We start from the raw sequence: 110959 nt of genomic DNA, 5'->3' as shown, positions 1-110959 counted from the left end.
GATCGACAGCCAGTGGAGGAAGCGGGTCATGGCGGCTCCGTCGCGCGCCTGTGCCGAGCGATGACCCGAGACCTCCGCCTCGTTCTTGATCGCCTTGGCGAGCACGGCCGGATCCCGCTTCTGGATCACGCTGGCGCCGGCGCCCTCCAACGCCTCGAAGATCGCGGCCACCGCACGCTCCGGGTCCGCCACCACTGTCTTGCCGCCGAGCTGCCTCAGATGCGGCTCGAAGGCGCTGCGCTCATGCACGCGCACGCCGTTCCCGAGATGCTGGCGGACGTCGTCACCCAGCTTCTCCGACGAGACGAACAGATCGGCTGTGCCGTCCTCGTGCACGAGGGCGAAGGACAGCGCGACCGGCGTGCGGTCGACGTCCGCGCCCCGCACGTTGAATGTCCAGGCGATCGAGTCGAGCGCCGAGAGGACCGCCGCATCAGCCTTCTGCTCGCGGAGCCAGTCGCCCATCTCCTGCCGCTTCGCCGCGGAGGATTTTCCGGCATATTTTTCCGGATGGACGATCAGCCGCGCCGTCGACGGTCCCGGCTGCTCGGCCCAGATCGCGTCGATAGGATTGCGCCCGACCGGCACCAGTTCGGCACCCTTGGCCGCCAAAGCCTCTCGCGCCTTGCCGACCCATTCCTTCGTATGCAGCCAGGGATCGTAGCCGATGCGCCCGCCCTCCGGCGCATGCCCCTTCAGCCAGTCGGCGATGCTCGTCTCCGGCACCGACTGATAGCTCCAGTGGCGGCCATCCACCTGCTCGCGGACCTGCAAGGTGTAGCGCCCGTCGGTGAAGATCGCCGCTTCCTCGGGCAGCACCACCGCCGAGCCCGCCGAGCCCTGGAAGCCCGTCAGCCAGGCGAGGCGCTGCGCATAGCTGCCGACATATTCGCTCATATGCTCGTCGGTCAGCGGAACGACGAACCCGTCGAGGCGCTCGGCCTTGAGCTGCTCGCGAAGGGCTTGAAGACGGGCTTCGTGGGTCGACATATTACTACCTCCGGCCGCTCCCATAACCGCTCGGGCAGAGCCTGTCGAAGCCCTGTCTCTCCCTTTACGGCAGCGGAGAAGAAAGGCAGGACTTCAGCAGGCTCTGTTCGAGCGGGGATGATTGATGAAGCATATGATTCTCGCGGCGCTGCTCCTCGCAGCGCCCGCCACAGCCCAGAAAGCACCGATGACCAAAGCCAACGAACTCCCCGCGCCACCCAAGGCGGAGCAGCGCCCTCACAGCTACGAACGGCACGGCTACCGCATCGAGGACCCTTATTTCTGGCTCAAGGACCAGAGCTATCCCAACGTCGACGACGAGGACGTGCTCGCCTACCTCAAGGCCGAGAACGCCTATTTCGAAGCGGCGATGAAGCCGCACCAGCCGCTCGTCGAGACGCTTTTCCAGGAGATGAAGGGCCGCATCAAGGAAGACGAGTCGAGCGTGCCGGTAAAGGACACCGCCTGGCTCTATTGGTGGGCGTTCAAGCCGGGCGCGCAATATCGAACCTGGTATCGCAAGCACGTGAACGGCGGTGCGGACCAGGTGATCCTGGACGAGGCCGCCGAGGCCGCGGGCAAGGAATATTTCCGGCTGGGCGCGATGGAGGTGAGCCCGGACGGCAAGCTCGCTGCGATCCTCGTCGATGACAATGGCTCAGAGCGCTTTAAGCTCCGCATCCGCGACCTCGCCACCGGCAAGGACCTGGAGACGGTGTCCGAAGTCGGCATCGGCAGCCCGGTATGGACCAGCGACAGCAAGGGCGTCGTCTTCACCGAGGTCAACGAGAACTGGCGCAGCTACCGCGCCCGCTTGCACTGGCTCGGCCGCCCCATTTCCGAGGACAAGACGCTCTACGAGGAGAAAGAGGATATCGGCTTCTCGGTCGGCCTCTCCAGGTCGCAGGACCGGGGCCTGATCTTCATCGCGACCGGCGACGGCGCCACCAGCGAGGTTCGCTTCATTTCGGCCTCCCAGCCCGAAGCAGCTCCAATCCTGATCTCACCGCGCAAGAAGGACCGGCTCTATTCGGTGGATGGCAGGGCCGGGACCCTGTGGATTCTCACCAATGACGATCACGTCAATTTCCGCATCGCGTCCGCCCCGACGACCAAACCCGGCGAATGGACGACCGTCATGCGCGGCTCCGACCGTGTCTATTTGCGAGGCATCACGTCCTTCTACCATCATCTCGCTATCACCCAGCGGGTGGACGGCCTCGATCAGCTGATCCTGCGCAGCTATGATGGCAGGACGAAGCGCATTCCGTTCCAGGAAGCGAGCTATTCCGCCTCCTTCGGCAGCAATCCCGAATTCGCGCCCGAAGTCTATCGCGTCAGCTACAGCTCGATGGTCACGCCGGCGACGGTCTACGACTATCATCCCAGGACGGATCAGCTCGAGACGCGGAAGGTCCAGGAGATCCCGTCCGGCTACGATCCCAGCCAATATGCCACCGAGCGGCTGATGGTGACGGCGCGCGACGGCAAGAAGGTGCCGGTCTCGGTCGTCTATAAGAAAGGCTTCGAGAAGAACGGCGAGGGCAAGCTCTTCCTCTACGCCTATGGCGCCTACGGCTATGCGATCCCTCCGAGCTTCTCGACGATCCGCCTGAGCCTGCTCGACCGTGGCTACGCTTATGCCATCGCCCATGTCCGCGGCGGCGACGACCTCGGCTACCAATGGTTCCTCGACGGCAAGCTCACCAAGCGGACCAACACCTTCACCGACTTCGTCGACGCGGCGAAGGGGCTGATCGCAGCCGGCTTCACCAGGCCGGGCAATATCGGCATCCAGGGCGGCTCGGCCGGCGGCGAGCTGATGGGCGTGGTGGTCAACACCGATCCCGAGCTCTGGGGCGCGGTGGTTGCGGATGTCCCGTTCGTCGATGTGCTCGCCACCATGCAGGACGAGAGCCTGCCGCTGACCCCCGGCGAGTGGCCGGAATGGGGCAACCCGATCACCGACAAGGCGGCGTTCGAGCTGATCCGCTCCTATTCGCCCTATGACCAGGTGACGGCGCAGGCCTATCCGCCTCTTCTGATCACCGGCGGCCTGAACGATCCCCGCGTCACCTATTGGGAGCCGGCCAAATGGGCGGCGAAGCTCCGCGCCACCAAGACCGACGACAACCTCCTGCTGCTCAAGACCAACATGGGCGCGGGCCATGGCGGCAAGTCGGGCCGGTGGGAGTCGTTGCGCGAGGATGCGGAGGCTTATGCCTTCGTCCTGACCCAGATGGGCACCGCCGAATAAACATGCGCAAGGGGGTTCTCGCCGTCCTGTTGGCCGCGGCGCTCGGCGGCTGCGTGGCCAGGCCGACCCCCGTCGACACCGCAGCCCGGCTCCCCGCCGAAGTCGAGGTGGTGCGGGACGGCGACCGCTGGACCGCCGAATACCGTTTCGATCGCGAGGCGCCGGCCTGGGTGCTCGCCCGCTCGCCACTGGCGCGAGTCAGCGGCAAGCCGTGGCGTCCCGAAAGCTGGACGGTGGATACGCCCGGCGTACGGTTGGAGCGGCACGGCTGGTATGACGTGCTGGTCGCGGACAACGGTCCGGTGCCGGCGACGGTCCGGGTCCGCTTCACGCCCTTCGCCAAAGACATCGAGACCGATTACGATCCCGCCCTGGTATTCACGGACGGTTCGGTCGCTCTATTCGACCAGCAGTTCAAGATCTTCCCAGCCGCCTCGGTGGAGGAGGTGGCGAAGCTGCCGATCGACTACAGCACCGTCCCCGCGACCGCAGCCGCCACGCGCGTCACCTTTCGCGACTCATCCGGTCGGGTGCTGCATGGCGGCAAGCGGCAAAGCTCGGTGACGCTCGACGACGCCGGCACCTACGTCCTCTTCGGCCCGGCGCGGCCGATCTCCACCAAGGCGATGTCGACGATCATCGACCCGCAGCTTCCCGAGTGGCTGCGCAGCTTCCTGTCGCGCTCGACCCCTGAGGTGCTGGCCCGGTTCGCAGAGACGCTCGGCGACCCGCCGCCCGGCCCCGCTCCCACCGTGATGGTCAGCTGGAACGGCCCGTCGCGCGGCCTCACCAGCATGGGCGGCAGCGTCCTGCCCGGGCTGGTGGTGATGACCTTCGAAGGCGAGGGCGTGCTCGCGGAGAACCAGGAGATGCGCAATCAGGCGCGCTGGTTCATCGCCCATGAAAGCGCCCATTTCTGGCTCGGCCAGGCGGTCGCATATGAGTTTGCCCGCGACGCGTGGATCATGGAGGGCGGCGCCGATCTCCTGGCCATCCGCGCCGTCGCCGCGCTCGATCCCGCTTATGATGCGCGCGCCGCCCTCCAGCGCGCCGTCGACGAATGCGTGAGCCTGACTGCCGGCCGCGGCGTGGCGAGCGCGCACGAGCGCAGCGAGCCGCGCGCGCATTATGCATGCGGCGCGGTCTTCGGCCACGCCGCCGAAGCCGTGTCCGGCACGAGCTTCGCCGATTATGTCCGGCCGCTGATCGACGCCAATCGGGCGGACAAGGTGCTCACCCGCGGCGAGTGGCTGGCGGCGCTCGAAGCCGCAGGCGGTGGTGCGGTGACCGGCAAGATTACGGCTCTGCTCGACACGGGCGCCGCCGATCCGAAGGTGGCGATGGCGTCTCTCCTTGCCGCAGCCGGCGTGCCGCACACGATCGCCGCGGATGGCCGGCCGCTGCTGAAGTAGGCGCTCAGTCGGCGAGCGCATCCAGCACGGCCTGCATTGCGCAGGCGGCGGTCATGAAGCCCATATGGGTGCAGTCGAGCTCGATGCTGCGGTCGCATTCGTGCGGCTCGCCTCGCGCGCAGGCGGGGGCGACGATGCCGTCCTGGCGCGACCAGAAGGCGATGGTCGGCACCGGCGGCTTCTCGTTCACCCGCGCCTCGATCGGCGGCGCATCGGCCTTGTGGTCGTTGATGAGCTCGTAAAGACGCCACGCATTGTTGGCTCGGACATCGCCGGAGAAGGGGCTGCCGAGGGTGATCACCCGGGCCACCCTATCCGGCCGTTTCTTGGCCAGTTCGCGCGCATAAAGGCCGCCGAGGCTCCAGCCGACCAGACTGACCGGACCACGCCGCGCCGCACGGTCGAGCTGCGCCTCCATCCGCTCGATCAGGTCGCGTCGGGCGCCGAGATTCATGCCGAGCCCCCATCCGTAGGCGCGATAGCCGGCCGCCTCGAGCGTTCCACGAAGGATTACGGTCGACCAATCAGTGGCGAGGAAGCCTGGGATCACCATCACCGGCCGGCCCTGGCCGACGCTCTTCTTCTCTGCCCGGAGCGGCATCAGGCTCAAGGTGCGCAGCGCCAGCAGCGATCCGCCTTCGCGGATGAATTGACCGAGCCCGGGCGCTCGATGATCGGAAGGTGCGGCGCTGGCCATCTTTCCTGCACTATGACGCTTTGATTACCGAAGTTCAAAGCGCCCGAGCGAAGGCGGCGGTTCCGGCTACAGATATTCGCCGCCCATCAGCGGCCGGAGCGCCTCGGGAAGCCGCACTCGTCCGTCCGCCGTCTGGTGGTTTTCGAGCAGGGGCACGAGGATGCGCGGGCTTGCCAGTGCGGTATTGTTGAGCGTGTGGACGAAACGCACCTTGCGCTCCTCGTCCCGCCAGCGGAGGTTCGCACGCCGCGCCTGCCAGTCGTGCAAGGTCGAGCAACTGTGCGTCTCGCGATACTTGCCGAGGCTCGGCACCCAGCTCTCGATATCGTTCATCCGGAACTTGCCGAGGCCCATGTCGCCGGTCGAGGTCTCGACCACCTGATAGGGAATCTCCAGCGCCTTCAGCATCCCCTCGGCATTGGCGAGCAGCCGCTCGTGCCAGCGTGCCGACTCCGCCGGATCGTCGGCGCAGATCACATATTGTTCGAGCTTGTAAAATTGATGGACGCGCAGCAGCCCGCGCACGTCGCGCCCGGCGCTGCCGGCCTCGCGCCGGAAGCAGGGCGAATAGCCGGCATAGAGAATCGGCAGCTGCTCCGCCTCGATGATCTCGCCCGAATGGAGAGAGGTGAGCGCGATCTCGCCGGTGCCGGCCAGATACAGATCGTCCTTGGGGATCTCGTAGGCCTCTTCCTCGTGCCCGGGGAAATGGCCGGTCGCCACGAACGCCTGCGGTCGCGCCAGCGCCGGCACCGTCATCAGCGTGAAGCCCTCCCCGGCGAGCCGCTGCTGCGCCCAGAAGATCAGCGCCTGCTCCAGCAATGCCAGCCGCCCCTTCAGCGCATATTGGCGCGATCCCGCGACCTGCGTGATCCGCGACAGGTCCGCCCAGTCGTTCTTCTCGATCAGCGCGACATGATCGAGCGGCTCGAAGTCGAACTGCGGAACGGCGCCCTCGGTCCGGACGACGGTGTTGAAGCTTTCATCGGGTCCGACCGGCGCCCCCTCCCACGGAATACCGGGCAGCCGCAGCATCAGCGCATCCAGCTCCGCCCCCTTCTCCGCCAGCCGCGCCTCGACCTCGGCGGACCTCGCGCCCATCTCCTTGGCCCGGGCTCCGAGCGCCGGTCGCTCCTCCGGCGCCGCACTCTTGAAGCCGGCGCTGATCTCGTTGCGCTGACGGCGGAGGTCGTCGACCTCGGTCTTCATCGCCCGCACTTCCGCGTCGAGGGCGAGCAAGGCATCGACGTCGACCCGCACGCCCTTGTCGGCGATCGCCTTGCGCACGGCGTCGGGATTCTCGCGTATGAACTGGAGGCTCAGCATGGGGCGCGCCTATGGAGCGTCGGTGCAAAACACAAGCGCGGAGCGGAGCTAGGCGACCGCCGGCTCCAGGATGCGGATCGTCCCGGCCGCGGCATCGATCTCGGCAGGAACACCGACCGGGATGCTGAACTGGTCCGCCACATGGCCGATCAGCGCGCCCTGGAACGCCGGCACGCCGAGCGGCTCCAGATGCTGCTTCAGCACCTCCGAGAGGGTGAAGCCGCCGTAGGACGGCCCCTCCGCCCGGCAGGAGGTGCATTGTCCGAAGACGACGCCCGCGACGCGGCGAAGCACGCCCGCCAGCGCGAGCTGCGTCAGCATCCGGTCAATTCTGTATTCGGCTTCGTCGACATCCTCGATGAACAGGATCGCGCCGTCGAAGCTCGGCAAGTACGGCGTCCCCACGAGCGCGCTCAGCACCGTCAGATTGCCGCCGAGCAGCCGCCCGGTCGCCTTGCCCGGCCGGAACGTCCGAATCCGCCCGCTGCGCTGGACGAGCCGATCGTCGTCCCCCGTCGGTGTCCGATAGAGCGGAGTTCCACCTTCGAAAGCGAGTTCGCGGAACGAGGCCAGGGACAGCTTGCCCCAGGCACTTGCCGCATTCGGCCCGTGGATGGTCGTGAACCCCGCCCGCGCCGCAATCGCCATGTGGAGCGCGGTGATGTCGCTGAAGCCAATCAGCAGCTTCGGATTGGCGCGGATCACGTCCCACTTGAGGTAGGGAAGAATTCGCGCCGAGCCCCAGCCGCCCCGCACCGCGAAGATCGCCCGCACGGTCTTGTCGGCGAACATCGCGTTCACATCCGCCGCGCGCGCCTCGTCCTTGCCGGCGAGATAGCCGTAACGCGCCATCAGATGCGGCGCCGGCTTCGGCACCAGCCCCATCGCCGCCACCGTGTCCATGACCAGCGCGAGGTCGAATTCGTCATCGGTAAACCCGGCGGGCTCGATCAGGCCGACGGTATCGCCGGGGCGTAGCCGCGGCGGATTGCGCGAGGGGGTCGCGGAGAAAGCGGCGGGCGCGAGGGTCAGCGCCGCCGAGGCGGCGCCGAAGGTGCGAAGGGCGGTTCGTCTGTCCAGCATCGGTCCGCCATAGCAGCACCGCCCGCAGGCGGCGACCGCCCGGATTGTGCTCACATGTCGGAAGAAGTGGCGGAGACGGAGGGATTCGAACCCTCGATACAGTTTCCCGTATGACGCTTTAGCAAAGCGTTGGTTTCAGCCACTCACCCACGTCTCCGAGCGCCGAGCGACGGCCTATAGAGAGCGCGAACGGAAGGTTCAACCTGAAGGGTGAACCGGATTCTTCCTGGAACAGGCGAAGCGCGCTTAGTCCCGAAGGCGCCGAATGGCCCGATCGACGAGCCCCTGATCGTGCGTCACCGGAGCCACCACGGCCAGCGTCCCGTCCGGCTCGCGCCGAGCGACCAGCAGCACGAACTCCTCGGCATCCCCGGTGTCCAGGTCGAGATGGGCGAGGGCGTTGCCGGAGCGGATCGTCGCACGAACGGCCTCGATGCTGTCCCCCTTCCGTTCTGGTCGACGAGCTTGGCGCTCGGCCTGAACGATCGCCTTGAGGCCGCCGGAGACGCTTTCCAGGAGGCCCTGCAGCCCGCCCTGCGCCACATTTTCGCGCCGGCCATAGGAAAGCGCGGCGGCGAATTCGGTGAGGCGGGTCTTGTCATAGTCGATGCCGAAGATGAGCTTCACCACCGGAGTCATCGGTGCCCGCTCTTGCGCCTTGAGGCCGGCATCCTCCAGGATCTCGGCATAATCCTCCGGTGATGCCTCGGCGGCGAGCGCGAAGTCGTAGGCCTGGCCGAGCGCGCGGTACAGCGCGGTGCGGCTGCGTGCATCGGCGCTCTTGACCGCCTCCGCGACGTCACGGGCGATACACAGACGATCGGCAAGCCCCGCATCCGGGGCAACGGTGGGTTCGGCGCTGTCGTCGATCGTGCTGCCGAACTCCATCGCCGCGACCGATGAGGCGAACGGGCCGCTCTCGAGCGCTTCGGCGTGCGGACCGTCGGCCCAGATCGGGCAGGCCTCGACCGGAGACGCGGACGCAGCGGCCCGGTTGACCTCGACGGCGATGGTGCTGGCGGTCGCGCTGTCGGCGATCTCCTTCCAGTTGATCACGCCGTAGATGAAGTCGATCGTGTCGCCGTCCGACGAGTAAGGCATCAGGATGCCGCGATACATGGTGTTGTGGCCGCGCTGGCTGACGAACTCCGCCTCGAAGCCGATCGGCGCGCAATTGGCGATAATCTGCATGTAATGGTCGGTGAGGCGCGAGAGCAGCGAGCGGCTCGGCACGTCGCTGATGCGGCGCATGTCCTGGCTCAGCCTGCACTCGTCGCGCAGCTCCTGGCCGACATAGGTGATCGCCGGATTCTCGCTATTCTCGGAGAAGTCCAGCAGCACGCTGTTGGGCCCGAAATCCTCGATCTCCGACGGTTCGAGATCGTGGATCAGCGGATAAGCGCGCCCGTCGAGCAGCGACACCCAATGATTGTAGGCGCGGACGTGCATCCGGCGCTCGTCCGTCCCGATCTCGGGCGGAGCTTCGATCGCCGCTTCGTCCTCCTCATGGAGGTCGTACTCGGCATTGTCCTCAAAAGCCCGAAAGCTGTCCATTCGCTGTCCTCGCCGCATGGTCCGCGGAAATGCGTTGCCGACCCTGCACCGACCATGGTTGAAGAAGCGTTAAGCTTGATTACCGGCCGCCCCGCCGGGCGCGGCTCGCGGATCGCTTGTCAGCGCGCGAACCCCCTGATAATGGCCGCGGCCTACCGGAAATGCCGCTTTAGCTCAGCTGGTAGAGCACATCATTCGTAATGATGGGGTCACAGGTTCGAGTCCTGTAAGCGGCACCACCTCTCGGCGCAGAGGTGCGCATGACGAAGCCCGTCCTTTTCGATTATTACCGTTCCTCCGCCGCCTATCGCGTTCGGATCGCGCTCAACCTGAAGCGGGTCGAGCATGAGAGCATCTCGATCAACCTGGCCGGCGGCGAGCAGAAGGAAGCGGAATATCGCGCCCGCAATCCGCAGGGGTTCGTGCCCATGCTGGAGATGGACGGGCGGCGGATTACCCAGAGCCTCGCCATCATCGGTTATCTGGAGGCGACGCGTCCGGAACCGCGGCTGTTGCCCGTCGATCCCGGCGACGCCGCCCATGTCCGCGCGCTGGCGCTGATCGTCGCCTGCGATATCCACCCGCTCAACAATCTGCGGGTGCTGAAGCATCTGGTCGGGCCGCTTGGCCAGGATGAGGAGGCCAAGAACGCCTGGATCGCGACCTGGATCGGGCAGGGCTTCGCGGCGCTGGAGGCGATGGCGAAGGAGAGGGCGGGACGTTACCTGTTCGGGGACTCGCCCAGCCTCGCCGACATCTGCCTGGTGCCGCAAATGTATAATGCTCGCCGCTTCGGCGTGCCGCTGGACGACTATCCCGTGCTGGTGCGCGCCGATGCCGAAGCGACGGCGCACGAAGCCTTTGCCGCCGCGCATCCCGACAGAGTCGCGCCGGCCGCCTGAAGCCGCTAAGCTTTCCCCAAAGGAGACGCGCGATGGGCAGAGTGGATGCGATCAACAGCGGCATGTCGGGCGTGACGCCGCTCTCCTCGGTCGACATTCCGTCGCTCGAGGGCAAGGTCTCCGAGGCGGAATGGAAGGTCCGCGTCGATCTCGCCGCCGCCTACCGCCTGGTCGCTCATTACGGCTGGGACGACCTCATCTTCACCCACCTCTCGGCGCGCGTGCCCGGGCCCGAGCACCATTTCCTGCTCAACCCCTATAATCTCATGTTCGAGGAAGTGACCGCATCGAGCCTGGTGAAGGTCGACATGAACGGCGTGCCAGTCGAGCCGACGCCGTTCATTACCAATCCCGCCGGCTTCACCATCCACTCGGCGCTCCACATGGCGCGCGAGGATGCGCATGCCGTGATGCACCTCCACACGCCGCACGGCCAAGCCGTGTCGGCGCATGGCGAGGGCCTGCTGCCGCTGACCCAGACCGCGATGCTGATCCGCGAGGACGTCGCCTATCACGATTATGAGGGCGTCGCGGTCGACTTGGACGAGCGCGAGCGGCTGATCGCCGACATCGGCGACAAGGGCGCGATGCTGCTCCGGAATCACGGCACTCTCACGGTCGGTGAAACGGTGGGCGAGGCCTTCGTGAAGCTCTATTTCCTGGAACGGGCCTGCCAGGCGCAGATCCTCGCCTTGTCCGCCGGCGAGGGCAATCTCAACAATCCGCCGCAGGGCTCGCCGGAGATCACTGCCCAGCAGGGCAAGATGGGCCTCAAGATGGCCGCCGGCGCGCTTGCCTGGCCGGCTTTGCTCCGCAAGGCCTATCGCCTCGATCCCAGCTTCGCGACCTAGTCGCCGCCCGTCGAACCGTCCGTCTTTCGCAAGGAGAAGTCATGCCCGAATCGCCTTGGGGCGCGCCGCGCCAGCATCATCGCCAGTCCGGCCTCGCCGACGACATCGACTATGAGATCAAGGGCCAGGAGCTGCAGTTCGTCGAGATCGAGCTCGATCCCGGCGAAAGCGCGGTCGCAGAGGCCGGCGCGATGGTCTGGAAGGACGCGACGGTCGAGATGAGCACCGTCTTCGGCGACGGCCGCGGCCAGGAAGGCGGCTTCATGGGCAAGCTGCTCGGCGCCGGCAAAAGGCTGGTCACTGGCGAGAGCCTGTTCACCACCGTCTTCACCCATCGCGGCCAGGGCAAGGCTCGCGTCGCGTTCGGCGCGCCGGTCCCGGGCGCGATCCTGCCGATCCGGCTGGACCAGGTCGGCGGCACGCTCATCTGCCAGAAGGACAGCTTCCTCGCCGCCGCCAAGGGCGTGTCGATCGGCATCCACTTCCAGCGCCGCATCCTCACCGGCCTGTTCGGCGGCGAGGGCTTCATCATGCAGAAGCTTGAGGGCGACGGCTGGGTGTTCGTGCAGATGGGCGGGGCCGTGATCGAGCGCGAGCTCAAGGCCGGCGAGCAGCTCCACGTCGACACCGGCTGCATCGCCGCCTTCACCTCCTCGGTCGATTTCGACTTGATCGGCGCCGGCGGGGTGAAGAGCGCCCTGTTCGGCGGGGAGGGCCTGTTCTTCGCCCGCCTCACCGGGCCCGGCAAGGTCTGGATCCAGTCCCTGCCCTTTGCCCGCCTCGCCGGGCGGATGCTCGCCGCCGCCATGCCCGGCGGACCGGGCGGCAATCGCGGGCAGGGATCTGCACTCGGGCCCCTCGGTGATCTCATCTCGGGAAATTGAGGGCCGCCCGAGTGGACGAGGGCTACCGCTTCCGCGCGGTCGAGCGCGGCGACATCCCGCTCCTCCGCGCATGGCGACGACAGCCGCAAGTCCGGATGTGGTGGGGCGAGCCCGAACTCGAGGATCCGGAGGAAATGCTCGGCGAGCCGAATGTGGCGATGTGGATCGTCGAGTGGCGCGGCCGCCCATTTGCTTACGCCCAGGATTACGACCCCCACGCCTGGGACGCGCACCCGTTCGCGCATCTGCCGCCGCGATCGCGCGGCATCGATCAATATATCGGCGAGCCGGACATGCTGGACCGCGGCCACGGCAGCGCCTTCGTCCGTGCGCATTGTGATCGGCTGTTCGCCGCTGGCGCGCCCGCGATCGGCACCGATCCGCACCCCGACAACAAGCGTGCGATCCGCGCCTACGAGAAGGCCGGCTTCCGCATCGCCAGCGAGCCGCTCGACACGCGCTGGGGCCGGGCGGTTCTGATGGAATGCTGGCGCTAGATCACGCGCCGGCCGTCAGAACAGGCCGGGCACCTCGCGCTGTGCGCTGCTCGGCCGGTCCGGCATCAGCATCTCCCGCTTCGTCTTGCCGGAGCCGGACGACTGCGTCGTGGCGCCGGTGCTGATCGGGGTGCAGCTGCGCCCGGCCAGATAGTCAAGCGCGGCGCGGGTTGAGGCTTCCTGCGGATCCCCGAGCTGGCGGCTGATGTCGTCGCCGGCGGCGCAGCTCGCCTCGACCTCGGTGGCGAGACCGTTGAAATATTCGCCGCGCTGGGCCGCGTTCGCGGTCTTGAACGCGACCACGCGCAGGCGATCGTCGCAGACCGCGCGGTCGAGCGCGATCTGGCCGACGGGCTTGCCGAAAGTGTTGGAGCCGACCAGCGCCGCATTGGCTTTCAGATATGGAATGAAGGAGTTGATCACGAGCTCGCTTGCCGAGGCCGAGGCGCCGGTGCCGATGAAGGCGATCTTGGTCGAGCCGATCGACTGCGATTGCGGCTGGAAATTGCGCCGCTCGTTGTTCACCGCCTTCTCGGGACGGAAGGTGGTGAAGCTGAACGCTTCGCTGGTGGCGCGATTGCCGCCCAGCAGGTCGCCCATCAGCTCCGCGATCGAGACGAGGCCGCCGCCATTATAGCGGAAGTCGACGATCACCTCCGTGATGCCCTGCGCGCGGAACGAAGCGAAGGCGTTGCGTAGCGCCGGATCGGCCGTGTTGATGAACGTCCGCAGGTTCACATAGCCCACGCGCCGGCCGCCATCGTCGATGATCTTCGCGCCGTAGCGGCTGGATACCGGCGGGATCGCGAAGTTCGCCTTACTGACGCTCACGTTGCGCGTGCCGGACGCATCGGAGATGCGGAGCACGCGCGTCGTGCCGGGCGTGCTCGGCCCCAGAGCATTCGTGATGCCCTGCGATCCTTCTGTCGCGAAGATGTCGGTTACGGAGCGGAGGTTCGCCTCGCTGGTGCCGATGGCGAGGATCTCGGTGCCGCGGTCGATGCCGGCGTTCAGCGCCGGCGCGCCTTCGAACGCTTCGGCGATGTGCAAGCGGCGGGCCGCGGGGTCGGTCGAGAGGCGCACGCCGAAGCCCGCGCTCGAGCCCGAGCTGAAGAACGCATTGTCCTCGGCGATCGAGGTGAGGAAGGTGAAGAAGCGATCACGACCCTGGGAGCGCGCGGTAGCGGTCAGCGCGTCGAGATAGGATTCCACGGAGTTGAAGGGCGTCGGATCGAGGCTGGCCGGCAGCGTCTCGGGGAAAAGATACCATTCGCGCATCTGGGCGAGGACCCAATCCTGCCGCGTGCGCAGCGAGCAGGTGGCTGTCGGTGCCGGCGTCGGCGCGGGCGTCGGCGCAGGCGACGCGATCGGGCCGGGGCTTGGCGTCGGCGTGCTCCCGCCGCCGCCGCCGCAAGCGGTCAGCACCAGGCTTGCACTCGTCATCAACCCGACAAGAACGCGCTTCATCCCGATTCTCCCAAAAGCTTCAACTGCTTAGCCAAGAGCTTCCACCGTGTCAGCTTGTAAGTTGATGCTCCGGCGGGCAATGGGCATGCGGCATTGGCGGCGATAGTTTACTCCCAAATCGGGTCGCCGGATAGCGAGCCCATGGGAGCAACATGAGCGATCTCTTCGAGCCGACTGTCCTCCTTTTCTCCTATGGCACGCTCCAGCTGCCCGAAGTGCAGCGCGCCACGTACGGCCGCTTGCTCGAAGGACGGCCGGACGTGCTGCCACGCTATGCTCTGGCGCCGCTCGCCATCACCGATCCCGCGGTGGTGCGGATCAGTGGTGCCGCGGTCCATACGATCGCGCGCCGCACGGGCAATGACGAGGATCGCATTCCGGGCGTCGTGTTCCGGATCACGTCGGCAGAGCTTCAGGCAACCGACCGCTATGAGGCCGATGCGTACGCGCGTATCCTCACCCGGCTCGCTTCGGGCGAGGAGGCTCATGTCTATGTCGGACCGGACCTCGGCAAATGAAAACGCCCGGGCCGAAGCCCGGGCGCCTGATGAAGCTGCCGCCGAGGATCAGCGATTCATCGGATAGACGCGCAGCACGGTCTGGCTGCGGGAGTCGATCTGGTAGATATTCTGGCCGTCGGAGCGGTAATAATAGCCGTAGCCGTCGCGGAACTGGTTCCGGTAGGCAGCCGGCACCCCGTAGAGGTTGCCGCTCACCCGCTCGCCTACTTCGAGACAATCGCGGCCGCCGCCGAGGAGACCGCTGATCAGGCCGCCAATGCCGCTCCGGCGCTCGCAGGTCTGCTCGACCGGCTCATAGACGCCGCCCTGGCCGTAATAGCCGTCGTCGTCCTGCCAGTTGGTGTAGCGGTTGCCGGCATTGTTGTCGGCGACGCGAAGCTGCTGGCGCACGTCGCGGATCCGCGCCTGCAGGTCCTCCCGCTCCGTGCGGGTGAGGCCGTTGGCGCTATACTGCCGCTCGATCTGGCGCAGCTGCCGCAGCTGCGGGCGAAGCTGCTGCGCTTCGGCCCGGGTGATCGCGCCGGACTGGACACCCGCCTGGAAGCGCGTGTCCAGATTGGCGATGCGGTTGCTGAGGCCGACGGCGCCGCCAACATTCACATTCGCATAATTCTGGTTCTGATTGCCATATTGCGCGGCCGAAGGAGCCGCGATCGCGAGCGCGCCGAGCGCGGTCATTGCGGTAAGAAGCTTCATAACACCTAACTCCACGTACGCCCCGCCGCTTGCGGCAGGTTGAACGCACAAGATGCGAAGGTGTTGCGCCCGCGCCCCGGCGCGGCTCAGCTCGCCGCCGGCTGCAACCGGCATTCGGGCAGGCCGAGCTGCTTCAGATGCTCGCAACTACGCACCTGGACGTCGCCGCTCGGAGCGATGAAAATGCCCCAGTCCCGCCCCCCGGAGCAGCGCGCCGTCCACATGTGGAGCGACTTGTACATGCCCTGATAGCCGGATTGGTCGATCCGCTTGCAGGGCTCACCGCTATCCTGGACCGCCCGCCGCAGCGCCAGCGACCGGTTGAGCTCGCTCAAGGCGACCAGCTTCTCCTGATAGGGATTGGCGGCGATGATCGATTTGGTCTTCCTCGGCGGCGCTCCGCTGTCGCATGCCGCAAGCCCCGGCAGCATTGCTGCGCAGAGGATCCACCGTATCGCGTTCATCACCGTCTCCTTGTTCCTCAGGCGCCGCCCTTCAGCGTCTCGTCGACCGTGCCGGTGGTGACCGAATGGTAGGTCGGACGTGCCCTGGCGTAGATGCGCTCCGCGATCGGACGGCCCCATTCGCCCTCCGCCATCAGCGTCTCGAACAGTGGCGCCACGAACTTGCGCCGGCCCATGGCGAGCAAGAATCGCTCGGCTACGGGCACGGCGGGTTCGTAGCGATTGGCCAGCGCCAGCTGCAGCCACGCGAACAGGGTCTCGGCATTGCCGCTTTGCGAAAGGCGCAGCGCCTGGTCGAGCTCGGCGAGGCGCGGCTGGGGCAGCTCCCGCGGCAGGCCGTTCAGGAAGCGCAGCCGCTCGGCGGTCGTCCATCCGGCATAAGGCACTGCCGAAGCCGGGCCGCCTCCCGCGAAGGCGCGCATCGCAGCGTCAACGCGGGCGAAGCCCTGCGACTGCGGCTCCCGGGCATTGGCGGGAAGGCCCGGCCGGTAGACCCATTCGTCGAGTTTGAGCTTCTCCTCCAGCGCCGCGTCGCCGCGGATGAGATGCTCGCGCAGGTCGGCGAGAAAGCGGGCCGACGTCATCGGCTCGAACGCATGCCGATCGAAATAGGAACGGAGATAGGCATCGAACCGCTCCTGCCCGACAGTCTGCTCAATTGTGCGGAGAAAGGCGGCGCCCTTGTCGTAGACGATGCCGCTTTCGCCGCCGGTGCCCGCTTCCGGGTTATGCAGACGCGTGACCGGCGAGGTCCGGCCGTTCCCGGTGAGGACGGTGTTGATCTCGGCGAAGGACAGCGCCGCCTCCTGCGCCGCCCGCTCGGGGCCGTAGAGGGCCTCCATGATGCGGTTCTCGAAATAGGAGGTGAAGCCCTCGTTGAGCCAGCTGTCCGCCCACACGGCGTTGGTCACGAGATTGCCCGACCAGCTGTGGGCGAGCTCATGCGCGACGAGACCATTGAGGCTCTTGTCGCCGGCGATGAAGGTCGGCGTGAGGAAGGTCAGCGTCGGATTCTCCATGCCGCCATAGGGGAAGGCAGGCGGCAGCACGATCATGTCGTAGCGGCCCCAGCGATAGGGGCCGTAAAGCGCCTCGGCGGCGTCGATCATCTTCTCGGTGTCGCCAAGCTCGGCCGCGGCGGCCTTGATCGTCACAGGCTCAGCATAGACGCCGCTGCGCGGCCCCAGCGACTGGAAGGCGATGTCGCCGGCGGCGATGGCAATCAGGTACGGGGCGACCGGCTTGTCCATGCGGAAGCGGAAGGCGCGGCCGCCGCCCTCCACCGGCTCTCCCTCGCGCGCGAGATTCTCGCCGCTCATCACCACCTTCAACGGCTCGGGAACGACGATCCGCGCTTCCCAGGTCTGGCGGACGCCAGGGCTGTCTTGGGTGGGTATCCAGGTGCGGTTGAGGGTCGGCTGCCCCTGGCTGAACAGGAAGGGCTGCCGCTTGCCCGCAGTCTGGGCGGGCGTCAGCCACTGCAGCGCCTCCGCGTTCGGCGCGCTCTTGTAGGCGATCCTGACCTGCTTCGCGCCGTTGAGCTGAACCGTCAGCGGCGCTCCGCGCTCCGCATCCGCCTGTCCAACGGCGAACTGGAGCTGTTGCCCTTCAGCGTTGGTCACGGAAGCGACCTCCAGGCCCTTGCTGTCGAGCACGATCTCCTTGGCATTCGGCGCGGCCTGCAGGTCGAGGGTGGCGGTGCCGCCGAGGCGCTTGGCGGCGAAGTCGGCGGTTAGATCGAGCGCTACGTGCGTGACCCGCGCCTCCTGGGGCCGCGCATAGCTGAACGGATCGCGCGCATCGGCGCCGGTCAGCACCGGCGCCACCATCCGCTCGCCCGATTTCTCCTGCGCCGCCTGGTCCTGATGCTTCTCCGCCGAACAGCCGGCGAGCAGGATGCCAAAAGCGGTGGCCATTGCGGCGATTTTTGGAAAGCGGGGCACGGGCACGTCCTGTCGGTGCGGAAAGCGGCGGACGCTAACGATGCCCGCAGCGACGGACAAGCCGCGGCCCTGAAGCCTCACCCTGTCACAAACTTGCAACAGACCTCCGCCTTCTTGCTTCAGGTTAGTGCTAGAGCTTGGCCGGGTCGCGCGCTTTCATTACTCTACTGCAACGGTAAGCAATGGGGGTTGCTATGGCGCGCATGAACTTCCGGCGGACGACTCTTCTCCTCGCGGGCACTGCCGCCGCGGCTCTCCTCGGCGGTTCCGCCGCCCTCGCTCAGCAAGGAGGTGGTCAGGGCACCGGCGCTCAAGAGGTCGAGCAGAACGACGCCATCATCGTCACTGCCACGAAGCGTGCCTCGACCATCCAGGACGTTCCCTTCTCGATCAACGCCCAGACAGAGGAAGACATCCAGCGCTCCGGCGCGGTGACGATCGAGGACCTGTCGCGCAACGTCGCCGGTCTCAGCGTGCAGAATCTCGGACCGGGCCAGAGCCAGGTCTCGGTACGCGGCGTCTCCTCCGGCCAGATCGTCCGCGACCAGCCGGGCGTGAAGGAGCAGGTCGGCGTCTATCTCGACGAGTCGGTGATCTCGCTTTCGCTGTTCACTCCCGACCTCGACCTGTTCGACCTCAACCGCGTGGAGACGCTGCGAGGACCGCAGGGCACCTTGTTCGGTTCGGGCTCGGTCGGCGGCACCATCCGCTACATCACCAACCAGCCGAACCTCGACCGCATCGAGGGCACTATCGAGGGCAATCTCAACCTCGTCGACGGCGACGATCTCGGCGGCCACATCAAGGGCGCGGTAAACTTCCCACTCTCGCCCTACGCGGCGCTCCGCGTCGTCGGGTATCACAGCGAATATGGCGGCTTCATCAACGCGTTCCGCGAGGGCGGCGGTTTTGACGAGGATGTCAATGACGGACGCCGAAGCGGCGGGCGCATCTCGTTGCTGATCCAGCCCAACGAGACGTTCAGCATCACGCCGCGTATTGTCTATCAGCAGATTCGGGCAAACGGGTTCAACCGGCAGGACGTCTACAATCTCTACGGCAACCCGTTCACCACGACGCGGCCGGCCATTACCTTCGACGAGCGCGAGCAGTATCTGCTGCTCGACGAGACGTTCAAGGACGACACGCTGATTGCGGACCTCGTCGCCACCGTGGATTTCGGCGGGGTGGAGCTTACCTCTGTCTCCTCCTACACGGATCGCGACATCCTCGTCAGCCGCGACGCCAGCGCGCTGACCGGCAGCGTCTCGGTCGACCTCGGCTTCCCCGCGGCCGGCGTGCTGCTGCCGTCCAACCTCAGGGACACGACCAAACTCGAGACGCTCACCCAGGAGCTCCGCCTCGCCTCCACCGGGGACGGGCCGTTCCAGTGGGTACTCGGCGGCTTCTACTCCGACATCCAGCGCGTCTATGCGCAGGTCTTGCCGACCCCCGGCTACGACGCGTTTACCGATCAGGTGCTGGGGCCGGGCACGGCTGCAGGCTCGCGCAACGGCTTCACCGTTCCCAATTCGCCGTTCAACTCCTTCCTGCCGTACGACATCGAACAGAAGGCCTTGTTCGGCGAGGCCAGCTACCAGATCGGGCGCCTAACCGCGACCGGCGGCCTACGCTATTACGACTTCGAGGAAGTCCGTGACATCCGCTTCGGCGGCCTGTTCGCCGACCCGACCAACCGCACGGGCGAGACCACTTCTTCCGACGGGTTCAACCCGCGCCTGCTGCTAAGCTATGAGGCGAGCGACCAGATCACGCTCAACGCGCAGGCGGCGAAGGGCTTCCGGCTTGGCGGCGTCAACGATCCGCTGAACCTGCCGCTCTGCACGCCCGAGGACCGCACGACCTTCGAGCCGTTCGAAGGCGCGTTCGACGACGAGACCTTGTGGAACTACGAGGTCGGCGTGAAGTCGCAGTTCGGCGGCGGCGTCACTCTCAACGCCGCTGCCTTCTACACCGACATCAGCGACCTTCAGGTGACGCTCGACGCCGGCACCTGCTCGTCGCGCATCGTCTTCAACGTGCCCAAGGCACATACGATGGGCATTGAGTTCGAGCTGGCGGCAGAGCCGGTCGACAATCTCGACCTCGCTCTGTCGGGCAGCCTGCTCGAGGCGGAGTTCGATTCCACGCTGACCAGCGGCGGCAACGTCATCGGCGGCATCCGCGAGGGCAACCGGCTGCCGTCGGTGCCCAAGTTCCAGATCTCCGCAAGCGCCGCGTACAGTGTCGATCTCGCCACCGACGGGACACAGGGCATCTTCGCCGCGTCGGTCCAGCATGTCGGCAGCCGCTTCACCCAACCGGGCGACCAGGAGAACAATCCGCGCACTTTCGTCCACGGCCTGCCGTTCGGCGGCCAGCCGGCCGGCGCCGCGACGACGATCGACCTCAAGCTGCCGGACTACCAACTGGTCAATCTCAGCGCTGGGGTGGAATTCCCGAACGAGCTGTCGGTGATCGCCTACATCAACAATGTGTTCGACGAGAATCCCATCCTCTCGTTCGACCGCGAGCGGGGTGGGCGGGCGCGCCTGGGTTTCCAAGTCGGCCAGCCGCGCATCTACGGCATCACCGCGCGCAAGCGGTTCTGACGGCGGCGGGGCGGCGGCCTTGCCCCGGCTGACCCGGAGAGCCGCTCTGACGGGTGCGGCCTCAGCGATCGCCGCGCCCGCGATCGTGCGGGCGCAATCGCTGGGTGGCGGTGCGCGAGTGACGGTGGTCGGCGCAGGCGCGTTCGGCGCCTGGACCGCGGAGCATCTCCGGCGCGCCGGAACCAAGGTCCAGCTGCTCGACGCCTGGGGACCGGCGCACAGCCGCGCTTCCTCGGGCGGGGAGTCGCGCATGACCCGCGGCGCCTATGGCCGCGACGAGGTCTACACCCGCATGGCGCTGGACTCGCTCGCCGAATGGAAGGCGCTGTCCGCGCGGTCGGACCTGCCGCTGCTCCACCAGACGGGCGTGCTGTTCTTCTTCCCGAAGACCGAAGCCTATGTCACCGACAGCGTGGCAGTGCACCGGCGTCTGGAACTGCCGACCGAGCTGCTCGACCTGACGGAGATGCGGCGGCGCTGGCCCCAGATCGATTTCAGCGGGATCGAAGCGGGGCTGTTCGAGCCGCAATTCGGCGCCCTGATGGCGCGCCGTTCGATCCAGACCTTGGTGGCGCACTATGTCCCGGCCGGCGGCCTTTACGAGCATGCCCAAGTGCTGCCGCCGGAGGAGAGCGGTGACCGGCTGACGCAGATCCGCACCCGGGACGGCCGCGTGATCGAGGGGGACGCCTTCGTTTTCGCTTGCGGCCCCTGGCTGCCGAAACTGTTTCCGGCCGTGCTCGGACGAAGGATCTTTCCGACCCGGCAGGAGGTGTTCTTCTTCGCGCCCGCACCCGGCGACCGCAGCTTCGAGCCGGGCCGCCTTCCCGGCTGGGCGGACTTCAACGCGGGGGACATCTATTACGGCTTCCCGGACCTCGAGGGCCGCGGCTTCAAGATCGCGCACGACGCCCACGGGCCCGCTTTCGATCCGGACGGCGGCGAACGCACGCCCTCGGCCACCGGTCTTGCGGACGTGCGCGCGTTCATGGAGCGGCGCTTCCCGAGCCTCGCGAGGCGCCCGATGACCGAGGCGCGGGTCTGCCAATATGAGAATAGCGCAAACGGCGACCTGCTGATCGATTTCCACCCGCGCATGAGGAACGTGTTGCTGGTCGGCGCCGGCTCGGGCCACGGCTTCAAGCACGGACCCGAAGTGGGGCGCTATGCGGCGGGACTGGTCACTGGCACGCTCAAGGCTGGCGAACCCCGCTTCTCGCTGGCTTCGAAGGGCGAAAAGCAGGCTCGAGACGTTCACTAATCAGATCGAAAAGCCAGGACGCCGCCGCTTCCGCCGCGACGCCGATGGCGAGGCCGGACCCGACATCAGTCGGATAATGGGCGCAGCGCGGGATCTGGGCCACAGCGATCAGGCCCGCGCCGGCATAAGCAGGCGCGGCATGCTTCGGATAATCGCGCGCGAAGGCCCGGGCGACTGCCGCCGCCCCGGCGCTGTGGCCGGAGGGGAAGCTGGTCTCCTCCTTGTGGGTCTTGCGGCCCGGCCTCGGCTTATGGTCTTTCCCGTTGCCGCGTGAGCGCGGCCGGGTGCGGTCGACCCGATGCTTGACGAAATTCTTCGCAAGCGTGGCCGCCTCATGCGCCAGCAGCATGCGCGCCCCGGCGCGAACCAGCCGCCCCTCCGCCCGGGCGACCCCCAGAGCGAGGATGCCGAGACAGAGTGCCCGCGCCTGCGGCTGATCGCCGAGCTCTGAAAGGAAGCTCAGGGCCTTGATCGCCGGCGCCTTGCGAAAGGGCACCAGCGCTTCCGTAACGGAAGCGTCGGCGTCCATCAGCGCCTCACCCGCTTTCTCGATAGCTTTGGTCTCGTTCGACATAGGCTGGTAACGCGCTCCGCCGGTTCTGGGTGCCGATGGAACAGCCGGCGCTCGATCGGGTTGCCTCTGCGATGGCCGATCAGCGACCGCCCTCCCGTCTCCGCCGCTTCGTTCACGCCGCCGTGGCTGACCTTGAGCGGGACCTCGACCGTGTCGAGGACCTGCTCTCGGCCGGCAAGCATGGGCACAAGGTGCGGCTGCTCGCTTATGCGGGCTATCGGAACGAGGCTTCGATGCGGCTGAAGGGACGGATCGTCCGCTACAAACCGCCGCTCGATGCCGGCGAAGGAGCCTGGTCGCGGCTCCGCGCGATGATGGAGATCTACAACAGCCACGAGCTGCCCGGCGTCGAGGTGCGGCTCGAAGGCTATGGCCGCATCGTCGATGCGGTCACCGACGCGGAAGGCTATTTCGACTTCGAGGTCCCGGTGGAGCAGCCGCTGCCGGAGCAGACCCAGTGGGAGAAGGTGACGCTCTCCACCCCCGGACGCGAGGCGCAGAAGGATCGGATCGAGGTGCCGATTGTGGCGCCCGGCCGCGACAATCGCTGGGGCATCGTGTCCGACATCGACGATACGGTGATTGAGACCGGCGCGACCGACTTCCTCAAGAACTGGCGCCGAGTGCTGATCGAAAGCCCTCAGGACCGGCTGGCGGTGCCGGGCGCCTCGACGCTCTACAAGATGATCGCCCGCGACCACGTCGCACCGGCGCGGCCCTTCTTCTACGTCTCCTCCTCCCCGTGGAACCTCTACGGCTTCATCACCGAGTTCATGGAGTTGAACGCGATCCCGCACGGGCCGATGTTCCTCAAGGATTACGGCGTCGACCGCGACAAGCTCGTCCATACCGGCCATGACGAGCATAAGCTGGAGGCGATCGAGACGGTGCTCGCTTTCTATCCCGATCTCAAATTCCTCCTGATCGGCGACAACGGCCAGCGGGACGTCACCATCTATGCCAAGGTCGTCGAGGATTTCGGCCAGCGTGTCGCCGCCGTGTTCATCCGCGACGTCGACGGGAGCTGCCGCTCCGGACCGGAGGGCGACCTGCTCCAGCAGATCGAGGGGAAAGGCGTGCCGACCTTCTGCGGCGCCGGCTTCGACGATGCGGTGGCGGTGGTGAAGAAACTCGACCTCGACCGGCCACTCGAAGCGGCGAAGGCGGTGGTCGAGCCGGCGGAGAAGCCCTAAGCGTCTCCCGACAAAGGAGATGTCGATGAAGCTTGTCGCCCTGCTCTGCCTCGCCCTTGCCGTGCCAGCCGCCGCCGAGGCGCGCCTCAGCGCACCCGAGCAGCGGATGATCCAGATCGTGGATCGCGAGCAGGAGCGGTCGATAGCCCTGCTCGAGCGGCTGGTGAATCAGAATAGCGGGTCGCTGAACCTCCCCGGCGTCGAGGCGGTGGGGCGGATGATGCGCTCGGAGCTGGAGCCTTTGGGCTTCGAGGTGCGCTGGGTGCCTATGACCGAGGCCGGCCGCGCAGGACACATCGTCGCCACTCACAAGGGCAACGGCCGCGGCAAGAAGATGCTGCTGATCGGCCATCTAGACACGGTCTTCGAGCCGGACTCGCCCTTCCAGCGCTTCACCCGCAAGAGCCCCACCGAGGCGGAGGGACCCGGCATCGGCGACGACAAAGGCGGCATGGTGGTCATGGTCGCGGCGCTCAGAGCGATGCAGGCGGCTGGCACGCTGAAGGACGCCGACATCGAGATCGTGCTGACCGGCGACGAGGAAGATAACGGACTGCCCATCGAGATTGCCCGCCGTGATCTGGTCGACGCCGGCAAGCGCGCCGACGTCGCGCTCGATTTCGAGGGCCTCTCGCAGCAGGACGGGCGCGACATGGGTGCGATCGCCCGGCGCAGCTCCGGCGGATGGGAAGTGCGCGCGACCGGCCGCACCGGCCATTCGAGCGGCATCTTCAGCGCCGGTTCCGGCAATGGCGCGATCTACGAGCTGTCGCGGATCATCGCCGCCTTCCGGAGCGAGCTGCCGGAGCCGAACCTCACCTTCAATGTCGGCCTGATCGCTGGCGGCACCACCGCGGCGCTCGACGCCGACAAGATCCGCGCGACCGCGACCGGCAAGACCAACATCATTCCCGAGACCGCCATCGCCCGCGGGGACATCCGCGTCCTCTCCCGCGAGCAGGATGAACGGGTGCGCGCGAAGATGCGGGAGATCGTGACGCGGCACCTGCCCGGCACGAGCGCCGAGATCATCTTCGATCCGGATACCTATCCCGCGATGGCGCCGACGGAGGGCAATCGCGCCCTCCTCGCCAAGCTCAACGTGGTCAACAAGGACATGGGGCTGCCGCAGATGGAGGCGGTCGACCCGCTCCGCCGCGGCGCTGGCGACATCGGCTTCGTGGCGGAGGATGTGGACGGGCTGGTCGGCCTAGGCCCGGCCGGCGAGCGGTCGCACGCGCCGCGCGAGACGGTGGATATCCCGAGCATCGCCCGCCAGGCGAAACGGGCGGCGATCCTGATGTCGCGCCTGGCCCGCGAGCGGCCCTGACTCGGCTCGGCGCAACTTCGCTTCCAGGTCCCGCTTACCGGCTTGTTAGTAAGCGAATTTCCGGCAAATATGTCGGCATTACAGTGGCCTGCAGGCAGCAGGCCGTGCCTGGAGGGGGATAATCATGTCGCGTAAGTCCGCAAAGTTCCTGTGTGCCGTAGCGTCAGCTGCGCTGCTTCTGCCGGTCGCCGTCCAGGCGCAGCGGGTCGACCGCATCCTCGCGTTCGGCGACAGTTATATCGACGACGGCAATGTATTCGAACTGACAGGCACGCCGCGGCCGGCGGTCTACCCCAACGGGCGCTTCTCGAACGGCACCAATCTGATCGACACGATGGCGCAGGCGCTGAACGTGCCGGTGCTCAATTACGGCATCGGCGGCGCCGTCGCCCGGGCGGCGAACACCAACCTGCCGACCGTGCAGGCCTTCGACCTGCAGGTGCAGTCCTTCCTCGCCGGCGGCGGTCCGGCCGCCTTCCCGCGTTCGTCGGGCAGCTTCGGGCCAAACGATCTGCTGGTCCTTAACATCGGCGCCAACGATGCCCGCGCCTATGAGCGCAGCCTTGGCGTCAACCCGACTGCGGCGCAGATCGCGACGCTGCAGGCGGGCGTGCCGGCGCAGGCGCAGCTCGCGGCGGGGGATGCGATCCGCAATCTCAACCTGCTGGTTGGTGCCGGCGCCCGCAACATGACGGTGCTGGGCGGCGATGTCGGCCGGCTGCCAGAGGTGCGCGGACTGCCGATCGCGGCGGTCGGATCGGCCTACTCGGCCGCCTATAACGGCATCGTCCAGCAGGCGCTGGCGGGCTATGCCGCGCAGGGCGTGACGGTGAATTACCTCGATCTTAATCGCATCGGCGATGCGTTGGAGGCCAATCCGTCCGCGTTCAACCTGCTGGGGACCGGCGCCTGCCCGACAAGCTGCGTCACCACCAACCCCGAGCTGCTCGACCGCTACTTCTTCTACGTCGACCAGCTCCACCTCACCTCGCGCGGGTTCGAGATCGTCGGCCAATATGCACTCGCCCAGCTGGAGGCGCCGCTCACCTTCGAGGCGCAGACCGACCTCGGCCTCTCCACCGCGAGCGGCTTCGGCCAATTCATGAGCGGCCGGCTCGACCTCAGCGAGAGCGACAAGCCGCTCTCTTTCTTCCTGGTCGCAACCAGCGCCAGCCATGACGTCGCGGACGGGCGGACCACCTTCGCCTACGATTATGACAGCATCGGCGCGGCCGCCGGTGCCGAACTCGGCTTCGGCCAGGGTGTGGTCGGCGTCGCCTTGTCCTACTCGCGCCCGGAAACGGACTTCCTCAGCGGCAACGGCCGCACCCGGGCGGACGCCTGGCAAGTCGGTGGCTATGCCAAGTTCGAGTCCGGCGGCGCCTCCGCGCAGGCCTATGCCGGCTATGGCTTCGTCGACTACGACCTGCGCCGGCGCGCAGTGATCGACGACATCTTCGCCGAGACAGAGGGCAACAGCCTCGTCGCCGGCGGCGAGGTCGGCTACCTGTTCGGCATGAGCAATGCCAAGGTCGGACCCGTCATCGGCGTGCAATATGCCCGCGCGACGATCGATGGCTATACCGAGACCGGGGATGCAGTGCTGACGCTCGATGTCGGCAGACAGCGGGCGAGCGAGCTGGTCGGCTTTGCCGGCCTGGAGGCGGAGTTCGACACCGAAGTGGGCGGGCTCGGCATCAAACCCTATGGCAAGCTGCTCGCGGAGCAGGAGCTCGACAGCAGCGGCCGGCCGATCGCCTATTCCAACACGGCGTCGCCGATCATCGTCAACAGCTTCGAAAGCGAAGAGGAAGAAGACGACGTCTATGCGCGCGTGGAGGGAGGGCTGTCGTTCGAGCTGGCGGAGGCGGTCGCGCTACAGGTGCAGGCGAGCGCCACCGTCGAGCATCCGGAGCATGACGAGGTTTCAGGCTTCGTCGGGCTGAAGCTCGGCTTCTAGCGGTCAGTAGCGCTCGAGCAGGCGTTCCACCGTATCGTCGGCGGTGCCGCGCTTACCGGGATCCTTGCCGACCTCGCGCTCGAGCGCGGCACGGAGGTCCTCGATCTGTTGATCGGTGAGATGCTCGATGCCGATGAACTGGACGCGGGCATCCTTCTGCGCCCGCAGCAGTTCGTCGAGCTTGGCCTGCATCGCCGCAGCGTCGCGATTCTGGCTGTTCTGGATCAGGAAGACCATCAGGAAGGTGACGATCGTCGTCGCCGTGTTGATCACCAGCTGCCAGGTATCGGAAAAGCCGAAGACCGGACCGCTCACGCCCCAGAGCAGGATGAGCGCGAGTGCGGCGACGAAGGTAAAGGGTTGTCCCGCGGCGCCCGCTATCCGCGTGGCGATGATTGTGAACAGGCGATCCATGCGCAACTCCGGCATCGTCCCGGAGCTGTAACGCTTAACCCATGATAAGGGTGCGGCACGGCCGGGAAGTGCCCCGGCCGTGCTGTCGAACCGATCAGTGGATGCTTTCCGCCGCGATTGAATAACGGGTCGTGGCGGTGGTGCCTTCGGGGCAGCAGGTGAGGCGGGTCCATTCGGTTTTTGCCTTCTTCTCGCTTTCGAACGGACCGCACATCTTTTCGGTGCCCGGGATCAGGGCCTGGAAGTCCGGATCCTCATATTCCCCCCCGATCACCCAGTAACGCGTACTCATGTCGGGTCTCCTTACTCTGCTGCAATGGCGGTGATGAACTGTTCGGCCTCGGTCGATTCTGCCAGCGCAGTGGTCGAGGCGTTGCCGCCGGAGACCGCCTGCGCGACCAGATCGAAATAGCCAGTGCCGACCTCGCGCTGGTGGCGGGTGGCGGTATAGCCGGCCGCTTCGGAGGCGAACTCGGCCTGCTGCAACTCGGAATAGGCCGCCATGCCGCGGTCCTTGTATCCGCGGGCAAGCTCGAACATGCCGTGGTTGAGCTGGTGGAAGCCGGCCAGGGTGACGAACTGGAACTTGTAGCCCATCGCGCCCAGCTCGCGCTGAAACTTGGCGATCGTCTCCTTGTCGAGCTTCGCCTCCCAGTTGAAGCTGGGCGAGCAATTGTACGCCATCATCTTGCCGGGATGCGCCTTCTGGATCGCCTCGGCGAAGCGCTTGGCATCCTCGAGGTTGGGATGGCTGGTCTCCCACCAGAGCAGGTCGGCATGCTCGGCAAAGGCGATGCCGCGCTTGATGCAATGGTCGACGCCAGTCCCTTCCTTGAGGCGGAAGAAGCCTTCTGGCGTGCGTTCGCCGGTCAGGAACTCATGGTCGCGCTCGTCGACGTCGGACGTGATGAGCTTGGCGCTCTCCGCGTCGGTGCGGGCGACGAGCACGGTAGGCACGCCGCAGACGTCGGCCGCTAGCCGCGCCGCGTCGAGGTTGCGGATGTGGGCCTGGGTCGGGATCAGGACCTTGCCGCCGAGGTGTCCGCACTTCTTCTCGGAGGCGAGCTGATCCTCGAAGTGCACTCCCGCGGCGCCAGCTTCGATATAGGCCTTCATGATCTCGAAGCAGTTCAGGGGGCCGCCGAAGCCGGCCTCGGCATCCGCGACAATGGGCACGAACCAGTCGCGCTTGGCGCCGCCTTCCGAATGCTCGATCTGGTCGGCGCGCTGGAGCGTCTTGTTGATCCGCTTGCAGAGCTCGGGCCCGGCATTGGCGGGGTAGAGCGACTGATCGGGATACATCGCGCCGGCGGTGTTGGCGTCGGCGGCGACCTGCCAGCCGCTGAGGTAGATTGCCTTCAGGCCGGCGCGGACCATCTGCATCGCCTGATTGCCGCTGAGGGCGCCGAGCGCGTTCACATAATCCTCGCTCTTGAGCAGCTCCCAGAGTTTAAGGGCACCGCGACGGGCGAGGGTGTGTTCGATCGGGAGCGAGCCGCGGAGCCGCTTCACCTCCGCCTCGTCATAGGGACGGGTGATCCCCTGGAAACGGTCGGCGGGAGCCGGGACGACGCTGCTGAAGTCGGTCATTCTATACCCCGTTCGTCTTGTTCTCATTGGTCCAGTGAACAATGGAACGAGTCCCAAGGGAGCAGCGAAAAGGGTCGCCGTGTCACAGCGCGACTTGCGACGGCTGTAAATCTTTGACAATGTCACAGATCCTGTGGCTGCCGAACGAAAACTTTTCCTGGGGGGACGCCTGCGCCGCCTGAGGCGCGAACTCGGTATCAACCAGAGTGCGATGGCGGCGGAGCTTGGCATGAGCCCGAGCTATCTCAACCATCTCGAGCGCAACCAGCGGCCGGTGACGGCGCAGGTGCTCCTGCGGCTCGCGCAATCTTATGACGTCGACCTGAAGAGCCTCACCGCCGAGGGTGAGGGCACATGCATGGAGGATCTCGCCGAGATCTTCGCCCACCCGATGTTCGCCGACATCGGCATTCCGCGCTACGAGCTCCTTGAGGTGACCGAGAACGCGCCGTCGGTCGCAGACGCGATCTCGCGGCTCTACACGGCCCTGCTCGACCGGCGGCAGGCGCCGGAGGGCGGCGAGCCGACCGAGGAGAAGCGCCTGGTCACGCCCGAAAACTGGGTGCGTGACCATATCCAGGCGCAACGCAACTACTTTCCCTATATCGAGGAAGCGGCGGAGACTCTGGCGGGCGCGCTGGGCGAGCCGCTCTTCCTGTTCGCGGCTTTGCGCAAGCGGCTGAAGGAAGGGTTCGGGGTCGACACGAGGATCGTGCCGCCCGAGACGCTGGAGGCGACCAGCCAGCATTACGATTATCACCGCAAGCGAGTGATGCTGTCTTCGCTGCTGCGTTCAGAAAGCCGGACCTTCGCGGTCGCCTATCAGCTCGCCTTATTCGAGTTCCGGCCGCTGCTGGCGAAGATGCTCGACGCCGCGGCGCCCCCGGACATGCCGACGCGGCGGCTGCTGCACATGAGCCTTGCCAATTATGCCGCCGGCGCGATCATGATGCCCTATGTGCAGTTCCTCGCGGCGGCCGAGGCGCATCGCTACGATATCGACCGGCTGTGCGCGGAGTTCGGGGCGAGCGTCGAGCAGGTCGCGCACCGGCTGACGACGCTCAACCGCAGCGGCGCGCGCGGCGTGCCGTTCTTCATGCTGCGGGTCGATGCAGCCGGGAACATCTCGAAGCGCTTTGCCGGCGAGAGCTTCCCCTTCTCCCGGTTCGGCGGGACCTGCCCGCGATGGAACCTGCACGGCGCCTTCCGCACGCCTGAGCGGGTGATCACCCAGATCGTCGAGACGCCGGATGGGCAGCGCTTCTTCACCATGTCGCGCACCGTCGACCGCGCCGTGCGGCTCGATCCGCGCGAGAACAGCCAGCTCGCTATCGGCCTCGGCTGCGACGTCAAATATGCGGCGAAGCTCGCTTATTCTCAGGGCCTGGACCTGTCGGAGCCTTATGTGACGCCGATCGGCCCCGCCTGCGCGATCTGCCCGCGCATGCGCTGCCCGCAGCGAGCGGCGGCGCCGGCGGGGCGGACCCTGATGGTCAACGAGATGCAGAAGACGATCTCGCCCTATCCGTTCCTCGGAGGCTGACGGCCGCTCGAGCCTGTGGCAGAGTGTGAGCGGGAGGATGCCTATGCGTCTCTTGCGCTGGTCCCTGTTGCTGCTCGTCGCCTGCAGCTGGTCTTGGGCCGACCTCCAGGCGCAGCAACCGGGGCGCCGTGTCGCCCTCGTCATCGGCAACGCCGAATATGAGAAAGTGCCCGCGCTCGCCAATCCCGCCAATGACGCTCGGCTCGTCGGAGACGCGCTGCGCCGCGCCGGCTTCGAGACCGTCGAGCTGCGCACCGACCAGAACTCCACCGACTTCCGCAGCAGCCTCCAAGCCTTTGCGACCCAGGCAGAAGGCGCGGAGGCGGCTCTAATCTATTATGCCGGGCACGGCATCGAGGCGAAGGGGCGCAACTGGCTGATCCCGACCGATGCGGCGCTGACCGGCGCGGGGGACCTCGAGGCGCAGGCGATCGACGCCAACCTGGTTGTCGACGCGCTCGACAAGGCGCGCATCCGCGTGCTGGTGCTCGACGCGTGCCGCAACAATCCGTTCGGCGCCGCGTGGCCTGACGATGTGCGAGCGGTCAGCCGCGGCCTCGGTGCCATCGAGGTGGACAATGTACTCGTGATCTTCGCGGCGGCGCCCGGCCAGACCGCCGCGGACGGCACCGGCACGAACAGCCCGTTCGCGTCCGCGCTTGCCGAATATCTGCCGGAGCCGGGCCTGCCGGTGCAGTTCCTCGGCGGGCTGGTGCGCGATGCGGTGCTCGCCGCCACTAGCGAGCAGCAACGCCCGTTCATCAGCGCCAGCATTACGGGCCAGCCCTACGTCTTCGTTCCGCGCCGTAAGGCACCGGCTGCGATCAGCGGCGAGCAGCGCTGGATCGCGCGCCAGCCGTCGCTGCGAATGCAGGAGATCAGGGTCGGCCGCGCGGTGGCCGGCAATCAGTATCGCTATCGCGTCGAAGGGACCTATCCGACGCAGAAGCCCTCCGGGGAGCCGACGCCGCCGGCGACGCGGATCCAGGTTCGAACCACCGATGTCGCCAATGAAGGCGCCAGGAAGCGCGCCTATAACATTGCCGGGAAATGGCAGCCGGGCAGCCGCTTCGCCGTCGAGTTCATGATCCCGCGCACCTTCCTGGACGATGCGGTGCGGCCGATCCTGCGCCTGTGCATGGGCGATTCCACCGGATGCCTGGCAAGCCCCGACATGGCGCGGCCGCCCTCCTAGTATTCGCTCGCCGTGAGGAAGGTGGTTAACGGCGAAACTTCGCCTGAAAAGTAAGGAGTTCGCAACGCACGCGGCCGTATGAGCTAATCCTCAAGCCGGTCTTGCCCAGGGGATGCCGGCGATCAGGGGAGCGGAATTCATGGCCGGTGTCTTGGCGCAGGTTGAGCAGGGCGGCTTCAGCATCGATCTGAGCGCCCGCGGCTATCAAATCCACTTCCGCGCCAATGAAAGCAATCACTGCCCCGGCTGCGGCCGCGCCCAATGGCATGTCGGCCGCCTCACCGCGGAATGCGCGTTCTGCGGGACGGCGCTGCCGCTCGCCGAGGCGCATTGGAGCGAGAGCGGCAGCACGCCGCCGCGCTTCAGCCAGGTCGAGCCCGTCGACTGGTCTGATCGCCGCCGCTACGAGCGCAAGGAAGGTGACGGACGCGTACTGGAGCTGCTCGTCGACGGTCAGCGGCACGCCTTCACAGTGCATGACATTTCCGTCGGCGGCCTCAAGGGCGACGCGCCGATCGAACTGGAAGACGCGCAGAAGGTGGAGGTTGTGTTCGAAGGCGGCCGCACGGTGCCGGCCAAGGTCCGCTGGACCGAGGGCGAGCTGGCCGGCCTGTCCTTCACAGGCCCGGTGCTGATCGACCTCACCCGCCCCGCTTAAGCCTTCCAATCCGCCGCCCTCCTCCTCTAGAGGCGGGCGCATGCTGAACGACACGCACACAGCCATATTGTCGCGCATCTCGGCAGCGCCGGACCTTCCGGCGCTGGAGACGGAGCGCGTCGCCGCACTCGGCAAGCAGGGGGCGATCACCCAGCTGCTGAAGACGCTCGGCGGGATGTCTCCCGAGCAGAGGCAGGCCGAGGGGCCCCGCATTCACAGCCTGCGCGAGCAGGTGACGGCCGCAATCGCAGATCGCAAGGCGGCGCTGGAGGCGGCGGAGCTGGAACGCCGCCTCGCGACCGAGACGCTCGACATGACGCTGCCCGTCGCGACCGGCGAGCAGGGCAGCGTTCATCCAGTCAGCCAAGTAATGGACGAGCTGGCTGAAATCTTCGCCGATCTCGGCTTCTCGGTCGCGACAGGGCCCGAAATTGAGGAGCAATGGTATAATTTCACCGCGCTCAACATGCCGGAGAGCCATCCGGCGCGGGCGATGCACGACACCTTCTACCTGCGCGCGCCTGAGGGCGAGGAAGCGAAGGTGCTGCGTACGCACACCTCTCCGGTTCAAATCCGGACGATGGTGAACCAAAAGCCACCGATTTACGTGATCGCGCCTGGTCGCACCTACCGCTCCGACAGCGACGCCACCCACACGCCCATGTTCCACCAGGTCGAAGGTCTGGTGATCGACAAGGGAATCACGCTCGGCCACCTCAAATGGACGTTGGAGACATTCCTCAAGGCCTATTTCGAGCGTGAGGACATCGTGCTGCGCCTCAGGCCCAGCTATTTTCCGTTTACGGAGCCGTCCGCGGAGGTCGACGTCGGCTACACGGTGGTGAACGGCCGCCGCGTGCTCGGCGGCACCGAGGGGTGGATGGAGCTTTTGGGCTCCGGCATGGTGCATCCGCGGGTGATCGCCGCCTGCGGGCTCGATCCGGACGAATGGCAGGGCTTCGCCTTCGGCTGCGGCATCGACCGGCTGGCGATGCTCAAATACGGCATGGACGATCTGCGCGCCTTCTTCGACGGCGATCTCAGGTGGCTGCGTCACTACGGCTTCCGTAGCCTCGACGTGCCCACTTTGAGCGGAGGAGTGGGCGCATGAAGTTCACCCTATCCTGGCTGAAGGAGCATCTCGAGACGGACGCTTCACTCGACGAGATCGTCGAGACGCTGACGCGGATCGGGCTGGAGGTCGAAGGCGTCGAAAATCCGGCGGCGAAGCTGGCGCCGTTCACGATCGCGCAGGTGCTGACCGCCGAGCGCCACCCGCAGGCGGACAAGCTCCAGGTGCTGACCGTCGATGCCGGCACGGGCGAGCAGATCCAGGTCGTGTGCGGCGCGCCCAATGCGCGCGCCGGCATCAAGGGCGTCTTCGGCGCGCCTGGCGCCTATGTGCCGGGCAGCGACCTCACCTTGAAGGTCGCTGCCATTCGCCGCGTCGAAAGCCGCGGCATGATGTGCTCGGTGCGCGAGCTGGAGCTCGGCGACGAGCATGACGGCATCATCATCCTCCCCGACGAGGCGCCGGTTGGAGCCAGCTACGCTGCCTGGGCGGGGCTGGACGATCCGGTCATCGAGGTCGCCGTGACGCCCAACCGCCAGGATGCGATGGGCGTCCACGGCATCGCCCGCGACCTCGCCGCCGCCGGCCTCGGCACGCTGAAGGCGATCGAACTGCGCGAGATCCCCGGCAGCTTCCCCAGCCCGGTCGAGATCCGGATCGAGGATGAGGAGGGCTGCCCCGCCTTCTTCGGACGCGTCGTTCGCGGCGTGAGGAACGGCGCCTCGCCGGCCTGGCTTCAGCAGCGGCTGAATGCGGTGGGCCAGCGGCCGATCAGCGCCCTTGTGGACATGACCAATTATATCAGCATCGGCTACGGCCGGCCGCTGCACGTCTACGACCTTGCCAAGCTTCAGGGCGCCTTGCGCGCCCGCCGCGGCACGGCGGACGAGGAGGTGCTTGCCCTCAATGGCAAGACCTACCGCCTGGACCCCTCGATCACCGCCATTGCCGACGACAGCGGCGCGATCGGCATCGGCGGCATCATCGGCGGCGAGACGACGAGCGTCACCGAGGAGACGACCGATATCCTGATCGAATGCGCCTATTTCGATCCAGAGCGGATTGCGCGGTCGGGGCAAAGGCTGGGTGTCGCGACCGATGCGCGCAGTCGTTTCGAGCGGGGCGCGGATCCGGCCTTCGTCGAGACGGGCATTGCGCTGGCAACCCAGATGGCGCTCGATCTCGCCGGGGGTGAAGCCTCCGAGATCGTGCGTGTGGGCGCGCCGCCGCTCGATACGCTGACGGTCGATTACGACCCGCGACGGGCGGAAGAGCTCGGTGGGCTCGCGGTCGACGAGGACCGCCAGCGCGACATCCTGGAGCGGCTGGATTTCGGGGTGACCACTGGAAAACCTTGGAAAATCAAAGTTCCCACCTGGCGTCGTGACGTCATCGGATCGGCCGACATCGTCGAGGAAGTGATCCGGATCGAAGGCATAGACAAGGTGCCCGCGACCCCGCTTCGCCGGGCGCCGGGCGTTGCACGGCCGACGGCGACCCCCGAGCAGCTGCTCGAGCGCAAGGTCCGGCGCACCGCCGCCGCGCGCGGCCTGAGCGAGGCCGTGACCTGGAGCTTCGTTTCGGAAGCGGAGGCGGCGCCGTTCGGCGGCGGCGAGTGGGTGCTCGCCAATCCGATCAGCGAAGAGATGAAGTTCATGCGGCCGTCATTGCTGCCCGGCCTCCTCGCCGCCGCCCGCCGCAATATCGCGCGGGGAGCAACCGGGGTGCGCCTGTTCGAGGTCGGCCGCCGCTATCTCGCGGACAAGGAGCGGCCGACGCTCGGCATTCTCCTCGCCGGCGACCGCGACGCTCGACATTGGCGGACGGGGAAGGCGCGGAGCTTCGAGGCCTATGACGCCAAGGCCGAGGCGCTGGCGATCCTCGCCGCGGCCGGTGCTCCGGTGGACAATCTGCAGGCGCTCGGCGGTGCCTCGGGCGTGTATCACCCCGGGCGCTCCGGCCGGCTCAGCCTTGGCCCCAAGAACGCGCTGGCCGAATTCGGAGAGCTGCATCCGGCGGCTTTGAAGGCGTTCGACCTTTCAGGACCGGTGGTCGCGGCGGAGGTTTACCTCGACGCGCTCCCCCAGAAACGTTCGACCGGCCACATGCGCGAGCGCTACGCACCGCCGCTTCTCCAGGCGGTAAAGCGCGACTTCGCCTTCCTCGTGCCGGCCGAACTGGCCGCCGACGCGCTGCTCCGGGCGGTGCGCGGTGCGGACAAGTCGGCCATCATCGGTGTCAGCCTGTTCGACGTTTTCACCGGCCAAGGCGTGCCGGAGGGGCGGAAGTCGCTCGCCATCGAGGTGACGCTGCAGCCGGGCGAGAAGAGCTTCAGCCATGACGAGCTGGAGGCGATCTCCGGTCGCATCGTCGCCGCCGCCGCCAAGCTGGGGGCGGAGCTCAGGGCCTGATCACTGCGTCTGGACGAGCTGATCGTCCACCTCATAGGCGCCGTCGAGCCAGGCGATGACCTCGCGCGCGGCCGGATGGTCGAAGCCGCTGTAGATGTCGCGCAGCTCCGCCTTGCGCTGCGGACCGATGCGGTCGAGGCCGCGATCCTGGAAGGTCAGCAGGTCGGCGCGCAGGCGGCGGGCGAGCGGCTCGCCGAGCAGTGCCGAGGCGGCTTCATCGAAGGCGGCGCCATAGCTGTAGCCTCCGGCCTGCGCGTAGCTCATCGCCAGCGTCACGGCCGGAACGAGGCTCAGCATCGCCTGGCTGGCGGGGTTCACGCCATGCGCCGAGAGATGGTTTCCCATCGCCGCAGGGCGGCCGGTGAAGGCGCGCAGATGCAAATGCTGCGACATGCGCGGCCCGTCGTTGACGGGGTAATTGTCCCACAGGAAGGGCTTGCGCCCCATCTGTTCGGCGATGTGCTGCAGATGGTGGGGCGAAATCTCGCGTGCGCAGACTTCCTCGCCGGTCCACATGATCTCTATCGCCGGATCGAGCAGGCGCCCCAAATCCTCCAAATAGTCGGCTGGCCGCTGTCCGAAGGCGCGATCCAATACCGGATCGTCCGAATAATAGCTCGGGCAACAGAGAATGCGTGACGCGAGACCATGATCGGCGGCGTGCCCCACGATCTCGGCCTGGCGCTCGGCGAGGTCCGGGATGTCGCCGCGCATGTCGTCAAACAGGATCGCTAGATCGTCGATGGCGATGCCGGACAGCGCGTCGAGCTTGGCCTGGATCGTCGCTCGTGCGTCTGCGCCCTCGGAAAGATGGAGCTCGAATGGGCTGAGCCCGATGCCGAAGCGGACGCCTGCCCCGCGGCAGAAAGCGGCAAAAGCAGCGATATCCGCCAGCTCTTCATCCGGGTGCAGTTCCTGCCACTGGCGGCGGAGAAAGGCGTCGGCCTTCGGTGCATAGAGGTAGAAACGATAATCGTGAGGGGCGAGCGTGCGGACTACTTCGCGCCGCTCGTCCCAGCTCCACGGGCGGCCGAAGAACCCCTCGATGATGCCGAGCTCGGGCGTCACTGACCGTCATCCATCGCGTTGATCGCGGCGTGGACGCGAGCTTCTACCTCCCTGCGCGCGAGGCCAGGCGGGATCGCCTCACCCACCCGCATCGTGACGATGCCTGGGCGCTTGGCGAAGCGGCCCCGCGGCCACAACCTGCCGCTGTCGAGCGCGACCGGCACGACGGGTATGCCGAGCGATTTATAGAGGCCGGCGAAGCCGGGCTGGAGCGGCGGATGCTCGCCCGGCGAGACGCGCGTCCCTTCCGGGAAGATCAGGATCGGCCGGCCGGCCGCAACGGCAGCCTGCGCGGCCCTCAGCATCCGCCTGAGCGCGGCCGCGCCGCCCGCTCGATCGACCGGGATGATGCCATATTGCCGGGCGATTGCGCCCCAGCCCGGCATGTCCGCCAGCTCGCGCTTCATCACCACGGCGGGACGGTCGAGCAGCAGCAGGAAGTCGATCGTCTCGAACATCGACTGGTGCTTGGCGGCGACCAAGACGGCGCCGCGCGGCATCGTGCCTTCGACATGCGTGCGTATCCCGAGGAACACTCTGGCGCACCAGCGATGGTAGCGCGCCCAACGATATGTGGCGTCGATCAGCACCTCGCGCCTGATCGCGATCGCCACGAAGCCGGCCAGCACGGCCACCACCGTGCCGGGATAGAAGAAGAGTGCGAACAGCGTCGAGCGGATCAGGTTCATCAGATGCCGACGAGCGCGGCAGCCTGGCGCAGCAGATATTTGTTATATTCGAGGAACAGGGTGCGGAAGCTCGGCCGGCTCTGGATGGCGTCGGTGAGGACGTCCAGCCCCTCGGTCTCGCGCCTCAGCTCGAAGCTCGCACGCGGCATGTGCCAGTCGGTGGTCACCAGCCGCACGCTCTTGAACTTGTGGCGCGCGATCCAGCTGGCGGTCTCCTCGGCGTTGGAGCGGGTGTCGACCGACTCCCGGCCAAGGTCGATGCAGCAGTCGAACAATTGCTCGTCCTTGCCGTAGCGCGTCGCGAGCTCGATCGGCCGCACGGTGCGTTCGACGCCGGAGATCAGCATGCGCTCGGCCTTGCCGCGCTCGAGAAGGTCGAGGCCGCGTTCCAGCCGCTTGGCGCCGCCGGTCAGGACGACGATCGCGTCCGTCCGCCGCTCGTCTCCGGCCTGCGGCAGCAACACCACGAAGAGCGCGTAGCCGAGCACATAGAGCAACAGCAGGAGCGAGAGGATACGCGTGATCATAGAAGCCTGCCCAATGCCCGCAAAATCGTGGTCCGGGCAACCAATGTCGCGAGCACGACGCCCCCGATCGGCAGCGCGATCAGAATCAACCAGCTGACCAGCGGCAGACCGGCCGAACCGAGCAGCTCGGAGCCGAGCGCACCGACGCGATTGCCGATCACCAGCAGCACCAGGGACGCCGCGACCAGGCCGACAAAGCCGCCGAAAAGCGCATCGAGCGCAATCCTGCGCTGGAACAGCCGCGCCACCTGCACGTCGGTGGCGCCCATCAGGTGCAGGACTTCGATCGTGCTCCGATGGGTATCGAGCGCCGCCCGCGCCGCCAGCACCACGGTGGCCGCGGTCGCACCGACCATCAGCACCACCAGCCCGCCGGCGAGCAGCTCCAGCGCATCGATCAGCTTGGCGAGCGGCGCCAGCCACTGCGCGTTGTCGTCGACCCGCGCCGACGGCGCCACCTCCCGCACCGCGGCACGGATGACGTCGAGGCGGCCATAGGCTTCGGGCGTCAGTTCTGCATCGATCATTACAGGGATCGGCAGGTCGGCTTCCAGACCTCCCTCGCCCAGCCAAGGCTCGAGCAGGGCCTCCATCTCCTCGTCGCCGAGGCGGCGCACCGAAAGGATGCCGGCAAGCTTGCGGAGCTCCGCGGTGGCGATCCGCGCCTGCGCCTCGCGGAAATCGGGATTGGCCTCGACGATCTGCACCGTGATGCGGTTGCCGATCTCCGCGTCCAGGCTCTTGGCCGCGTTGCCGAGCCCCAGCCCTGCAGCGGCAGCCAGCACGGTCAGGAACATCATGATCGCCAGCACCCAGGGCATCGGCCCGGTCAGCCGCCCCTCCGGCAGCAGGCCGCGGTCGGCGGAGCCGAACTTTCGCTGGTTCGCCTTCACCGGCCGGGCTTGCGCGGCGGGTGGCGGAGGGCGCCGGTGGGGTCGGAGATCTGGCCCTTGTCGAGCCGCAGCATTTCCGACCGCGCGATGCGGGCGATGAGGTGGATGTCGTGGGTGGCGACCACCACGGTCGTGCCGAGCTTATTGAGCGCATCGAACAGATGGAGCAGGCGGGCGGCCATTTCGGGGTCGACGTTGCCGGTCGGCTCGTCGGCGACCAGCAATTCGGGCCGCGCGATGACGGCACGCGCGATGGCAACGCGCTGCTGCTCGCCGCCGGACAATGTCGCGGGGCGCGCCGTGGAGCGGTGGCCGAGGCCGACCCAGTTCAGCATCTCGGTGACTGGCGTCATGAGGTCACGGTCCTCGACGCCAGCGACGCGCAGCGGCAGCGCGACATTGTCGAACACGGAGAGGTGCCGGACCAGCCGGAAATCCTGGAAAACCACGCCGATCCGCCGCCGGAACCCCGGCAGGCGCTTGCGCGACATCGTCACGATGTCCTCGCCGAACAATTTGATGAGGCCGCGGCTCGGCCGCTGGGCGCAATAGAGCAGCTTCAAGAGCGACGTCTTGCCCGCACCGGACGGCCCGGTCAGGAAGTAGAATCCGCCCTCGCGCAGCGAGAAAGTGAGGTCCGAAAGCGTCTCCGCCCCGGTGCCGTATCGCAGCCCCACATTCTCGAACTGGACGATGCTTCCCTGGGCGTTCAGACCCGCCTCCGCTCAAACTGCCCCGCGCCAGCCATGGCATGGCGAAACCCTGTGCGTAAAGCGTGGCAATTGCTTGCAAGAACGGCCTTTCACGTGCTTAGATTCACCATGCACCAATAGGGGGCCTGTGCTTTCGCGATGATCCTTTCCTGTCCCGCCTGCGACACACGATATGTGGTTCCGGACAGCGCCGTCGGCGCGAACGGCCGACAGGTCCGTTGCGCCGCCTGCAAGACGAGCTGGTTCCAGGAACCGGCGACGGCCGAGGCGCGGGAGCCGGAACTCGCCATGGCCGGTGGCGCGCCGCCGCCGCGTACGGCGTGGGCCGAGGCGCCGCGTGCGTCTGCAGCCACGCCTGTCGCCGACGCACCGCCCCAGCCGGCGGCCGCTCCGGCTCCGGCCATCGAGGACCAGCCGCCGACGCCGTCGCGACCGACCCGGGACTATATCGGCCCCGAGCGGCGCGCGACCGCGGCCGAGGCCGATTACAACACCTTCGCTCATGAACCCCCGTTCCGGCCGCGCCGCAACCCGGCCAAGATGTGGACGGCCATTGCCGCCGGCGCGGCGGTGCTGATGCTGTCCGCGACCGCCGCCATTTCCTATTTCGGCCTGCCCACGATGGGCGGAGCCGCCGCCACGGCGCCGGCCGCGACGCCGCTGGTGCTCGAGCTGACCCGCAAGCCGGAACGCCGGATGATGGAGAGCGGCAACGAGCTGTTCGCGCTCTCCGGCCGCATCCTGAACCCGACCGATCAGGTGCAGCGCGTGCCGCAGATCCAGGCGCTGCTGCGCGACGAGCAGGGCCGGGTCGTCTACAATTGGGCGATTTCGGCACCGGTCTCGGAGCTCCAGCCGGGCCAGAGCGCGAGCTTCAACAGCGCCGAGGTGGACGTTCCCCGCACCGCCCACGCGCTCAGCGTGAAGTTCGGCCGGCTCTCCTGACAATTTGGTGAAACGGGCGCCGCGATGCTAGGCGGCCCTGCATGATCAAGCGCATCGGCATCCTTACCGGTGGCGGCGACGTGCCGGGGCTCAACGCCTGCATCCGCTCCGTCACCCTCAATGCCGACGATCTCGGCTGGGAAGTGGTGGGCTTCCGCCGCGGCTGGCAAGGCTTTCTCGAGATTGATCCACGCGATCCCGCCACCATCGCCGCCCACAGCCTGAAGCTGACGCGCGAAGGCGTGCGCGGCATCGACCGGATGGGCGGCACCATCCTCCACACCTCCCGCGTCGATCCGCGCACCCGCGACGAAGGCGACCGCACCGATCAGGTGCTACACGTGCTGGAAGCGCTCGGCATCGACGCCATGATTACGCTGGGCGGTGACGGCACCCTGCGCTTCTCCGCGCATCTTGCCGGCCGCGGCGTGCCGGTCGTTTCCGTCCCTAAGACGATGGACAATGACGTCTTCGGCACTGATTACTGCATCGGTTTCTCGACTGCCGTCAGCCGCTCGGTCGAGGCGATCAACGCGCTCCGCACTACCGTCGAGAGTCACGAGCGGATCGGAATTATCGAACTGTTCGGCCGAAGGAGCGGAGAAACTGCCCTGCTTGCCGGCTTCCTTGCCCAAGTCGACCGCACCATCATCGCCGAAGTGCCAGCCGATCTCGAGGTGCTGATGCCGCTGCTGGCGGAGGATATCGCCAGCAATCCCGCCAGCTACGCAATGTGCGTGATCTCCGAGGGCGCCTCGATCCAGGGCGAGGCGCAGGAGGACGAACTGTCGAGGCCGGCGGTCGAGCGCAGCGACGCCGGCGTCGGGCAGAGGCTCGGCAGGGCAATCGGCAAGCGCATCGGCTGCGGCACCGTGGTCCAAGAGCTCGCTTATCTGATGCGCGCCGGTGAGCCCGACGCGATGGACCGGATGGTCGGCTTCGCCTTTGGCGCGCTCGCCGTCCAGCTCCTCCAGCGCGGCGAGCGGAGAAGGATGGTGGCGCTGAAAGACGGCAATTACTGCCACGTGCCCATCGACACCCTGCTCCAGGGCCACAAATCAGTCGATGTGACCGGCCTCTACGACGCCTCGGCCTATCGCGCGCGGCTGATGCGCGTCGAGGGGATGCCCATGTTCCTCTATTGAGTCCGCGGCTCTTGGCCCGCTCCCGCGGGAATGACAGGATCGCGATTGAATGCGACGCCAAGCCGGACCCCTGCTGACGCTGCCCCCAGGGGACGGCATTCTCTATGCGCGCCTATCAGCGCATGCGAGCGCTGATCCTGGTGCCAGGGACGGTTTGAGATCGGCGTCAGAGCGCTCTATCTGTGCCGTTGCGTGCGAGCGGTGGCTCTGTTAGAGGCGCCGCTCTGCCGGACCCGGGCCATCATCCGGGTTCATTCACACGTGCGGTCGTGGCGGAACTGGTAGACGCGCAACGTTGAGGTCGTTGTGTCCGAAAGGACGTGGAAGTTCGAGTCTTCTCGACCGCACCATGATTGATCTGGATCGTCCGGTGACGATCCCAGATCAATCATCCGCCGGAGGTCCGGCTCTCTCCCGAAACAAGTTCAGCGTGACGGTCCTTTTCTGTAGGTGAAGGACGTGGATACGTCCTCGCCTGAGCCGCAGCCCCGCCGTTCCTTCGGCTTCTGGATCTGCTTGGCGCTGGTGATGGGCAATATGATCGGCTCCGGCGTGTTCCTGCTGCCGGCGTCGCTCGCTCCCTACGGCTGGAATGCCATCTTCGGATGGGCGGTGACGATCGCCGGCGCGCTTTGCCTCGCCTTCGTGTTCGCGAACCTCGCCCGTAATTTCCCGCGGGCGGGCGGGCCTTATGCCTATACGCGTGAGGCGTTCGGGCCGGTGCCGGGTTTCGCGGTGGCGTGGAGCTACTGGATCTCGGTGTGGACGGCGAACGCCACGATCGCAGTAGCGGCGGTCAGCTATCTCAGCCACTTCCTGCCGGGGCTCGCCGCGGCGCCCGGCCTGGCGGCAATTGGTTTCGTCTGGGCGTTCACCCTGATCAACTGCCTCAGCGTCAAAGGCGCGGGCGAGGTGCAGCTCGCCACAACGGTACTGAAGCTCCTGCCGCTTGTCGCAGCGATCGCATTGACGCTCGGCATCGCCGCGACCGGCGGCGGCGGGTCGCCGCCTCCGCTGCCGCCGGTGGAGGTGAGCTGGGCCGGGATCACGGCCACGGCCGCACTGACCTTGTGGGCAATGGTGGGCTTCGAGTCCGCAACCATCCCGGCCGGGCACATTCGGGACCCGGGCAAGACGATCCCGCGCGCGACGATGATCGGCACGTTGGCGACCGGCCTCATCTACCTGATCGCCTGCTCGGGCGTCGCCCTGCTGCTGCCTGCGGAGCAGGCAGCGAGCTCGAATGCGCCGTTCGCCGACTTTATCGGCCGCTACTGGGGCGCGGGCCCGGCATCCTTCGTCGCCCTGTTTGCGGCGATCAGCGCATTGGGGGCGCTGAACGGCTGGGTGCTGATCCAGGGCGAAATGCCGGTGGCGCTCGCTCGCGACGGGGTATTCCCGAGCTGGTTCGCCAGACGCGCCGCCTCAGGCGCCCCCGTGCGGGCGCATCTCGTCTCCAGCGGCCTGGTGACCGCCTTACTGCTGCTCAATCAGAGCCGCTCGATGGCGAGCCTGTTCACTTTCATGGCCCTGCTCTCCACCGCCGCTTCGCTGGTCGCCTATCTCTCCTGCTCGCTTGCGGCGCTCCGGCTCCAGGGCGCGGGCCGCATGACTCGCACGGCGGCGCTTCTGCTCGCGGCAGTCGCCGGGACGATCTACAGCGTCTGGACGCTCTACGGGGCGGGCGTGGAGGCAACCGGCTGGGGTGCATTGCTGCTCCTCAGCGGCATTCCGGTCTATCTGGCAATGCGATTCAGCCGCGGCTCCAGCCCGGCGCCGGCGACCGCTCCAGCCGCGCCTCCGGAATGAGGCGGCGGAGCTTGCGCGCGAAGCTGCGCAGCGAGACCTCGCTCCGGCCGAGCGGCCCGGGCGTGTAGCTCGGCGATTGCATGCCCTTCTGGACCCGTGCGATCAGCGCCGCGTCCTCGGCGTTGACGCGCCGGTTGATGCGCCAGTTGAGGTAGCGGACCGCCCGCATCTCGCGGCGGTCGTCGGGGAGGACGTAGCCGATCTCGCGGATCATCGTCTCGGTCGGGGAGACGGGGATGAACTGCATGAAATCCACCTGGTCGGGATAGATGTCGAGGGCGACGTTCGGCCATAGCTTGAGATAGAGCCAGCGGCGCTGCGCCTGCTCGGGAAGGTGTTCCACGCGCGGCAGATAATGCTGGTAGAGGCGCTCTGAAGGGTTGGCGGAGGGCCGCTCGATGAGATCGCCCGTCATGCGGTCGACATGCGCCTCTGCCTCGACGGTATAGCCGCGGCCGAACAGCCGGGTCAGGCCCGGATGCGCGACGGGGATGTGCAGCCCGTCTGAATAGTTGTCGGCGACATTCTTCCAGTTGACCGGCCGCGGCCGCAGCGTGACGCGGCCGAGCGCGGTCAGCTCCTCGAAGCGGTAGGGCTCCACCTCGGCTTCGTAGGGGGCCATCATCTCGGCCACCGACGGTCCGCCGCCTTGCAGCCGGACGAAGACGAAGCCGCGCCAGATCTCCTGCTCGATCACCTTGAGGCGCAGCCGCTCGGGCGCGAGGCCGGGATAATCGTCGCGGCCGGGGATGCCCATCAGCCGCCCGTCGAGACCGTAGCTCCAGGCGTGATAGGGGCAGACCAGCCGCCTGGCGCAGCCGGCATCGCCATCCACCAGCCGCGAGCCGCGGTGGCGGCAGACGTTGGCGAAGGCGCGGACGACATCGTCTTGGCCGCGAACCACGATCACGCTCTCGTCGAGGAAGTCGAGCGTGCGCCAGTCGCCCGGCGCGGCGACGTCGCTCACATGGCAGACGATCTGCCAGGAGGGTCGCATCACCCGTTCCATCTCGAGGGCGTGGAATTCGGGGTCGTGATAGAGCCAGCCGGGCAGGCTCAGATCCTCGTCCGGATCCTTCTCCGGCAGCTTCAGCGGCGTCACTGTGGCCATGGCCTCATCCTAGCTCAGGCACGAAAGTCGCGCCAGACGACTTGGCCGACGCGACCCGCTACACGGGCGACTCTTGTGACACTGCCCCACTGGCCCTAATCGTTAACCGCCATGGCCAGTAAAGCTTCCTCGCCCGTTCGGCGAACCTTCATGACTCTCCTCAAGATCGGCATTTACGGCACGATCGTGGGCCTAATCGCGCTCGTCGTGGCGGTCGGCGTCGCGATGAGCTCGCTGCCTTCCTATCAGGAGCTCGTCCGCCGCGACGACCTCGGGCAGATGATCCGCGTCCGCGCCGCAGACGGCAGCGTGCTCGTCTCCCTTGGCCCGAGCTTCGGCGAATGGCTGAGCAACGACCAGATTCCCCAGGTCATGAAGAGCGCGATGATCGCGGTCGAGGACCGGCGCTACCGCTCACATCCGGGCGTCGACCCGATCGGCACCGCGCGCGGCATCTGGCTCAGCCTGCGCTATGGCGGGTCGGTGCGCGGCGTGTCGACGATCACGCAGCAATTGGCGCGCAACATCTTCCTCACCAACAAGCGCGACTATGGACGCAAGATGCGTGAGGCGATCCTGGCGCTGGCGCTGGAGCGGCGCTTCACCAAGGACCAGATCCTCGAGCTATACCTCAACCGCGTCTATTTCGGCGGCGGCGCCTACGGCATCGACGCGGCCTCGCGGCGCTTCTTCGGCCACAGCGCGCAACGGCTGAGCCTGTCCGAGGCCGCGATCATCGCCGGCCTCGTCAAGGCGCCCTCCAATTATTCCCCGACGGCCGATGCCGAGGCGGCGCGAGGGCGCGCCGGCGTCGTCATCAACTCGATGCGCGAATATGGCTTCATCTCGCCCGCGGACGCGGCGGCCGCCGAACCGGCCGACGTCAAGCTGGTGCCGACGCCGAAGCAGAACAGCGTCCGCTATTTCACCGACTGGGTGCTGCCGCAGCTCGACACGCTGATCGACGAGACGGTCGACCCGATCGAGGTCTGGACCACGCTTGACGTCAACATGCAGCGTTCCGCCGACCAGGCGATCAACGCCAACACGCCCGCCAACCTGCAAGGCGCCCTGGTCTCCCTCGACCGCGACGGCGCCGTCCGTGCCATGGTCGGCGGCAAGGATTACGTGACGTCGATCTACAATCGGGCGACGCAGGCGACGCGGCAGCCGGGCTCGTCTTTCAAGCTGTTCGTCTATCTCGCGGCGCTCGAGAATGGCTACACGCCCGAAACGACGGTCGTCGACGAGCCCGTGACGATCGCCGGCTGGAGCCCGCGCAACAGCACCCGCACCTTCCGCGGCCCGGTCACGATCCGCCAGGCCTTCGCGCAGTCGATCAACACCATCTCCGCGAAGCTGGGCGACGAAGTAGGCTTCCGCACCGTCGCGGATATGGCGCAGCGCTTCGGAATCACCACGGAGGTCAACACCCAGCCGTCGATGGTGCTCGGCACGTCCGACGTGCGCCTGCTCGACATGACTCGCGCCTTCGCAGCGGTGGCTCGCAAAGGGGTGGCGGTGACGCCCTACGGCATCCGCCGCGTCACCCGCTCCGACGGCGAGATCCTCTACCAGCATCAGGCGGACGAATCGCGCGTGCTGGTGGCGCCGTGGGTCGCGGCGCAGATGACCGACCTGCTCCAGGCGGCGGTGCTGACCGGAACCGGCCGGGCCGCGCAGATCGACCGCCCGGTGGCCGGCAAGACCGGGACCACCAGCTCGAACAAGGACGGCTGGTTCATCGGCTTTTCGAGCGGCATCACGACGGGCGTCTGGATGGGCCGCGACGACGCAAAGGCGGTTCCCAGCCTCCAGGGCGGCCGCGCGCCGGCCGCAGCCTTCCACGATCATATGCTCAAGGCGGTGGCCAATCGCCCGGCCGAGCCGTTCGACATCCAGGTCACGCTTCCGAACTGGCAGGTGGAGCCGGACGAGGAGGCGTGGTTCACCGAGCCCGGCGATGACGGCATGATGGTCGACGCCGACGGCAATCCGATCGCCCGCCCCGATCCCGCTTATGGCGATCCGCTGCCCGAGGGCGGTGCGCCTCCGCCGGGCCTGCCGCCGCGCACCCGCGAGGACGTGCGGCCGCCGGACGAGGAGCAGAGGCTCGACCAGGAGTGGATCGACAACGTCACCCGCCGCCGGCCGCGCCAGCTCGAGCCGGAGCAGGAGGAACCGCCGCTAGAGCGCCCGCCCGAACCGCTGCAGCCGCGCCCCCTCGCGACGTAGCCATAGCCGCGCCGGCTTGGGGTCGGCCTCGAACAGCCGTTCGACGAGGGCATGGAAGTCCGGCCCGTGGTTCATGTGCACGCGGTGCGCGACCTCGTGGGCGACGGTGGCACGGCGGACGAACTCGGGGGCGAGGATGAGCCGCCAGCTGTAGCGGATCGCCCCGCTCGATGAGCAGCTTCCCCAGCGTGAAAGCGGATCGCCGACGCCGACGCGCTCCACCGCGACGCCGGCTCGTGCGGCATATTCCTGCGTCTCGCGGCCAAGCACGGCCAGCGCCTGCTGCTTTAGCCACCGTAGAAGCCGCGGCTGCAGCGTCTCAACCGGTCCGCCGACCAGGATTCGGCTATCCTGCACCTTCGGCGTGCGCGGCCGTTCGGGGCTCCAGTCGATCAGGTGAGGAATGCCGAACAGCGGCACCTCGCCACCCGGCACGAGCTCCTGGGCAGGCGTGATGCCGGCCAGCGCAGTCTCGATCCAGCTGCGCTGCTCCGCCGCCCAGGCAAGCGCGCGCTTGCGCGGCACCCGGGGCGGCACCGTCAGCACGACCGCTCCAGTGCGCGGATCGACGCGGAGGCGCATCACGCGCGCACGTGCAGAGGGCCGCACCGTCAGGCTGGCGCTGATGGCGCCGCCGCGGAAGCTCAGTTCAGAGGTCACGCTCGATCAGGTGGTGTTCGAGCGGGCCCGCTTCATCCTCCGCGATCGTCCAGCCACGCACCGATTCACCGGCTTCGTGGACGGACTCGCGGCTTCCTGTCTTCAGATAATGCCAATCGGGCAGCGGCTGGCCTTCCGCCCGCAGCCGGTAGGCGCAGGTCGAGGGAAGCCAGGCGAGCTTGCCGACAACGTCCGCAGTCAGCCTGATACAGTCGGGGACGAATGCGCGGCGCCCACGGTAGGACGAGCAACGCCCGGTGTGCGTGTCAAGCAACCGGCATGCGACGTTGGTCGGATAGACTTCGCCCGTATCGGCATCCTCCACCTTGTGCAGGCAGCATTTGCCGCAGCCGTCGCAGAGCGCCTCCCACTCGCCGCGATCGAGCTGGTGGAGCGGCTTCTCCCAGAAGGGAGGCGTCATCGTACCCATTTCTTGAGCTCGGCCGCGATCGCATCCGCGCCTTGCTCATGCGGCACCAAGACGATCGGCTCGCCTTTAGGGCCGAACAGCATCGCCAAGCGGCTGTGGTTGACGAGGTATTCCGAAGAGCCCTCGCTTTCCTGCTTCATCGCATAGACGCCGTGCGCCTTCGAAACGGCAGCGATCTCCTCCGGCGTGCCAGTGAGACCGATCAGGCGCGGGTGGAAGGCGGAGACATATTCCTTCATCACCTTCGGCGTATCCCGCTCCGGATCCGTGGTGATGAAGATCGGCTGCACGCGCGCGGCGAGCCCGGGATCGCTTTCCTCCAGCTTCTTCATCGCCAGGCCGATCTGCTGCAGGTCGACCGGGCAGATGTCGGGGCAATAAGTGTAGCCGAAATAGACGAGCCGGTATTTGCCGTCGAAGCGGTCGCTGCTCACCCGCTGGCCGTCCTGGTCCGTCAGCGTGAAGGGGCCCCCGATGCGCGCCCCCTGGAGTGGCGGAGACTCGCCGCCACCCGACGAGCACGCGGCCAGCAACGCCGCCCCAACCAACGGAAGCAACAGGGAAAAGCGAGATTTGCGGGTTTCGTTCATGGTCTTGTCGGCCATGCTTTGCTATGGGCGGCCGATCAAGTCGAGACTGGTGGGGAAAAGACGTGCGGACCTTCCTTGGTAGCGCCCTTGCGGCGGCAGCCGCCCTGACGATGGCCGTGCCCGCGGGCGCACAGATGAACTTCTCGAACTCCTACACCTTCATCAAGGCGGTGAAGGATCGTGACGGGGACAAGGTCACCAGCCTGCTGTCCACGCCGAGCAACTTCGTGATCAACACGAAGGAGAGCGGCAGCGGCAACGGTGCACTTCACTTTGTCACGCGCGACCGCGATTTCACCTGGCTCAGCTTCCTGCTGGGGAAGGGCGCCAAGGCCGACCTCCAGAACGACCAAGGCGACACGCCGCTCATCCTCGCCTCCCAGATCGGCTGGGTGGAAGGTGCCGACATGCTGCTCCGGCGCGGTGCCGGAGTCGACCTGGCCAACAGCCAGGGCGAGACGCCGCTGATCCTCGCAGTGCGCAATCGCGACCTGCCGATGGTCCGCCTGCTGCTCGCCAAGGGCGCCAATCCCAAGCACACCGACAGCGTCGCCGGCTATTCGGCGCTCGATTATGCCCGGCAGGACGCCCGCGCCGCCACGATCCTGAAGCTGCTCGAAGAGCCGGCCGCAAAGCCCGCCAGGGAAGTGGCAGGGCCGACTCTCTAGTCGAAAGCCAGTAGCTCCGAATCGACCTCGCCCGTCAGCCGGCGGGCCGCACGGCGTGCGAAGCGTAGCGTCTCCGCCTTGCGGCGGGCGCCGGCGAGCTTGCGCACGGGTGCATCGCGGATGATCGCGGCGTCATATCTGTCGGCGACGATCAGGCCGCAGCAATCGGGGCGGAAGCTTTCCCCCTCGAACGGCTCGAGGCCGAAACCGGCCGGAACCGCCCAGAAGAAGCGGTCGCAATAATCGAGATAATCGGGCCATTTATGGTCGCCCATCAGGTCGGCCCTGGAGACCTTGATCTCGACGATCGTCAGCAGGCCCTTGCCGCAGATCGCCATCATGTCCGCCCGCCGCCCGTTCGGCAGCGGCACCTCGCACATCGCGAACAGATCCTGGCGGAAGAAAAGTCGCGTGATCCCGCGCGCGACATCCTGCGCGACCAGAGGCGCATCAGCGAAGCAATCGTTGGACGGGGTCGGAGCCAGGAGACTCGAGATGGAGGCCATGGCTTCCGATTAGAATGAAAAGGGAACAGGGGGAAGAGCTCTGCTCCTCCCCCCGCCCTTCCGGATAGTTCGCCTCAGCGGTAGAAGATGTGGTTGCCGACCGCCGCGATGCGGGTCAGGCCGCGCCAGTTGGGCGACACATATTTGGCGTGGAAGAACATCGCCTTCTCGGCGCGGCTGTCGGCAAGATCCTGAAGCGCGATATGGGCGATCGCGACTGCCTTGCGCCACGCGGCGCTGGCCTTCTGGATCGGCGGGAAGCGGCCGCCGCGGATGAAGGAGAATTGGTGGCGCTGCTTGATGACGCCGCACAGGGTCTTGGGATATTTGCCGGACCCCGCCCGGTTCATCACCACTTCGGCGACGGCGAGCTGACCCTCGAGCGGCTCGCCCTTCGATTCGAAGTAGATCGCGCCCGCGAGGCATTCATGCTCGCTGTCGGCGACCTCGGCGGTCTCCAGATGATCGTCGACCAACTCGACCAGCGAGCGTGGCTTCACAGGCGGCTCGGCAATGGCCGGAGAGGAGAAATCGGCCTGCGGCAGCGCGTCGGTGAGCTGCTGAACCGCGGTAAGGCTTGCCAGATGATGCGCCGCCACCGGTGCTGACGCGATATTCATGGCTTGGGAGGGAGAAGCAACGGCCGTGCTGAAGGTGACGGCCAGACTTGCCACGGCGAACGCCGCAGCCCGGGAAAATCGGAACATTCATTCTCTAACCTATGCGGTTGGCCGATCCACGCCGGATGCATAACAACATCGCATCCTGATCGTCCCCCCGACTTGCGCGGCCGCTGCCCCCTTGGGCTTACACCTGCGGCCCCCCGCTCTCGGAACTGACGAGCAATGGCTAGGTGGCCGGCAGCTTCTGAGTCAAACCGACTCGTTCATTTCAGCGGCGAACCGTTCGGCAGATGCGACGTCCAGTTCTATTAACCAGATGTCCGGGTCGAATCGGCGTCTCTTGGCGAGGAACTTTTGGAATTCTTCTTCGTTTGCAAGCGCTTGTTGTCCGACATCCTGCCAGATGTAGCGGTCACCCCCCTCCAGCAGCCGCTCCAAAATCCTAATTTTCTCGCCTCGCTCGGCAAGAATAACGAGCACTGCGCCGGCCGTCGGATCGCCCTTGGCGATGACGGCTGCGAAGCCGCCACGCGATTCGGCGCGACGCTGCAGCGCGTTAACCAAGATGGAACTCTGGAGCCGCGCCTCCATCAGCCCTGCGGCCGGTAGCCGGCGAGGCTGGAGAGCGGGATCCGGCTGCGCATGAAGGTGCCGGTGCCGCGCGCCGCCTCCTCGCCGTCGGCATCGATCAGCCGCGCCTCGCCGATCAGCACACGCCGTCGGCCGCTGGCCCAGCGTCCTTCGGCGATCACCGGTCCCGCCTTCAGCGGCCGAGTGAACAGCAGGTTGAAGGCAGTCGTGAGCAGGAAGCGGTCGGTGACGAGGCTGTTGCAGGCGTAGAAGGCCGCATCGTCCATCATCTTGAAATAGACCGTACCATGTGCGGCCCCTGCGGCATGGAAGGCGCCTTCCCCGACATCGAAGCGGATCCGGGCGAATCCCTCCTCGACGATTTCGATGGTCGAACGGAACAGCCCATTGACGGGTGCACTGCGATAGAGCGACTCCAGCGCCCGGAAATGCGCGGCGGCTCCGGCCGAGCCGGCCGCATATGGCTCAGGCGGCATGGAGCGATTCGACGCCTGCCAGCAATGCGAAGATCGCATCCTTGGACCGCGCGCCCCTGAGCTTGGCGACGGTCTGCCGATCCCGCAGCGCACGGCTGACGCTCGCCAGCGCCTTCAGATGGTCGGCGCCCGCATCCGGCGGCGAAAGCAGAAGGAAGACCAGATCGACGGGCAAATTATCGACCGACTGAAAGTCGATCGGCTGCGTCAGGCGCACGAAATAGCCGAATACGCGCTCAAGCCCCGGAATCTTGCCGTGGGGGATAGCGACGCCGCCGCCGAAGCCGGTCGATCCGAGCCGCTCGCGCTCATTCAGCGCGGCGACGATCGCCTTTCCGCTGAGGCCGGTGCGACGCGACGACGCGGCGGCAAGCTGCTGGAACAGCCCCTTCTTGTTGGCGACGGAGAGCGACGCGCTCACGTCATTGATGGAAAGGATATCGCTGAGATCGGTCATGAGAAACACCTGGGGCGACACCGCCCCGTCAACCTGGAGGGAAGCCGGCGAGCCGGCGCGAACGCTCAGTCGCGTTGCGGCTCGACCCAGCCGATCGTCCCGTCGCCTCGTCGGTAGACCATGTTGAACTTGGCGGTGGCGCTGTTGCGGAACAGCAAAGCGTTGGTGTTCCTGAGATCGAGCAGCATCACCGCGTCGGACACGCTCGCGTCGGGAATGTCGACCTTGGTCTCGGCAATCACGGCGGGGTGGTCGTTCGGCTCCGCTTCCTCGTCGCCGACCTGGAAAACCGTATAGCCCGCATCGGCCGGCACCTCTTCGAGCGCCTGGAACAGGGCCGCGCCGTGCCGGTCCTTGAGCCGGTTGGTGTAGCGCCGCAGCTGCTTCTCGATTCGCTCCGCCGCCTGGTCGAAGGCCGGGTGCGCATCCGCCGCGCGGCCGGAGCCTTTGAGGATCACGCCCTGGCTAACATGCGCGACGATGTCGCAGGTGAAGGCATGGTCATGTGGTCCCTTGCCGAACGTCACATGTGCCGAGATCGCCCGGGAGAAGAACTTCTCCGCCATGGTCGCCAGCCGTTCCTGGACGTGGCCCCTCAGAGCCTCACCGGTGTCGACCTGATGACCAGAGACCCGGATTTCCATGTTCTTCTCCAGCTGCTTTGGCCCGGCCGGATTAGGCCTCCGCGTTAACCTTCGTCAACGGGCCGCCTCCAGCCTCTTCCATATAGGATCGACGAGCGTGGCTACAAATGCGGCGTGCCGCTCGAGCTCCTCCTCGGAGGGTACATGCGGCCGCGGCGGGCGCACGATGAGCTTGATCGGCTGGGCGCCGGAAAGTGCATCCCCCGGCCTGGGCGCGGCGTCCGTCGCGGTGATCGTCGCGAGCGAGAGACCGATCTGGCGACCGCCGGTGAGCTCGACAAAGCATTGGGCGAGCAGCTGCGCGTCGATCAGCGCGCCGTGCTTGACGCGCAGCGAGCGATCGACGCCGAAGCGGGTGCACAGCGCATCGAGGCTGTGCTTGGCGCCGGGATGCCGTTGCCGCGCCAGCGCCAGCGTATCGATCATCCGGGTGAGGCAGACGAGCGCCCGGCCGCAAGCGCCAAGCTCGTGGTTGAGGAAGCCGAAATCGAAGCTGGCATTGTGGGCAACCAGAGGCGAGTCGCCGATGAATTCGAGCAGTTCTTCGCAGCGTTCGTGGAAGCTCGGCTTGTCGGCAAGGAAGGCATCGGACAGGCCGTGCACCATCTGGGCCTCGGTCGGCATCGGCCGGCCCGGATTGAAATAGGCATGGAAGGTGCGGCCGGTCTCGACGCGGTTGAACAGCTCGACGCAGCCGATCTCGACCATGCGGTCGCCATTGATCGGGCTGAGGCCCGTCGTCTCGGTGTCAAACACGATTTCCCGCATGAGAGGGTTATGAATCGCCAGCGCCCGTCAGTCCAGCGATGATCGCCCGAACCGCCGCTCGAGTCGTCGCAAGCTCCACGCCGGTGGGGATAACATAGTCGGCACGCGCCCTCTTCTCAGCGTCGGGCATCTGCAGGGCGACGATCCGCTCAAACTTCTCGGCGGTCATGCCGGGCCTTGCGAGCACCCGCTCCCGCTGCATCTCCGGCGGGGCGGAGACGACGGCAATCCGGTCGACCTCGTTCCAGCCGCCTTTCTCGAACAGCAGGGGAATGTCGAGCAACACCAAGGGTGCGTCCCGGTTCGCCTCGAGAAACGCCTCCCGCTCCCGAGCTACCGCCGGATGAATCAGACCCTCCAGCCGCTTCAGCTTTTCGCTCTCGCCAAGCACGGCTTCCGCCAGCGCCGTGCGATTCACCCCCGCCGGACCGGTAGTGCCGGGAAAATGCGCCTCGATGTCCGCCACGAGAGCACCTTTCGGCCCCTGCAGTCGATGCACGACGGCGTCGGCATCGAGAACTGGCACGCCTTCGTCGGCGAACATCTTCGCCACCGTCGATTTGCCCATTCCGATGGAGCCGGTGAGGCCGAGCTTGATCATCGCGTCAGCAGCTCCCGCAGCTCGGCATCATGCTCTCGAGGTGCCGGAGCTCCGAAGAAGCGCCTGAAGGCAGGGGCGGCTTGCGCGACGAGCATGGTCAGACCGTCCGCGGTGTGAAGGCCCAACTCCCTTGCTCGCCGCAGCAATGGCGTCTCGCGGGGTGCGTAGACCATGTCGAAAACAAGTGCGTGATGCTCCGTCTCCGCCAGCGCGTCCAAGACGCCATCAGGCATGGCAGGCTCCCCAGGCATGCCGAGGGACGTTGCGTTGATCACCCACTCCGCTCCCTCCAACGGCTCACGACATTCGGCGAAGCTATACACGCGACCGCTGAGCCTCGCCCTTTGATGAAGCCGGCGTGCCTCTTCCAGATCTCGCGCAATGATGGACACCCCCATCGTCTTCCGTAGCCGCAAGTATAGCAGGGCGGCCCTTGCCGCCGCTCCCGAGCCAATGAGACAAACTTGGTTGCCTGGCGTCTCCGACACTCGCAACGCCGCGGCAATCCCGCAGAGGTCGGTATTGGTCCCGATAAGCTTGCTTCCGCGCCGGAACATGGTGTTGGCCGCCCCGACCGCGGTTGCGGTGGGAGAGCTACGATCCGAAAGTGACATCGCGGCAAGCTTGAGCGGCATCGTAAGATTGCAGCCACGCCAGTCCGGATCAGCCTTCCTTTCAGAGATATGAGCTGGCAGTTCGTGCACCGGCACGCGGCAAGGACGATAGCCGGCCTCGCGCCCGAGCTTCCCGAGCCAGAATCGGTGGATCAGCGGACTCTTGCTGTGTGTGATCGGATCACCAATCACCTCGGCATATGGAAGGCCCATGAGCGTTGCCCTACGTCAGGAGCAGGCCGCGCTGACGCAGAAATGAGAGCAGCGGCAGCAGCGGGAGGCCCTGCACGGCGAAATGGCTGCCTTCGATGCGATCGAAGAGCTGAGCGCCCCTGCCCTCGACATGATAACCGCCCACGCTCCAGCGCACCGTATTGAATTCGCGCTCGACATAGTCGCGCAGGAAATCCGCACCGAGCGGACGAACGTGCATCGTCGTGGTCTCGATGCAGCTCCACGCGATGGTTCCAGCTTCGGCAATGACGGCAGCGGCGTGAAGCTTATGCGACCGGCCGCTCAGCCGCTGGAGCTGATCCAGCAACTCTTCCGCCGATCCAGGCTTGTCGAGCATGGCGCCGTCCTCGAGCTCCAGCGTCTGGTCGGAGCCGATCACGAAATCGCCTGCACCTGCCTTAACCCCCAGCGCCTTCGCTCGCGCCAGGCCGAGGGCGAGATCCGCTGCGCCCACGCCTTGGGCGCGGAGCGACGTCTTGACGTCATCTTCGTCGAGATCGGCGTCTGCGCTCTCGAACGGCACGGCCGCCGCCTGGAGCATTCGGCGCCGGGCCGCGCTTTTTGACGCAAGGAGGAGCCTCACGCCTCCGCAGCCGTGTCGGCTTCCGAGCGCTCGCTGCACAGCTTCACGATGGCGGCGGCAGTCTCCTCAATCGAGCGGCGGGTGACGTCGATCACCGGCCAGCCATTGTCCGCGAACAGGCGGCGGGCGTACGCCAGCTCGGCATTGACCGCCTCCAGATCGACATAGTCGGTCTCCGGATGCTGGTTGAGCGACAGGAGGCGGTTGCGGCGGATCTGGATCAGGCGGTCGGGATTGGTGGTGAGCCCCACCACCATCGGATGCTGCAGCGAGAACAGATTTCGGGGCGGCGGTGATTCCGGCACCAGCGGAATGTTGGCGACCTTGAAGCCGCGATTGGCGAGATAGATGGAGGTCGGCGTCTTCGACGTGCGCGAGACGCCCGCCAGCACCACGTCCGCCTCCTCCCAATTCTCGTGTCCGACCCCATCGTCATGCGCGATCGTGAACTGGATCGCGTCCACCCGCGCGAAATAAGCAGCGTCGAGCGCGTGCTGCCGGCCGGGGCGCGCCTTTGCCTCCTGGCCAAGCACCGCCGACAGCGCGTCCACCACGGGATCGAGCGCTGACACAGCATTGATGCCGCGCCGCCGGCATTTCCGCTCAAGCTCACGGCGGATGTTGCTGTTCACCAAAGTATAGACGAGCAGGCCCGGCCGCCGCTCGATATCATCGAGGACGCGATCGAGGTGCCCCTCCGAACGCACCATCGGCCAGAGATGCCGCACCGCCTCGACATCGTCGAACTGGGCGAGGCAGGACTTGGCGATCACCTCGAGCGTTTCGCCTGTGGAATCGGACAGAAGATGGAGATGAAGGCGACTCATGTGCGGCACATAGGCGGCGGCGCTGCAAATGATTTCATCCCGGCTGCACACCATTTCGGCCTGTGGAAAACCATGGGGAAATCGCTAGCGGAAGCCTGCGGAGCGTTTCAAGGAAAGCTTTCCTCCCCATTCTTCGGAAACGATCCACAGTTTAACGAAGAGTGAAAAGGTTCCTGCTCTTTCCTGTGGAAAATGGGGAAAACCCGCACGAATCCGCGGCCGCCCGTGAGCCCCCTGGAGTCAAGTTGTTTGCAAAAAAGGGCGGAGGCAATAAACCCCGGCAATCGACAGCCTACTACCTTCTACAGACTCTCTTCTAATAAGACTCTATAGATAAGAGAGCGGAGCCAGACGCCTTTCCATGCCCGGTCCGGACAAGCCCCTGCTCAGCGTCCTTCGTGGAAAAAAAGCTGAGAAAACTCCCATTTGGCTGATGCGTCAGGCCGGTCGCTACCTGCCCGAATACAGGGCACTGAGGGCTGACAAGGGGGGCTTCCTCGCGCTGGTTTACGACCCCGAGGCGGCGGCCGAGATCACCCTCCAGCCGATCCGCCGGTTCGGCTTCGACGGGGCAATCCTGTTCTCGGATATCCTCATCGTACCCCATGCCCTGGGTCAGGACCTGCGTTTCGAGACCGGCGAGGGTCCCCGACTGTCGCCGCCGCTCATGGATGCCGCGCTGGGGGCGCTGGAGGCCGTACCAGGGCGCTTGGAGCCCATCTACCGGACGGTGGATAAGGTGAAGGCAGCTTTGCCTCCTGAGGTGACCTTCTTGGGCTTTGCGGGCAGTCCGTGGACCGTGGCGACCTATATGGTGGCCGGGCAGGGCAGCAAGGAACAGGCCGAGGCGCGGCGCTATGCCTATCGCGACCCCGCCGCCTTTCAGGAGATCATCGACGCGGTGGCGGCGATGACCGTCGACTATCTGTCGGGCCAGGTCCGCGCCGGCGTCGAAGCCGTGCAATTGTTCGACAGCTGGGCGGGCAGCTTGTCGCCCGCGCAGTTCGAGCAATGGGTGATCGCGCCGAACGCGAATATCGTCGCCGAGTTCAAAACGCGCCACCCGGACGTGCCGGTGATCGGCTTCCCCAAAGGCGCCGGCGGCAAGCTCGCAGCATATGCGAGCGGCACGGGCGTGGACGCGCTCGGGCTCGACGAGACGGTGGATCCCGCATGGGCAGCGGCCGTGTTGCCGGAAGGCCTGCCGGTGCAGGGCAATCTCGACCCGCTTGCTCTCATCGCCGGCGGTGCCGCGCTTGAAAGCGCCGTCCGCCGCATCATATCGGCGCTTGACGGGCGTCCGCACGTCTTCAATCTCGGCCATGGCATTCTGCAGGACACGCCGATCGCGCATGTCGAGCAGCTGCTGAAGCTGGTGCGCGGCTAATGTTCGGCTATGATCTGGGAACGGCTCTCACTGTGACCTATGCCTGGATCAAGGCCGCCCATGTCATCTTCGTGATCTTCTGGATCGCGGGCCTGTTCATGCTCCCGCGCTACTATGTCTATCATCAGGAAGCGGCCCCGGGCTCGGCCGAGGAGAAGAAGTGGATCGAGCGCGAGCGCAAGCTGCGCAACATCATCATTACTCCCGCTATGGTCATGGTCTGGATCCTGGGGCTCACCCTGGCCTGGATCACCGAGGCTTGGACGCAGGGCTGGCTCCACGCCAAGCTGCTGATCGTCATCGGCCTCAGCGGCTATCACGGCTATATGGTCGGCTACGGCAAGAAGCTCGCTCAGGGGCTTCGACCCGTCAGCGGCAAGGCGCTGCGCATCATGAACGAAGTGCCCGGCGTCGCCACCGTGATCATCGTCATCCTGGTGATCGTTCGCCCATTTTAAGCGGCGAAAAGCCTCGTTGACTTGAATCAAGGCGGAGCTTAACGGCTCCCCAAGTCGTTAGCCCGCCGTCCGAGTGGGAATCCAACCGCCGCAGCCATCCTGAGCGCCACGCGACGACCTATTTTTCGAGTAAATCTCCATGCATCTCAAAGAGCTCAAGAAACAATCCCCAGCCGACCTCGTGGCCATGGCCGAGCAGCTCGGCATCGAAGGCGCCTCCACGCTCCGCAAGCAGGAGCTGATGTTCTCTATCCTCAAGGTCCAGGCCGAAAATGGCCAGGAAATCATGGGCATGGGCACGATCGAGGTGCTGCCCGACGGCTTCGGCTTCCTCCGCTCGCCTGAGGCCAATTACCTCGCCGGTCCCGACGACATCTATGTCGCGCCGAATCAGGTGCGCAAGTTTGGCCTGCGCACCGGCGACACCGTCGAGGGCGAGATCCGCGGCCCTCGCGACGGCGAGCGCTATTTCGCCCTCACCCGCCTCACCTCGGTCAATTACGACGATCCCGAAGCGGTGCGTCATCGCGTCAATTTCGACAATCTGACGCCGCTCTATCCGGACGAAAAGCTCACGCTCGACAGCAGTGATCCGACCCAGAAGGACAAGTCGGCGCGGGTCATCGACATCGTCTCGCCGCAGGGCAAGGGCCAGCGCGCGCTGATCGTGGCGCCGCCGCGCGTCGGCAAGACGGTGCTGCTCCAGAACATTGCCAAGGCGATCACCGACAATCATCCCGAAGTCTTCCTGATCGTGCTGCTGATCGACGAGCGGCCCGAGGAAGTGACCGACATGCAGCGTTCGGTGAAGGGCGAGGTCGTCTCCTCCACCTTCGACGAGCCCGCGCAGCGCCACGTCCAGGTCGCCGAGATGGTGATCGAAAAGGCCAAGCGCCTGGTCGAGCACAAGAAGGACGTCGTCATCCTCCTCGACTCGATTACCCGCCTCGGCCGCGCCTACAACACGGTGGTGCCGAGTTCCGGCAAGGTGCTGACCGGCGGCGTCGATGCCAATGCCCTGCAGCGTCCGAAGCGCTTCTTCGGCGCCGCGCGGAACATCGAGGAAGGCGGCTCGCTTTCGATCATCGCCACCGCGCTGATCGACACCGGCTCCAAGATGGACGAAGTCATCTTCGAGGAGTTCAAGGGCACCGGCAATTCCGAGATCGTGCTCGACCGCAAGGTTGCGGACAAGCGCATCTTCCCGGCACTGGACGTCGGGAAGTCCGGCACCCGCAAGGAAGAGCTGCTGGTCGATGCCGCCAAGCTCTCCAAGATGTGGGTCCTCCGCCGCATCCTGATGCAGATGGGCACGATCGATGCGATGCAGTTCCTGCTCGACAAGATGAAGGACGCCAAGTCGAACGACGACTTCTTCGCCTCGATGAACCAATAAGCGCCGAGGGGCGTTCGCCGGAGCATGCTCGATTTTCTCCTGAACCTTTCCGTCCATGCCGCGCCTGCGCTGGGCGAGGGCGGCCTTGCCGGCATGTGGAATGCGATCCTCACGGATCTGTCGAATCTGGACCAGGCCTCCGCCTGGGTCGCCTTCGGCCAGGTGCTGATGATCGACATCATGCTGGCCGGCGACAATGCGATCGTCGTCGGAGCCCTCGCCGCCGGTCTTCCGGCCGACCAGCGCAAGAAGGTGATCCTGATCGGCATCATCGCCGCTCTGGTTCTCCGCATCTTCTTCGCCTTGCTGGTGACCCAGCTGATGCAGATCGTCGGCCTCATCTTTGCCGGCGGACTCCTCCTCCTCTGGGTGAGCTGGAAGATGTATCGCGAGCTTCGCCACGCGGGCCCGGCGGGCGGCTCACCCGAAGTCGAGGGCGACGAGCACGCCGGCCTGAAGCCGGCCAAGAGCTTCGCCGGCGCCGCCTGGGCTGTTGCGGTGGCCGACGTTTCCATGAGCCTGGACAATGTCCTGGCGGTCGCCGGTGCGGCGCGCGAGCATCCGGGCATCCTGATCATCGGCCTGCTTCTCGCCGTCGCACTGATGGGCGTCGCCGCGAACATCCTCGCCAAATATATCGAGCGCTATCGCTGGATCGCCTGGATCGGCCTGCTCGTGATCGTCTACGTCGCCGGCAAGATGATCTACGAGGGCTATATCGATCCCAATGTCGGGGTCACCACCCTCTTCGCCTGAGCCTCAAGGGATGAGAATGGTCGATCCGGTCGTCTCCCGCGCCTCGATCGCGCGGTGGGCGTCGGCGGCCTGCAGCAGCGGGTAGCGGGCGCCGATCCGGACCTGTACGGCGCCCCCCCTCATTATCTCGAACAGTCTTGAGGCCGACGCGCGCATATCTTGGGGCGTGCTCGCATAGTCGAACAGGGTGGGTCGCGTCACAAAGACCGAGCCGGCGCGGAGAAGGTCGAGCGCGGTGAAGGGCGGCACCGGGCCCGAAGCGTTACCGTAGGTGACGAGCAGCCCCTTGCGGGCGACCGAGGCCAGCGACGCTTCCCAGCTCGCCGCTCCGACACCGTCGAGCACGACCGACACGCCCTTGCCGTCGGTCAGAGTCCGCACCTGAGCGGCGAGCTCGTCCATCGGGCAGCAAAGCGCATGGATGGCGCCGAGTTCGGTCGCCAACTCCGCTTTCCGGCTTGTCCCGGCATGGGCGATCACCACCGCGCCGATCGACTTCAGCCATGGCACCAGGATCGACCCGACGCCGCCCGCGGCCGAATGAACCAGCACCGTCTCGCCCGTTTCGATGCGGGCGCAGCGTTCGATCAGATATTCGGCGGTGCAGCCCTTCAGCATCATCGCTGCCGCGTCTTCGCTCCCGATCTCGTCGGGAAGCTTCACGACGCGGCCGGCATCGATCGTGCGATGCGTCGCATAGGCGCCCAGTGGGCCGGAGAAGTAACCAACGCGGTTCCCGACGCGGAACTCGTCGACTCCCGCTCCGACCGCCTCGATCACGCCTGCGGCCTCGTTGCCCAGCCCCGACGGAAGCGGCAGCGGGTACAGTCCGGAGCGGTGATAGGTGTCGATGAAGTTGAGCCCCACTGCCTCGTGCCGGATGAGGACCTCTCCTTCCCCGGGCGCAGGCGCGTCGATTCTCTGAGCCTCCAGCACCTCGGGTCCGCCGGTGCGCTCTAGGCAGAAAGCGTAGGGATCAGCCACGGAGGTGCTCGGCGAAGAAGGCTTCGGTGCGCCCGTCCGCGAGTTGCGCCGCTTCCTCACTCCGGCGATTGCCCATTTCGGCGGCGAAGCCGTGATCCTCGCCGGGATAGTCGTGCAAGACGACTCTTGGATGGTCGTCCAGCGCCTCGTGCATCGCGCGCTGGACCTCCGGGCTGACAAAATGGTCAGCGCCCGCGATGTGGAGCATCAGCGGATTTGGAATTGCGTGGCTTTCGCGAAGCAGGTTGTCCACGCCTACCGCATAATATCCGACGCTCGCGTCGATGTCGGTGCGGGCTGACGTCATGAAGGCGAGCCGGCCGCCAAGGCAGAAGCCGACGCAGCCGACTTTCCCGTTCTCTCCCAAACGCTTACGCGAATCTCGGATGGTCGCCTCGATGTCCCGTATACCCTGGTCCTGGTTGAATTTGCCCATTAGCTCGAGTGCCTGCTGGAACTCCTCGGGCACATCCGGGTCGAGTTCTACGCCGGGCTCGAGCCGCCAGAACAGGTCCGGTGCGACAGCCAGGTAGCCAAGCTCCGCCCAGCGATCGCACTTGCGGCGGATGCCGGGGTTCACCCCGAAAATCTCCTGGATGACGATGATCGCGGCCTTCGGCTGACCGTCCGGCTCGGCGACATACGCGTTGAAGCTCGCATCGCCTTCGAGCGTCGGGATCTGGATCAATGCGTCCTCCTCTTGCCTTGCAGGAGCGCCATAACGATAGACGTTCGCCAGCCGCAACCGCCGAGCGCAAGGATCGGAGCCACCATGAATTTCACCGTCAATGTCGACTGCACGCCGGAGGAGGCCCGCCGCTTCCTCGGCTTCCCCGACCTTTCACCGGTCCACCAGGTCTATGTCGAGAAGATGCAGCGCTTCGTCAGCGAAGGCGTCACGCCCGATATGGTCGGAGACATGATGAAGAGCTGGGGTCCGATGAGCGAGGCCGGCATGAACGTGTGGCGGCAGATGTTCGAGAATATGAGCGGCGGGAAGAGGTGAGCCGAGAGAGCACCATTTACGCGCTCTCCTCCGGCAACCCTCCAGCAGCCATAGCGGTGATCCGCATCAGCGGACCCGCCGCCGATCGGGCGCTGAGCGCGCTCACCGGTGATTTGCCGGAGCCGCGGCGGGCGTCGGTGCGGGCGCTCAGGCACCCGGAAAGTGGCGAGGTCCTCGACAATGGATTGGTCCTCCGCTTTCCGGGCCCCGACAGCGCGACTGGCGAGGACATAGCCGAGCTCCACCTGCATGGTGGCCGGGCAGTGGTGGCAGGGGTGCTCGACGCCGTGGGTGTGGTGGTCGATGTGCGGCCGGCCCAACCCGGAGAATTCACACGACGTGCCTTCGAAAATGGCCGCATCGATCTCACCGAGGCCGAAGGGTTGGCGGACCTGCTCGCGGCGGAGACGCAGTCGCAGCGGCGCGCCTCGATTGCGATGGCCGGCGGCGCGCTCAGCCGACGCGTCGGAGACTGGCAGTCGCGGCTGCTCGGGCTCGTAGCCGTGCTGGAGGCCTTACTCGACTTCTCCGACGAGGGAGACGTGGCGGAGGAATTGCCTGAAAGCTGGCGCACATCGCTGCAGCAGCTTTGCTCTGAGGTCGACGCCATGCTCCAGCGCCCGCCCGTCGAGCGGCTCCGCGACGGCGTCAGGGTCGTCATCGCAGGTCCGCCTAACGCTGGAAAATCGAGCCTCCTTAACTGGTTGGCAGGCAGGCGGGCGGCGATCACCTCCGCCATCGCCGGTACAACGCGCGATCTCGTGGAGGCGCCGACCGCCATCGGCGGACAGCCATTCCTCCTGATCGACACGGCTGGGTTGCGCGACGGCCTCGACGAGATTGAATCCGAAGGGGTCGAACGCGCGCGTGAGAGCCTCGCGGCGGCCGACCTCGTCCTGTGGCTGGGCCCTCCCGCCGACTGTCCCGACCCTTCCAACTCCATCCTAGTGCAGTCGAAGATCGACCTCTCTGGAGGGACCACCGAGCCCGGCGTGGAGATCGGCGTATCCTCGGAGACGGGCGAGGGCATGGACCGGCTGGTCGCGTTGTTGGTCGAGCGCGCTAGATCGCTCCTCCCTGGTGAAGGCGACGTCGCCACCAATGCACGGCATCGGGCGGTGCTCGGGGAGGTGCTTCAGCACCTGAAGCAGGCCGTGGACTCAAATGACCTGCTGGTGGCGTCGGAGGAGCTTCGTCTCGCGCGGGTGGGGCTGGACCGGATCACTGGACGTGCCGGTGTCGAGGAAATGCTAGATGCGTTGTTTGGAAGCTTCTGCATCGGCAAGTGAATGTTCCACGTGGAACATCGCTGATGTGGTGAGAAGCGCCGCCTTCGGCTAAGGCCCCGCCCAATGAACCGGTTCGATGTCATAGTTGTCGGTGGAGGCCACGCGGGCTGCGAGGCTGCGGCTGCCGCGGCGCGCATGGGGGCCTCGGTGGCCCTCGTCAGCTTCAGCCGCGAGTCCATTGGCGCGATGTCCTGCAACCCGGCAATCGGGGGCCTCGGCAAGGGCCACCTGGTCCGCGAGGTGGACGCCTTCGATGGGATCATTGCGCGCGCCGCCGACCACGCGGCCATCCACTACCGCATGCTCAACGCGAGCAAAGGCGCGGCTGTCCGGGGTCCCCGCATCCAGGCTGACCGACGACGATTCAAGGCGTCGATCCATCGTCAACTCGATGCACAGGTGGGCCTGACGATCGTCGAAGGCGAAGCCGCCGGACTTCGGCTGGAGAGGAACCGGATCTGCGGCCTTCAACTGGCCGACGGGAGATGGCTGACTTCCACTGCAGTGGTGCTCGCCACCGGCACCTTCCTCAACGGCAAGCTCCACTTCGGGATGACCAACTGCCGCGGTGGGCGCGTGGGTGAGCGGGCCGCGGTGTCGCTTGCCGAGCAATTGAGGTCGTTTAATCTGCCGCTCGCCCGGCTCAAGACGGGAACGCCGCCAAGACTGGACGGTCGGACGATAGATTGGGCCCGACTGGAGCGGCAGCCCTCCGACGATGCCAGCTGGACGATGTCGTCGCTGGGGAGGCGCGAGGCCCCGCAGCTCTTCTGTGCGATCACGAGAACCAACGCACGCACCCACGAGATCATCCGGGCGTCGCTCGATCGCTCGCCGCTCTTCGCAGGTGAGATCGAAGGGGTGGGGCCGCGCTACTGCCCGTCGATCGAGGACAAGGTGCACCGCTTCGGTGATCGCGACGGGCACCAGATTTTCCTGGAGCCGGAGGGCCTCGATGACTCCACGATCTATCCGAACGGCATCTCCACCTCGCTGCCGGCGGATATCCAGCTGGAGATGGTGCGATCGATGGAGGGGCTGCAGCGCGCGGAAATCATCCAACCCGGCTACGCGGTGGAATATGATTATGTCGATCCGCGGGTGCTCGAGCCCACCCTGGCGGTTCGGTCGGACATTGTCGAAGGTTTGTATCTCGCGGGACAGATCAACGGCACGACCGGCTATGAGGAAGCGGCGGCTCAAGGCTTGGTAGCGGGGGTCAATGCCGCCGCCTGGGTGATGGGCAAGGGCCCGGTCATCTTCGATCGCAGCGAAAGCTATATCGGCGTGATGGTGGACGACCTCGTCCTACAGGGTGTCACCGAGCCCTATCGGATGCTGACCGCCCGCGCCGAGTATCGACTGCGCCTCCGTGCCGACAATGCCGAGGCGCGCCTGACCCCGATGGCGATTACGTCAGGCTGCGTTACGGAGGAGCGAAAGCGGCACTTCGAAACGTCTCGTGCGAAGCATGCTGCTATCGAAGATCAACTAGGTCGCTGCTTTGCCGGTGCGCTGCTGGCCAAGGCGGGTGCCGGTGTCCGCGACGATGGCGTGCGGCGTCCGCTCACTGAATGGCTACGTTTTCCTGAAGTAGACCGATCTATCCTGCTTCGTCTAGTTCCGGAGCTTGTGGAAGTCGGGACCGACGAGCTGGATGAAGCAATCGAGGATCACCGTTACGCACCCTATGTTGCGCGCCAGCAGAGCGAAGTCGCTAGGCTGCGTGCGGATGAGTCGATCCGGATCCCGGCTGACCTCGACTATGCGGCGATTGCAGGTCTCTCGAACGAGATGGTGGAGCGCCTCTCCGCGTCACGGCCGGCGACCTTGGGAGCGGCGTCTCGCGTTCGTGGCGTCACGCCGGCGGCGCTCGCGGCTATCCTCGTGCACTCCCGTCGCAGAGCTGCCTGAGTGGACGAAGGTTCGGCCCGGAGGTGGCTGGAGGAGGAGCTGGATGTTTCACGTGAAACATTCGGGCGGCTCGAGGTCTTCGTCGAATTCCTGCTCTCCGAGAGTGAGGAGCAGAACCTCGTCTCCCGCGCTACGCTGGATCAGGTTTGGAGCCGGCACATCGTCGACTCCGCTCAGCTCCTCCGCCTGGCACCCGGCGAGGCGAAGACATGGCTGGATTTGGGAACGGGCGCTGGATTTCCCGGATTGGTCATTGCGCTGCTCCATCCCGCGCAGATAACGATGGTCGAAGCGCGGAAGCTTCGAGTGGACTTCCTTCAGAGAGCTGCCGCCGTGCTCGAATTGCCGGCATCGACGCGCATCCTTTGTTCGAAGGTGGAAAGGGTGGAGGCGTCCAATTTCGACGTGATCAGCGCCCGTGCGTTCGCTCCGCTGGACCGTTTGCTGACGCTCGGGGAACGGTTCGTCTCGCCCGCGACTCGCTGGGTCTTGCCGAAGGGCAAAAATGTGAAGTCGGAGCTAGAAGAAGCGCGTGCTTCGTGGCAGGGTGATTTCCGCCTCGAACAGAGCCTCACCGATCCCGATGCGCAGATCATCGTCGCTGAGAATGTTCGGCGCCAGTCTAGGGGGAAGCGGCGTAAATGATCCGGATCGCAGTGGCCAACCAGAAGGGCGGGGTTGGCAAGACCACGACGGCGATCAACCTGGCGACGGCCCTCGCCGCCACTGGCTGGCGCGTCCTCCTCATCGATCTCGATCCGCAGGGCAATGCCTCGACGGGTCTTGGGGTGGGTCATTCTCAGCGCCAACATTCATGCTATGAGCTGCTGACCGGCCAGTGCACCTTGGAGCAGGCGGTGGTGTCGACACGCGTGCCGAGGCTCGACCTCGTATCGGCCACGGTGGATCTCTCCGGCGCCGAGATCGAGCTGGTCGAATTCGAGGACCGGACGCACCGGCTGGACAAGGCTATTATCGACATGCCGGGCCGCTGGGACATCTGCCTGATCGACTGCCCGCCTTCGCTTGGGCTCCTGACGATCAACGCGCTGGTCGCCGCGCGCTCGGTGCTGGTGCCGCTCCAGGCCGAGTTCTTCGCGCTCGAGGGCCTCAGCCAGCTCCTCCAGACGGTCGAACGGATCCGGGTCCGCTTCAATCCTGAGCTCTCCATCCTCGGCGTCGCGCTGACGATGTTCGACCGGCGCAATAATCTTTCCACCCAGGTGTCGGACGACGTCCGCGCCTGCCTCGGCAAGGTCGTGTTCCAGACGGTGATCCCGCGGAACGTGCGCCTGTCCGAGGCGCCCAGCCACGGCATCCCTGCGTTGATCTACGACCACCGTTGTTCCGGATCGGAGGCTTATATGTCGCTTGCGCGTGAACTGATCGGACGCCTGCCCCTGCCGGCGGCCGCGGCATGAACGAGATCCCGCTGCGCAAGCGCCACCCCGGCCTCGGCCGCGGTCTCTCCTCGCTCCTCGGCGAAGTCGCCCACGAGGTGCCGGCGTCCGGCACCGCCGGCTCCATCCAGTCGCTGCCCGTGAGCAGCATAGAGCCGCACCCGGACCAGCCGCGTCGGCATTTCGACGAGGACGCGCTCGAGGAGCTCGCGGACTCGATCCGCACCCGCGGCGTCATCCAGCCGATCGTCGTCAGGCCGAACGGCCACCGCTACCAGATCGTCGCGGGCGAGCGGCGCTGGCGGGCGGCCCAGCGGGCGCATCTGCACGAAGTCCCGGTGGTCATCCGCGAGTTCGACGATACTGAGACGCTCGAAGTCGCCCTGATCGAGAACGTCCAGCGCCAGGACCTCAACGCGATCGAAGAGGCCGAGGGCTATAAGCGGCTGATCGAGGATTACGGCCATACCCAGGAAGCGCTGGGCAAGCTCGTCCACAAGTCGCGCAGCCATGTCGCTAACCTGCTGCGGCTGCTCGATCTGCCGGAGAAGGTCCGCGCCTATGTGGCGGCCGGCGATCTCAGCATGGGGCATGCCCGCGCCCTGATCCCGGCCAATGATCCGGAGGCCCTCGCCGTCGAGGTGGTGAATCGCGGCCTGTCGGTGCGCGACACCGAGAAGCTCGTCCGCACCGGACGCGAGCGGCGGCCGGTTCAGGGCAAGCTCGAATATAAGAGCGGCAATGCCGACATCGACGCGCTCGAACGGCAGCTCGGCGACCTGCTCGGCCTGAAGGTGAAGATCGCGCATGGCGCCGCCGGCGGCACGGTCTCGCTCGGCTATTCGACGCTCGATCAGCTCGACATGATCTGCCAGCGGCTGAGCGGCGAGAAGATTTGACCCTCTCCGTCATCCCGGCGCAAGCCGAGATCTCAGGACCAGAAGACGCTGGTGCCTGTTCTCGCTGAGATCCCGGCCTTCGCCGGGATGACCGCGTGAGGCTTAGTCTAGCGCAGCCGCGCTGCCTGGCGGCAGATCGCGAACAGCTCCTCGTCGACCGCGAGCGGTCCGAGTCCGCCCGAGGCCTTTACCTGCCGCTCCGCCTCAAGCAGCCGGCTCATGCCCTTTCCGATGAGTTCGGACGGCCAACGCGAAAGCTGCGCAGCGACCGCGTCCTTCTCCTTCCAGAAGATTGCCTTGCCGTGTGTCGCCATGACCGTGTCGACGCTGCTTCCCCGCTCGACCTCGCCGCGAAGCTTTGCGAGCAAAGTCATGCGCCTCAGCATCGCGCGGATCAGCGGAATGCCGTCGATGCCCTCGCTCGACAGCCGCAGCAGCTCGGATTGTAGCGTCTTGACGTCACCGCCGCCGACGCTGTCCACGAGCCGGGTGAGGTCGCCCTCCTCGTTAGCCGCGCCGATCGCGTCCACCACATCCGCTTCGACTGGCTTTGGCCGTTCCGGCGCGGCATCCAGGAACAAGGCGATCTTGCCGAGCTCCTGCGCGATGACGGCGCGATTGCCGGCGGCGGCATCCGCGATCCTGCGGGCGACATCCGGCCGGATGCCGAGCCCGTGCTCACGCGCCATCTCCATCACGAGCTTCGGCGCATCGCGCGCGTCGGGAACGTAGCTCGCGAAGGCCATCGCCGCAGGCGAGGAGAGTCCCAGCTTCAGCAGCTTCGAAGTGGGCTTCAACGCACCTGCGACGATTGCTACTGGGTTGCCGGCCGCGGGCGCATCAAGCAGTGCTTCCACGGCCGTGAGTACTTCGTCGCCGGCAGGCTCCACGATTACCACGCGGGGATCGCCGAACAGCGAGATGGCCGCCGCCTCGTCGGCGAGGCGCGCCGGGTCGCCCTTGAGCTCCGCTCCGCTCAGTTCGACCCGCTCCGCATCTGCCGGGCCCAGCATCTTCATCAGGGCGCGGGAGCCGGATTCATCGGGTCCGTAGAGAAGAAAGAAGCGTGTCTCAGACGAAGGCGCCTTCAGCGCGCGTTCGATCTGGGCCTTGTTGGCCTTCACCGGCCGTTCCCGGTCCTCGAGGCGTAGAGGGCGACGCGAGTGACGATCTGGTCGGCCACTTCGCGGGACAGCCGCTCCAGCGCGGTCTGCTCGGCCGCGACGGTGGCATATTCAGAACTCACGACGTCGATCCCGGCGTCGGATCCGGCAGTGGCGTCGAGCACGACTGTTCCTACGCTCGCATCGACGAGGCGGTAGCGGGCGCGCAGCGTGCGCCGCTCTCGCGTCACAGCATCGTCCGAGCGGATGCCGAAGCCGGTAATGTCGTCGTCGATCTCAACCTCGAGCCGGTATCGCGCCTGCGACGGCTCGGAATTGCCGAGACGGTCCTGAATGGCGGTGCGCACCATCCATCCGGCCCGGCCGCCGATCGGCGCCACCTCGACCGCACCTAGCGTCTGCGCAACCGGGCCACTGCCGCCGCCCTCGTAGAGCGGCCTCAGCCCGCAGGCGGAGACCATCAAGGCAATGGCGAGGACTAGCGCCCGCTTCATGCGACGAGGTTCACCAGGCGGTCGGGAACGACGATCACCTTGCGCGGGCTCTTGCCTTCCAGGATGCGCACCACCTTCTCCGAAGCGAGCGCCATTTCCTCCAGCGTCTCCCGGGGAGCACCCTTGGGCGCAGTCAGCGTGTCGCGGAGCTTACCATTTACCTGAACCGCGATGGTGACCTCATCTTCCACAAGAAGTGCCGGATCGGCTTCTGGCCAGACTGCATCGGCGATCAGCCCCTCCTGCCCGCGGCTCGCCCATGCCTCCTCGGCGACGTGCGGCGTCATCGGCGCAACCAGGCGCAGCATGGTCTCCGCTGCCTCGGTCCGGGAGGCGGACGGCGCTGCCTTCTCGATCGCGCTGGCGAGCTCGTAGAGATTCGCCACAGCCTTGTTGAAGGCGAGCGATTCGATGTTCGCGGTCACCGATGCGATCGTCTGATGAAGCTTGCGGTCGAGCGCGACATCGCAGCCCTCACCTGCTCGCTCCGCTGTGGCGATGCGCCACAGGCGATGAACGAAACGCCAGGCGCCCTCGATGCCGCCCTCGCTCCATTCGAGATCGCGTTCCGGAGGACTATCCGAGAGCAGGAACCAGCGCGCGGCGTCCGCGCCATATTGCTCGACGATCACGTCCGAATCGACGACGTTCTTCTTCGATTTGGACATCTTCTCGATGCGGCCGGTCTCGATGGGAGCACCGGTTGCGGTCTCGACGATGACGCCTGCTCCCTTCGGCTCGACTTCATCCGGCGACAGCCAGCGACCGTCGAGCGATCGGTAGGTTTCGTGTGTGACCATGCCCTGGGTGAACAGGCCGGCGAATGGCTCCGCCGCTTCGAGCCGACCGATCCGCCGCAACGCCCGGGTCCAGAAACGCGCATACAGCAGGTGCAGGATCGCGTGCTCGACACCGCCAATATATTGGTCGACCGGCAGCCAATGGCTCGCCACGGCGCTGTCGAACGGACGGTCCGAGGGCTGGCTGGCGAAGCGGATGAAATACCAGCTCGAATCGACGAAGGTATCGAGCGTGTCGGTCTCACGCGCTGCCTCGCCGCCGCAGGACGGGCAGGCGACATGTTTCCAGCTCGGGTGCCGCTCGAGCGGGTTGCCGGGGACATCGAAAGTGACGTCCTCAGGCAGGACGACCGGCAGCTGCTCGCGCGGCACCGGCACGGCGCCGCAGGCGGAGCAATGGATGATTGGGATCGGGGTGCCCCAATAGCGCTGGCGCGACACGCCCCAGTCGCGGAGCCGCCATGCGACCGTCCCCTCGCCCCAGCCTTCAGCCTCTGCGCGCGCGATCACCGCCGCCTTGGCCTCCTCGACGTCCATTCCATCGAGGAAGCGGGAATTGACGAGCACGCCGTCGCCATTCTCCGCCTCGTCCGCAATGGGCGCAGCGGCCTGCTCTGGCGAGGCGGCGACGACGCGGCGGATCGGCAGATCGTATTTCGACGCGAACTCGAAATCGCGCTGGTCGTGGCCTGGCACGCCGAAGATCGCACCGGTGCCATAGTCCATCAGCACGAAGTTTGCGATATGGACGGGCAGCTCCCAATGCGGATCGAGCGGGTGACGGACCTTCAGGCCCGTGTCGAAGCCGCGCTTCTCCGCCGTCTCCAGCTCAGCCGCGGTGGTGCCGCCCTTCTTGCACTCGGCGATGAATGCGGCTGCGTCCTCGTTCCTCTTCGCGACCGCCAGCGCGATGGGGTGATCGGGAGACAAAGCGGCGAAGCTCGACCCGAAGATCGTGTCGGGGCGGGTGGTGAAGACCTCGAAGCCGTCGATCCCGTCCACCGGCTGGGTCAGCTGGAAGCGGAAGCGCATGCCCCGGCTCTTGCCGATCCAGTTTTCCTGCATGAGCCGGACCTTTTCCGGCCAGCTGTCGAGCGTGCCGAGGCCGTCCAGCAGCTCGTCCGCAAAGTCGGTGATTTTGAGAAACCACTGGCTGAGCTTGCGTCGCTCGACCAGCGCGCCGGAGCGCCAGCCGCGGCCGTCGATCACCTGCTCGTTGGCGAGCACGGTCATGTCGACCGGATCCCAGTTGACCTCGCTCTGCTTTCGATAGACGAGGCCGGCAGCGAACAGGTCCAGGAACAGCGCCTGCTCATGGCCGTAATAAGCGGGATCGCAGGTGGCGAACTCGCGGCTCCAGTCGATCGCATAGCCCAGGCGCTTGAGCTGGCTCCGCATCGTGTCGATGTTCGACCAGGTCCATTCGCCGGGATGGACCTTGCGCTCCATCGCCGCATTTTCGGCCGGCATGCCGAACGCGTCCCAGCCCATCGGATGAAGGACCTCGAAGCCCTTCATCCGCCGGTAGCGGGCCAGCACGTCGCCCATCGTGTAATTGCGGGCATGGCCGACATGGATGCGCCCCGATGGATAGGGGAACATCTCGAGGATGTAAGCCTTGGGCTTGCCGCTGTCGTCGCGGGCGCGGAAGGTTCCGCGCTCCTCCCAGACCTTTTGCCACCGCGCATCGGCCGCGAGCGGGTTGAAGCGCGTCGCCATATGACGAACCCCTTAGCCGGTGACGGCGCTGCGCCTGAGGTCGCGGGCCTTGGTGAGAATGATCTCTTCCAGCTTCTGCACGGTCGCGGCCGCGACCGGCGCCTCGATCCACTGGCCGTTCTGCATCACCTGGCGCGAGGCGGCGACACGCAGCGCGTCGGCGCGCAGGTCCGCATCGAGGATGGTAGCGGTCACCTTCACCCGCTCACCGGGCGAGTTGGGGTTGGCGTACCAGTCGGTCACGATCACGCCGCCGGCCGAATCGACCTGCGCCATCGGCGCAAAGGAGAGCGTGTCGAGCGCGGCGCGCCACAGATAGGCGTTGACGCCGATCGTGGTGACCTGCGACGCCGCGAGATCGGCCTGCTGAACGCGGTCGACGGAGCCGCCGCCAAGCGTCTTGTTGATGTCGTCGCGGATGAACTGGCAGCCGGACAGCATGGTCGCGGATGCGATTGCCAGGAAAAACGGAACAGCGCGGGACATCTATAAAATTCCTCGAAACTGGAGGGGGCCGTCCGCCGTTATAGATAACGGCACGCAGGCGGCAAGCGTCTGCGGCGCCATGTTCGCGTTCATGTGCTGCTAACCAGGTTCGTTGCAGCTTCCTTCACCAACCGGGCGCAGGCTCGAATGGTTGTGGAAAAGATGCAACAGGAGTCTGGGATTCAGGCCACAGCGCCGGGCGAAGGCTGGTCTCCCTTGGGGAGTCAACCTACATCCGGACCATTAGGGGAGTCGCAAGTGCTCAGGCCGGGTGGGATGATCGCGATGGGAGGAGCAGCGCTGGGTGCGCTGGCGCTTCTGCTCGCCCCCGCGTCGGCAGCCTCGACTCAGGCCCAGAAGAAGAAGCGCGCCGCGCCTTCTCTGGTCATCGGCAGCTTCACTCCGGCCGTTGCAGATCAGCGCCTCGCCGCCGAATTCGCGCGCCGCGGCCTCCAGCCCGGCAGCTTCCGCTTCACCCCGTCCGCCGCTTCCGCCGACAAGAGCAAGGCGGTCCGCGTCGCAGTGCGCGCCCGGACGGCGACTCCGGCTGCCGCGGCTGTGCGCGAGCCGTCGGCGACGGCGGTCACGGCAATCACGCCGGCGGCTTACAACCTTGGCCTGTCGGTCGGCTGGAAGCGTTTCGCCATTTCGGGCGATGTTGCCAAGGTCGAAGGCGGCCCGCTGCCCGGCGGCCGCGAGGCGGCCGAGGTCGGCATCAGCTATTCGCTCAAGAAGTTCACCGGCCGCGTCAGCGCCGGCGCCGATCGGCGCGACGGCACCATGGCGCGTCTGGATCCGGTCGAGAGCAGCTATTCGGTCGACGTGGGCGGCTCCTACCGCCTGACCCGCAACCTCGATGTGACCGGCGGCGTCCGCTATAAGATCCAGAACGACCGCCTCGAGCCGCTCGCCGACGAGCGCCGCGACAGCCAGGCGGTCTACATCGGCACCGCCTTCCGCTTCTAACGCGACCAGGCGTCGATTCCCGCCCAGCCGTAGGCGCCGCCAAGTGTGCGGGCTTTTTCCGCATCCATGCCACCGAGGGCGATGACAGGCACCCTCGCCTGGTGCGCGATCAGGGCGAAGCGATGCGGGCCCAGCGGCGCTGCCCCCGGATGGGAGCGTGTCGGGTAGACCGGTGAGAGGAAGACGAGGTCCACGCCGCGCCGCTCCGCAGCCCTGAGCTCCCGAAGATTGTGGACCGGAGCGCTTCTCAGGCCCCTCCCCGGTCGGCCATGGGTGCCATCCCCGCCGGGCAACGGCAAACCGGCGACCAGCAGCATCAGCCCCCTTCGCCTCGCAACCTGCCGCACCTGCTCGAAGAGGCGCAGGCGGTCGTGACGCGCGAGGCCATAGTGTCGGAAGACGATGCCACCGCCTCTCGGCAGCCGCTCGAGAGCCGCCCAGAGTCGATCGCCCTGCCGCTCGTCCGTCATCAGCCAGTGGCGAGGCAAAGGCTGGCGGCGCTTCATCGCGGTTCCTATAGCAGCCGCGATGACGGATGCATCGGCGGAGGAGCGGCTGGCGGAGGTGCGTGAGCGGATCGCTCGCGCCGCCAAGCTTGCGCGGCGAGCGCCGGACGAAGTGACGCTGATCGCGATCTCCAAGACCCAGACGGCAGGAGCGATCACGCCGCTGATCGAGGCGGGGCAGCGCGCCTTCGGCGAGAATCGCGTGCAGGAGGCGCAGGCGAAGTGGCGCCCGCTCCGCGAACAATTTCCGGACCTGGACCTGCACCTCGTCGGGCAGCTCCAGTCGAACAAGGCCGAGGATGCCGTGGCGCTGTTTGACGCCATCCATTCCGTGGACCGGCCTTCGCTCGTGACGGCGCTTACGCGGGCAATGGACAGGGTAGGGCGGCGGCCGCCCTGCTTCCTCCAGGTCAACATCGGCGACGAGCCGCAGAAAGGCGGCTGTGCCGTGGGAGAGCTCGGCGCGCTCGTCGCCGCCTATCGCGAGGCGGAGCTGCCGCTCGCCGGATTGATGTGCATCCCGCCCGCCGACGTCGAGCCGGCGCCCTATTTTGCGTTGCTGGCCCAGCTCGCCCGGCGTCATGACGTCGCCGGCCTAAGCATGGGAATGTCCTCGGATTACGAGACGGCAGTGACCATCGGCGCCACCCACGTGCGCGTCGGCACCGCCTTGTTCGGAGAGCGGGGCTGAGATTCGCGGGGCTCATCTTCGACTTCGACGGCGTGCTGGTCGAAAGCGAATATGTCGGCAACAAGCAGATTGCCGACTATCTCACCGCAATTGGTCACCCGACCAGCGTCGAGCAGTCGATGAACGAGTTCATGGGCCTGGCCGGCCTGGACTTCATCGGCGCGATCGAGCGGTGGATCGGCAGGACCCTGCCGGACGAATTCCATGCTTTGCGCGAGGAGGAGGATGCGCGCGTGCTGCGGGAGGGCATCGACGCCGTGGCCGGCGCCGTCGCATTCATCGAAAGCCTCCCGCGCCACCTCCCGCGCGCTGTCGCCTCATCCAGCTCGAGTCGGTGGATCCGCACTCATCTCGACCATCTCGGGCTTCGCGACCGGTTCGAGCCCAACATCTTCAGCGGCAGGGAGCATGTCGACCGAGGCAAGCCGGCGCCGGACCTTTACCTGCACGCCGCGGCGGCGCTGGGCCTGCCGATCGAACGGATAGCCATCATTGAGGATTCGCCGGTCGGCGTCACCGGCGCGGTCGCGTCCGGCGGGGTCGTGATCGGGCTGGCGGCGGGCAGTCATTGCTTCGACGGCCACGGCGAGCGTCTCCGGGCGCTCGGCGCCCATGTCATCGCCCACAGCTTCGACGAGGTTGCGGCCGCCCTCGCCTAGCTCCCCTCCCCGACGGGAGAGGGTTGGGGTGAGGGGGTTCTGTATCCGCGAATAGTCTCAAGCGCCGTACACCCTCACCCGACCCTCTCCCTCAAGGGAGAGGGCTTAAAGGTGATGTCCGCTGCGCAGACGCTTTGTGTCGAGATAGGCCTGGTTGTGGGTGTTGGTACCGCTTTTGAGCGGTACGCGCTCCGCGACCCTGACGCCGGCGCTTTCCAGTCCCGCAACCTTGCGAGGATTGTTGGTGAGCAACCGCACCTCATCCTGCGCCAAGGCCTTCAGCATCGCCGCAGCGACACCGAAGTCGCGCTCGTCGTCGCCGAAGCCGAGCCTCAAATTCGCGTCGACCGTGTCGAAGCCCTGGTCCTGCAGCGCGTAGGCGCGCAGCTTGTTGACCAGGCCGATGCCGCGCCCCTCCTGGCGGAGATAGAGCAATATCCCCCAGCCCGAGGCGGTGATCGCGGTGAGCGCGTCCGAGAGCTGCGGCCCGCAATCGCATTTCAGCGAGCCGAGCACGTCGCCGGTCAGGCATTCGCTGTGGATGCGGACGAGTGGCGGAGTCCCCGTCGGCTGGCCAATCAGGAGCGCCACATGCTCGGCTCCGTCCTCATGTGAGCGAAACGCGACGATCTCGCCGCCTTCCGAATGGCGCGTGGGCAGCTTGGCGCGCGACGCAATGGCCAAGGACGGGGACCGGGTCTGCTCTTCGACCAGAGCGGAGGACAGGCTTAGCGCCGCTGCGCCGGTATCGCCGCCGATGAAGAAGGCGGGAAGCAGTCCCGCCAGCCGCGCCAGCCGAAGCGCCGCGTGAGCAGCCTCCTGCGACTCCACCGGGACGGTCCTGAATGGGCCCTTCAACGGCGTCGAGAGGTCCAGCGCCGGATCCGCGACCGCCGTGGCTCCGGCAAGATCGATCCAGGACGTTCGCTCGATGCGCACCGGCCCGGTCGGGACGGCCTCCCGCTGATTGGCGAGCTTCAGCGTCACCGCCCGATTGCCCGCGATCAGGATGTCAGCGCGGCGAGGCGTATCGAAGGCGCCAAGCCCTTCTTCGTCGGTAGTCTCGATGGCCAGGAAGCCGATGCCGTCGATCAGCACCGGCCAGCCGCGACGCAGCGCGTCGATCGCGCGGGCGACGTCGCGGCCGTCGCTCAAGTGGCGAACTCCGTCACCAGCGGCACATGGTCGGACGGGCGCTCCCAGTTGCGGCAGGGCTCGTGGACCTGATGCCGCACCGCCAGCGCGGCGACGTCCTTCGTGGCCCACATGTGATCGAGCCGGCGGCCTCGGTCATTCTTCGTCCAATCCGGCGAGCGATAGCTCCACCAGGTGTGGAGCCGTCCGGGTGCCGGGAAGAAATGCCGGCCGAGATCGACCCAATCGTTGCTCGCCTGCAATCCGTTCAGCGCCTCGACCTCGACCGGCGTATGGCTGACCACGCCCAGGAGCTGCTTGTGGCTCCACACGTCGCATTCGAGCGGCGCGATGTTGAAGTCGCCGACCATGATTGTCGGGCATTCGCACGTCTCGGACCAGCGCGTCATCCGCTCCACGAAATCGAGCTTCTGCCCGAACTTCGGATTCTGCTCGCGGTCAGGAATGTCTCCGCCGGCCGGCACATATACATTCTCGAGCCGGATGCCGCTTTCGAGCCGCACGCCGATGTGGCGGGCCTCGCCGTTCGCCTGCCAGTCGTTGCGCACTTCCTCCCGCATCGGCAGCTTGCTGAGGATGGCGACGCCATGATGCATGCGCTGGCCGCAGAGGATCTGGTGGACGTAGCCGAGCTTGTGGAACACGGCCCGCGGGAAATCCTGGTCCACCACCTTCGTCTCCTGAAGGCAAAGAACGTCAGGCGCTTCCTCGCGCAGGAACTTCTGGACGATCTCGAGTCGCGCGCGGACGCTGTTGATGTTCCAGGAAGCGATTTTCAGCGTCGTCGGCATGGCTGCGGCTCTAACGGGGCGAAAAGCGGGCCGTCCAGCCCGTACGCGTAAAGGCCCCCGCTCCGGGGGCGTGGAGCGAGGGCCACCAAGCGTATGCTACGCGAGGCCAATTCCGATTCTCGATCCGGGCAACAGGGGGAAAACCCGGAGCGGCGAACCGCAATTGAGATAGGTCTTCTAACAATACCTTCCTGTCGCCGGGATGAATGACGTTAACTATTCTTAACCCCGGCCGGCATTCTTGCGCGGATCGACGTAGCGGAAGGCCGTTTCGGCGACAGGCACGTTGAAGCGCTGGTTGCTCAGCTTCACCGTCGAACGGTTCTTCTGGGCGTCGATGGTCGTCCAGCCGGTCAGCATCAGCCCGGATGGCGCGCTCGCCACCTTGGCGAAAGCGAGAGTGATCGTGCCGAATTCCGGCCGCCCCGGATCGCGCGCCTGGACCAGCACGACGCGGTCGTCGCTCGGCAGGATCTTGGCGACCTTGGCGAGGTTCCGGTTCGGGTCCAGCAGCACCGACAGCGGCGAATTGCCGATCGGCCAGCGCGAGACCTGCTTCACCTGATAGTCGACCATGGTCAGCGATTTGCCGTCGGCCACGACCAGCATCGGCACGCCCGGACCATATTGGAAGCGGATCTTGCCTGGACGCTTGAGCGTCAGCTGGCCGTCGAGCGTCTGGCCGTTGCGGCCGGTCTGGGTGAAGGCCGCAGTCATCGTGTCGACCGCCTTGAGGTGGCCGCTGACCTGCGCGAGCGGCGAGGCGGCCTGCGCCAGGACCGGCGCGGGCGCGAGCGCCGCGGCCGTGAGGGGCGCGGCAAGGATAGCGAGCGTTGCGAGACGCTTCATCAGGATCTCCGTCAGTTCGGTTCGCGGGGAATATGGGGGTCCCCGATTGAATGCCTACTGAACTGGCCGGTTCCCTGAGGTTCAGGAGAGGGAAGAGGGGATCGGATCCTGCGGGAAGCCGCCGCGGCCGATCTCCTGGATCGAAAAGCCGCCGTCGGGGAATTCTGCCATGCCGGCGGCGAAGGCCTCGCCGGGGGTCGCATAATAGCCGAGCAAGGCGAGGCGGCGGAATAGGGCGTAAGGTTTTCCCGGCAAGTTCAACGCAGTACTGATTTCGCCTTCGGAGCGGCCGTGCTCTCGCTGCCCCTCATGGCCATGAACCGGAATGTCCACCTTACGCCCTCGCCCACTCGCACTATGTTTGGTTAACGCATTTCCGCCCGCCGGCCATCACTCGTGAGTCGAAGCGTTGCGAAAACGAGTCGAGTCGAATCAGATGGCGTGGCCATCCGGATCGATCAGCACTTCGCGGCGGCCGACATGGTCGGGAGCGCTGACCTTGCCCTCTTTCTCCATCCGCTCGATCAGCCGCGCGGCGTTGTTGTAGCCGACGCGGAGCTGCCGCTGGAGGTAGGAGGTCGAGGCCTTCTGGCTCTCGGCGACGGTCTGCACCGCCTTGCGGTAGAGCTGACTCTCCGCGTCGTCGTCGCCGGTCGGCTGGCCCTCGAACATGTAGCCGCCATCCTCCGGCTCCTCGGTGACCGACTGGACATATTCGGGATGGCCCTGGCCGCGCCAGAAGTCGGCGACGGCGCGGACTTCTTCGTCCGACACGAAGGGCCCGTGGACGCGGGCGATCTGCTTGCCGCCGGGCATGTAGAGCATGTCGCCCTTGCCGAGCAGCTGCTCCGCGCCCTGCTCGCCGAGGATAGTGCGGCTGTCGATCTTCGACGTGACCGAGAAGGAGATGCGCGTCGGCAGGTTCGCCTTGATGACGCCGGTGATGACGTCGACCGACGGGCGCTGCGTCGCCATAATCAGGTGGATGCCGGCCGCGCGCGCCTTCTGGGCGAGGCGCTGGATCAGGAATTCGACCTCCTTTCCGGCCGTCATCATCAAATCGGCAAGCTCGTCGACCACCACCACGATCTGCGGCAGCACGTCGTAGTCCAGCTCCTCCATCTCGTAGGTCGGCTGGCCCGATTCCTGATCGTATCCGGTCTGGACGCGGCGGCCGAGCGACTGCCCCTTGGCCTTCGCCTCCCGCACCTTGGAGTTGAAGCTGGAAAGCGCGCGGACGCCGACCGACGCCATCATGCGATAGCGCTCCTCCATCTGCTCGACGGTCCATTTGAGCGCGCGGATCGCCTTGGCGGGCTCGGTGACGACGGGGGAGAGCAGGTGGGGGATGTCGTCATAGATGCTGAGCTCCAGCATCTTGGGATCGATCATGATCATCCTGCACTGCTCAGGGGTCAGCCGGTAGAGCAAGGACAGGATCATGCAGTTGAGGCCGACCGATTTGCCCGAGCCGGTGGTGCCGGCGACGAGCAGATGCGGCATCGGCGCCAGGTCGGCCACGACCGGATCGCCGGCGATGTTCTTGCCGAGGATCAGCGGCAGCGAGGCCTGCTGGTCCTCGAAAGCGTCGCTGGCGATCAGCTCGGAGAGCGTCACCATCTCGCGCTTGGCGTTGGGCAGCTCGATGCCGATCACGCTGCGGCCGGGGATGGTCGCGACGCGTGCCGACAAAGCCGACATGTTGCGGGCGATATCGTCCGCAAGCTGGATGACGCGGCTCGCCTTGATGCCGCTTGCGGGCTCAAGCTCGTACATGGTCACGACCGGACCGGGCCGAACCTCGACGATCTCGCCCTTGACCGAGAAATCCTCGAGCACGGACTCGAGCAGCCGCGCGTTCCGCTCCAGGCTCGCCTTGTCGAGCGTGGTGTTGGTGCGGGCCGGCGGCGGGCTGAGCAGGTCGAGTGTCGGCAGCTGGTAGGCATCGCCGAGCGCCAGTGAGGCCTGCCGCTCCCGCGCCGGGCGCTTGTTCTTGTCGGGCGTGGAGCGGTCGTTGATGATCGTGCGCGGCGGCTCCGGCGCGGTGATGATGGGGGTGCGGCCGCGCTTCTCCGCCGGCTGCTCCTCTTCCTCCTCGTCGTCGTAATACTCGTCGGACAATTCGTCGTCGTCGTCGGCTGCAGCTTCGCGCTTGGACAGCCGCGGCATGGCAACGCGGCGGCTGGCGACCCAGGCGCGCTCCTCGGCGCGGAGGCCAAGGCCCAGATAGGCGAGGAACAGCCCCGTCAGGGCGGTGAGCGCCACCGCGACGAGCCGGAAAGGCTCGGCCACGTCGGGCTGCCCGATCATGGCGATGCCGGTCTCGAACAGCTTGGCGAGAGACAGGCCGAACGCGCCGCCCCAGCCGGCGGGAAGGCCGTTCACGGCGCCGCCCCACAGCAGAGCCGCAGCGGTGCCGATCATCGCCATGCCTGCGATCGTCAGCAGCAGTGCGCGCAGCCAGCGCCCGGCTTCAGCCCCGCGGGCGAGGCGGAGACCCAGTATGATCATCAGCGGCAACAGCAGCGCCGCCGTCGGACCCCAGAGGCTGAGCAGCAGGTCCGACCCGTAGGCGCCGGTCGAGCCGAGCCAGTTCTTCACCGGTCCGGCGGCAGCGGTGTTGAAGGCAGGATCGCTCGGCCGGTAGTTCACCAAGGCCGCTGCGCTCAGCAGGGCCGCGACGATCAGGGCGGCGCCGGTCAGCACCGCGCCGGAGCGCCTGATCCCCTTCTTGACGCCATCGCGCCAGTTGGCGAGCCGTTCCTGCCGGCCTGAGCGTGCAACCGATACTGCCATGAACGTGCCCCAAATGTTCCGCACGTTAACAATGCGCATTGCCGGAGTCCGCGGTCAAGCGCGACCATGCGCCTTGGCGTTGCTCCGTTGCATCGCTAGGGCAAGAAAATGCAGCGCGCGGACGTCATCATCCTCGGCGGAGGGCTGGTCGGGCTCACCATCGCCATCGCGCTCGACAGGCACGGCCTCACCAGCATTGTCGTCGACCCGGCCGATCCGCAGACGCAGCTGACGCCGCAATATGACGGCCGCGCCACCGCGGTCGCCAGCACCTCCTGGCGGATGCTGGAGGCGATCGGCGTCGGCGACAGGCTCGAAGGGCAGGGCTGCCCGATCCGGTCGATCCGCGTCAGCGACGGGCTGGAGCCCGGCGGGCTGCAGTTCGATCCGGAGCCCGACGACGATCCACTCGGCATCATGTTCGAGAACCGGCTGCTCCGCGCCGCCCTTCGCGACAGCGCGATGGCGGCGGAGAAGGTCGAGCTGGTGATGCCCGCCCGTCCCGCCGAGATCGTGCGCGACGACACCGGCGTGCGGGTCGCGCTGGAAGACAGCCGCCTGCTCGCGGCGCCGCTGCTGATCGGCGCGGAGGGACGCAACTCGCCGACGCGCGAGCTTGCCCGCATCCCGGTCGCGCGCTGGAGCTACGATCATGCGGCGATCATCGTCACGATCGAGCTTGAGCGGTCGCACGAGAACACCGCCTACGAAATCTTCTACCCCACCGGCCCCTTCGCGATCCTGCCGATGCTCCCCGGCACGCGTTCGGCGATCGTCTGGTCGGTGCCGTCGCGAGACGCCTCCGCCGTGCTGGGCCTGCCCGATCGCGCAATGGCGGCCGAAGTTGAGAAAAGGATGGGCGGCTTCCTCGGCGCCATCCGCATGGCCGGGCCGCGCGCCAGCTACCCGCTCGGCTTCCACCATGCGACCACGATCACCGCCGAGCGCCTCGCGCTGGCCGGCGACGCCGCGCACGGCATCCACCCGATCGCCGGTCAGGGGCTCAATCTCGGCTTCCGCGACGCCGCCGCGCTGACTCAGGTGCTGGTCGAAGGCGCCCGCCTCGGCATGGACCTCGGCGACGCCCAGCTGCTCGACCGCTATCAGCGCTGGCGCAGCCTCGACACCTTCATGGTCGCGGCGGCGACGGACGGCCTGACCCGGCTCTACGGCATTCCCGGCCGCACCGCTTCGGCGATCCGCCGCTTCGGCATGGGCGCGGTCCAGCGGATCGGGCCGCTCAAGGATCGCTTCATGGCCGAGGCACGCGGCGAAAGCGGCGATCTGCCGCTGCTGCTGCGAGGATTGCCGATTTAGCTACGGCACCGCCTCGACGCCGGCGAGATAGGCGTGGATCGACGACACCACGACCGAACCTTCGCCGACGCCGGAGGCAACGCGCTTGGTCGACCCGGACCGGACGTCGCCGACCGCGAAGATGCCTTCCTTCTCCGTCGCATAGGGCGACGACAGGGCCATCCCTTCCGAATCCCGCCCAGTGATGACGAACCCGCCGCGGTCGAGCGGGATGCAGCCGTCGAGCCAGTCCGTATTCGGGACGGCCCCAATCATTACGAACACGTTGCCGACCGCCTTCGTCTCGGCCTCGCCCGTCTCCCGGTTGGTCCAGGTCACTTCCTCAAGGAAGTGCTTGCCCGAAAGGCCTGTGATCTCGGTAAAGGGGTGAAGGGTAATCTTCGGCGAAGCGTCGATCCGCTGGATGAGATAGTCGGACATGGTCGCCGCCAACCCCTCGCCGCGGACGAGGATGTGGACGTGCTTGGCCTGCTGCGACAGGAAGACCGCGGCCTGCCCGGCGGAATTGCCGCCGCCGACCACGACCACCTCCTCGCCGACGCAGAGATTCCCCTCCATCCAAGTGGCGGCATAGTGGATGCCCTGGCCCTCGAACCGCTCGTAATTCTCGACATCCAGCGTGCGATAACGGGCGCCGGTGGCGATCACGACCGAGCGGGTGGAGACGCTCTGCCCGTCCTCCAGCTCGATCCGGAACGGGTTGCGGTCGCACTCCATGCCGGTGACGCGGCGGGAGATGGCGAGACGCGCTCCGAATTTCTGCGCCTGCACCTGTGCCCGCCCGGCCAGCGCTTCGCCCGAGATGCCGGTCGGAAAGCCGAGATAATTCTCGATCTTGGAGCTGGTGCCCGCCTGGCCGCCCGGCGCGAGCGGCTCGATGACCAGCGTGTCCAGCCCCTCCGACGCCCCATACACGGCCGCCGCGAGACCCGCTGGCCCCGCGCCGACGACGACGAGATCGTAGACCTGTCCGGGCTCAAAGCTCTCGGTCAGCCCGAGCGCGTCCGCCAGCTGCGGCGTGGTCGGGTTCGAAAGGACGAATTCGCCGGGCAGGAGCACGACCGGCAGCTGCTCGGAGGTCACCTGCAGCGACTTGAGGATGTCGGCCGTCTCGGCATCAACATCGGTGCCGAGCATCCGGTGGGGATAGCCGTTCCTCGTTAGAAAACGCTGGATACGCAGCGCATCCGCGCAGTGCGAGGAGCCGATCACGACCACGCCCCCCTGGCCATGGCCGATCAGTCCGACGCGGCGCAGGATGAAGGCCCGCATCACGACCTCGCTGATGTCTGACTCCGCTTCCAGCATCCGCCGGAACGCGTCGCGGCGGACGCGGATCACCCGGCAATCGGCCCCGGCGCGGCCGCCGACCAGGATTTCGTGGCCGTTCAGCAGGTCGACCTCGCCGGTGAACTGGCCAGCTTCGTGGACGTGGATGATCTCCTCGTGGCCGGTCGTGCCGGGATCGGTGATCTCGATCGAGCCCTGCAGCAGGACGAAGAAATCGACGCCGCGGTCGCCGCGCCGGAACAGCGGCTCGCCTTTGCCGAGCGTCTCGGTCGTGCCGTAGCCGGCGATCCGCTCGATCTGCTCGGCGGTCAGCTTCGGAAAGGTCTGCGCCAGCCGCGCATAAGGATCGCTGGGGTCCTGGACCGCCTGATCGGCCATTGCACGTCCTCCGTTCAGCCGGTTCGTCTCGCCTCGTCGACGAGCATCACCGCGATGCCCTGCCGGATCGGGAAAGCGAACTTCGCCTCGTCCGAGACCAGCTCCTGCGCCTGCGCATCGTAGCGCAGCGGCGTGCGCGTGACCGGGCACACCAGCACCTCAAGCAGCGCCTCGTCGAAGCCGATGCTCATTGCAGCGTCTCCGGCCCGTCGGCGCCACCGGGCGCCATGCGCTGGAACTGCATGAACTGGACCAGCAGGTCGGCCCGGCCGGCAATGTCGCCCGCCTCCAGCAATGCCTGCTTGGATCCCGTATCGAGCGGCGCGATTTGGGCGATGCCATTGACCAGCATCTCGTCGTCCAGCCGTCCGACCGCATCCCAGTCGACGGCATAGCCCAATACGTCGGCATAGCGCTTGGCCTCGCGCTCCAGCTCGGCGCGCTGGGCGATGCCGAGCGGTTCCGGCTCCGCATCGTCGTCGAAGCCGCTGCGGTCGGCATCGACCTGCCGATATGGCGTCGTGACGTCGGCCTCGCGGAGGATGCGGAAACGCGAAACTCCCTCCAGCACGATGTTGAAGCGGCCGTCGTCCAGCTCCTCCGAGCCGACGATGCGGCCGATGCAGCCGACCTCATACACTTTCGGCGGCTCGCTCTCGTCCTTCGGCTGCACCATTGCGATCAGCCGGTCGCTGGCGAGCGCGTCGCGCACCATCGCCCGGTAGCGCGGCTCGAAGATGTGGAGCGGAAGCTGGGTCCGCGGGAAGAGAAGCGCGCCCGCCAACGGGAAGATCGGCACCCGCAACGGGCCGGCGCCGGGCATCAGGTGAAGAGGATCGCGGAGAGGCGGCGGCGCTGGTCGCGCGCCCATTGATCCTCGAGCCCCACCACCTCCATGAACTGGAGCAGCCGCTTGCGCGCGGCACCGTCATTCCACTCGCGGTCGCGGCGGATCAGCTCGAGCAGCTGATCGGCCGCCGCGTCGCGCTGGCCGCCCGCCATCAGCGCGCCGGCCAGCTCGAAGCGCGCTTCATGATCGTCCGGATCGTCGGCGAGCCTCCGCTCGAACGTGCCAGTTTCCGCATTTGCCGGAGCGATCTCCGCCAGCGCCAGCGCCGACTGTGCGCGGGCGATTGCCGGATCCTTCGCCGCCTTCTCGGGCACGTCGGCGAGCAGCGCCCGCGCTTCCTCGACCTGTCCCGCCTGCACCAGCGCCCGGGCGAGGCCGGAGATCACTTCGGCATGGTCGGGCGCCATTTCGTGGATCTGGCCGAAGATCGACACCGCCCGTTCCGCATCGCCGCCCGCCAGCACCTCTTCGCCCATCGCGATCAGCGGCTCGATCTGGTCCTCCAGCTGCTGTTCCTCGCCCTGCACCGGCAATTGCCCGAGGATCTGGTCGAGCGCGCGGGCGAGCTGCCCTTCGGTCCGCGCCGGCGTCAGGTCAGCGACCAGCTGGCCCTGGAACACCGCATAGACGGTGGGGATCGACTGCACGCGGAATTGCGCGGCGATCATCTTGTTCTTGTCGACGTCGATCTTGACGAGCTTGACGCCCTTCGACGCGTAATCGGCGGCCACCTTCTCGAGCACCGGGCCGAGTTGCTTGCACGGCCCGCACCATTCCGCCCAGAAGTCGACGATGACGAGGCTCGTCATCGACGGCTCGATCACCTCCTTCTTGAACTGGTCCAGCGCCTCGCGCTCGGCGGCGCTCATGCCAAGGGTCGCCACGTATTCGTCACTCCGAAAAGGCTGATCGTTGCGCCCCTATGTGGGATGCTGGGCGAGTCTGCCAAGCCCGCCAGATGGGGCTTGCGACCCCCGGAGGCCCATGCTAGCAGCCGCCGCCTTACCTCAGCCGGTCCGCATCGCGCATCGGCTCAGCCATGTCGAGCGGGCGTAGCTCAGGGGTAGAGCACAACCTTGCCAAGGTTGGGGTCGAGGGTTCGAATCCCTTCGCCCGCTCCATTTCTCCGTGAAGGTATCTTGCCGTTGCGCGGTCGGAACGGATCGCGTGAAGCGCCGTTGGGCGTGGCAGCGGGGCAGCGGCTTCCGTGACCATCGACGCGGGTGCTAATGGACGACACGCTTCAGATCCTCGACGCCTCGGCCTTCGAGCCGCCCCCGGAAGCGGTCGATTTCTATGTCGAGAGTCTCAGGCTGCTGGTCGAATCCGGCGTGCCGTTCCTGCTCTCGGGCACATACGCCCTCTCCTGCTTCACCGGCATCATCCGGCCGACCAAGGACCTGGACGTCTTCTGCAAGCCGTCGGACGCCCCCAAGATCCTCGCTTTCTTCAAGAGCAAGGGCTACGAGATCGAGGTCGAGGACGAGCGCTGGATCGGCAAGGTCTGGCAGGGCGAGAATTTCTTCGACGTCATCTTCAACATCTCCTCGGTCTCGATCCCGATCACCGACGAGTGGTTCGACGAGAAATATGCGGTCGAGGTCTACGGCACGCGGGTGCTGATCACGCCGCCGACGCAGTTCATCCTCTCCAAGCTCTTCCTGCAGACGCGCTACCGTTATGACGGCGCCGACGTCGCCCACGTCATCCTCCGGAAGCATGCGGAGATCGACTGGAAATGGCTGCTCTCCGCGGTCGAGCTCTACTGGGAAGTGCTGCTCATCAATGTGCTCAACTTCCGCTTCGTCTACCCAACCGAGCGCGACCTTATCCCGCGCGCCGTATTCGACGAGCTGATCGACCGGCTCAAGGCGCAGGAGGAGATGCCACCTTCCGGCGTCCGCATCTGCCGCGGCCGGCTCTTGAGCCCCACCGATTATGTGATCGACGTCAGCGAATGGGGCTTCGCGGACGTCGTCGGCAAGGGAATCGACGAGAAGCATGAACGACCCAAGCATTGATGCGAACGGCACGCTAACTGTCGCAGCGATCGGCGATCTCCACGTCCGCGATACCGGGGAGCGCCGCTATCGGGAGCTGTTCGCCGAGATTTCCGAGGCCGCGGACGTGCTGGTGCTGGCCGGCGATCTCACCGATTTCGGCAAGACCAGCGAGGCGGAGCTGCTCGCGGAGGACCTCAGGGCCTGCACCATCCCCGCCGTCGGCGTGCTCGGCAATCACGACTATGAATGCGGGCAGCCCGAGAAGGTGGCCGAAATCCTCTCGCAGGCGGGCGTCACTCTCCTCGACGAGCAGGCGACGATGGTCGAGGGCGTCGGCTTTGCCGGCGTCAAGGGCTTCATCGGCGGCTTCGGCCGGGCCGAGCTCGACCCGTTTGGCGAGACCGCGATCAAGACGTTCGTAGATGAGTCTATCGGCGAGGCGCGCAAGCTCGAGCATCAGCTCCGCACATTACGGACCGAGCGGATCATGGCAGTGCTCCATTATTCGCCGATCCCGGAGACGATCGAGGGCGAGCCGCTGGAGATCTTCCCTTTCCTCGGCTCCTCGCGCCTCGCCCAGGCGGTGGACCGGTTCGACAACGTCAGGGCAGTGGTCCACGGCCACGCCCATCGCGGCCGCTATGCGGGCCGCACGCCGGGCGGCGTGCCGGTCTACAATGTCGCGCAGTTCGTGGTGAGCGCGGAGCTCGGCCGGCCCTACGCCTTGCTGGAAATCTGAGGGCTCAGCGCGGACGCGGGCCGGGCATGAACATTGCTGCGGGCGCAGACGTCGGCACCGGCGCTCCGTCCGGCGGATTGCGCGGGTCGAGCAAAGCCGCCGTCTCGATCATGTCGAGCGCGCGGCGGGCGGAGACGTAGCGGCGTGCATCGGCGATCCACTCGGCCGCGTTCGCCTGCCCCGGCGTCCGCAGCACCTCGGCAAGGGCAACGTCGACCTGGCCCGCATCGAGCCGGCGCTTGGCCCGCTGCAGCCGCTCGGCCGGAAGCGTTGACGGCGTGCCGCCCTTGCGGATGGTGATGAGCTCGCCGAGCTCGGCTCTCAATGCCGTCCACCAGTCCTGGTCGGGACCCCCGCCGATCAGCTGCGGCCCCACTTCCTGGAGACCGGTCTGGAGCTCCTCCAGCGTCACCGGCTGGCGGGCGGCGGTGATGATCGTCGCCACCGCCTGGCGCTGGCTGTCACCGAAGCGCTGGCGAAGCAGGCCCTCGATGTAGCCGAGCGGCACGCCCCGATCGAGCGCGCGGCGTGCGGCGAAGGCGACCAGCAGCCCCTCGGCGCGGTCGGCGTTGCCCGCCGCCGCCTGCGACTGCTGCGAGATCTCGCCTACGCGCTGCTCGAGCTGGTTGACCCGGCGCGTCGTCTCGGGATCGATGACCAGGCGCTGGGTTCCCGTATCGGCCGGCGTCGGCGCGGGGGTGGGCACGGCAGCCGGACGCACCGGCGCGGCGCGCTGGACCGGCGGCGGCGCGGGACGGATACCCAGATAGGTCGCGGCCGCGTCCCAGCGGGTGAGCAGCCAGCCCATCAGCACGAGCCCCGCCGCGAAGGCGAGCAAGGGGAGCAGCAGCATGGCGATCAGCGAACGCCGCCCGGGGGCGGTCTCTCCGCGCACATATTCGACGCTCATCTGGCCAGTCCTGTGCCTTTCACGGCGTCAATGTTGCACAGCTTGGCGGCAAGCTCCAGCAATGCCTGATCCCGCGGCGCCGCGGCAATCGCCTTGTCGGCCCAGCCCTCGCCCGCCGCCCCGGCCGCGGCATCGCTGATCGCCGCGAGGCGGATCCTCCCCCGGCCGACACCTGCGGCGTCGATGATCGCGGCGAACAGACGTCCGGCGCGTGGCGAATGGATCAACACGAGCGCCCCCGCGTGGATCGCCGCCTCGGCCTCGGCCGGGAGCCGATCCAACGCCTCCGAGGCATAGACCGGCACGTGCGCGATCCCGAGTTCCGGATGCTCCAGACCCACATGATCCCTTCCGCCAAGGTGAAGCACCCTGCGGATGCCGTCAGCCGCCATCATCTCGGCCACGGCGCTTCCGTCGCTCGGACCAATCCGGGAGACGACCAGACCGGCGTTCCGCGCTGCGGCCGCCGTGCCCTCTCCGACGCAATAGCAGGGGAGTGAGGCAAGGTCAGCGAGCCCGCTGCCTGCATGCCGCGGCGCATTTGCGCTGGTGAGGAGGAGGGCGTCGCACGCGTCTGTCTCAGGCACCCGCCATTCCAGAGCCCTCACCTCGAACAGCGGTGCGACGACGCCTTCCAGCCCCAGCGCGGCCGCGCGGGCGGCCGTCTCGTCGGCACCGGGCTGCGGCCGCAGGATCAGAATTATGGCTGCCACGCGGCGAACAGCGCCCGGAGCGACGGCGCGGCGCGGTCCAGCATCTCGCGTGCAAGTGCGAGCGGCGCCTGTTCGTCGCCGGCAGGGAAGCGGGTTTCCACGCGCTCCACCTCCTTGCCGTCATTGCTGAGGATTTCGGCCCGAAGCAGGATCTCTTCGCCCTCCATCGTGGCCAATGCCGCCACCGGGGAGCGGCAGCCGCCGCCGAGGCCTTCCAGCAGCCGCCGCTCGGCCGCCACGCAGAGGTGGGTCTGCTTATGATCGATCGCCTCGACCAACTGGCGCACGCGCTTGTTGCCGGCCAGAACCTCGACGCCCACAGCGCCCTGCGCCGGCGCCGGGAGCATGTCGCTGACGGTCGTGCCGATCTCCCCCTGGCCGAGGCGCTCCAGTCCCGCCGCAGCCAGCAGGGTCGCATCCGCCTCGCCCATTTCGAGCTTCCTCAGCCGCGTCGCGACATTGCCGCGGAAGGAGACGATGTTGAGGTCCGGCCGGCGTGCGAGCAGCTGCGCCGTCCGCCGCGGCGACGATGTGCCGACCCGCGCCCAGTGCGGCAGCGCCTCGATGCTGTCGGCACCGACCAGCCGGTCGCAGACATCTGCGCGCGGCAGCATGGCGGCGATCACCAGCTCGCCCGGACGCAGCGTCTCGACATCCTTCATCGAGTGGACCGACATGTCGGTGCGGCCGTCGAGCAGCGCCTTGTCCAGTTCCTTTGTCCAGAGGCCCTTGCCGCCGACCTCGGCCAGCGGCCGGTCCTGGATCTGGTCCCCGGTCGTGGTCATCGCCACGATCTCGATCCGCTCGGGGCCCCAGCCATGGGCCTCGCGCAGCGCCTCGGCGACCATCCGGGCCTGGACCAGCGCGAGCGGCGATCCGCGGCTGCCGATGCGAAGGGGCTGTCTCATGCGGCGCTTGTGCTAGCGGCTCCGCTGACTACAGGAAAGGGCGTGAGCCTGATCCTCGGCATCGAATCCAGCTGCGACGAAACCGCCGCGGCCCTCGTCACCTCCGACCGGCGCATCCTCGCCCACCGCCTGGCCGGACAGGAGAACGAGCATCGCCCGTTCGGCGGCGTCGTGCCGGAGATCGCCGCACGCGCCCATGTCGAGATCCTGCCGCAGCTCGTGGAAGATGTGCTGCGCGAGGCGGACATTTCGCTCAATGAGGTCGACGCCATCGCAGCGACCGCGGGTCCCGGGTTGATCGGCGGCGTCATGGTCGGGCTGGTGACGGCGAAGGGCCTTGCCCTCGCCAGCGGCAAGCCGCTGATCGCGCTCAATCATCTCGAAGGGCACGCGCTCTCGCCGATGCTGGCCCAGCCGGACCTAGACTTCCCCTATCTGCTGCTGCTCGTCTCGGGCGGCCACTGCCAGTTACTCTTTATTGAGGGCGTCGGGCGATACCGCCGCCTCGCCACGACCATTGACGATGCCGCGGGCGAGGCATTCGACAAGAGCGCGAAGCTGCTCGGTCTCGGCTTCCCCGGTGGCCCCGCAGTGGAGCAGGCGGCCAAGTCCGGTAATCCGCTAGCCGTGCCGCTGCCGAGGCCGCTGGTCGGCTCGGCCGAGCCGCATTTCTCCTTCGCCGGCCTCAAGAGCGCGGTCTTGCGCGCCCGCGACGCTGGCACCTGGACCAACGAGGACATCGCGGCATCGTTCCAGCAAGCGGTGGTCGATTGCCTGATCGACCGCACCGAGCGTGCCCTGCGCAATGCGAGTGGGGCCACGGCCTTGGTCGTGGCCGGCGGCGTGGCGGCGAACCAGCGCATCCGCGCGGCCCTGACGGAGCTCGCGAAGGCGCACGGCCTGCCCTTCGTCGCCCCGCCTTTGTGGCTGTGCACCGACAATGCGGCGATGATCGCCTGGGCCGGGGCGCTCCGTTTCGAGCAGGGCTTGGTGGATGGTCTCGACGCGCCCGCCCGCGCCCGATGGCCGCTCGATCCGTCCGCCGAGAAGGCCCGCGGTGCGGGGGTGAAGGCATGACCGCACCGCTCACCCTCACCTCAGACGGAGTTGGAGTTTGACTGCAGTCAGACCAATCGGCGTCATCGGCGGCGGCGCATGGGGCACGGCGATGGCTCAGGTGGTCTCGGCCGGTGGCGGAAAGACCCTGCTTTGGGCGCGCGAGCCCGAAGTCGTGGAAAGCGTCAACGGCCACAATGAGAATCGGCTTTTTCTCCCCGGGATCCCGCTGAACCCGGCGATCCGCGCCACCGCCACCCTCGATGAATTGGCCGAATGCGACACCATCCTCGTCGTCACTCCTGCCCAGCATATGCGCAGCGTCCTCGCCGCCATGCCCCGACTCCGGTCGCCGCTCATCCTCTGTGCAAAAGGCATGGAGGAGGCGACCACCAAGCTGATGCATGACGTCGCCCACGAGGAGCAGCCCGACGCGCCGATCGCGGTCCTCTCCGGCCCGACCTTTGCCCATGAAGTCGCTGCCGGTCTCCCCGCCGCCGTCACGCTGGCGGTCGAGGACCGGGATGTGGGTGAGGCGTTGCGGGCCCGCCTCGCCCGTCCCTTCTTCCGGCCCTACCTCTCCACCGACGTCATCGGTGCCGAGATCGGCGGTGCGGTGAAGAACGTGCTCGCCATCGCCTGCGGCGTGGTCGAGGGCCGCCGCCTCGGCCTCAACGCCCGTGCGGCGCTCATCTCGCGCGGCTTTGCCGAGATGACCCGCTTCGGCCTCGCCCGCGGCGCCCGCGCGGAGACGCTCGCCGGATTGTCGGGCCTCGGCGATCTCGTGCTCACCTGCTCGTCGACCAGCTCGCGCAATTTCAGCCTCGGTAAAGGCCTCGGCGAGGGACGATCCGCGGCGGAGCTCCTAGCCGATCGCCGCACCGTGGCCGAAGGCGCCTCCACCGCGCCTGTCCTGCACCGCGCCGCGGGCGAGGCCGGCGTCGACATGCCGATCGTTGCTGCCGTCAACGCCCTGTTGTCAGGCGAAGCGTCGGTCGATCAGGTGTTGGAGCGCCTGCTCTCGAGGCCGTTGCGGAGCGAGGGCGTCTAGAAGTCCCAGCAGATGCCCTTATTCTCCCAGTCGCCATAGCGGGTCGGCTCGCGCCCCTTGGGTCCGCCATGCTCCTCGCCTTCCGCGACGGGGGCGGGCTGCGGCAGCGGCGGGCTCTTCGACAGATGCGCGGGCGGTTTTACGTGGGCGGGGCGTTCGGCCATGACGGTCTCGTTTGATATTGCGGGCGCTCGGCCCCACATTTCGGGCGTGGAGGCGTGCAAAGCAAGATGAAGGGGGCTGCGCGCCTAGAGGATCCGATCGGCACGGCCTCGCGCCGCGCCGCGATGCGGCTGCTCGATGCCGTGCTCCGCAAAGGGCTGCCGCTCGAGGCGGCGCTCGACACCGCCGCGCGCGATCTGGACCGCCCTGACGACCGCGCCTTCGCCCATGCCATTGCTGCCGAGGGGTTGCGGCGTCTCGCCGATCTGGACGCGCTGATCGACAGCGCCACCCGAAAGCCGCTCCCCGATGACGCCAAGGCGCGTTTCGCGTTGCGGATCGCGCTCGTCCAGGCGCTGGCGCTGAACACGCCGCCGCACGCGGCGATCAGCACGACTTTGCCCCTGGTGGATGGTGGTCCACGGCGGCTCGTGCACGGCGTCTTCGGCACCCTGATGCGGAGGGGCGCCGCGCTACCTGAAATCCCCACCTTACCGGGTGGTGTGGCGCATCGCTGGCAGAAGGCTTGGGGCGGGCTTGCCGTCGAGGCTGCTGCCAAGGCCATGGCCGTGCCGCCGCCGATCGACCTCGTGCTGGCCCGGGACGAGGCGCCCGAGGGGCTGGAGGGCACGAGCCTGATGCCGCGCCACTTGCGGCTGAAGCGAGGTGCGGCCGTCGCCGGCCTGACGGGCTATGGTGCGGGGGATTGGTGGGTGCAGGACATCTCGGCATCGATGCCCGCCCGCCTGCTGGGCGAGGGGCGGAGACGCACCGCGCTCGATCTCTGCGCCGCACCGGGCGGCAAGACGATGCAGCTCGCCTCCGCAGGCTTCGAGGTCACTGCCGTGGACGCCTCGCAAAGTCGTCTGGCACGACTTTCTGAAAATCTAGAACGCACCAGGCTCGAGGCGCGCGTCGTCACTGCCGACGTCATGAAATGGCAGCCAGCCACTCCTGCCGACGCGATCCTGCTCGATGCGCCCTGCTCTGCGACCGGGATTTTCCGCCGCCACCCCGACGTGCTCCATCGGGTTCGGCCGCGCGCCATCGCCGAGCTGGCGGAAGGGCAGAAGGCGATGCTCGCCCGCGCCTGCGGCTGGCTGAAGCCCAGCGGCACGCTCGTCTACTCCGTCTGCTCGCTTGAGCCGGAGGAGGGGGAGCAGGTCGCCGACGCGTTCCTCGCCGAGCATCCGGACTTCGCCCCCGATCCGATCCGGGCGGATGAGGTACCCGCGGAAATGCGGATCAAGGACGGCCGCCTCCGCATCCTTCCCGGCGCCTTTGCCGAGCAGGGCGGCGCCGACGGCTTCTTCATCGCGCGTTTCACACGGATTAGCGGGGGATAACTTCCCGCTTTCCTTGCCCCGCGAGTCCCGGCTGGTTACTCCTTGAGCGTGCAGCAGCAAGTCCGCATCGCTCCCTCCATCCTCTCCGCCGATTTCGCTCGCCTCGGCGAGGAAGTGAGAGCGATCGACGAGGCGGGTGCCGACTGGATCCATGTCGACGTCATGGACGGCCATTTCGTCCCTAACCTGACCATCGGCCCCGCCGTCGTGAAGGCGCTCCGCCCGCACACCGCCAAGCCGTTTGATGTCCACCTGATGATCTCGCCTATCGACAATTTCCTGCAGGCCTTCGCCGATGCCGGCGCCGACATCATCACCGTTCACCCGGAAGCGGGGCCGCACCTCCACCGCACCATCCAGCACATCAAGTCGCTGGGCAAGAACGCTGGCGTCTCGCTCAACCCGGCGACGCCCGCCAAGATGCTCGATTATGTGCTCGAGGAGGTGGACCTGGTGCTCGTCATGAGCGTCAATCCCGGCTTCGGCGGGCAGAGCTTCATCGACAGTCAACTCCGCAAGATCGAAGCGATCCGCAAGCAGATCGACAAAGTCGGCAAGCCCATCGACCTCGAAGTCGACGGCGGCATCGATGTCGCAACGTCGCGCCGCGCAATCGATGCAGGCGCCGACGTGCTCGTCGCCGGCACGGCGACCTTTCGCGGCGGGCCTTCCGCTTATGCCGCCAACATCAGGGGGTTGAGAGGCTGATGAGCGTGCTGGACAGGATCGATCCGTTCGAGGGCCAGCAGGAGATCGAGCCGGGCAAGCGGCTGATCAAGGTCGGCGACGATCGCGGCGTCTCGCTGTCGGAGCGGCTCGCTTACCGCCTCCACCGCCTCGCCTGGCGGACGCCGGTGCACAGCTTCCGCCTCCGCGGCCGCTTCCCGCTGAAGCTGCTGGCCGTGCCGAAGGATCCGATCGCCGGCGACAAGGCGATCGGCGAGGCGATGCTGCTCGGCAGCCTCGTCCACGGCAACGAAAGCTATCCGATCGATCAGCTCCGCTTCTGCGACCCGCGCTTCTCGGCCGAATATTGCGATTACCTGCAGAGCTTCGCCTGGCTGCGCGATCTCGCCGCCGCCGCCAATCGCGAGAAAGGCGACAAGATCGCCGAGAAGCTGGTGCGGAAATGGCTCGCCGCCCACGCCGACCAGGTCAGCGAGCGCGCCTGGCGGGCGGACATTTGGGGCCGCCGCATCCTCTTCATCGCCGCCTACGCGCCTTATGTCCTGGCATCGAAGGACTTGGTCTACCGCTCCTCGGTGCTGAACACCGTCGCGCGTGGGGCCCGCCACCTCGACAAGGGCGCCGACAAGGCGCCCCAAGGGCTGCCCCGCATCGCCGCCTGGATCGGCGTCATCGCTTCGGCCCTCGTCATCCAGGGCGGCCCGGCGCGGCTCAGCAAGGGCGAGGCCGGCCTGCTCCGCGCGCTCCGAGCCAATCTTCATGACGATGGCGGCCTCGTCAGCCGCTCGCCGCTTGAGCAGGTGAAGCTCGTCGAACTGCTCGGCCAGCTCCGCGCCGTTTATTATGCGAGCCGGCGCGACGTTCCCGACGAGATCGCGGACATCCTTTCCAGCACCGTCGCCGCCTTGCTGGCGGTCACATTGGCCGACGAGGCGCTGTCGAGCTGGCAGGGCGGCAACATGCTGAGCAAGCGCCGCGTCACGGCGGCGGTGGAAGGCTCGGGCGTCACCACCCGTCCGCTGCGCCAGGCACGCGGCTGGGGCTATCAGCGCCTTTCCGCGCGCAACAGCGTCGCTGTGCTGGACGCCGCGCCGCCGCCCGCCAGCCGCGCCCTCGCCGGCGGCTGCGCCTCGACGCTCGCCTTCGAGTTCGGCGACGGCGCCAATCGGCTGGTCGTCAACTGCGGCGGCGTCGGCGCCGACACGAATATCCTCCCGCCCGAGCTGGTGCAGGCGCTGCGCACCACCGCCGCCCATTCGACGCTGACGCTTGGCGACCGAAACTCCACCGCGGTCCATGACGACGGCACGCTCGGCAAGGGCGTCGGCCAGGTCGAGCTGTCGCGCGACGAGACCGGCGGCACGACCATCGTCGAGGCGAGCCATGACGGCTATGTCCGCCGTTTCGGGTTCCTCCACCAGCGCAAGCTGACGCTCAAGAGCGACGGCAGCGAGCTGTCCGGCGACGACGTCCTGATCCCGCAGGGGCGCCTGCGCCGCGGCGGCACCTCCTACGCGGTCCGCTTCCACCTCCACCCGTCGGTTGAGGTCACCAGCACGGCCGACGGCCAGGGCGCCATCCTCCGCATCAAGGGCGCCGCCGCCTGGCAGTTCCGCTGCCGCGGCGGCCAGCTCGCCATTGAGGACAGCCTCTGGGTCGACGGCTCCGCCCGCCCGCACGGAAGCCAGCAGCTCGTCATCACCGGCGGAACGCCGGCCGACGGCATCACTATCTCCTGGGCGCTGAAGAAGGCTGCCTGACGCGCTAGCGCCGTTCCGGCGGCGCCAGCGTCAGCGTCCATTTCGCCGGCCCGGGAAGGAAAGGCGTCGGCCGCCCCTCCACCCAAGCCTGGTGCCCGGCGAGGTAATAAGGCGCCAGCGGGTTGCCGGACTGGCCGCCGGGCATGTGGAACAGCCCCTCCCGCTCGTGGCCCGGCGACACCGCGAAACGCTCGCTCGCCCCGGCGCCGCGCCATTGGGCGCGGACGACCGAGGCATCGCCCGGCACCGCCACATCCTTCGGGTCGACCAGCCAGCCGAGGCCCGGGATCGCCTCCGCCAGCGGGTGACTGACCCCAGCCCTGGAGACGCCGCCCCATTGGTAATCACCGATGCCCCCAGCCTTGCCGACATCCTCCGCGACTTCGATGAGCGCGGCGGTGATGAACGCATCCCAGCTTCGATCGCCCGGCGGCACCAGCCCCGGCGGGCGTGCCCTCAGCAGCCGGCGGAGCGTCCCTTCGCCCTGTGAGGCGGAATAGCTGCGGCGCGGCTTTTCGGGCCTGCCCATATAGGCGCCGTAGAAGCGCTCCACCGCCGCCTCACGGAAGGCGGCGACGAGGCGATAGCCGACCGAGCCGGGAACGGCGCGGCCACCCCATTTCGCGACCGGCTCCATCATCGCTGCGAACCGCGGATCGCGTCGCCGCTTGGCGAGCTCCGCCGCCATCACCTGCTGCCAGAAGCGATTTCGCACGCCCGCATCGTCGAGCTGGATCGCAAGGAAGTCGCGCGGCGCGAAGCGGTTCTTCGCGAACAGGAGGTCGCGGATCCTCCCCGCCCGGGCGCCGGTATCGTACCGCCCGTCGCCGAGCTTGGCATAATCGACACCGCCGACGACGCGCGTATTGGCGGTCCAGATGCGGCCCGCCGGCGGGTTCATCACCACCGGAATCTCCTGTGGCGGCAGATAGCCCCGCCAGCCCTTCGCCCCATCGGCGAAGCTGACGATGTCGCGCCCGTCAAAGCCTGTCCGCGCCGGCACCCGGCCCATGATCGTCCAGGCGATGGCGCCGGAGCGGTCGCCGACCACCAGATTCTGCTGCGGAATGCCCGATCGATGCGCGATAGCGACGGCTTCGGCGACTGATCCGGCACGCTCCATGTCCAAAGTCGCGCCGATCCTGACCGCGCCGGGATCGTGTGCCGTCCAGCGCATCGCGATCCGCCGCCCGAAGGCGTCGGTGCCGACCACCGGCCCCCAGATCGTCTCCTCGATCAGCAGATCCTCGCACGATCCGCCCACGCAGAGCCGCTCCGTCACGCGCCGGATCGGCTGCGGCCCTTGCGGCGTCGCATAATGGTCCCGCCGCCCCGGCACCGGCTCCACTACGACTGCGTCCGACGTGTCGATGTAGCTGTTGGTGTAGCCCCAGGCGATCCGGCCGTTGCTCCCGGCCGTCATGGTCGGCGTCCCCGGCAAGGTCACGCCGGTGATGTCGAGGGGCGCCTGCCCCGCTGTGGGCCGCACCACCAGCCGCGCGCGGTACCAGACCGACGGCACCGAATGGCCGAGATGCATGTCGTTGGCGACCAGGGCCGCTCCGGTCGAGCTGAGACCGCCCGCCACCGCCCAGTTGTTGCTGCCGGGCACGCCCGCCTCGCGTCCTACCGCCGCCAATTGCGGAGCGGGTGCCTTGATCGGCGGCAGCCCGGCCGGCAGCGGCACCTCCGGAAGGCGGCTGCCGTCGAGCGGCGCGTCCAGCTCGCTCCCCTCCGGATAGAGCAGGTTGGCGAGCGCCGGGCCGCCCCGTCTTGCCGCCAAGGCGCGGTCCAGCTCCAGCCGCGGCACGCTCGGCTGCAGGTTGATATACATGGCGAAGACGGCGAGGATCGAATCCTCCGGCCGCCACGGCTCCGCCCGCCCCAGCAGCAGCTGATATTCGAACGGCGCGGTGCCGAGCGCCTCGCGCCCCCGGTTCACCCCAGCCACATAGGCGCCGAGCAGCGCCCGCTCCGCCGGCGACATGGCGGCGACGGCCGCTCTTGCCCGGGCACGAAAGCGGTGCACCCGCATCCTCCGATCCGTGTCCGCCGCAGCGCCGCCGAACAACGCCGCCAGCTCCCCTGCGGCGAGCCGCCGCAGCGTGTCCATCTGGAAGAAGCGCTCCTGCCCATGCAGATAGCCCAGCGCGAAGGCGACGTCGTTCCGCGACGCCCCGGTGATCACCGGCACCCCTTGCGCATCGCGCGCCACCGTCACCGGCGCCGACAGTTCGGGAGCCTCCACCCGCCCCTCGAGCTGGGGCTTGGTCGCGTGCAGCACCCAGGCGAAGTAGGCGGCGGAAAGCAGGATCAGCACCAGCAACGCGATCAGCAGCCACTTGCCGATCCGCAGCGCCCGCCATGCCACGCTCACCCTTGCCATAGGCTCACCCCCGTTGACGGAGTGCTAACCGCAAGCCGCCGGAAAATCGATGCTGAAAGCGGCCCCGCGCCGCGCTAGGAGGCGCGCCATGTCCCAGGTCACGATCAAGCGCGCACTCCTCTCGGTTTCCGACAAGGAGGGGCTGGTCGAGCTTGGCCGCACCCTCGCCGCCCACGGCGTCGAACTGGTCTCGACCGGAGGCACGGCGAAGGCGCTCCGCGAAGCGGGGCTGGAGGTGCGCGACATCTCCGATCTCACCGGCTTCCCCGAGATGATGGACGGCCGCGTCAAGACGCTGCACCCTAAGGTCCATGGCGGCCTCCTCGGCGTCCGCGACGATCCGGCACATGCTGCCGCCATGGCCGAGCACGGCATCGGACCGATCGATCTGGTCGTCGTGAACCTCTACCCCTTTGCGCAGACGGTGGCGCGCGGCGCCGAACGTGACGAGATCATCGAGAATATCGACATTGGCGGCCCGTCGATGGTGCGGTCCGCCGCCAAGAACCATGCTCATGTCGCGATCGTCACCGATCCCGGCGACTATGCGGAGCTGGCGGCCGCGCTGGACGGGAATGGCGGTGCGACCTCGCTGGATTTCCGCAGGCGCCTTGCCGCCAAGGCGTTCGCCGCCACCGCCGCCTACGATTCCATGATCGCGCAATGGTTCGCCTTCGCTGATCAGGGCCAGCTCTTCCCGGATACCCTGCCGCTGACGATGAAGCGCGCGGAGGAACTGCGCTACGGCGAGAACCCGCACCAGAAGGCGGCGCTCTACCTACCCGCCGGCCCCCACAGCCGCGGCATCGCGCAGGCGAGCCAGGTGCAGGGCAAGGCGCTCTCCTACAACAATTACAACGACGCCGATGCGGCGCTGGAGCTCGTCTCCGAATTCGCCGGTCAGGGCCCCAGCTGCGTCATAGTCAAGCACGCCAACCCCTGCGGTGTCGCCACCGGCGGCACTTTGCTCGACGCCTATCAGGCGGCCCTCGCCTGCGATTCCGTCTCCGCCTTCGGCGGCATCGTCGCGGTGAACGAACCGCTCAAGGCCGAAGCCGCCGAAGCGATCACCTCCATCTTCACCGAGGTCGTGATCGCCCCCGACGCGGACGAGGAGGCTCGCGCAATCTTCGCCGGCAAGAAGAATCTTCGCCTGCTCCTGACGGGGGAGCTTCCCGACCCGGCCCGCGGCGGCCTCGCCCTCAAATCGATCGCCGGAGGCTATCTGCTCCAGTCGCGCGACAGTGGCCGCATCTCACGCAGTGACCTGAAGGTGGTCACGAAGCGCGCCCCGACGGAACGTGAACTCGCCGACTGCCTGTTCGCCTGGACGGTCGCCAAGCACGTCAAGTCCAACGCCATCGTCTATGCGAAGGACGGCGCCACCGCCGGCATCGGCGCCGGCCAGATGAACCGGTTGGAATCCGCCCGCATCGCCGCCTGGAAAGCCCGGGACGCGGCCGACAAGGCCGGCTGGCCAGAGCCCCGCACGATCGGCTCGGCGGTCGCCTCGGACGCCTTCTTTCCCTTCGCCGATGGCCTCCTCGCCGCCGTCGAAGCCGGCGCCACCGCAATAATCCAGCCCGGCGGATCGATCCGCGACGACGAGGTGATCGCCGCCGCCGACGAGGCGGGGCTGGCGATGGTGTTCACCGGGATGCGTCACTTCCGGCACTAGGTCACCCCCTGCGCACTTGCGAGAAGGGGGCAGGGGGTGGCCCTTCTCTCTTCCACTCAACGGCTCTGACCGAAGCTGCACCCTCTTTCCTACAGATCCGCTCCTCAAGCATAGACTCGTGAATGAGCGATTCGCCCCCTCCGCCTTGCCGCGGCTGCACGATTGCGGGCCCTTGCGTCGCGGCCGCCTCTCGATCGCCGCGGAGGCGAAATTTTATGTGTTTCGTTTCAACTTTGCCAACTTCGGAGCCTTTTTCTCGACGTCCAGCGCTGGGCGCGGCTCGGTGGAACCCATCTCGCTGGCGCTCCGTTGGCGCCCTGTCGGGTAACCAGCGGAGAGCGAGATGAACGTCGGCGACGAGCGAAGCACATCCTATTGGATGCACGAATCCCCCGTCATCGACGCGCCGGCGCTGACGGCCGATGCGGATTGCGACGTCGTTGTCATCGGCTCGGGCATCGCCGGCCTCTCGACCGCCTACGAGCTCTCCCGCTTCGGCCGCTCCGTCATCGTCATCGATCGCGGCGGCATCGGCCACGGCATGACGGCGCGAACGACTGCCCATCTCGCGACCGAGCTGGACGACCTCTATTCCGAGCTGATCAAGGTGCGCGGCGAGGACGAGGCCCGGCTCTACCACGATAGCCAGGTGAGCGCGGTCAACCGGATCGAGGCGATCTGCCGCGATGAGAATATCGATGCCGATTTCGCGCGCGTCGACGGCTACCTCTTCGCCGCCGAGCCCGAGCACATGAAGTGGCTCGAGGAGGAACATGACGCCTGCCACAAAATAGGCGTCGAGGAGGTCGAGTGGGTGGACCGCGCGCCGGTCCCCGGCATCGACAGCGGCCGGGCGTTGCGCTTCGGCCGCCAGGCCCGTTTCCATCCGACCAAGTATCTGCGCGGCCTTGCCCAGGCGATCCTCGATCGAGGCGGCCGCATCTACGCGAACACGATCCATGTCTCGGACAAGGAAACCGAGGACGGAGTGGAGATCACCACCGAGGCGGGGCCGGTGATCCGGGCGCGGGCGGCAGTGTTCTGTACGAACTCGCCGACCAACGACAAGGTGACCATCCACACCAAGCAGCTGCCCGACCGAACCTATGTGGTCGCCGGCAGGGTGCCCAAGGGCAGCGTGCCCGACGCGCTCGTCTGGGACACGTACGAAGCCTACCATTATGTCCGCATCCAGCCGCTCAGCGAGACGGAGGATCTGATCATCGTCGGCGGCGGCGATCACCGCTCCGGCGAGGAATATGATCAGGACGAGCGGCTCGACGATCTCGAGCGCTGGACCCGCGAGCGCTACCCCTCCTTCACCCGCGCCGAATATCGCTGGTCGGGCCAGGTGCTGGAGCCGATCGACTTCATGCCCTTCTCCGGCCGCAACCCCGGCCAGACGAACATCTACATCCATACCGGCGATTCAGGGCAGGGCATCACCAACGGCGTCGCCGGCAGCCTCACCATCATGCCTTTGATCATCGGCGAGGACAGCCGCTACGCGCCCGTGCTGGACCCGAGCCGCAAGTCCGTCTCCACCACCTCGATCGGCGAGTTCATCAAGGGCCAGGCCGGCGCGGTGAAGAACTTCGCGGAATATGTCGGCCCCGGCGACGTCAAGTCGGAGGACGAACTGCAGCCGGGTGAGGGCGCGCTGATCCGCCACGGCCTCAGCCAGGTCGCGACCTACAAGGCAGAGGACGGCACGATCATCCGCCGCTCCGCCGCCTGCACCCATCTCGGCTGCCTCGTTCACTGGAACGGGTTCGAGAAATGCTGGGACTGCCCCTGCCACGGCTCCCAGTTCGCGCCCGACGGACAGGTGCTCAACGGTCCGGCGGTGAAGCCCCTGGCGGAGGTGGAAGAGTAGCGTCCTCGCCCTTCTTCATCCGGAACAGCACGCGGTCCTCGTGGGTAAAGCCGCGCTTCCAGATGACAGCGCCGAACGCGGCCAGGATCACGGGGATGCCGATCGCCAGCTCGACCCATTCGAGGCTCGGCGGCAGCAAGGTGAAGGCAAAGCCGACCACGATCGCCACGCCGGCCGCCCAGACGATCGGCCAGCGCCAGCCCTGCACCGGCGCGTCGAGCAGCCGGCAGAGCAGCCGCGCCTTCAGGATCGAAGACAGGCCGACGGCGAGCACGAGCGCGACGGCCGGTCCTGCGGCGGCGAAGCTCTCGGGGAGGCGGTCCGTGGGCAGATCGAACCTTTCGACCAGCCACGGCGGCAGACGCACCGCCCGCAATCCGAGGATCAGCGCCACCGATAGCGCCCCCTGCACCCCGATCATCAGCAGCGAGAGCATGAGGTTCCGGTGCCGCGCGATGTACACGAGGGCTGCTTCCGACACGACCGCCGTGGCTGCGACGGCTTCCGCAGCGAGCAGGAAGGCGAGCGCACCGGTGCCGCCGACGAAATTCGGCCCCACCAGCCCCATCACCGCCTCACCGGGAATGCCGAGGGCGAGCGCGATGCCGACCTGCGCGGCGATGATCCAGAAGCCGACCTGCCGCACCTGCTTGGCCACCGCCTTCAGGTCCTTCTCGGCCAGCTTCTGGGTAATGACCGGCCCGAGGATCGGGTCGAAGCTGGTCTTGAGCTTCTGCGGCAGCGAGGCGACCTGCTGGGCGACATAATAGATGCCGACGATCGCCGGCGAGAAGAACAGGCCGAGGATCGCGATGTCGAGCCGGCGCGAGCCCCATTCGATCGCGTCGGCAGCGGCGAGCGGCATGTTGCGCCGGGCGATCATCCAGAGCGCCACCGGCTCCGGCCGCCAGCCGCGCGGGGGGCCGTAGCTCCTGAACAGCGGCCATAGCGACGCGCCCAGCGCGGCCACCATCGAGATCACATAGGCGATGATGAGGCCGTCGCGGGACGAGACGAAGGAGAGCAGGAAGGCCGCGATGCTGATCGTCCAGGGTTCGACGATGGCCCGCGCGGTGACGGTCGCCTGCACATTGTGGCGATAGGCGAGGGCGGCGAGCGCCACATCCGACCCGGCCACTGCGAAGACCACCAGCGGCAGCAGCCATTCGAGGCCGATCACCTCGCTGTTGGGGAACATGATCTGCGGGAAGAGGGCGAGGAGGATCGTCGCCACCGCCGAGGCGAGGAAGGCGACCAGCATCCCGTCCCAGACGACGCAGACATGCGGCTTATCGGTGGAGGAGAGCTGCTGGGCGAGGCCGCGCTTCAGCCCCAGCGTCGCGATCTGCGCCGCGAACTCCACCACCAGTACGGCATAAGCGAAGCGGCCGAGCAGCTCCGGCCCATAGATGCGTCCCGCGATGAACAGGAAGGGGAGGCGTGCGGCGAGGCGGAGCAGGAAGCCGAGGAAGTTGGTCCGCCCGCCCTTGGCGAGCGCCGCGATATCATCGGCTGGCTTCGCGGTCTCGCTCATCGAGCTCGACTAGGCCTGTGCCGGCGCGGCAGGCTGATCGCGCCCCTGCGCGCGGTCGAGCATGCGCATCACCGGCGTCACGCTGACGCCATGGAGCAGGATCGAGATCAGCACGACCAGCGCCAGCGTCCCCCAGAGCAGCTGCGACTCCTCGAATGCGCCGTGGTTGATGCCGTAAGCGAGATAATAGACCGAGCCGATCCCGCGTATCCCGAAAAAGGCGATGGCGAAGCGCTCCAGCGGCGGCCGTTTCAATCCCGCCAGGCTGATCCAGCCGACCAGCGGGCGGACGACGAACAAGGCGATCAGCGCGAAAGCCACCTCGCGCCAGCCGAGCCCCCAAAGGAGCCCGCCGCCAACCAGCATGCCTCCGAAAAGGACCAGCATCGCCATCATCAGCAGCCGTTCCACCTCGTCTGCGAAGTCGTGCATCCGCTCGTTATAGTCATGCTCGCGAGCCGCCCGGCGGAGCATGAGACCGGCGACGAACACCGCAAGGAAGCCATAGCCGTGCAGCATCTCGGTGACGGCGTAGGTGACGAGCGTGGCGCCGAGCGCAACGAAGCCGTCGCCCGTCCGGGAGAGCTCGGTCCCGCGCGGCATCTGGTAGACGATCCAGCCGAACAGCCAGCCTAGCGCAGCCCCAACGAGCAGGCCCATGGTCAGGCGGATCAGGACGGCGTCGAGCAGCCACTCTCCCCACGTGGCGGCGGTGAAGCCGGCGAGGCTGGCCCCGATCGCCAGATGGATGAAAGGGAAAGCCAGCGAGTCGTTGAGGCCCGCCTCCGACGTCAGTGCGAACCGCGCCTCGTCGTCCTGAGGACTCTTGGGGCTCTCGATCTGGACGTCCGAGGCGAGCACCGGGTCGGTCGGCGCGAGCGCCGCTGCAAGCAGCAGGGCGGCGGCTGCGCCGAGCCCGAGCAGCGCATGTCCCGCCAGAGCGAAGGCGGCGATGCTGACCGGCATTGCGATGCCGAGCAGCCGCCAGGTCGGCGCCCAGCTCTTCCAGCCGAGCGGCCGCTTGAGCTTCAGCCCGGCGCCCATCAGCGAGATGATCACGATCAGCTCGGCCGCGCGCTCGATCAGCAGCGGCATGTCGATCGGATGGGGCGCATTGTTTGAGAAAGGCGTCCAGGAGAAGATCGCCATGCCTGCGAGCACACAGAGGATCGGCAGCGAGAGCGGCGCTTTCTTCAGCACCAGAGGTAGCCAAGCGACGAGCAGGACCAGAGCGCCCAGAGCGAGCAGGATCGGGATGTAGAAGGAGACGACCTCCGAAGCGGCGTCTGCGCTCAATGCGCGGCGCCCCAATTGGGGCCGTGACCAATCTCGACGCCGAGGGGGACGCTGAGCGTCATCGCCGGCTCCGCCGCGCCCTCCATGACGCGGCGGACGACGGCCGCGGCGCGCTCCACGTCGGCTTCGGGCACCTCGAAGACGAGCTCGTCATGGACCTGCATGAGCATGCGGGTTGTGCCGAGACCTTCCGCCTCCAACGTCGACCCCATTCGGAACATCGCCCGCTTGATGATGTCGGCAGCGGTGCCTTGGATCGGCGCGTTGATGGCAGCGCGCTCGGCACCCTGCCGCTCGTGCTGCACCTTCGACTTGATGCGGGGGAAGTGGGTCTTGCGGCCGAACAGGGTGGTGGTGAACTCGGTCTCCCGGGCCTTGGTGAGCGTCTCGCCGATATAGGTGCGAATGCCGGGGAAGCGGTCGAAATAACGGTCGATGATTGCCTGCGCCTCGTCGGCGGTGACGCCAAGCCGCCCCGCCAAGCCCCAGCGCGAGATGCCGTAGAGAATGGCGAAGTTGATCGTCTTGGCCGAGGCGCGGGTATCGCGGTTGGCCTCGCCGAACAGTTCGACCGCCGTCATATTGTGGATGTCGGCGCCGGCCGCAAATGCCTCGCGGAGCTGCGGCACATCGCAGATATGGGCGGCGAGCCGGAGCTCGATCTGACTGTAGTCCGCCGACATGATCACGTAGCCGTCCTCGGCGATGAAGGCGTCGCGAATGCGGCGGCCGATCTCGGTGCGGATCGGGATGTTCATCAGGTTCGGATCGGTCGAAGCCAGCCGTCCCGTCTGCGCGCCGGACAGGCTGTAGCTGGTGTGGACCCGCCCGGTGTCCTTGTTGATCTGCTCCTGCAGCGCGTCGGTATAGGTGCTCTTCAGCTTGGTGAGCTGGCGCCACTCCAAGACCATGCGGGCGATCGGCACGCCTTCGCGCTCCAGCCGTTCAAGCTCGTTCTGGTCTGTCGACCAGGTCCCGGACTTGCCCTTGCGGCCGCCGGTCAGCCCCATCTTGTTGAACAGCACGTCGCCCAATTGCTGGGGCGAGCCGATGGTGAACTTGCACCCGGCCTCGCCGCAGACGCGCTCTTCCAGCTCAGCGATCTGGACGTTGAACTCCGCGGACAAGGAGCGGAGCACTTCGCGGTCGACCTTGACGCCATCGCGCTCCATGCGGCCGATCACCGCCACCATCGGCCGGTCGACCAGCTCGTAGACGCGAGTCACGCGTTCGAGCGGCATGCGCGTCTTGAACCGCATCCACAGGCGCAGCGCAACGTCGGCGTCCTCGGCGGCATATTCTGTCGCCCTGTCCACCGGCACCTTATCGAAGGTGATCTGCTTCTGGCCGGTGCCGCACAGATCCTTGTAGGGGATGCAGACGTGGTCGAGATGCTTCTTGGCGAGATCGTCGAGTGAATGGCTGTTGAGCCCGCCGGCATCGAGGTTGAAGCTCATCACGAGCGTGTCGTCATAGGGCGCGATGCAGATGCCGCGGCGGTTGAACACCACCCAGTCGAACTTGAGATTGTGGCCAATCTTGAGGATCCCTGGATCCTCGAGCAGCGGCTTCAGGCGCTCCAGGACGAGGGTCGTGGAGAGCTGCTCCGGCCGCTCGGCGAACATGTCGTCGCCGCCATGTTCGAGCGGGATGTAGCAGGCCTTGTTGCAGTCGACGGCGAGACTGATGCCGACCAGCTTGGCTGTCACGCAGTCGCGGCCGTTGGTTTCAGTGTCGATGGCGACCAGGCCGCGCTTCGCGATCGCGTCGATCCAGCTCTCCAGCGCCGCCTCGGTAGTGACGGTCTCGTAAAGCGACCGGTCGATCTTCGGCTCCGGCCGCACCTCCGCCTGGGTCGGCACCGCGGACGGTTCGGCCGCCGGCGTCCGCGCCGCAGACGTGCCGTTGAGACGCGCCAGCAGAGACTTGAAGCCATGATGCTCGAGGAACTCGCGAAGCGGTCCATCCGGAATGTGCTTCATCTCCAGCGCGTCGAGCGGCTCCGGCAGCGGCGCGTCGCAGACCAGCCGCACCAGCTCGCGCGACAGCCGCGCGGCGTCGGCATGCTCGGTCAAATTTTGCTTGAGCTTGGGCTTCGAGATCTCGTCAACATGGGCGAGGACGCCCTCGACATCGCCATATTGCTGGATGAGCTGGGTAGCGGTCTTGGGACCGACGCCCGGTACGCCGGGTACGTTGTCGACGCTGTCGCCCATCAGCGCGAGGACCTCGCCGACCTTCTCCGGCGGCACCCCGAACTTCTCGATCACCTGCTCGCGGCCGATACGGCGGTCGTTCATCGTGTCGAGCATGTCGACCTTGCCGTCTTCGATCAGCTGCATCAGATCCTTGTCGGAGCTGACGATGGTGACCTTCCAGCCGGCGGCGGTGGCGACCTTGACGTAACAGGCGATGATGTCGTCCGCCTCCAGCCCATTCTCCTCGATGCAGGGGATCGAGAAAGCGCGGGTGGCGTCGCGGATCAGCGGGAATTGCGGCACCAGATCGGCGGGCGGCGGCGGCCGGTTGGCCTTGTAGTCGCCGTACATCTCGTTGCGATGCGTGCTCTCCGACGCATCGAGGATGACGGCAAGGTGGGTCGGGCCGTCGGAGCGGCCGAGATCCTCGGCCAGCTTCCACAGCATCGTCGTATAGCCATAGACGGCGCCGACATTGAGCCCGTGCCGGTTGGTGAGCGGCGGCAGCCGGTGATAGGCGCGGAAAATGTAGCTCGATCCGTCGACGAGATAGAGATGCGGGGAGGCCATGGCCGCGGGTCTAGCCGAGTCGTCCGCGCCATGGGAGAGGGCAATGGCGTCAGCTTCGGTTCAAGCGGCGCCCGTTAGGACCCGCCCCATGAAATCATTGGCTCTTTTCGCAGGCGCGCTGTCGCTGGCCCTTCTCGGTACCGTTGCGACGGGTGGGACGGCGGCCCCGACGCAGGCGGCCGCTCCCGCTTTCGCTCCGAAGCGCTTCTCCGTCGTGGTGAAGGGCAGCGGTCCCGACGTCATACTGATCCCCGGCCTCACGGCCTCGCGCGACGTGTGGAGCGGCACGGTCGCGGCCGTGCCGGGCTATCGCTACCATCTCGTCCAGGTCGCCGGCTTTGCGGGTGAGCCTACGCGGGGCAATGCCAACGGCAACGTGGTGGCGCCGGTCGCCGAGGAGATCGCCCAATATATCCGCGCCAAGGGGCTGAAGCGGCCCGCCATCGTCGGCCATTCGATGGGCGGCACCGTCGCCTTGATGGTGGCGGCGCGGCATCCGACTTTGGTCGGCAAGGCGATGGTAGTCGACATGTTGCCGCAGCCCGCGGGCTTCGTCGGCTCCTCGGCGGCGGGCGTGCGCGGCCTTGCCGATGCGCTGAAGGGCCTGACCGCCACACCCGGCGGCCGACGTCTTGTGGAATCCGCAATCGAGATGTTCGGCGGCACCCAGCCGACCGACCGCCGCAGCGATTCCGACGTGGTCGCCCGCGCCACGCACGAGCTCGCCCTCACCGATCTCACGTCCGAGCTCCCCAGGATCCAGGCGCCGCTCACAGTCGTCTATGCCGCGCCCGACCCTGAAACGGCGGGAGCAGTGAGCAGCCGCTATGCGACGGGCTACCGGGGCAAGCGCGACGCCAAGCTGGTTCGCGTGGACGGCAGCGGTCACATGATCATGCACGACGAGCCGGCACGGTTCAGGGCGGCGCTGAAGACGTTCCTTGCCCGCTAGGGCGTCAGCACCGTGTCGACCGCCTTCGCCAACTTCTTGGGATAGTCCGTGGTGTAGTGAAGGCCGCGGCTTTCCTTTCGCCGCAGCGCGGAGCGGACGATGAGGTCGGCGCTCTGGAGGAGGTTCCTGAGCTCGACAAGGTCCGGCGTCACTCGGAACTGGCCGTAATAATCCTCCACCTCCTCGGCCAGCACCTTGATCCGGCGCTGGGCGCGCTCGAGGCGCTTGGTGGTGCGGACGATGCCGACATAATTCCACATGAAGCGGCGGATCTCGGTCCAGTTCTGCTTGATGACCACCTCCTCGTCCGAGTCGGTGACGCGGCTTTCGTCCCAGGCGCGGATCGGCGGCGGGGGAGGGAGGTCGTCCCAGCAGGCGGTGATGTGGTTGGCCGCGGCTTCGCCGAAGACGAAGCATTCGAGCAGAGAGTTAGAGGCGAGGCGATTGGCGCCGTGGAGGCCGGAGTCGCTGACCTCGCCGACAGCATAGAGACCGGGGAGGTCGGTGCGGCCGTCGAGGTCGATCACCACGCCGCCGCAGGTATAATGCTGGGCGGGGACGACGGGGATCGGGTCCTTGGTGATGTCGATGCCGAGCGCCAACAGCTTCGTGTGGATGTTCGGGAAGTGCGACGTCACGAACTCGGCCGGCCGATGGCTTATGTCGAGATGGACGTAATCGAGGCCGAGCCGCTTGATCTCATGATCGATCGCACGCGCGACCACGTCGCGCGGCGCCAGCTCCGCCCGCTCGTCGAAATCCGGCATGAAGCGGTGGCCGGTTTCGGGGATCTTGAGCTGCCCGCCCTCGCCGCGCACCGCCTCCGTGATCAGAAAGTTCTTGACCTCGAAATTGTAGAGGCAGGTCGGGTGGAACTGCATGAACTCCATGTTCGAGATGCGGCAGCCCGCGCGCCAGGCCATGGCGATGCCGTCGCCGGTCGCGCCGCGCGGCGCGGTCGAGAAGAGATAGACGCGGCCGGCCCCGCCGGTGGCGAGGATCGTCGCGCGGGCGGTGAAGGTCTCGACCCGTGCGCGCCTGCGGTTGAGGGCATAGACGCCCCAGACATGGCCGTCGCCGGAGTATCTTTCGCCGTGGCGGCTGGTGACTAGGTCAATTGCGACCATGTCAGGCACGACGGTGATGTTGGGGTGGGCCGCGGCGGCCTTTTCGAGCGCCTGCTGTACCGCCCAACCGGTGGCGTCGTCGACATGGACGATACGGCGGTGGCTGTGCCCGCCCTCGCGCGTCAGATGCCAGCCGTCGCTGCCTTCGGCGACGTTGAAGGGAACCCCAAGCTCGGCCAGCCGCGCGATCGCGGCGGGGGCGTGGCCGACGACGAACTCGACGGTGGCGCGGTTGTTGAGGCCAGCGCCGGCGACCATCGTGTCCTCGACATGGCTCTCGAACGTGTCGCCAGGCTCCAGCACCGCGGCGATCCCCCCCTGCGCCCAACCGGTCGCGCCTTCGCCCTTGGCGAGCACCGCCACCTTGAAGCGCGCCGCCAAGTTGAGCGCCGCCGTCAGACCGGCCGCCCCGGCGCCGACGATGACGACGTCGAAGGCGCGTTCAGGCACTGGCGTTGGACGCGCGGGTGAGGTTCAGGAACACGTCCTCCAAGTCGGCCTCGCGCGTGGAGACGTCGACGATGCCGAGGCCGTCCTTCTGGAGCGCCGCTAGGACGTCGCCGGCATTCACCCGATCCTTGCGGTAGGTGATGGCAAGGGTGCGCTCGCCCTTCAGCTCGATCTTGTCGAAGCAGGGCGCGTCCGGCGCGGCGGTGAGATCGCGATCCACCGTCACCTCGACCGCCTTTTCCTGCGCCATGCCGACCAGCGTCCGCGTCGCCTCATTGGCGATCAGGCGGCCGTGGTTGATGATGGCGATGCGGTCGCACAGCTCCTCCGCCTCTTCCAAATAGTGGGTGGTGAGGACCACCGTCACCCCTTCGGCATTGAGCTGACGCACATAGGCCCAGAGCTGCTGGCGAAGCTCGATGTCCACGCCCGCGGTCGGCTCGTCGAGCACCAGGATGGGCGGCGAGTGGACCATCGCCTTGGCGACCAGCAACCGCCGCTTCATGCCCCCGGAAAGAGTCCGCGAGTAAGCGTTCGCCTTGTCTTCCAGATGGACAGCGCGCAGCAGCTCCATCGTCCGCCGTTGCGCCGGGGGAACGCCGTAAAGGCCCGCTTGCAGCTCGAGCGTCTCGGCCGGCGTGAAGAACGGATCAAACAGGATCTCTTGGGGCACGATTCCGATCGACGCCTTGGCGTTGCGCGGGTGCTTGTCGATGTCGAAGCCCCAGATTTCGGCCGCCCCGTTGGTCTTGTTCACCAGGCCCGCCAGGATGTTGATCATCGTCGACTTGCCGGCGCCGTTGGGCCCCAGCAGCCCGAAGATCTGCCCGCGCGGCACGTCGAGGCTGACCCCGTCCAGCGCGCGCTTGCCGCCGGCATAGGTTTTCTGGAGTTCGCGGATGAGGATGGCGGCTTCGGACATTGGCGTCTCGCATAGCGGCTCCCCCGGACGCCGCAAAGCGGCCGCGGCCCGGCAGGGCGAATCAATTCTTTACCCTTGCCGCTAAGCGGTGGTTGAGGATCGCGGGCTAGGCGGCGCTCATGGTCGGGCACGAACTGCACCTCGTAACGCGCTCGCGCCGGGCCCTGTGGCTTTCGGCGATCGGCGCTGCGTTCATCGCGCTGATCGCCTCCGGGGGGGCGCCGCTCGTCTAGTTGTCTGCGGCACGGCACGTTGCTAAGCGCTGCGCACGATGAAAGCCGACGATCCCTTTGTTCCCGAGATCAGCTACGTGACGACGCCGCGCGTCGCCTGCGACGGCGCGGCCGACATCAGCCCCGCGCTCGGCCATCCCCGCGTCTATCTGCAGATCGACGAGAAGGGCTTCGTCGAGTGCGGCTATTGCGACAAGCGCTTCATCCTGAAGGGCGGTCCCGCCGATGGGGGGCAGTCGGAGGCGTAGCTCACCACCGGCCGTCCGCCTGGCGCTCGC

Annotated in this window: 108 protein-coding genes and 4 tRNA genes (2 of these 112 running past the window's edge); 51 read left to right on the top strand and 61 right to left on the bottom strand. The window is 67.1% G+C overall.

What is annotated here, in order from left to right:
* On the bottom strand, positions 1–990 hold the 5' portion of the coding sequence (locus tag AC5JBD_RS03250) for an aminopeptidase P family protein (protein ID WP_495720321.1). Its footprint begins 804 nt before the window's first position; only the first 990 of its 1794 coding nucleotides appear in the window; its start codon is at positions 988–990; the stop codon falls past the left edge of the window.
* Positions 991–1177: 187 nt separating this feature from the next.
* Here AC5JBD_RS03250 and AC5JBD_RS03245 point away from each other — a divergent pair, with 187 nt between their 5' ends.
* Complete coding sequence (locus AC5JBD_RS03245; RefSeq protein WP_495721177.1) at positions 1178–3247, top strand: S9 family peptidase; 2070 nt, start codon at positions 1178–1180, stop codon at positions 3245–3247.
* A 2-nt stretch (positions 3248–3249) separates the two neighbouring features.
* Positions 3250–4659 carry an ImmA/IrrE family metallo-endopeptidase gene (locus AC5JBD_RS03240; protein ID WP_495720320.1) on the top strand — a complete coding sequence of 470 codons (1410 nt, stop codon included), beginning with the start codon at positions 3250–3252 and terminating at the stop codon, positions 4657–4659.
* Between the two features lie 4 nt (positions 4660–4663).
* Here AC5JBD_RS03240 and AC5JBD_RS03235 read toward each other — a convergent pair whose 3' ends face one another.
* From AC5JBD_RS03235 to AC5JBD_RS03215, 5 genes are all read right to left on the bottom strand, one after another.
* Positions 4664–5356, bottom strand: coding sequence for an alpha/beta fold hydrolase (locus AC5JBD_RS03235; protein WP_495720319.1), 693 nt, complete (start codon positions 5354–5356; stop codon positions 4664–4666).
* A 66-nt stretch (positions 5357–5422) separates the two neighbouring features.
* On the bottom strand, positions 5423–6682 hold the full coding sequence (gene serS / locus AC5JBD_RS03230) for a serine--tRNA ligase (RefSeq protein ID WP_495720318.1): 1260 nt from the start codon (positions 6680–6682) through the stop codon (positions 5423–5425).
* A gap of 48 nt (positions 6683–6730) precedes the next feature.
* Complete coding sequence (locus AC5JBD_RS03225) at positions 6731–7765, bottom strand: S66 peptidase family protein (protein ID WP_495720317.1); 1035 nt, start codon at positions 7763–7765, stop codon at positions 6731–6733.
* A gap of 67 nt (positions 7766–7832) precedes the next feature.
* A tRNA-Ser gene (locus tag AC5JBD_RS03220) sits at positions 7833–7922 on the bottom strand.
* A gap of 89 nt (positions 7923–8011) precedes the next feature.
* A complete protein-coding gene (locus AC5JBD_RS03215; protein ID WP_495720316.1) occupies positions 8012–9319 on the bottom strand; it encodes a PAS domain-containing protein in 1308 nt (435 codons plus the stop codon).
* Positions 9320–9482: 163 nt separating this feature from the next.
* On the opposite strand from AC5JBD_RS03215, the gene AC5JBD_RS03210 reads away from it, so the two are divergent.
* The 5 genes from AC5JBD_RS03210 to AC5JBD_RS03190 all read left to right on the top strand — a co-directional run bounded on the left by AC5JBD_RS03210 (position 9483) and on the right by AC5JBD_RS03190 (position 12453).
* Positions 9483–9558, top strand: a tRNA-Thr gene (locus AC5JBD_RS03210).
* 21 nt (positions 9559–9579) lie between these two features.
* Positions 9580–10221 (top strand): maleylacetoacetate isomerase, encoded by a 642-nt coding sequence (maiA, locus tag AC5JBD_RS03205; protein WP_495720315.1) that lies wholly within the window; start codon positions 9580–9582, stop codon positions 10219–10221.
* Positions 10222–10283: 62 nt separating this feature from the next.
* On the top strand, positions 10284–11072 hold the full coding sequence (locus tag AC5JBD_RS03200; RefSeq protein ID WP_495721176.1) for a class II aldolase/adducin family protein: 789 nt from the start codon (positions 10284–10286) through the stop codon (positions 11070–11072).
* Positions 11073–11113: 41 nt separating this feature from the next.
* Positions 11114–11956 (top strand): TIGR00266 family protein, encoded by an 843-nt coding sequence (locus AC5JBD_RS03195; RefSeq protein ID WP_495720314.1) that lies wholly within the window; start codon positions 11114–11116, stop codon positions 11954–11956.
* An 11-nt stretch (positions 11957–11967) separates the two neighbouring features.
* On the top strand, positions 11968–12453 hold the full coding sequence (locus AC5JBD_RS03190) for a GNAT family N-acetyltransferase (protein ID WP_495720313.1): 486 nt from the start codon (positions 11968–11970) through the stop codon (positions 12451–12453).
* A 15-nt stretch (positions 12454–12468) separates the two neighbouring features.
* Here the strand turns inward: AC5JBD_RS03190 and AC5JBD_RS03185 are convergent, their stop codons facing one another.
* Positions 12469–13920: a S41 family peptidase gene (locus tag AC5JBD_RS03185; RefSeq protein WP_495720312.1), complete on the bottom strand. Its 1452-nt coding sequence runs from the start codon at positions 13918–13920 to the stop codon at positions 12469–12471.
* A 152-nt stretch (positions 13921–14072) separates the two neighbouring features.
* Here AC5JBD_RS03185 and AC5JBD_RS03180 point away from each other — a divergent pair, with 152 nt between their 5' ends.
* Complete coding sequence (locus AC5JBD_RS03180) at positions 14073–14438, top strand: gamma-glutamylcyclotransferase family protein (protein ID WP_495720311.1); 366 nt, start codon at positions 14073–14075, stop codon at positions 14436–14438.
* Between the two features lie 48 nt (positions 14439–14486).
* Here the strand turns inward: AC5JBD_RS03180 and AC5JBD_RS03175 are convergent, their stop codons facing one another.
* The 3 genes from AC5JBD_RS03175 to AC5JBD_RS03165 all read right to left on the bottom strand — a co-directional run bounded on the left by AC5JBD_RS03175 (position 14487) and on the right by AC5JBD_RS03165 (position 17517).
* Entirely contained in the window at positions 14487–15137 is a 651-nt protein-coding gene (locus tag AC5JBD_RS03175) for a hypothetical protein (RefSeq protein ID WP_495720310.1), read from the bottom strand.
* 86 nt (positions 15138–15223) lie between these two features.
* Positions 15224–15601 (bottom strand): hypothetical protein, encoded by a 378-nt coding sequence (locus AC5JBD_RS03170; RefSeq protein WP_495720309.1) that lies wholly within the window; start codon positions 15599–15601, stop codon positions 15224–15226.
* Positions 15602–15618: 17 nt separating this feature from the next.
* Entirely contained in the window at positions 15619–17517 is a 1899-nt protein-coding gene (locus AC5JBD_RS03165) for a M1 family metallopeptidase (protein WP_495720308.1), read from the bottom strand.
* Positions 17518–17747: 230 nt separating this feature from the next.
* Here AC5JBD_RS03165 and AC5JBD_RS03160 point away from each other — a divergent pair, with 230 nt between their 5' ends.
* Positions 17748–20156: a TonB-dependent receptor gene (locus tag AC5JBD_RS03160; RefSeq protein ID WP_495721175.1), complete on the top strand. Its 2409-nt coding sequence runs from the start codon at positions 17748–17750 to the stop codon at positions 20154–20156.
* A 19-nt stretch (positions 20157–20175) separates the two neighbouring features.
* Positions 20176–21417: an FAD-dependent oxidoreductase gene (locus tag AC5JBD_RS03155; RefSeq protein WP_495720307.1), complete on the top strand. Its 1242-nt coding sequence runs from the start codon at positions 20176–20178 to the stop codon at positions 21415–21417.
* Here the strand turns inward: AC5JBD_RS03155 and AC5JBD_RS03150 are convergent.
* Positions 21350–21991, bottom strand: a complete 642-nt coding sequence (locus tag AC5JBD_RS03150) for a phosphatase PAP2 family protein (protein WP_495720306.1) — start codon at positions 21989–21991, stop codon at positions 21350–21352. The two genes, AC5JBD_RS03155 and AC5JBD_RS03150, sit on opposite strands and share 68 nt — an antisense overlap.
* 71 nt (positions 21992–22062) lie before the next feature.
* On the opposite strand from AC5JBD_RS03150, the gene AC5JBD_RS03145 reads away from it, so the two are divergent.
* From AC5JBD_RS03145 to AC5JBD_RS03135, 3 genes are all read left to right on the top strand, one after another.
* Positions 22063–23184 carry an App1 family protein phosphatidate phosphatase gene (locus tag AC5JBD_RS03145; protein ID WP_495720305.1) on the top strand — a complete coding sequence of 374 codons (1122 nt, stop codon included), beginning with the start codon at positions 22063–22065 and terminating at the stop codon, positions 23182–23184.
* A gap of 25 nt (positions 23185–23209) precedes the next feature.
* Entirely contained in the window at positions 23210–24514 is a 1305-nt protein-coding gene (locus AC5JBD_RS03140) for a M20/M25/M40 family metallo-hydrolase (protein WP_495720304.1), read from the top strand.
* A gap of 124 nt (positions 24515–24638) precedes the next feature.
* Entirely contained in the window at positions 24639–26474 is a 1836-nt protein-coding gene (locus AC5JBD_RS03135) for an autotransporter domain-containing protein (RefSeq protein ID WP_495720303.1), read from the top strand.
* Positions 26475–26477: 3 nt separating this feature from the next.
* On the opposite strand, the gene AC5JBD_RS03130 is transcribed toward AC5JBD_RS03135, so the two are convergent.
* The 3 genes from AC5JBD_RS03130 to aceA form a co-directional block, all read right to left on the bottom strand.
* Positions 26478–26888: a low affinity iron permease family protein gene (locus AC5JBD_RS03130; protein WP_495720302.1), complete on the bottom strand. Its 411-nt coding sequence runs from the start codon at positions 26886–26888 to the stop codon at positions 26478–26480.
* Positions 26889–26982: 94 nt separating this feature from the next.
* A complete protein-coding gene (locus tag AC5JBD_RS03125) occupies positions 26983–27180 on the bottom strand; it encodes a DUF4170 domain-containing protein (RefSeq protein WP_495720301.1) in 198 nt (65 codons plus the stop codon).
* An 11-nt stretch (positions 27181–27191) separates the two neighbouring features.
* Entirely contained in the window at positions 27192–28478 is a 1287-nt protein-coding gene (gene aceA / locus AC5JBD_RS03120) for an isocitrate lyase (RefSeq protein WP_495720300.1), read from the bottom strand.
* Positions 28479–28611: 133 nt separating this feature from the next.
* On the opposite strand from aceA, the gene AC5JBD_RS03115 reads away from it, so the two are divergent.
* From AC5JBD_RS03115 to pheT, 5 genes are all read left to right on the top strand, one after another.
* Entirely contained in the window at positions 28612–30021 is a 1410-nt protein-coding gene (locus AC5JBD_RS03115) for a helix-turn-helix domain-containing protein (protein WP_495720299.1), read from the top strand.
* Positions 30022–30064: 43 nt separating this feature from the next.
* Positions 30065–31216 (top strand): caspase family protein, encoded by a 1152-nt coding sequence (locus AC5JBD_RS03110; RefSeq protein WP_495720298.1) that lies wholly within the window; start codon positions 30065–30067, stop codon positions 31214–31216.
* A gap of 139 nt (positions 31217–31355) precedes the next feature.
* On the top strand, positions 31356–31874 hold the full coding sequence (locus AC5JBD_RS03105) for a PilZ domain-containing protein (RefSeq protein WP_495720297.1): 519 nt from the start codon (positions 31356–31358) through the stop codon (positions 31872–31874).
* Between the two features lie 40 nt (positions 31875–31914).
* The gene (gene pheS, locus AC5JBD_RS03100) at positions 31915–32985 is read left to right on the top strand and encodes a phenylalanine--tRNA ligase subunit alpha (RefSeq protein ID WP_495720296.1); all 1071 of its coding nucleotides are present in this window, start codon (positions 31915–31917) and stop codon (positions 32983–32985) included.
* Positions 32982–35357: a phenylalanine--tRNA ligase subunit beta gene (gene pheT / locus AC5JBD_RS03095; RefSeq protein ID WP_495720295.1), complete on the top strand. Its 2376-nt coding sequence runs from the start codon at positions 32982–32984 to the stop codon at positions 35355–35357. The genes pheS and pheT overlap by 4 nt, the downstream gene beginning before the upstream one ends.
* On the opposite strand, the gene AC5JBD_RS03090 is transcribed toward pheT, so the two are convergent.
* The 5 genes from AC5JBD_RS03090 to ftsE are packed head-to-tail and all read right to left on the bottom strand — an operon-like array spanning position 35358 to position 39247.
* The gene (locus tag AC5JBD_RS03090) at positions 35358–36425 is read right to left on the bottom strand and encodes a beta-N-acetylglucosaminidase domain-containing protein (RefSeq protein WP_495720294.1); all 1068 of its coding nucleotides are present in this window, start codon (positions 36423–36425) and stop codon (positions 35358–35360) included. It lies immediately after the preceding gene.
* Entirely contained in the window at positions 36422–37114 is a 693-nt protein-coding gene (locus AC5JBD_RS03085; RefSeq protein WP_495720293.1) for a lysophospholipid acyltransferase family protein, read from the bottom strand. Before AC5JBD_RS03085 ends, AC5JBD_RS03090 begins: the two co-directional genes overlap by 4 nt.
* Positions 37114–37641 carry a YdcF family protein gene (locus tag AC5JBD_RS03080; protein ID WP_495720292.1) on the bottom strand — a complete coding sequence of 176 codons (528 nt, stop codon included), beginning with the start codon at positions 37639–37641 and terminating at the stop codon, positions 37114–37116. Before AC5JBD_RS03080 ends, AC5JBD_RS03085 begins: the two co-directional genes overlap by 1 nt.
* On the bottom strand, positions 37638–38534 hold the full coding sequence (locus tag AC5JBD_RS03075; protein ID WP_495720291.1) for a cell division protein FtsX: 897 nt from the start codon (positions 38532–38534) through the stop codon (positions 37638–37640). Before AC5JBD_RS03075 ends, AC5JBD_RS03080 begins: the two co-directional genes overlap by 4 nt.
* On the bottom strand, positions 38531–39247 hold the full coding sequence (gene ftsE, locus AC5JBD_RS03070; protein ID WP_495721174.1) for a cell division ATP-binding protein FtsE: 717 nt from the start codon (positions 39245–39247) through the stop codon (positions 38531–38533). Before ftsE ends, AC5JBD_RS03075 begins: the two co-directional genes overlap by 4 nt.
* Before the next feature lie 138 nt (positions 39248–39385).
* Between ftsE and AC5JBD_RS03065 the strand changes: the two genes are divergently transcribed.
* The 4 genes from AC5JBD_RS03065 (at position 39386) to AC5JBD_RS03050 (ending at position 43146) form a co-directional block, all read left to right on the top strand.
* On the top strand, positions 39386–40192 hold the full coding sequence (locus AC5JBD_RS03065; RefSeq protein ID WP_495720290.1) for an MJ0042-type zinc finger domain-containing protein: 807 nt from the start codon (positions 39386–39388) through the stop codon (positions 40190–40192).
* Positions 40193–40233: 41 nt separating this feature from the next.
* Entirely contained in the window at positions 40234–41337 is a 1104-nt protein-coding gene (locus AC5JBD_RS03060; protein WP_495720289.1) for a 6-phosphofructokinase, read from the top strand.
* A gap of 263 nt (positions 41338–41600) precedes the next feature.
* Positions 41601–41687 (top strand) — tRNA-Leu (locus AC5JBD_RS03055).
* Positions 41688–41787: 100 nt separating this feature from the next.
* Positions 41788–43146 carry an amino acid permease gene (locus AC5JBD_RS03050; protein WP_495720288.1) on the top strand — a complete coding sequence of 453 codons (1359 nt, stop codon included), beginning with the start codon at positions 41788–41790 and terminating at the stop codon, positions 43144–43146.
* Here AC5JBD_RS03050 and AC5JBD_RS03045 read toward each other — a convergent pair.
* Positions 43091–44257 carry an aromatic ring-hydroxylating oxygenase subunit alpha gene (locus AC5JBD_RS03045; RefSeq protein WP_495720287.1) on the bottom strand — a complete coding sequence of 389 codons (1167 nt, stop codon included), beginning with the start codon at positions 44255–44257 and terminating at the stop codon, positions 43091–43093. The two genes, AC5JBD_RS03050 and AC5JBD_RS03045, sit on opposite strands and share 56 nt — an antisense overlap.
* Positions 44258–44407: 150 nt before the next feature.
* Here AC5JBD_RS03045 and AC5JBD_RS03040 point away from each other — a divergent pair, with 150 nt between their 5' ends.
* The gene (locus AC5JBD_RS03040) at positions 44408–46492 is read left to right on the top strand and encodes a transglycosylase domain-containing protein (RefSeq protein ID WP_495720286.1); all 2085 of its coding nucleotides are present in this window, start codon (positions 44408–44410) and stop codon (positions 46490–46492) included.
* Here AC5JBD_RS03040 and AC5JBD_RS03035 read toward each other — a convergent pair.
* From AC5JBD_RS03035 to AC5JBD_RS03025, 3 genes are read right to left on the bottom strand one after another with little or no spacing between them, the layout of a single operon-like run.
* Positions 46445–47152: a M48 family metallopeptidase gene (locus AC5JBD_RS03035; protein WP_495720285.1), complete on the bottom strand. Its 708-nt coding sequence runs from the start codon at positions 47150–47152 to the stop codon at positions 46445–46447. The genes AC5JBD_RS03040 and AC5JBD_RS03035 overlap by 48 nt on opposite strands.
* Positions 47142–47582, bottom strand: coding sequence for a YcgN family cysteine cluster protein (locus AC5JBD_RS03030; RefSeq protein ID WP_495720284.1), 441 nt, complete (start codon positions 47580–47582; stop codon positions 47142–47144). Before AC5JBD_RS03030 ends, AC5JBD_RS03035 begins: the two co-directional genes overlap by 11 nt.
* Complete coding sequence (locus tag AC5JBD_RS03025) at positions 47570–48187, bottom strand: SCO family protein (RefSeq protein ID WP_495720283.1); 618 nt, start codon at positions 48185–48187, stop codon at positions 47570–47572. The genes AC5JBD_RS03030 and AC5JBD_RS03025 overlap by 13 nt, the downstream gene beginning before the upstream one ends.
* 95 nt (positions 48188–48282) lie before the next feature.
* On the opposite strand from AC5JBD_RS03025, the gene AC5JBD_RS03020 reads away from it, so the two are divergent.
* Positions 48283–48840, top strand: a complete 558-nt coding sequence (locus AC5JBD_RS03020) for an ankyrin repeat domain-containing protein (RefSeq protein WP_495720282.1) — start codon at positions 48283–48285, stop codon at positions 48838–48840.
* Here AC5JBD_RS03020 and AC5JBD_RS03015 read toward each other — a convergent pair.
* The 11 genes from AC5JBD_RS03015 to AC5JBD_RS02965 form a co-directional block, all read right to left on the bottom strand.
* Positions 48837–49346 carry an MmcB family DNA repair protein gene (locus tag AC5JBD_RS03015; protein ID WP_495720281.1) on the bottom strand — a complete coding sequence of 170 codons (510 nt, stop codon included), beginning with the start codon at positions 49344–49346 and terminating at the stop codon, positions 48837–48839. The genes AC5JBD_RS03020 and AC5JBD_RS03015 overlap by 4 nt on opposite strands.
* 74 nt (positions 49347–49420) lie before the next feature.
* On the bottom strand, positions 49421–49966 hold the full coding sequence (locus AC5JBD_RS03010; RefSeq protein ID WP_495720280.1) for a cell wall hydrolase: 546 nt from the start codon (positions 49964–49966) through the stop codon (positions 49421–49423).
* Between the two features lie 252 nt (positions 49967–50218).
* Entirely contained in the window at positions 50219–50560 is a 342-nt protein-coding gene (locus AC5JBD_RS03005; RefSeq protein WP_495720279.1) for a DUF1491 family protein, read from the bottom strand.
* Complete coding sequence (locus AC5JBD_RS03000; RefSeq protein ID WP_495720278.1) at positions 50560–51036, bottom strand: PaaI family thioesterase; 477 nt, start codon at positions 51034–51036, stop codon at positions 50560–50562. The genes AC5JBD_RS03005 and AC5JBD_RS03000 overlap by 1 nt, the downstream gene beginning before the upstream one ends.
* Complete coding sequence (locus tag AC5JBD_RS02995) at positions 51026–51493, bottom strand: PTS sugar transporter subunit IIA (RefSeq protein WP_495720277.1); 468 nt, start codon at positions 51491–51493, stop codon at positions 51026–51028. The genes AC5JBD_RS03000 and AC5JBD_RS02995 overlap by 11 nt, the downstream gene beginning before the upstream one ends.
* Before the next feature lie 65 nt (positions 51494–51558).
* Positions 51559–52137: a ribosome hibernation-promoting factor, HPF/YfiA family gene (hpf, locus tag AC5JBD_RS02990; protein ID WP_495720276.1), complete on the bottom strand. Its 579-nt coding sequence runs from the start codon at positions 52135–52137 to the stop codon at positions 51559–51561.
* Between the two features lie 54 nt (positions 52138–52191).
* Positions 52192–52905: a DNA polymerase III subunit epsilon gene (dnaQ, locus tag AC5JBD_RS02985; protein WP_495720275.1), complete on the bottom strand. Its 714-nt coding sequence runs from the start codon at positions 52903–52905 to the stop codon at positions 52192–52194.
* A gap of 7 nt (positions 52906–52912) precedes the next feature.
* Positions 52913–53506, bottom strand: coding sequence for a dephospho-CoA kinase (gene coaE / locus AC5JBD_RS02980; protein ID WP_495720274.1), 594 nt, complete (start codon positions 53504–53506; stop codon positions 52913–52915).
* The gene (locus tag AC5JBD_RS02975) at positions 53503–54333 is read right to left on the bottom strand and encodes a shikimate dehydrogenase family protein (protein WP_495720273.1); all 831 of its coding nucleotides are present in this window, start codon (positions 54331–54333) and stop codon (positions 53503–53505) included. The genes coaE and AC5JBD_RS02975 overlap by 4 nt, the downstream gene beginning before the upstream one ends.
* A gap of 10 nt (positions 54334–54343) precedes the next feature.
* Positions 54344–54937 (bottom strand): Maf family protein, encoded by a 594-nt coding sequence (locus tag AC5JBD_RS02970; protein ID WP_495720272.1) that lies wholly within the window; start codon positions 54935–54937, stop codon positions 54344–54346.
* A complete protein-coding gene (locus AC5JBD_RS02965) occupies positions 54934–55764 on the bottom strand; it encodes a pyruvate, water dikinase regulatory protein (RefSeq protein WP_495720271.1) in 831 nt (276 codons plus the stop codon). The genes AC5JBD_RS02970 and AC5JBD_RS02965 overlap by 4 nt, the downstream gene beginning before the upstream one ends.
* Here AC5JBD_RS02965 and AC5JBD_RS02960 point away from each other — a divergent pair.
* The 5 genes from AC5JBD_RS02960 (at position 55750) to AC5JBD_RS02940 (ending at position 59761) form a co-directional block, all read left to right on the top strand.
* Positions 55750–55929, top strand: coding sequence for a hypothetical protein (locus AC5JBD_RS02960; RefSeq protein ID WP_495720270.1), 180 nt, complete (start codon positions 55750–55752; stop codon positions 55927–55929). The two genes, AC5JBD_RS02965 and AC5JBD_RS02960, sit on opposite strands and share 15 nt — an antisense overlap.
* A 196-nt stretch (positions 55930–56125) precedes the next feature.
* Positions 56126–57151, top strand: a complete 1026-nt coding sequence (gene hemE, locus AC5JBD_RS02955) for a uroporphyrinogen decarboxylase (RefSeq protein ID WP_495720269.1) — start codon at positions 56126–56128, stop codon at positions 57149–57151.
* Positions 57151–57609, top strand: a complete 459-nt coding sequence (locus AC5JBD_RS02950) for a CopD family protein (RefSeq protein WP_495720268.1) — start codon at positions 57151–57153, stop codon at positions 57607–57609. Before hemE ends, AC5JBD_RS02950 begins: the two co-directional genes overlap by 1 nt.
* A 139-nt stretch (positions 57610–57748) precedes the next feature.
* A complete protein-coding gene (rho, locus tag AC5JBD_RS02945; protein ID WP_495720267.1) occupies positions 57749–59005 on the top strand; it encodes a transcription termination factor Rho in 1257 nt (418 codons plus the stop codon).
* 24 nt (positions 59006–59029) lie between these two features.
* On the top strand, positions 59030–59761 hold the full coding sequence (locus AC5JBD_RS02940) for a TerC family protein (RefSeq protein WP_495720266.1): 732 nt from the start codon (positions 59030–59032) through the stop codon (positions 59759–59761).
* Between the two features lie 3 nt (positions 59762–59764).
* Here the strand turns inward: AC5JBD_RS02940 and AC5JBD_RS02935 are convergent, their stop codons facing one another.
* Positions 59765–60745: a quinone oxidoreductase family protein gene (locus AC5JBD_RS02935; protein ID WP_495720265.1), complete on the bottom strand. Its 981-nt coding sequence runs from the start codon at positions 60743–60745 to the stop codon at positions 59765–59767.
* Complete coding sequence (locus AC5JBD_RS02930; RefSeq protein WP_495720264.1) at positions 60738–61433, bottom strand: dienelactone hydrolase family protein; 696 nt, start codon at positions 61431–61433, stop codon at positions 60738–60740. Before AC5JBD_RS02930 ends, AC5JBD_RS02935 begins: the two co-directional genes overlap by 8 nt.
* Before the next feature lie 84 nt (positions 61434–61517).
* Here AC5JBD_RS02930 and AC5JBD_RS02925 point away from each other — a divergent pair, with 84 nt between their 5' ends.
* From AC5JBD_RS02925 to AC5JBD_RS02900, 6 genes are all read left to right on the top strand, one after another.
* On the top strand, positions 61518–61751 hold the full coding sequence (locus tag AC5JBD_RS02925; RefSeq protein ID WP_495720263.1) for a DUF6489 family protein: 234 nt from the start codon (positions 61518–61520) through the stop codon (positions 61749–61751).
* Positions 61748–63040, top strand: coding sequence for a tRNA uridine-5-carboxymethylaminomethyl(34) synthesis GTPase MnmE (mnmE, locus tag AC5JBD_RS02920; protein WP_495720262.1), 1293 nt, complete (start codon positions 61748–61750; stop codon positions 63038–63040). Before AC5JBD_RS02925 ends, mnmE begins: the two co-directional genes overlap by 4 nt.
* A 63-nt stretch (positions 63041–63103) precedes the next feature.
* Positions 63104–64954, top strand: coding sequence for a tRNA uridine-5-carboxymethylaminomethyl(34) synthesis enzyme MnmG (gene mnmG / locus AC5JBD_RS02915; RefSeq protein ID WP_495720261.1), 1851 nt, complete (start codon positions 63104–63106; stop codon positions 64952–64954).
* A complete protein-coding gene (gene rsmG / locus AC5JBD_RS02910; RefSeq protein WP_495720260.1) occupies positions 64955–65599 on the top strand; it encodes a 16S rRNA (guanine(527)-N(7))-methyltransferase RsmG in 645 nt (214 codons plus the stop codon). It abuts the gene before it with no gap.
* Entirely contained in the window at positions 65596–66375 is a 780-nt protein-coding gene (locus AC5JBD_RS02905; protein WP_495720259.1) for a ParA family protein, read from the top strand. Before rsmG ends, AC5JBD_RS02905 begins: the two co-directional genes overlap by 4 nt.
* Entirely contained in the window at positions 66372–67253 is an 882-nt protein-coding gene (locus tag AC5JBD_RS02900; protein ID WP_495720258.1) for a ParB/RepB/Spo0J family partition protein, read from the top strand. The genes AC5JBD_RS02905 and AC5JBD_RS02900 overlap by 4 nt, the downstream gene beginning before the upstream one ends.
* Positions 67254–67360: 107 nt before the next feature.
* Here the strand turns inward: AC5JBD_RS02900 and holA are convergent, their stop codons facing one another.
* From holA to AC5JBD_RS02880, 4 genes are read right to left on the bottom strand one after another with little or no spacing between them, the layout of a single operon-like run.
* Positions 67361–68377: a DNA polymerase III subunit delta gene (gene holA / locus AC5JBD_RS02895; protein ID WP_495720257.1), complete on the bottom strand. Its 1017-nt coding sequence runs from the start codon at positions 68375–68377 to the stop codon at positions 67361–67363.
* The gene (lptE, locus tag AC5JBD_RS02890) at positions 68374–68871 is read right to left on the bottom strand and encodes an LPS assembly lipoprotein LptE (RefSeq protein WP_495720256.1); all 498 of its coding nucleotides are present in this window, start codon (positions 68869–68871) and stop codon (positions 68374–68376) included. The genes holA and lptE overlap by 4 nt, the downstream gene beginning before the upstream one ends.
* Positions 68868–71390 carry a leucine--tRNA ligase gene (gene leuS / locus AC5JBD_RS02885; protein ID WP_495720255.1) on the bottom strand — a complete coding sequence of 841 codons (2523 nt, stop codon included), beginning with the start codon at positions 71388–71390 and terminating at the stop codon, positions 68868–68870. Before leuS ends, lptE begins: the two co-directional genes overlap by 4 nt.
* 12 nt (positions 71391–71402) lie before the next feature.
* Positions 71403–71831, bottom strand: coding sequence for a DUF3576 domain-containing protein (locus tag AC5JBD_RS02880; protein WP_495721173.1), 429 nt, complete (start codon positions 71829–71831; stop codon positions 71403–71405).
* 303 nt (positions 71832–72134) lie between these two features.
* Between AC5JBD_RS02880 and AC5JBD_RS02875 the strand changes: the two genes are divergently transcribed.
* Positions 72135–72842, top strand: a complete 708-nt coding sequence (locus AC5JBD_RS02875; RefSeq protein ID WP_495720254.1) for a hypothetical protein — start codon at positions 72135–72137, stop codon at positions 72840–72842.
* Here the strand turns inward: AC5JBD_RS02875 and AC5JBD_RS02870 are convergent.
* Positions 72839–73348, bottom strand: a complete 510-nt coding sequence (locus AC5JBD_RS02870; protein WP_495720253.1) for a thiamine phosphate synthase — start codon at positions 73346–73348, stop codon at positions 72839–72841. The genes AC5JBD_RS02875 and AC5JBD_RS02870 overlap by 4 nt on opposite strands.
* Before the next feature lie 22 nt (positions 73349–73370).
* Here AC5JBD_RS02870 and AC5JBD_RS02865 point away from each other — a divergent pair, with 22 nt between their 5' ends.
* Entirely contained in the window at positions 73371–74039 is a 669-nt protein-coding gene (locus AC5JBD_RS02865; protein WP_495720252.1) for a YggS family pyridoxal phosphate-dependent enzyme, read from the top strand.
* Positions 74036–74698: an HAD family hydrolase gene (locus AC5JBD_RS02860; RefSeq protein ID WP_495721172.1), complete on the top strand. Its 663-nt coding sequence runs from the start codon at positions 74036–74038 to the stop codon at positions 74696–74698. The genes AC5JBD_RS02865 and AC5JBD_RS02860 overlap by 4 nt, the downstream gene beginning before the upstream one ends.
* Positions 74699–74803: 105 nt before the next feature.
* Here AC5JBD_RS02860 and ribA read toward each other — a convergent pair whose 3' ends face one another.
* From ribA to AC5JBD_RS02835, 5 genes are all read right to left on the bottom strand, one after another.
* Complete coding sequence (ribA, locus tag AC5JBD_RS02855) at positions 74804–75853, bottom strand: GTP cyclohydrolase II (protein ID WP_495720251.1); 1050 nt, start codon at positions 75851–75853, stop codon at positions 74804–74806.
* Positions 75850–76644 carry an exodeoxyribonuclease III gene (locus AC5JBD_RS02850; protein ID WP_495720250.1) on the bottom strand — a complete coding sequence of 265 codons (795 nt, stop codon included), beginning with the start codon at positions 76642–76644 and terminating at the stop codon, positions 75850–75852. The genes ribA and AC5JBD_RS02850 overlap by 4 nt, the downstream gene beginning before the upstream one ends.
* A 222-nt stretch (positions 76645–76866) precedes the next feature.
* Positions 76867–77493: a LolA family protein gene (locus AC5JBD_RS02845; RefSeq protein ID WP_495720249.1), complete on the bottom strand. Its 627-nt coding sequence runs from the start codon at positions 77491–77493 to the stop codon at positions 76867–76869.
* A gap of 81 nt (positions 77494–77574) precedes the next feature.
* Positions 77575–77748, bottom strand: coding sequence for a hypothetical protein (locus tag AC5JBD_RS02840; RefSeq protein WP_495720248.1), 174 nt, complete (start codon positions 77746–77748; stop codon positions 77575–77577).
* Positions 77749–77925: 177 nt separating this feature from the next.
* A complete protein-coding gene (locus tag AC5JBD_RS02835; protein WP_495720247.1) occupies positions 77926–80289 on the bottom strand; it encodes an FtsK/SpoIIIE family DNA translocase in 2364 nt (787 codons plus the stop codon).
* Between the two features lie 108 nt (positions 80290–80397).
* On the opposite strand from AC5JBD_RS02835, the gene AC5JBD_RS02830 reads away from it, so the two are divergent.
* Complete coding sequence (locus AC5JBD_RS02830; protein ID WP_495720246.1) at positions 80398–81606, top strand: UbiH/UbiF/VisC/COQ6 family ubiquinone biosynthesis hydroxylase; 1209 nt, start codon at positions 80398–80400, stop codon at positions 81604–81606.
* Here the strand turns inward: AC5JBD_RS02830 and AC5JBD_RS02825 are convergent, their stop codons facing one another.
* From AC5JBD_RS02825 to AC5JBD_RS02810, 4 genes are read right to left on the bottom strand one after another with little or no spacing between them, the layout of a single operon-like run.
* Positions 81607–83274 (bottom strand): FAD-dependent oxidoreductase, encoded by a 1668-nt coding sequence (locus AC5JBD_RS02825; RefSeq protein WP_495720245.1) that lies wholly within the window; start codon positions 83272–83274, stop codon positions 81607–81609. It lies immediately after the preceding gene.
* Positions 83275–83288: 14 nt separating this feature from the next.
* Entirely contained in the window at positions 83289–83465 is a 177-nt protein-coding gene (locus AC5JBD_RS02820; protein WP_495720244.1) for a Trm112 family protein, read from the bottom strand.
* Positions 83462–84097, bottom strand: a complete 636-nt coding sequence (locus AC5JBD_RS02815) for an LON peptidase substrate-binding domain-containing protein (RefSeq protein WP_495720243.1) — start codon at positions 84095–84097, stop codon at positions 83462–83464. Before AC5JBD_RS02815 ends, AC5JBD_RS02820 begins: the two co-directional genes overlap by 4 nt.
* Positions 84097–85008 carry a tetratricopeptide repeat protein gene (locus AC5JBD_RS02810; protein ID WP_495720242.1) on the bottom strand — a complete coding sequence of 304 codons (912 nt, stop codon included), beginning with the start codon at positions 85006–85008 and terminating at the stop codon, positions 84097–84099. The genes AC5JBD_RS02815 and AC5JBD_RS02810 overlap by 1 nt, the downstream gene beginning before the upstream one ends.
* A gap of 162 nt (positions 85009–85170) precedes the next feature.
* Here AC5JBD_RS02810 and AC5JBD_RS02805 point away from each other — a divergent pair.
* The 3 genes from AC5JBD_RS02805 to AC5JBD_RS02795 all read left to right on the top strand — a co-directional run bounded on the left by AC5JBD_RS02805 (position 85171) and on the right by AC5JBD_RS02795 (position 86866).
* Positions 85171–85245, top strand: a tRNA-Gly gene (locus tag AC5JBD_RS02805).
* A 108-nt stretch (positions 85246–85353) separates the two neighbouring features.
* Positions 85354–86145, top strand: a complete 792-nt coding sequence (locus tag AC5JBD_RS02800; RefSeq protein ID WP_495720241.1) for a nucleotidyltransferase family protein — start codon at positions 85354–85356, stop codon at positions 86143–86145.
* Positions 86126–86866, top strand: a complete 741-nt coding sequence (locus AC5JBD_RS02795) for a metallophosphoesterase family protein (protein ID WP_495720240.1) — start codon at positions 86126–86128, stop codon at positions 86864–86866. The genes AC5JBD_RS02800 and AC5JBD_RS02795 overlap by 20 nt, the downstream gene beginning before the upstream one ends.
* Positions 86867–86870: 4 nt before the next feature.
* Here AC5JBD_RS02795 and AC5JBD_RS02790 read toward each other — a convergent pair whose 3' ends face one another.
* The 3 genes from AC5JBD_RS02790 to hemC are packed head-to-tail and all read right to left on the bottom strand — an operon-like array spanning position 86871 to position 89397.
* A complete protein-coding gene (locus AC5JBD_RS02790) occupies positions 86871–87776 on the bottom strand; it encodes a hypothetical protein (protein WP_495720239.1) in 906 nt (301 codons plus the stop codon).
* Positions 87773–88489 (bottom strand): uroporphyrinogen-III synthase, encoded by a 717-nt coding sequence (locus AC5JBD_RS02785; protein ID WP_495720238.1) that lies wholly within the window; start codon positions 88487–88489, stop codon positions 87773–87775. Before AC5JBD_RS02785 ends, AC5JBD_RS02790 begins: the two co-directional genes overlap by 4 nt.
* Positions 88477–89397 carry a hydroxymethylbilane synthase gene (gene hemC / locus AC5JBD_RS02780; protein WP_495720237.1) on the bottom strand — a complete coding sequence of 307 codons (921 nt, stop codon included), beginning with the start codon at positions 89395–89397 and terminating at the stop codon, positions 88477–88479. Before hemC ends, AC5JBD_RS02785 begins: the two co-directional genes overlap by 13 nt.
* A 42-nt stretch (positions 89398–89439) precedes the next feature.
* Here hemC and tsaD point away from each other — a divergent pair, with 42 nt between their 5' ends.
* Together tsaD and AC5JBD_RS02770 are read left to right on the top strand one after the other, a co-directional pair.
* Positions 89440–90474, top strand: coding sequence for a tRNA (adenosine(37)-N6)-threonylcarbamoyltransferase complex transferase subunit TsaD (tsaD, locus tag AC5JBD_RS02775; RefSeq protein WP_495720236.1), 1035 nt, complete (start codon positions 89440–89442; stop codon positions 90472–90474).
* 37 nt (positions 90475–90511) lie between these two features.
* Positions 90512–91504 (top strand): NAD(P)H-dependent glycerol-3-phosphate dehydrogenase, encoded by a 993-nt coding sequence (locus tag AC5JBD_RS02770; protein ID WP_495720235.1) that lies wholly within the window; start codon positions 90512–90514, stop codon positions 91502–91504.
* Here the strand turns inward: AC5JBD_RS02770 and AC5JBD_RS02765 are convergent.
* Entirely contained in the window at positions 91501–91668 is a 168-nt protein-coding gene (locus tag AC5JBD_RS02765; protein WP_495720234.1) for a DUF1674 domain-containing protein, read from the bottom strand. The two genes, AC5JBD_RS02770 and AC5JBD_RS02765, sit on opposite strands and share 4 nt — an antisense overlap.
* Before the next feature lie 66 nt (positions 91669–91734).
* On the opposite strand from AC5JBD_RS02765, the gene AC5JBD_RS02760 reads away from it, so the two are divergent.
* From AC5JBD_RS02760 to AC5JBD_RS02750, 3 genes are read left to right on the top strand one after another with little or no spacing between them, the layout of a single operon-like run.
* A complete protein-coding gene (locus AC5JBD_RS02760; protein WP_495720233.1) occupies positions 91735–93012 on the top strand; it encodes an RsmB/NOP family class I SAM-dependent RNA methyltransferase in 1278 nt (425 codons plus the stop codon).
* A 48-nt stretch (positions 93013–93060) separates the two neighbouring features.
* A complete protein-coding gene (gene rpe / locus AC5JBD_RS02755) occupies positions 93061–93720 on the top strand; it encodes a ribulose-phosphate 3-epimerase (RefSeq protein ID WP_495720232.1) in 660 nt (219 codons plus the stop codon).
* The gene (locus AC5JBD_RS02750) at positions 93720–95459 is read left to right on the top strand and encodes a heparinase II/III family protein (protein ID WP_495720231.1); all 1740 of its coding nucleotides are present in this window, start codon (positions 93720–93722) and stop codon (positions 95457–95459) included. Before rpe ends, AC5JBD_RS02750 begins: the two co-directional genes overlap by 1 nt.
* A gap of 4 nt (positions 95460–95463) precedes the next feature.
* On the opposite strand, the gene AC5JBD_RS02745 is transcribed toward AC5JBD_RS02750, so the two are convergent.
* Entirely contained in the window at positions 95464–97845 is a 2382-nt protein-coding gene (locus AC5JBD_RS02745) for a penicillin acylase family protein (RefSeq protein ID WP_495720230.1), read from the bottom strand.
* An 88-nt stretch (positions 97846–97933) separates the two neighbouring features.
* Between AC5JBD_RS02745 and purH the strand changes: the two genes are divergently transcribed.
* Both purH and AC5JBD_RS02735 read left to right on the top strand, forming a co-directional pair.
* Positions 97934–99523, top strand: coding sequence for a bifunctional phosphoribosylaminoimidazolecarboxamide formyltransferase/IMP cyclohydrolase (gene purH, locus AC5JBD_RS02740; RefSeq protein WP_495720229.1), 1590 nt, complete (start codon positions 97934–97936; stop codon positions 99521–99523).
* A gap of 343 nt (positions 99524–99866) precedes the next feature.
* Positions 99867–101399 (top strand): FAD-dependent oxidoreductase, encoded by a 1533-nt coding sequence (locus AC5JBD_RS02735; RefSeq protein ID WP_495720228.1) that lies wholly within the window; start codon positions 99867–99869, stop codon positions 101397–101399.
* Here AC5JBD_RS02735 and AC5JBD_RS02730 read toward each other — a convergent pair.
* Genes AC5JBD_RS02730 through polA form a run of 3 tightly spaced genes read right to left on the bottom strand, consistent with a single transcriptional unit; the run spans position 101356 to position 106997 of the window.
* Positions 101356–102933 (bottom strand): lipopolysaccharide biosynthesis protein, encoded by a 1578-nt coding sequence (locus AC5JBD_RS02730; RefSeq protein ID WP_495720227.1) that lies wholly within the window; start codon positions 102931–102933, stop codon positions 101356–101358. The two genes, AC5JBD_RS02735 and AC5JBD_RS02730, sit on opposite strands and share 44 nt — an antisense overlap.
* Positions 102934–102942: 9 nt before the next feature.
* Complete coding sequence (locus AC5JBD_RS02725) at positions 102943–104229, bottom strand: cation:proton antiporter (RefSeq protein WP_495720226.1); 1287 nt, start codon at positions 104227–104229, stop codon at positions 102943–102945.
* Positions 104226–106997 carry a DNA polymerase I gene (gene polA, locus AC5JBD_RS02720; protein WP_495720225.1) on the bottom strand — a complete coding sequence of 924 codons (2772 nt, stop codon included), beginning with the start codon at positions 106995–106997 and terminating at the stop codon, positions 104226–104228. Before polA ends, AC5JBD_RS02725 begins: the two co-directional genes overlap by 4 nt.
* Positions 106998–107085: 88 nt before the next feature.
* Here polA and AC5JBD_RS02715 point away from each other — a divergent pair, with 88 nt between their 5' ends.
* Positions 107086–107949: an alpha/beta fold hydrolase gene (locus AC5JBD_RS02715; RefSeq protein ID WP_495720224.1), complete on the top strand. Its 864-nt coding sequence runs from the start codon at positions 107086–107088 to the stop codon at positions 107947–107949.
* On the opposite strand, the gene nadB is transcribed toward AC5JBD_RS02715, so the two are convergent.
* Positions 107946–109526 carry an L-aspartate oxidase gene (gene nadB / locus AC5JBD_RS02710; RefSeq protein WP_495720223.1) on the bottom strand — a complete coding sequence of 527 codons (1581 nt, stop codon included), beginning with the start codon at positions 109524–109526 and terminating at the stop codon, positions 107946–107948. The genes AC5JBD_RS02715 and nadB overlap by 4 nt on opposite strands.
* Positions 109519–110448 carry an ABC transporter ATP-binding protein gene (locus AC5JBD_RS02705; protein WP_495720222.1) on the bottom strand — a complete coding sequence of 310 codons (930 nt, stop codon included), beginning with the start codon at positions 110446–110448 and terminating at the stop codon, positions 109519–109521. The genes nadB and AC5JBD_RS02705 overlap by 8 nt, the downstream gene beginning before the upstream one ends.
* Positions 110449–110719: 271 nt before the next feature.
* On the opposite strand from AC5JBD_RS02705, the gene AC5JBD_RS02700 reads away from it, so the two are divergent.
* On the top strand, positions 110720–110929 hold the full coding sequence (locus tag AC5JBD_RS02700; protein WP_495720221.1) for a zinc-finger domain-containing protein: 210 nt from the start codon (positions 110720–110722) through the stop codon (positions 110927–110929).
* A gap of 1 nt (position 110930) precedes the next feature.
* Here the strand turns inward: AC5JBD_RS02700 and AC5JBD_RS02695 are convergent, their stop codons facing one another.
* Positions 110931–110959: the end of an NUDIX domain-containing protein gene (locus AC5JBD_RS02695; protein WP_495720220.1), read on the bottom strand. 433 nt of this gene lie beyond the right edge of the window; only the last 29 of its 462 coding nucleotides appear in the window; the start codon falls outside the window, past its right edge; its stop codon occupies positions 110931–110933.

Source organism: Allosphingosinicella sp. (assembly GCF_059502505.1).
Note: the sequence above shows the minus strand (reverse complement) of the source record. Positions and strands in the feature narration are given on the sequence as shown.

Excerpts from the sequence above, each read along its gene's own strand:
- AC5JBD_RS02745 (WP_495720230.1), bottom strand. The coding sequence starts at position 97,845 with ATGGCAAGGGTGAGCGTGGCATGGCGGGCGCTGCGGATCGGCAAGTGG.
- dnaQ (WP_495720275.1), bottom strand. The coding sequence starts at position 52,905 with ATGCGGGAAATCGTGTTTGACACCGAGACGACGGGCCTCAGCCCGATC.
- AC5JBD_RS03245 (WP_495721177.1), top strand. The coding sequence starts at position 1,178 with ATGACCAAAGCCAACGAACTCCCCGCGCCACCCAAGGCGGAGCAGCGC.
- AC5JBD_RS03105 (WP_495720297.1), top strand. The coding sequence starts at position 31,356 with ATGGCCGGTGTCTTGGCGCAGGTTGAGCAGGGCGGCTTCAGCATCGAT.
- AC5JBD_RS02800 (WP_495720241.1), top strand. The coding sequence starts at position 85,354 with ATGGACGACACGCTTCAGATCCTCGACGCCTCGGCCTTCGAGCCGCCC.
- AC5JBD_RS03040 (WP_495720286.1), top strand. The coding sequence starts at position 44,408 with ATGACTCTCCTCAAGATCGGCATTTACGGCACGATCGTGGGCCTAATC.
- AC5JBD_RS02795 (WP_495720240.1), top strand. The coding sequence starts at position 86,126 with ATGAACGACCCAAGCATTGATGCGAACGGCACGCTAACTGTCGCAGCG.
- AC5JBD_RS02715 (WP_495720224.1), top strand. The coding sequence starts at position 107,086 with ATGAAATCATTGGCTCTTTTCGCAGGCGCGCTGTCGCTGGCCCTTCTC.
- AC5JBD_RS02820 (WP_495720244.1), bottom strand. The coding sequence starts at position 83,465 with ATGAGCATCGGCTTCGACGAGGCGCTGCTTGAGGTGCTGGTGTGCCCG.
- AC5JBD_RS02765 (WP_495720234.1), bottom strand. The coding sequence starts at position 91,668 with ATGGCCGAACGCCCCGCCCACGTAAAACCGCCCGCGCATCTGTCGAAG.
- AC5JBD_RS03180 (WP_495720311.1), top strand. The coding sequence starts at position 14,073 with ATGAGCGATCTCTTCGAGCCGACTGTCCTCCTTTTCTCCTATGGCACG.
- AC5JBD_RS03010 (WP_495720280.1), bottom strand. The coding sequence starts at position 49,966 with ATGAATATCGCGTCAGCACCGGTGGCGGCGCATCATCTGGCAAGCCTT.
- AC5JBD_RS03045 (WP_495720287.1), bottom strand. The coding sequence starts at position 44,257 with ATGGCCACAGTGACGCCGCTGAAGCTGCCGGAGAAGGATCCGGACGAG.
- AC5JBD_RS03160 (WP_495721175.1), top strand. The coding sequence starts at position 17,748 with ATGAACTTCCGGCGGACGACTCTTCTCCTCGCGGGCACTGCCGCCGCG.
- hemC (WP_495720237.1), bottom strand. The coding sequence starts at position 89,397 with ATGAGACAGCCCCTTCGCATCGGCAGCCGCGGATCGCCGCTCGCGCTG.
- AC5JBD_RS02735 (WP_495720228.1), top strand. The coding sequence starts at position 99,867 with ATGAACGTCGGCGACGAGCGAAGCACATCCTATTGGATGCACGAATCC.
- AC5JBD_RS03140 (WP_495720304.1), top strand. The coding sequence starts at position 23,210 with ATGAAGCTTGTCGCCCTGCTCTGCCTCGCCCTTGCCGTGCCAGCCGCC.
- pheS (WP_495720296.1), top strand. The coding sequence starts at position 31,915 with ATGCTGAACGACACGCACACAGCCATATTGTCGCGCATCTCGGCAGCG.
- AC5JBD_RS02705 (WP_495720222.1), bottom strand. The coding sequence starts at position 110,448 with ATGTCCGAAGCCGCCATCCTCATCCGCGAACTCCAGAAAACCTATGCC.
- AC5JBD_RS02815 (WP_495720243.1), bottom strand. The coding sequence starts at position 84,097 with ATGCCCGGCGCCGGCCCGTTGCGGGTGCCGATCTTCCCGTTGGCGGGC.
- AC5JBD_RS02790 (WP_495720239.1), bottom strand. The coding sequence starts at position 87,776 with ATGAGCGTCGAATATGTGCGCGGAGAGACCGCCCCCGGGCGGCGTTCG.
- polA (WP_495720225.1), bottom strand. The coding sequence starts at position 106,997 with ATGGCCTCCCCGCATCTCTATCTCGTCGACGGATCGAGCTACATTTTC.
- AC5JBD_RS02730 (WP_495720227.1), bottom strand. The coding sequence starts at position 102,933 with ATGAGCGAGACCGCGAAGCCAGCCGATGATATCGCGGCGCTCGCCAAG.
- AC5JBD_RS03060 (WP_495720289.1), top strand. The coding sequence starts at position 40,234 with ATGATCAAGCGCATCGGCATCCTTACCGGTGGCGGCGACGTGCCGGGG.
- AC5JBD_RS02750 (WP_495720231.1), top strand. The coding sequence starts at position 93,720 with ATGAGCGTGCTGGACAGGATCGATCCGTTCGAGGGCCAGCAGGAGATC.
- AC5JBD_RS02960 (WP_495720270.1), top strand. The coding sequence starts at position 55,750 with ATGAAGGCGACTCATGTGCGGCACATAGGCGGCGGCGCTGCAAATGAT.
- AC5JBD_RS03175 (WP_495720310.1), bottom strand. The coding sequence starts at position 15,137 with ATGAAGCTTCTTACCGCAATGACCGCGCTCGGCGCGCTCGCGATCGCG.
- AC5JBD_RS03225 (WP_495720317.1), bottom strand. The coding sequence starts at position 7,765 with ATGCTGGACAGACGAACCGCCCTTCGCACCTTCGGCGCCGCCTCGGCG.
- maiA (WP_495720315.1), top strand. The coding sequence starts at position 9,580 with ATGACGAAGCCCGTCCTTTTCGATTATTACCGTTCCTCCGCCGCCTAT.
- AC5JBD_RS03185 (WP_495720312.1), bottom strand. The coding sequence starts at position 13,920 with ATGAAGCGCGTTCTTGTCGGGTTGATGACGAGTGCAAGCCTGGTGCTG.
- AC5JBD_RS03020 (WP_495720282.1), top strand. The coding sequence starts at position 48,283 with ATGGCCGTGCCCGCGGGCGCACAGATGAACTTCTCGAACTCCTACACC.
- AC5JBD_RS03135 (WP_495720303.1), top strand. The coding sequence starts at position 24,639 with ATGTCGCGTAAGTCCGCAAAGTTCCTGTGTGCCGTAGCGTCAGCTGCG.
- AC5JBD_RS02760 (WP_495720233.1), top strand. The coding sequence starts at position 91,735 with ATGAAGGGGGCTGCGCGCCTAGAGGATCCGATCGGCACGGCCTCGCGC.
- hpf (WP_495720276.1), bottom strand. The coding sequence starts at position 52,137 with ATGGAAATCCGGGTCTCTGGTCATCAGGTCGACACCGGTGAGGCTCTG.
- AC5JBD_RS03150 (WP_495720306.1), bottom strand. The coding sequence starts at position 21,991 with ATGTCGAACGAGACCAAAGCTATCGAGAAAGCGGGTGAGGCGCTGATG.
- AC5JBD_RS03110 (WP_495720298.1), top strand. The coding sequence starts at position 30,065 with ATGCGTCTCTTGCGCTGGTCCCTGTTGCTGCTCGTCGCCTGCAGCTGG.
- AC5JBD_RS03030 (WP_495720284.1), bottom strand. The coding sequence starts at position 47,582 with ATGGGTACGATGACGCCTCCCTTCTGGGAGAAGCCGCTCCACCAGCTC.
- AC5JBD_RS02900 (WP_495720258.1), top strand. The coding sequence starts at position 66,372 with ATGAACGAGATCCCGCTGCGCAAGCGCCACCCCGGCCTCGGCCGCGGT.
- AC5JBD_RS03130 (WP_495720302.1), bottom strand. The coding sequence starts at position 26,888 with ATGGATCGCCTGTTCACAATCATCGCCACGCGGATAGCGGGCGCCGCG.
- coaE (WP_495720274.1), bottom strand. The coding sequence starts at position 53,506 with ATGATCAAGCTCGGCCTCACCGGCTCCATCGGAATGGGCAAATCGACG.
- AC5JBD_RS02830 (WP_495720246.1), top strand. The coding sequence starts at position 80,398 with ATGCAGCGCGCGGACGTCATCATCCTCGGCGGAGGGCTGGTCGGGCTC.
- AC5JBD_RS02845 (WP_495720249.1), bottom strand. The coding sequence starts at position 77,493 with ATGAAGCGTCTCGCAACGCTCGCTATCCTTGCCGCGCCCCTCACGGCC.
- AC5JBD_RS03005 (WP_495720279.1), bottom strand. The coding sequence starts at position 50,560 with ATGGAGGCGCGGCTCCAGAGTTCCATCTTGGTTAACGCGCTGCAGCGT.
- AC5JBD_RS02865 (WP_495720252.1), top strand. The coding sequence starts at position 73,371 with ATGACGGATGCATCGGCGGAGGAGCGGCTGGCGGAGGTGCGTGAGCGG.
- AC5JBD_RS03065 (WP_495720290.1), top strand. The coding sequence starts at position 39,386 with ATGATCCTTTCCTGTCCCGCCTGCGACACACGATATGTGGTTCCGGAC.
- AC5JBD_RS02925 (WP_495720263.1), top strand. The coding sequence starts at position 61,518 with ATGAATTTCACCGTCAATGTCGACTGCACGCCGGAGGAGGCCCGCCGC.
- AC5JBD_RS02965 (WP_495720271.1), bottom strand. The coding sequence starts at position 55,764 with ATGAGTCGCCTTCATCTCCATCTTCTGTCCGATTCCACAGGCGAAACG.
- AC5JBD_RS02835 (WP_495720247.1), bottom strand. The coding sequence starts at position 80,289 with ATGGCAGTATCGGTTGCACGCTCAGGCCGGCAGGAACGGCTCGCCAAC.
- AC5JBD_RS03125 (WP_495720301.1), bottom strand. The coding sequence starts at position 27,180 with ATGAGTACGCGTTACTGGGTGATCGGGGGGGAATATGAGGATCCGGAC.
- AC5JBD_RS02905 (WP_495720259.1), top strand. The coding sequence starts at position 65,596 with ATGATCCGGATCGCAGTGGCCAACCAGAAGGGCGGGGTTGGCAAGACC.
- AC5JBD_RS03195 (WP_495720314.1), top strand. The coding sequence starts at position 11,114 with ATGCCCGAATCGCCTTGGGGCGCGCCGCGCCAGCATCATCGCCAGTCC.
- aceA (WP_495720300.1), bottom strand. The coding sequence starts at position 28,478 with ATGACCGACTTCAGCAGCGTCGTCCCGGCTCCCGCCGACCGTTTCCAG.
- AC5JBD_RS02880 (WP_495721173.1), bottom strand. The coding sequence starts at position 71,831 with ATGCTGTCCGGCTGCCAGTTCATCCGCGACGACATCAACAAGACGCTT.
- AC5JBD_RS03165 (WP_495720308.1), bottom strand. The coding sequence starts at position 17,517 with ATGGCCACCGCTTTTGGCATCCTGCTCGCCGGCTGTTCGGCGGAGAAG.
- AC5JBD_RS03215 (WP_495720316.1), bottom strand. The coding sequence starts at position 9,319 with ATGGACAGCTTTCGGGCTTTTGAGGACAATGCCGAGTACGACCTCCAT.
- AC5JBD_RS03170 (WP_495720309.1), bottom strand. The coding sequence starts at position 15,601 with ATGAACGCGATACGGTGGATCCTCTGCGCAGCAATGCTGCCGGGGCTT.
- AC5JBD_RS02700 (WP_495720221.1), top strand. The coding sequence starts at position 110,720 with ATGAAAGCCGACGATCCCTTTGTTCCCGAGATCAGCTACGTGACGACG.
- AC5JBD_RS02850 (WP_495720250.1), bottom strand. The coding sequence starts at position 76,644 with ATGCCGACGACGCTGAAAATCGCTTCCTGGAACATCAACAGCGTCCGC.
- mnmG (WP_495720261.1), top strand. The coding sequence starts at position 63,104 with ATGAACCGGTTCGATGTCATAGTTGTCGGTGGAGGCCACGCGGGCTGC.
- AC5JBD_RS03000 (WP_495720278.1), bottom strand. The coding sequence starts at position 51,036 with ATGCCGCCTGAGCCATATGCGGCCGGCTCGGCCGGAGCCGCCGCGCAT.
- AC5JBD_RS02975 (WP_495720273.1), bottom strand. The coding sequence starts at position 54,333 with ATGGGCCTTCCATATGCCGAGGTGATTGGTGATCCGATCACACACAGC.
- AC5JBD_RS03235 (WP_495720319.1), bottom strand. The coding sequence starts at position 5,356 with ATGGCCAGCGCCGCACCTTCCGATCATCGAGCGCCCGGGCTCGGTCAA.
- AC5JBD_RS03085 (WP_495720293.1), bottom strand. The coding sequence starts at position 37,114 with ATGAACCTGATCCGCTCGACGCTGTTCGCACTCTTCTTCTATCCCGGC.
- AC5JBD_RS03080 (WP_495720292.1), bottom strand. The coding sequence starts at position 37,641 with ATGATCACGCGTATCCTCTCGCTCCTGCTGTTGCTCTATGTGCTCGGC.
- AC5JBD_RS03025 (WP_495720283.1), bottom strand. The coding sequence starts at position 48,187 with ATGGCCGACAAGACCATGAACGAAACCCGCAAATCTCGCTTTTCCCTG.
- AC5JBD_RS02825 (WP_495720245.1), bottom strand. The coding sequence starts at position 83,274 with ATGGCCGATCAGGCGGTCCAGGACCCCAGCGATCCTTATGCGCGGCTG.
- serS (WP_495720318.1), bottom strand. The coding sequence starts at position 6,682 with ATGCTGAGCCTCCAGTTCATACGCGAGAATCCCGACGCCGTGCGCAAG.
- pheT (WP_495720295.1), top strand. The coding sequence starts at position 32,982 with ATGAAGTTCACCCTATCCTGGCTGAAGGAGCATCTCGAGACGGACGCT.
- hemE (WP_495720269.1), top strand. The coding sequence starts at position 56,126 with ATGCCCGGTCCGGACAAGCCCCTGCTCAGCGTCCTTCGTGGAAAAAAA.
- AC5JBD_RS03240 (WP_495720320.1), top strand. The coding sequence starts at position 3,250 with ATGCGCAAGGGGGTTCTCGCCGTCCTGTTGGCCGCGGCGCTCGGCGGC.
- AC5JBD_RS02950 (WP_495720268.1), top strand. The coding sequence starts at position 57,151 with ATGTTCGGCTATGATCTGGGAACGGCTCTCACTGTGACCTATGCCTGG.
- AC5JBD_RS03200 (WP_495721176.1), top strand. The coding sequence starts at position 10,284 with ATGTCGGGCGTGACGCCGCTCTCCTCGGTCGACATTCCGTCGCTCGAG.
- purH (WP_495720229.1), top strand. The coding sequence starts at position 97,934 with ATGTCCCAGGTCACGATCAAGCGCGCACTCCTCTCGGTTTCCGACAAG.
- rho (WP_495720267.1), top strand. The coding sequence starts at position 57,749 with ATGCATCTCAAAGAGCTCAAGAAACAATCCCCAGCCGACCTCGTGGCC.
- AC5JBD_RS02940 (WP_495720266.1), top strand. The coding sequence starts at position 59,030 with ATGCTCGATTTTCTCCTGAACCTTTCCGTCCATGCCGCGCCTGCGCTG.
- AC5JBD_RS03145 (WP_495720305.1), top strand. The coding sequence starts at position 22,063 with ATGGCCGATCAGCGACCGCCCTCCCGTCTCCGCCGCTTCGTTCACGCC.
- AC5JBD_RS02995 (WP_495720277.1), bottom strand. The coding sequence starts at position 51,493 with ATGACCGATCTCAGCGATATCCTTTCCATCAATGACGTGAGCGCGTCG.
- AC5JBD_RS02870 (WP_495720253.1), bottom strand. The coding sequence starts at position 73,348 with ATGAAGCGCCGCCAGCCTTTGCCTCGCCACTGGCTGATGACGGACGAG.
- leuS (WP_495720255.1), bottom strand. The coding sequence starts at position 71,390 with ATGGCGACGCGCTTCAACCCGCTCGCGGCCGATGCGCGGTGGCAAAAG.
- AC5JBD_RS03015 (WP_495720281.1), bottom strand. The coding sequence starts at position 49,346 with ATGGCCTCCATCTCGAGTCTCCTGGCTCCGACCCCGTCCAACGATTGC.
- lptE (WP_495720256.1), bottom strand. The coding sequence starts at position 68,871 with ATGAAGCGGGCGCTAGTCCTCGCCATTGCCTTGATGGTCTCCGCCTGC.